The organism is Bacteroides hominis (assembly GCF_033042785.2).
GTDB lineage: Bacteria > Bacteroidota > Bacteroidia > Bacteroidales > Bacteroidaceae > Bacteroides > Bacteroides hominis.
In genome coordinates this window covers 4,608,453-4,723,795 of sequence record NZ_CP178829.1, presented here as the reverse complement: position 1 = coordinate 4,723,795, position 115,343 = coordinate 4,608,453, and the positions used below count along the sequence as shown (strand labels likewise).

At 48.1% G+C, this 115,343-nt stretch carries 84 protein-coding genes and 1 tRNA gene (2 of these 85 cut by a window edge); 35 read left to right on the top strand and 50 right to left on the bottom strand.

The window, feature by feature from the left end:
- A protein-coding gene (locus tag R3O62_RS19925; protein ID WP_317472824.1) for a glycoside hydrolase family 10 protein crosses the window boundary here: on the bottom strand, positions 1-1,459 show its 5' portion. Its footprint begins 59 nt before the window's first position; 1,459 of the gene's 1,518 nt are visible here — the first part of the coding sequence; its start codon is at positions 1,457-1,459; the stop codon falls past the left edge of the window.
- Between the two features lie 266 nt (positions 1,460-1,725).
- On the opposite strand from R3O62_RS19925, the gene R3O62_RS19920 reads away from it, so the two are divergent.
- Genes R3O62_RS19920 through R3O62_RS19910 form a run of 3 tightly spaced genes read left to right on the top strand, consistent with a single transcriptional unit; the run spans position 1,726 to position 3,899 of the window.
- Positions 1,726-3,171 (top strand): carbon starvation protein A, encoded by a 1,446-nt coding sequence (locus tag R3O62_RS19920; protein ID WP_022011283.1) that lies wholly within the window; start codon positions 1,726-1,728, stop codon positions 3,169-3,171.
- 7 nt (positions 3,172-3,178) lie between these two features.
- Positions 3,179-3,409, top strand: coding sequence for a hypothetical protein (locus R3O62_RS19915; RefSeq protein ID WP_005807712.1), 231 nt, complete (start codon positions 3,179-3,181; stop codon positions 3,407-3,409).
- A 7-nt stretch (positions 3,410-3,416) separates the two neighbouring features.
- Positions 3,417-3,899, top strand: coding sequence for an outer membrane beta-barrel protein (locus R3O62_RS19910; RefSeq protein ID WP_005807711.1), 483 nt, complete (start codon positions 3,417-3,419; stop codon positions 3,897-3,899).
- A 168-nt stretch (positions 3,900-4,067) separates the two neighbouring features.
- On the opposite strand, the gene uvrA is transcribed toward R3O62_RS19910, so the two are convergent.
- Positions 4,068-6,845 carry an excinuclease ABC subunit UvrA gene (uvrA, locus tag R3O62_RS19905; RefSeq protein WP_032540178.1) on the bottom strand — a complete coding sequence of 926 codons (2,778 nt, stop codon included), beginning with the start codon at positions 6,843-6,845 and terminating at the stop codon, positions 4,068-4,070.
- Positions 6,846-7,014: 169 nt separating this feature from the next.
- On the opposite strand from uvrA, the gene R3O62_RS19900 reads away from it, so the two are divergent.
- Positions 7,015-8,523, top strand: coding sequence for a glycoside hydrolase family 10 protein (locus tag R3O62_RS19900; RefSeq protein ID WP_005807709.1), 1,509 nt, complete (start codon positions 7,015-7,017; stop codon positions 8,521-8,523).
- A 142-nt stretch (positions 8,524-8,665) separates the two neighbouring features.
- Here R3O62_RS19900 and R3O62_RS19895 read toward each other — a convergent pair whose 3' ends face one another.
- The 12 genes from R3O62_RS19895 to R3O62_RS19840 form a co-directional block, all read right to left on the bottom strand.
- Positions 8,666-9,214 (bottom strand): chromate transporter, encoded by a 549-nt coding sequence (locus tag R3O62_RS19895; RefSeq protein WP_005780686.1) that lies wholly within the window; start codon positions 9,212-9,214, stop codon positions 8,666-8,668.
- Between the two features lie 25 nt (positions 9,215-9,239).
- Entirely contained in the window at positions 9,240-9,782 is a 543-nt protein-coding gene (locus tag R3O62_RS19890) for a chromate transporter (protein ID WP_005807708.1), read from the bottom strand.
- Between the two features lie 29 nt (positions 9,783-9,811).
- Positions 9,812-13,807, bottom strand: a complete 3,996-nt coding sequence (locus tag R3O62_RS19885) for a hybrid sensor histidine kinase/response regulator (protein ID WP_032540177.1) — start codon at positions 13,805-13,807, stop codon at positions 9,812-9,814.
- Between the two features lie 172 nt (positions 13,808-13,979).
- Complete coding sequence (gene purL / locus R3O62_RS19880) at positions 13,980-17,684, bottom strand: phosphoribosylformylglycinamidine synthase (RefSeq protein ID WP_032540175.1); 3,705 nt, start codon at positions 17,682-17,684, stop codon at positions 13,980-13,982.
- A 238-nt stretch (positions 17,685-17,922) separates the two neighbouring features.
- Positions 17,923-19,242 (bottom strand): LruC domain-containing protein, encoded by a 1,320-nt coding sequence (locus R3O62_RS19875; protein ID WP_317472823.1) that lies wholly within the window; start codon positions 19,240-19,242, stop codon positions 17,923-17,925.
- 274 nt (positions 19,243-19,516) lie between these two features.
- Positions 19,517-20,806, bottom strand: coding sequence for an LruC domain-containing protein (locus R3O62_RS19870; RefSeq protein WP_317472822.1), 1,290 nt, complete (start codon positions 20,804-20,806; stop codon positions 19,517-19,519).
- A gap of 229 nt (positions 20,807-21,035) precedes the next feature.
- Positions 21,036-22,310: a TolC family protein gene (locus R3O62_RS19865; RefSeq protein WP_005780676.1), complete on the bottom strand. Its 1,275-nt coding sequence runs from the start codon at positions 22,308-22,310 to the stop codon at positions 21,036-21,038.
- A gap of 26 nt (positions 22,311-22,336) precedes the next feature.
- Positions 22,337-25,372 (bottom strand): efflux RND transporter permease subunit, encoded by a 3,036-nt coding sequence (locus tag R3O62_RS19860; protein ID WP_005807696.1) that lies wholly within the window; start codon positions 25,370-25,372, stop codon positions 22,337-22,339.
- 142 nt (positions 25,373-25,514) lie between these two features.
- Complete coding sequence (locus R3O62_RS19855; protein ID WP_005807695.1) at positions 25,515-26,567, bottom strand: efflux RND transporter periplasmic adaptor subunit; 1,053 nt, start codon at positions 26,565-26,567, stop codon at positions 25,515-25,517.
- A 283-nt stretch (positions 26,568-26,850) separates the two neighbouring features.
- Complete coding sequence (locus R3O62_RS19850) at positions 26,851-29,166, bottom strand: family 65 glycosyl hydrolase domain-containing protein (protein ID WP_317472833.1); 2,316 nt, start codon at positions 29,164-29,166, stop codon at positions 26,851-26,853.
- A gap of 142 nt (positions 29,167-29,308) precedes the next feature.
- Positions 29,309-29,404 carry a smalltalk protein gene (locus R3O62_RS19845; RefSeq protein ID WP_005807693.1) on the bottom strand — a complete coding sequence of 32 codons (96 nt, stop codon included), beginning with the start codon at positions 29,402-29,404 and terminating at the stop codon, positions 29,309-29,311.
- 28 nt (positions 29,405-29,432) lie between these two features.
- Positions 29,433-29,912, bottom strand: coding sequence for an HU family DNA-binding protein (locus tag R3O62_RS19840; RefSeq protein ID WP_234058553.1), 480 nt, complete (start codon positions 29,910-29,912; stop codon positions 29,433-29,435).
- Between the two features lie 373 nt (positions 29,913-30,285).
- Between R3O62_RS19840 and R3O62_RS19835 the strand changes: the two genes are divergently transcribed.
- Positions 30,286-30,531, top strand: coding sequence for a DUF4248 domain-containing protein (locus tag R3O62_RS19835; RefSeq protein WP_250702740.1), 246 nt, complete (start codon positions 30,286-30,288; stop codon positions 30,529-30,531).
- A gap of 18 nt (positions 30,532-30,549) precedes the next feature.
- Here R3O62_RS19835 and R3O62_RS19830 read toward each other — a convergent pair whose 3' ends face one another.
- From R3O62_RS19830 to R3O62_RS19815, 4 genes are all read right to left on the bottom strand, one after another.
- Positions 30,550-32,418 (bottom strand): bifunctional DNA primase/helicase, encoded by a 1,869-nt coding sequence (locus tag R3O62_RS19830; protein ID WP_317472821.1) that lies wholly within the window; start codon positions 32,416-32,418, stop codon positions 30,550-30,552.
- A gap of 316 nt (positions 32,419-32,734) precedes the next feature.
- Positions 32,735-33,685: an Rpn family recombination-promoting nuclease/putative transposase gene (locus R3O62_RS19825; RefSeq protein WP_317472832.1), complete on the bottom strand. Its 951-nt coding sequence runs from the start codon at positions 33,683-33,685 to the stop codon at positions 32,735-32,737.
- A gap of 577 nt (positions 33,686-34,262) precedes the next feature.
- Positions 34,263-35,243, bottom strand: coding sequence for a Lin1244/Lin1753 domain-containing protein (locus tag R3O62_RS19820; protein ID WP_317472820.1), 981 nt, complete (start codon positions 35,241-35,243; stop codon positions 34,263-34,265).
- Positions 35,244-35,358: 115 nt separating this feature from the next.
- Positions 35,359-35,673: a hypothetical protein gene (locus tag R3O62_RS19815; protein WP_005807684.1), complete on the bottom strand. Its 315-nt coding sequence runs from the start codon at positions 35,671-35,673 to the stop codon at positions 35,359-35,361.
- Positions 35,674-36,236: 563 nt separating this feature from the next.
- Between R3O62_RS19815 and R3O62_RS19810 the strand changes: the two genes are divergently transcribed.
- From R3O62_RS19810 to R3O62_RS19800, 3 genes are read left to right on the top strand one after another with little or no spacing between them, the layout of a single operon-like run.
- On the top strand, positions 36,237-36,683 hold the full coding sequence (locus R3O62_RS19810) for a hypothetical protein (protein ID WP_137570179.1): 447 nt from the start codon (positions 36,237-36,239) through the stop codon (positions 36,681-36,683).
- 2 nt (positions 36,684-36,685) lie between these two features.
- Positions 36,686-37,957: a DUF3575 domain-containing protein gene (locus R3O62_RS19805; RefSeq protein WP_165015600.1), complete on the top strand. Its 1,272-nt coding sequence runs from the start codon at positions 36,686-36,688 to the stop codon at positions 37,955-37,957.
- Positions 37,954-38,970 carry a FimB/Mfa2 family fimbrial subunit gene (locus R3O62_RS19800; RefSeq protein ID WP_317472819.1) on the top strand — a complete coding sequence of 339 codons (1,017 nt, stop codon included), beginning with the start codon at positions 37,954-37,956 and terminating at the stop codon, positions 38,968-38,970. The genes R3O62_RS19805 and R3O62_RS19800 overlap by 4 nt, the downstream gene beginning before the upstream one ends.
- Positions 38,971-39,112: 142 nt before the next feature.
- Here the strand turns inward: R3O62_RS19800 and R3O62_RS19795 are convergent, their stop codons facing one another.
- The gene (locus tag R3O62_RS19795; RefSeq protein WP_137572281.1) at positions 39,113-39,379 is read right to left on the bottom strand and encodes a hypothetical protein; all 267 of its coding nucleotides are present in this window, start codon (positions 39,377-39,379) and stop codon (positions 39,113-39,115) included.
- Positions 39,380-40,226: 847 nt separating this feature from the next.
- Here R3O62_RS19795 and R3O62_RS19790 point away from each other — a divergent pair.
- The 4 genes from R3O62_RS19790 to R3O62_RS19775 all read left to right on the top strand — a co-directional run bounded on the left by R3O62_RS19790 (position 40,227) and on the right by R3O62_RS19775 (position 49,163).
- Positions 40,227-41,552 (top strand): hypothetical protein, encoded by a 1,326-nt coding sequence (locus R3O62_RS19790; RefSeq protein WP_317472818.1) that lies wholly within the window; start codon positions 40,227-40,229, stop codon positions 41,550-41,552.
- Between the two features lie 142 nt (positions 41,553-41,694).
- Positions 41,695-44,298 carry a hypothetical protein gene (locus R3O62_RS19785; RefSeq protein ID WP_317472817.1) on the top strand — a complete coding sequence of 868 codons (2,604 nt, stop codon included), beginning with the start codon at positions 41,695-41,697 and terminating at the stop codon, positions 44,296-44,298.
- Between the two features lie 128 nt (positions 44,299-44,426).
- Positions 44,427-46,781: a hypothetical protein gene (locus R3O62_RS19780; protein WP_317472816.1), complete on the top strand. Its 2,355-nt coding sequence runs from the start codon at positions 44,427-44,429 to the stop codon at positions 46,779-46,781.
- Between the two features lie 45 nt (positions 46,782-46,826).
- Positions 46,827-49,163, top strand: coding sequence for a hypothetical protein (locus R3O62_RS19775; RefSeq protein WP_317472815.1), 2,337 nt, complete (start codon positions 46,827-46,829; stop codon positions 49,161-49,163).
- Between the two features lie 157 nt (positions 49,164-49,320).
- Here the strand turns inward: R3O62_RS19775 and R3O62_RS19770 are convergent, their stop codons facing one another.
- Together R3O62_RS19770 and R3O62_RS19765 are read right to left on the bottom strand one after the other, a co-directional pair.
- Positions 49,321-50,637 carry an SLC45 family MFS transporter gene (locus tag R3O62_RS19770; protein ID WP_005807682.1) on the bottom strand — a complete coding sequence of 439 codons (1,317 nt, stop codon included), beginning with the start codon at positions 50,635-50,637 and terminating at the stop codon, positions 49,321-49,323.
- A 134-nt stretch (positions 50,638-50,771) separates the two neighbouring features.
- Positions 50,772-51,782 carry a LacI family DNA-binding transcriptional regulator gene (locus R3O62_RS19765; protein ID WP_005780657.1) on the bottom strand — a complete coding sequence of 337 codons (1,011 nt, stop codon included), beginning with the start codon at positions 51,780-51,782 and terminating at the stop codon, positions 50,772-50,774.
- 429 nt (positions 51,783-52,211) lie between these two features.
- On the opposite strand from R3O62_RS19765, the gene R3O62_RS19760 reads away from it, so the two are divergent.
- From R3O62_RS19760 to R3O62_RS19745, 4 genes are all read left to right on the top strand, one after another.
- Positions 52,212-55,220 carry a SusC/RagA family TonB-linked outer membrane protein gene (locus R3O62_RS19760; protein ID WP_269096226.1) on the top strand — a complete coding sequence of 1,003 codons (3,009 nt, stop codon included), beginning with the start codon at positions 52,212-52,214 and terminating at the stop codon, positions 55,218-55,220.
- 11 nt (positions 55,221-55,231) lie between these two features.
- The gene (locus tag R3O62_RS19755) at positions 55,232-56,851 is read left to right on the top strand and encodes a RagB/SusD family nutrient uptake outer membrane protein (RefSeq protein ID WP_233484381.1); all 1,620 of its coding nucleotides are present in this window, start codon (positions 55,232-55,234) and stop codon (positions 56,849-56,851) included.
- A gap of 34 nt (positions 56,852-56,885) precedes the next feature.
- Positions 56,886-58,484 (top strand): SusF/SusE family outer membrane protein, encoded by a 1,599-nt coding sequence (locus R3O62_RS19750; RefSeq protein ID WP_317472814.1) that lies wholly within the window; start codon positions 56,886-56,888, stop codon positions 58,482-58,484.
- Positions 58,485-58,658: 174 nt separating this feature from the next.
- A complete protein-coding gene (locus R3O62_RS19745; RefSeq protein ID WP_317472813.1) occupies positions 58,659-61,517 on the top strand; it encodes an alpha-amylase family glycosyl hydrolase in 2,859 nt (952 codons plus the stop codon).
- A 109-nt stretch (positions 61,518-61,626) separates the two neighbouring features.
- Here the strand turns inward: R3O62_RS19745 and R3O62_RS19740 are convergent, their stop codons facing one another.
- The gene (locus tag R3O62_RS19740) at positions 61,627-63,153 is read right to left on the bottom strand and encodes a M48 family metallopeptidase (protein ID WP_005807676.1); all 1,527 of its coding nucleotides are present in this window, start codon (positions 63,151-63,153) and stop codon (positions 61,627-61,629) included.
- Positions 63,154-63,355: 202 nt separating this feature from the next.
- Between R3O62_RS19740 and R3O62_RS19735 the strand changes: the two genes are divergently transcribed.
- Positions 63,356-65,716 carry a sensor histidine kinase gene (locus tag R3O62_RS19735; protein WP_005807675.1) on the top strand — a complete coding sequence of 787 codons (2,361 nt, stop codon included), beginning with the start codon at positions 63,356-63,358 and terminating at the stop codon, positions 65,714-65,716.
- Between the two features lie 90 nt (positions 65,717-65,806).
- On the opposite strand, the gene R3O62_RS19730 is transcribed toward R3O62_RS19735, so the two are convergent.
- Positions 65,807-66,058 (bottom strand): type B 50S ribosomal protein L31, encoded by a 252-nt coding sequence (locus R3O62_RS19730; protein WP_005780644.1) that lies wholly within the window; start codon positions 66,056-66,058, stop codon positions 65,807-65,809.
- A gap of 362 nt (positions 66,059-66,420) precedes the next feature.
- On the opposite strand from R3O62_RS19730, the gene R3O62_RS19725 reads away from it, so the two are divergent.
- Together R3O62_RS19725 and R3O62_RS19720 are read left to right on the top strand one after the other, a co-directional pair.
- Positions 66,421-67,440: an endonuclease/exonuclease/phosphatase family protein gene (locus R3O62_RS19725; RefSeq protein ID WP_317472812.1), complete on the top strand. Its 1,020-nt coding sequence runs from the start codon at positions 66,421-66,423 to the stop codon at positions 67,438-67,440.
- 179 nt (positions 67,441-67,619) lie between these two features.
- Positions 67,620-68,624, top strand: coding sequence for a class II fructose-bisphosphate aldolase (locus R3O62_RS19720; RefSeq protein WP_005807673.1), 1,005 nt, complete (start codon positions 67,620-67,622; stop codon positions 68,622-68,624).
- A gap of 485 nt (positions 68,625-69,109) precedes the next feature.
- Here R3O62_RS19720 and R3O62_RS19715 read toward each other — a convergent pair whose 3' ends face one another.
- The 12 genes from R3O62_RS19715 to R3O62_RS19660 form a co-directional block, all read right to left on the bottom strand.
- A complete protein-coding gene (locus R3O62_RS19715; RefSeq protein WP_317472811.1) occupies positions 69,110-70,705 on the bottom strand; it encodes an MFS transporter in 1,596 nt (531 codons plus the stop codon).
- A gap of 4 nt (positions 70,706-70,709) precedes the next feature.
- The gene (locus R3O62_RS19710) at positions 70,710-71,777 is read right to left on the bottom strand and encodes an HlyD family secretion protein (protein WP_044301030.1); all 1,068 of its coding nucleotides are present in this window, start codon (positions 71,775-71,777) and stop codon (positions 70,710-70,712) included.
- A 14-nt stretch (positions 71,778-71,791) separates the two neighbouring features.
- Entirely contained in the window at positions 71,792-72,232 is a 441-nt protein-coding gene (locus R3O62_RS19705) for a MarR family winged helix-turn-helix transcriptional regulator (RefSeq protein WP_005807671.1), read from the bottom strand.
- A gap of 220 nt (positions 72,233-72,452) precedes the next feature.
- The gene (locus tag R3O62_RS19700; protein WP_022012320.1) at positions 72,453-74,303 is read right to left on the bottom strand and encodes a glycoside hydrolase family 13 protein; all 1,851 of its coding nucleotides are present in this window, start codon (positions 74,301-74,303) and stop codon (positions 72,453-72,455) included.
- 166 nt (positions 74,304-74,469) lie between these two features.
- Positions 74,470-75,768, bottom strand: coding sequence for a tetratricopeptide repeat protein (locus R3O62_RS19695; RefSeq protein ID WP_317472810.1), 1,299 nt, complete (start codon positions 75,766-75,768; stop codon positions 74,470-74,472).
- 20 nt (positions 75,769-75,788) lie between these two features.
- Entirely contained in the window at positions 75,789-77,123 is a 1,335-nt protein-coding gene (locus tag R3O62_RS19690; protein ID WP_234071277.1) for a tetratricopeptide repeat protein, read from the bottom strand.
- 152 nt (positions 77,124-77,275) lie between these two features.
- The gene (locus tag R3O62_RS19685; RefSeq protein WP_005780630.1) at positions 77,276-78,436 is read right to left on the bottom strand and encodes a sodium ion-translocating decarboxylase subunit beta; all 1,161 of its coding nucleotides are present in this window, start codon (positions 78,434-78,436) and stop codon (positions 77,276-77,278) included.
- 2 nt (positions 78,437-78,438) lie between these two features.
- Complete coding sequence (locus R3O62_RS19680) at positions 78,439-78,870, bottom strand: biotin/lipoyl-containing protein (protein ID WP_005780629.1); 432 nt, start codon at positions 78,868-78,870, stop codon at positions 78,439-78,441.
- Between the two features lie 25 nt (positions 78,871-78,895).
- On the bottom strand, positions 78,896-79,810 hold the full coding sequence (locus R3O62_RS19675; protein WP_005780627.1) for an OadG family transporter subunit: 915 nt from the start codon (positions 79,808-79,810) through the stop codon (positions 78,896-78,898).
- Between the two features lie 19 nt (positions 79,811-79,829).
- The gene (locus R3O62_RS19670) at positions 79,830-81,383 is read right to left on the bottom strand and encodes an acyl-CoA carboxylase subunit beta (protein WP_005821186.1); all 1,554 of its coding nucleotides are present in this window, start codon (positions 81,381-81,383) and stop codon (positions 79,830-79,832) included.
- A gap of 125 nt (positions 81,384-81,508) precedes the next feature.
- Positions 81,509-81,913: a methylmalonyl-CoA epimerase gene (gene mce / locus R3O62_RS19665; RefSeq protein ID WP_005780623.1), complete on the bottom strand. Its 405-nt coding sequence runs from the start codon at positions 81,911-81,913 to the stop codon at positions 81,509-81,511.
- Between the two features lie 211 nt (positions 81,914-82,124).
- Complete coding sequence (locus R3O62_RS19660) at positions 82,125-83,108, bottom strand: GNAT family N-acetyltransferase (RefSeq protein ID WP_005780621.1); 984 nt, start codon at positions 83,106-83,108, stop codon at positions 82,125-82,127.
- Between the two features lie 116 nt (positions 83,109-83,224).
- Between R3O62_RS19660 and R3O62_RS19655 the strand changes: the two genes are divergently transcribed.
- The 6 genes from R3O62_RS19655 (at position 83,225) to R3O62_RS19630 (ending at position 86,705) form a co-directional block, all read left to right on the top strand.
- On the top strand, positions 83,225-83,767 hold the full coding sequence (locus tag R3O62_RS19655) for a beta-class carbonic anhydrase (RefSeq protein WP_032531668.1): 543 nt from the start codon (positions 83,225-83,227) through the stop codon (positions 83,765-83,767).
- Positions 83,768-83,892: 125 nt separating this feature from the next.
- Positions 83,893-84,429, top strand: a complete 537-nt coding sequence (locus R3O62_RS19650) for a nitroreductase family protein (RefSeq protein WP_005780618.1) — start codon at positions 83,893-83,895, stop codon at positions 84,427-84,429.
- A 2-nt stretch (positions 84,430-84,431) separates the two neighbouring features.
- Positions 84,432-84,764 (top strand): hypothetical protein, encoded by a 333-nt coding sequence (locus tag R3O62_RS19645; protein ID WP_032531669.1) that lies wholly within the window; start codon positions 84,432-84,434, stop codon positions 84,762-84,764.
- Positions 84,761-85,552, top strand: a complete 792-nt coding sequence (locus R3O62_RS19640) for a Rossmann-like and DUF2520 domain-containing protein (RefSeq protein ID WP_005780614.1) — start codon at positions 84,761-84,763, stop codon at positions 85,550-85,552. The genes R3O62_RS19645 and R3O62_RS19640 overlap by 4 nt, the downstream gene beginning before the upstream one ends.
- Positions 85,553-85,570: 18 nt before the next feature.
- Entirely contained in the window at positions 85,571-86,092 is a 522-nt protein-coding gene (locus R3O62_RS19635; protein ID WP_005807661.1) for a KdsC family phosphatase, read from the top strand.
- Positions 86,093-86,123: 31 nt separating this feature from the next.
- Positions 86,124-86,705, top strand: a complete 582-nt coding sequence (locus R3O62_RS19630; protein WP_005807660.1) for a Maf-like protein — start codon at positions 86,124-86,126, stop codon at positions 86,703-86,705.
- Positions 86,706-86,857: 152 nt separating this feature from the next.
- Here R3O62_RS19630 and R3O62_RS19625 read toward each other — a convergent pair whose 3' ends face one another.
- Genes R3O62_RS19625 through R3O62_RS19605 form a run of 5 tightly spaced genes read right to left on the bottom strand, consistent with a single transcriptional unit; the run spans position 86,858 to position 91,548 of the window.
- Positions 86,858-87,250 (bottom strand): hypothetical protein, encoded by a 393-nt coding sequence (locus R3O62_RS19625; protein ID WP_005807659.1) that lies wholly within the window; start codon positions 87,248-87,250, stop codon positions 86,858-86,860.
- A 43-nt stretch (positions 87,251-87,293) separates the two neighbouring features.
- Positions 87,294-88,364: a hypothetical protein gene (locus tag R3O62_RS19620; RefSeq protein WP_317472809.1), complete on the bottom strand. Its 1,071-nt coding sequence runs from the start codon at positions 88,362-88,364 to the stop codon at positions 87,294-87,296.
- An 18-nt stretch (positions 88,365-88,382) separates the two neighbouring features.
- Positions 88,383-89,765, bottom strand: coding sequence for an MBOAT family O-acyltransferase (locus R3O62_RS19615; RefSeq protein WP_317471443.1), 1,383 nt, complete (start codon positions 89,763-89,765; stop codon positions 88,383-88,385).
- Between the two features lie 3 nt (positions 89,766-89,768).
- A complete protein-coding gene (locus tag R3O62_RS19610; protein ID WP_005807656.1) occupies positions 89,769-90,011 on the bottom strand; it encodes an acyl carrier protein in 243 nt (80 codons plus the stop codon).
- A 13-nt stretch (positions 90,012-90,024) separates the two neighbouring features.
- On the bottom strand, positions 90,025-91,548 hold the full coding sequence (locus R3O62_RS19605; RefSeq protein ID WP_165015624.1) for an amino acid adenylation domain-containing protein: 1,524 nt from the start codon (positions 91,546-91,548) through the stop codon (positions 90,025-90,027).
- 216 nt (positions 91,549-91,764) lie between these two features.
- Here R3O62_RS19605 and R3O62_RS19600 point away from each other — a divergent pair, with 216 nt between their 5' ends.
- The gene (locus R3O62_RS19600; protein WP_250702695.1) at positions 91,765-92,682 is read left to right on the top strand and encodes a hypothetical protein; all 918 of its coding nucleotides are present in this window, start codon (positions 91,765-91,767) and stop codon (positions 92,680-92,682) included.
- Positions 92,683-92,847: 165 nt separating this feature from the next.
- Positions 92,848-93,684, top strand: coding sequence for a glycoside hydrolase family 16 protein (locus R3O62_RS19595; protein WP_005780598.1), 837 nt, complete (start codon positions 92,848-92,850; stop codon positions 93,682-93,684).
- Between the two features lie 335 nt (positions 93,685-94,019).
- Here the strand turns inward: R3O62_RS19595 and R3O62_RS19590 are convergent, their stop codons facing one another.
- From R3O62_RS19590 to pheS, 9 genes are all read right to left on the bottom strand, one after another.
- The gene (locus R3O62_RS19590) at positions 94,020-94,529 is read right to left on the bottom strand and encodes a DUF3836 domain-containing protein (protein ID WP_005780594.1); all 510 of its coding nucleotides are present in this window, start codon (positions 94,527-94,529) and stop codon (positions 94,020-94,022) included.
- A gap of 217 nt (positions 94,530-94,746) precedes the next feature.
- The gene (locus R3O62_RS19585) at positions 94,747-96,945 is read right to left on the bottom strand and encodes a tetratricopeptide repeat protein (protein ID WP_101603375.1); all 2,199 of its coding nucleotides are present in this window, start codon (positions 96,943-96,945) and stop codon (positions 94,747-94,749) included.
- A gap of 3 nt (positions 96,946-96,948) precedes the next feature.
- Positions 96,949-98,139 carry a DUF418 domain-containing protein gene (locus R3O62_RS19580; protein ID WP_032531675.1) on the bottom strand — a complete coding sequence of 397 codons (1,191 nt, stop codon included), beginning with the start codon at positions 98,137-98,139 and terminating at the stop codon, positions 96,949-96,951.
- Between the two features lie 11 nt (positions 98,140-98,150).
- Positions 98,151-99,185, bottom strand: a complete 1,035-nt coding sequence (locus tag R3O62_RS19575; protein WP_317467108.1) for a porin — start codon at positions 99,183-99,185, stop codon at positions 98,151-98,153.
- A 19-nt stretch (positions 99,186-99,204) separates the two neighbouring features.
- The gene (locus R3O62_RS19570) at positions 99,205-100,224 is read right to left on the bottom strand and encodes an ABC transporter substrate-binding protein (protein ID WP_317467111.1); all 1,020 of its coding nucleotides are present in this window, start codon (positions 100,222-100,224) and stop codon (positions 99,205-99,207) included.
- Positions 100,225-100,231: 7 nt separating this feature from the next.
- Entirely contained in the window at positions 100,232-101,491 is a 1,260-nt protein-coding gene (locus R3O62_RS19565) for a phosphoglycerate kinase (protein ID WP_005807633.1), read from the bottom strand.
- A gap of 89 nt (positions 101,492-101,580) precedes the next feature.
- A complete protein-coding gene (gene nth / locus R3O62_RS19560; protein ID WP_005780583.1) occupies positions 101,581-102,258 on the bottom strand; it encodes an endonuclease III in 678 nt (225 codons plus the stop codon).
- Positions 102,255-103,448: an MFS transporter gene (locus R3O62_RS19555; protein WP_005780580.1), complete on the bottom strand. Its 1,194-nt coding sequence runs from the start codon at positions 103,446-103,448 to the stop codon at positions 102,255-102,257. Before R3O62_RS19555 ends, nth begins: the two co-directional genes overlap by 4 nt.
- Positions 103,449-103,617: 169 nt before the next feature.
- Positions 103,618-104,637 carry a phenylalanine--tRNA ligase subunit alpha gene (gene pheS, locus R3O62_RS19550; RefSeq protein WP_005780578.1) on the bottom strand — a complete coding sequence of 340 codons (1,020 nt, stop codon included), beginning with the start codon at positions 104,635-104,637 and terminating at the stop codon, positions 103,618-103,620.
- 540 nt (positions 104,638-105,177) lie between these two features.
- Between pheS and R3O62_RS19545 the strand changes: the two genes are divergently transcribed.
- On the top strand, positions 105,178-106,314 hold the full coding sequence (locus R3O62_RS19545) for a hypothetical protein (RefSeq protein WP_317472808.1): 1,137 nt from the start codon (positions 105,178-105,180) through the stop codon (positions 106,312-106,314).
- A gap of 162 nt (positions 106,315-106,476) precedes the next feature.
- Here the strand turns inward: R3O62_RS19545 and R3O62_RS19540 are convergent.
- A tRNA-Ala gene (locus R3O62_RS19540) sits at positions 106,477-106,550 on the bottom strand.
- Positions 106,551-106,664: 114 nt separating this feature from the next.
- Here R3O62_RS19540 and R3O62_RS19535 point away from each other — a divergent pair.
- The 7 genes from R3O62_RS19535 to R3O62_RS19505 form a co-directional block, all read left to right on the top strand.
- Complete coding sequence (locus R3O62_RS19535; protein WP_005821157.1) at positions 106,665-106,967, top strand: DUF4286 family protein; 303 nt, start codon at positions 106,665-106,667, stop codon at positions 106,965-106,967.
- On the top strand, positions 106,964-107,530 hold the full coding sequence (ruvC, locus tag R3O62_RS19530; RefSeq protein WP_005780571.1) for a crossover junction endodeoxyribonuclease RuvC: 567 nt from the start codon (positions 106,964-106,966) through the stop codon (positions 107,528-107,530). The genes R3O62_RS19535 and ruvC overlap by 4 nt, the downstream gene beginning before the upstream one ends.
- 49 nt (positions 107,531-107,579) lie before the next feature.
- A complete protein-coding gene (pulA, locus tag R3O62_RS19525) occupies positions 107,580-109,580 on the top strand; it encodes a type I pullulanase (protein WP_317472807.1) in 2,001 nt (666 codons plus the stop codon).
- A gap of 178 nt (positions 109,581-109,758) precedes the next feature.
- Positions 109,759-110,316, top strand: coding sequence for an RNA polymerase sigma-70 factor (locus tag R3O62_RS19520; protein ID WP_317472831.1), 558 nt, complete (start codon positions 109,759-109,761; stop codon positions 110,314-110,316).
- Between the two features lie 89 nt (positions 110,317-110,405).
- Positions 110,406-111,404, top strand: a complete 999-nt coding sequence (locus tag R3O62_RS19515; protein WP_005821151.1) for a FecR family protein — start codon at positions 110,406-110,408, stop codon at positions 111,402-111,404.
- Between the two features lie 137 nt (positions 111,405-111,541).
- Complete coding sequence (locus R3O62_RS19510; protein ID WP_317472806.1) at positions 111,542-114,979, top strand: TonB-dependent receptor; 3,438 nt, start codon at positions 111,542-111,544, stop codon at positions 114,977-114,979.
- Positions 114,980-114,993: 14 nt separating this feature from the next.
- Positions 114,994-115,343: the 5' end (the start) of a RagB/SusD family nutrient uptake outer membrane protein gene (locus R3O62_RS19505; RefSeq protein WP_032531681.1), read on the top strand. 1,516 nt of this gene lie beyond the right edge of the window; the window shows 350 of its 1,866 coding nt (coding positions 1-350); it begins with the start codon at positions 114,994-114,996; its stop codon lies off the right edge, out of view.

The window sequence follows — 115,343 nt, the reverse complement described above, 5'->3', positions numbered from 1 at the left end:
CAAAATACTTCCGGGCCATCCACGGACGGATGGGAGCATAGGTGTAGTGCGTGTCCCGCAGGTTTTGTACGAGAATGTTTTCCGGGTTCGTAATGTCCACCGGATAGGTGTCCGAGGCGTAAATTATGTACATCGGTGCATTCTGCCTGTCATTATCTGTGGCAGCTTTCCAGCTGAGCCGGGTATATCCGTCGCCGGTGGAAACTACACTTAGCTCCGACGGTGCGGTAGGAGCCGCGTTGTCGATCCACGGCATGGGCGGTTGCAGTGCCGGATATTGATAGAACTGCTCCCGGAGGATGTCGTATACTTCCTGGGTATTGTCCATCAGGTACTTTACCCGATAATGCGCTTCGCCTGCCAAGTGGTTGGCGCGGATGAAATGTATCTGGCGTTCCACTTCTTCGGAGGTCCAGTTACCCTCGTCGGGATGAAGGAAGTAGATTCCCAGTCCGGGCACGATGTGGCGTCCGTTGCTTTGCTCCTGCCAGTCGAGCGCAAAGGGGTAGAAGCCGTTGCCGCGGAAATACATCATCGGGTAGATCTGGTCTTGAATGCCCTCGCCCAGCCATCCCTGCGGATCCTGGTAGACGGTGAAAAAAGCATTCCAGCCTTTGGAGGAGTATCGTGACGTGTCGCGGTATTTCCCTACCGGACAGGTGCTCACCTTCACCCAGGGCTTCATGGCTTTCACTCCGTTATAGATGTAACGCACAATGTCCGTCAGGTTGTCACGGCGCCATTGTGCCAGCGAACGTCCTTTACCGTAGCGGCGGAAGTCGTAACTGTCCGGGAAGCGGGGAGCGTTTTCGGGATAGCGGAGGTAGTCGAAGTGAACTCCGTCCACGTCGTAGCGGCTGACCACTTCACGTACCAACTTCATCAGATACTCTTTGGTGGCGGGATGTCCGGGGTTGAGGAAATATTCGTTTTTATAAGGCACGCAGATGTCCCGCTGGCGTTTGGTTACCGATTGTTTGCCGAGTGAGGCTACGTGTCTCTTGCCTCCAAGTGGGATGGTCACCATCCAGGCATGACACTCCATACCCCGTTTGTGGCACTCTTCGATGGCGAAGGCCAAAGGGTCGTATCCGGGATCGCCGCCGACCTTGCCGGTCAGTATGGAGTTAAAAGGTTCAATGTCCGAACGGTAGAGTACATCTCCACGGGTACGTGTCTGGAAAAGGACTGTATTGAAGTTGGCTTCTTTCAGGCGGTCGAGGATGTCGATCAGCTCCTCCTTCTGCCGCCGGATGCCTGCGGGAGTGGTTGCTTTGGTACGTGGCCAGTCCAGTCCGTAGACGGCAGTGATCCAGGCAGCCCGTACCTCGTGTTTCGGGGAGGCCTGCGCATGGAGCGGAAGTAAGGAGAGGAGAAAAAGAAAGAGGAGGGATGTTCCTCTTCCGGCTCTCTTTTTCACTGAGAAAGAGTCGTTATGGCTTTTATAGATGGTATTCATAAATATAATGGTTTTGATGTTCACCACAGATTACACGGATTAACACAGATTGATAATTTATTTCATTGAGAATCCGGTTAAAGAATCCGTATCAATCCGTATCAATTCGTATTAATCTGTGTTAATCCGTGTAATCTGTGGTGAAACGTCTTCTAAACTGCCTTCCGTGGCGAACAGAAGTCCGCAAAGTTAGCAAAACCCTTTGTAAAGTTGTGTAGTTTCCACAGATTATGTTACATTTGCGCTGATTAACAATTCAACACGCCATGATTACATTTACAATTTGCCTGCTGGCATTGGTTGCAGGTTACTTCATTTACGGACGATTGGTGGAGCGTGTCTTTGGCCCCGACGACCGAAAGACCCCGGCACTGACACATGCCGACGGAGTGGATTATATCCCTCTCCCCACCTGGAAGATTTTTATGATTCAATTTCTGAATATAGCCGGTCTCGGCCCCATCTTCGGAGCTATTATGGGCGCAAAGTTCGGTACGGCTTCTTACCTGTGGATTGTGCTGGGAAGCATCTTTGCCGGTGCCACGCACGACTACTTTGCCGGTATGCTTTCACTTCGCAACGGAGGTGAGAGCTTACCCGAAATTGTGGGCCGCTACCTGGGGCTGACCACCAAGCAGGTGATGCGCGGCTTCACCGTCATCCTGATGATCCTGGTAGGTGCCGTCTTTGTGGCAGGTCCGGCCGGACTGCTGGCAAAGCTCACTCCCGACAGCCTCGATACCACCTTCTGGATCATTGTCGTATTCATCTATTATATTCTCGCCACATTGCTGCCGGTCGATAAAATCATCGGAAAGATATATCCCCTGTTTGCCGTAGCTTTGCTGTTTATGGCAGTGGGCATCCTTGTGATGCTCTATGTCCATCATCCGGCGCTCCCCGAGTTGTGGGACGGATTGCAGAATACCCATCCGGATGCAGCCGCATTGCCTATCTTTCCAATCATGTTTGTCAGTATCGCCTGTGGGGCCATCTCCGGATTTCATGCCACACAAAGCCCGTTGATGGCCCGTTGCATGACTTCCGAGCGTCATGGCCGTCCCGTATTCTACGGTGCCATGATTACCGAGGGAATCGTCGCCTTGATCTGGGCCGCTGCCGCCACTTATTTTTATCGTGAGCATGGTATGGAGGAAAACAACGCTTCTGTCATTGTGGATGCCATCACGAAAGGGTGGCTCGGCGCAGTGGGTGGCGTACTTGCCATTCTGGGGGTGATTGCTGCTCCTATTACGTCGGGCGACACCGCATTTCGTTCGGCACGTCTGATTGTTGCCGATTTCCTGAAACTGGAACAAAAAAGCATTCGCCGCCGTTTGTATATTTGTGTCCCGATGTTTGTTGCCGCCATCGGGCTGCTGCTTTATAGTTTGCGTGATAAGGACGGATTCGACATGATCTGGCGCTACTTTGCCTGGGCCAACCAGACCTTGTCGGTATTTACCCTCTGGGCCATTACGGTCTATCTGGCGTGTGCCCGTAAGATGTATGGATTGACGCTGGTTCCGGCCCTGTTCATGACAGCTGTCTGCTCCACTTATATTTGCATTGCTCCCGAAGGATTGGGATTGTCACACGCCGTTTCGTATGCGATAGGAGGTATTTGCACGCTGGGGGCGGCCGTTTGGTTTGCTGTTTGGAAAAATAGATTTAACTCGAATCAGGAGTTAAAGAAGTTATTACATAATTAACACTCGTATGAAGAAAGTAAAGAAATCAACCTGGGTTACTGTCGCCCTACTGATCTACGTGTCTGTGACAGCAGCTTATCTGCTGCCTCGCAATAATGAAGTAAGCGATACAGAGAAGTATCTCACCCTGGCTGCTTCGTATGTCATTGTTCTCGTTCTTTGGCTGGTGCTGAGGAAAAAGGAACAGATGCAGCAACGCCGCCGGGAGGAAGAGCATATGAACAACCTGAAAAAATAGAAATGTTATGAAGAAATTAATGTGGATGGTATGTCTGCTTGTTGTTTCAGTGACGGCACAGGCACAGTTTGAGAAAGGAAAGTGGATTGTGAATCCCTCGGTGACGGGGCTGGGACTCTCTTACAGCAAGTCCGAGAAAACACAGTTCGGATTGCAGGCGCAAGGCGGAGCCTTTCTGGTGGACAATGTGGCGTTGATGGTTACAGCCGGTGCCAACTGGAGCAAACCTGAGGATAAATACACGCTGGGTGTCGGAGGAAGATATTACTTTGATAAGTGTGGCATTTATTTAGGTGCCGGATTGAAGATGAACCGCTATAACTGGAAGGTGGGAGACACCACCGACTTTGCGCTTGGTGCAGAGGCCGGTTATGCTTTTTTCCTGACACGGACAGTGACCATAGAGCCGGCTGTTTACTATGATTTGAGTTTTAAAGACAGCGATTGGTCGAAGTTCGGACTGAAAGTCGGCTTCGGCTTCTACTTCTGATTTTTCCTTTAAAAGGAACTCACCACAGAGGGCACAGAGTAACACAGGGTGAATTTCAAGTCATTGATTATCCATATTGATAATCTGTGTATTCTGTGGTGAAAAGACTTTTGACAGCCCCTTTGTGGTGAGTTCCCGATAAAATTGATTAGAGAACCCTTACTTGTTTTACAAGTGGTTCAGTTTCTCCTGCAGGAATTGTCCCGTATAACTTGCCGCACAGGCAGCCACCTCTTCCGGTGTCCCGACTGCCACAATATTACCGCCTTTGTCTCCGCCCTCCGGTCCGAGGTCTATCACGTAATCGGCACATTTTATGACATCCATGTTGTGCTCGATGATCACGATGGAGTGTCCGCGACGGATCAGCGCATCGAATGCGTCAAGCAGCTTGCGTATATCGTGGAAGTGCAGTCCGGTGGTCGGTTCGTCGAAGATGAACAAAGTCGGGTCCGCTTTCTCCTGACTCAGGTAATAAGCCAGTTTCACGCGTTGGTTCTCTCCTCCCGAGAGGGTGGACGATGATTGTCCCAGCTTGATATATCCCAAACCGACATCCTGCAGGGGGATCAGCTTCTTTACGATCTTCTTTTGCCCGTGTTCCGTGAAGAACTCGATGGCTTGGTTGACCGTCATCTCCAGTACGTCATAAATGTTTTTATCCTGGAACTTCACTTCCAGCGTATCGGCTTTGAAGCGTTTGCCGTGGCATGATTCACACTCCAGCACCAGGTCGGCCATGAACTGCATCTCCACTGTGATGGTTCCGTCGCCTTTGCACTCTTCGCAGCGTCCGCCCTCGTTGTTAAAGCTGAAATAGCCTGCCGTATAGCCCATCTGCTTGGCCAGTGGCTGATCTGCCCAGAGCTTACGGATTTCGTCGTATGCTTTGATGTAGGTTACCGGATTCGAACGGGAGGACTTACCGATGGGGTTCTGATCGACAAACTCCACGTTGCGCAGGTTGCGCAGGTCGCCTCCGATGGATGCAAACTCACCCGGGCGTTCAGTGCATTCGTCCAGTTCACGCTTCAGCGCCCGGTAGAAGATGTCACGTACCAGTGTGCTCTTTCCCGATCCGCTGACCCCTGTTACGACGGTCATCACATTGAGTGGGAAGCGTACGTCTACTCCTTTCAGGTTGTTTTCGCGGGCACCTTTTATCTCGATATAGTTGTTCCACGGGCGGCGGTGTTCCGGTACGGGAATGTTTTCCTCGCCCAGCAGGTATTTCACAGTGTAACTGTTGCTGCCTTTCTGTAAATCTTTCATATCCCCCTGGTAGACTACCTGTCCGCCCAGCCGGCCGGCATTCGGACCGATGTCGATGATGTAGTCCGCTGCACGTATGATCTCTTCGTCATGTTCCACCACCACTACCGTATTGCCCAACTGTTGGAGTTGGCGGAGTACGTGGATCAGGCGGTCCGTATCCCGGCTGTGAAGCCCGATACTGGGTTCGTCGAGGATGTAGAGACTGCCCACCAGACTGCTTCCCAGCGAAGTGGCCAGGTTGATGCGCTGGCTTTCACCGCCCGAGAGCGAATTACTGAGCCGGTTCAGGGTGAGATACCCCAATCCCACATCGATCAGGAAACGGATGCGGCTGTTGATCTCTGTCAGGATGCGGCGTGCCACGGCTTGGTCGTGTTCGTTCAGTTCAAGCGAATCGAAGAACTTCTGCAATTCGGTGATGGGCAGGTCCACCAGTTCCGAGATGTTTTTTCCACCTACGCGCACGTATCCCGCTTCGGGCTTCAGGCGGGTACCGTGGCATTTCGGACAAAGCGTCTTTCCACGATAGCGTGCCAGCATCACACGATATTGAATTTTGTACTGGTTCTCTTCAAGCATCTTGAAAAAGTCGTTGATGCCGTGGAAATATTGGTTTCCTTCCCACAACACCCGGCGCTGTTCATCGGTCAGCTCGTAGTAAGGGGTGAAAATCGGGAAGTTGAATTTTTCTGCATTGTGAATCAGTTCTTCGCGCCATTCACCCATCTTCTCGCCCCGCCAGCAGACGATGGCTCCGTCGTAGACCGACAACGAACGGTTGGGCACTACCAGATGTTCGTCGATGCCGATCACCTTGCCGAATCCTTCGCATACCGGACAGGCACCGATCGGTGAGTTGAACGAAAACATCTGGTCGTTCGGTTCTTCAAATATGATGCCGTCGGCCTCGAACTTGGTGCTGAAGGTGTGAAGCCGGGTCGATCCGTCCGGTTGGTAAAAGCGAAGCATACACATGCCATTGCCTTCGTACATGGCTGTTTCGGCCGAGTCGGTCAGGCGGCTGACGGCATCCTTGGTTGTTGCCACCGTCATTCGGTCGACGAGAAGGTAGACCACGTCGTCTTTGCCGGCAGCGTATTCGTCGATACGCACCATCTCACCGTTCACTTCAAGACGGTTGAAACCTTGTTTCTGGTCGATCTCCAATTGCTGTTCAAGTGTGCGTCCGTCGTGCAGGAAAATCTGCGTCAACACCGTGTAGCGGGTTCCTTCGGGATATGAGAGCATGCAGTTTACAATGTCCTCGATGGAGTGTTTTTTCACTTCTTCACCGCTGACAGGGCTGTAGGTTTTGCCCACACGGGCATAAAGCAGGCGCAGGTACTCGTAGATTTCGGTCGAAGTACCCACCGTGGAGCGCGGGTTGCGGCTGTTTACCTTCTGTTCGATGGCGATGGCAGGCGGAATCCCTTTGATAAAGTCACATTCCGGTTTGCTCATTCGGCCCAGGAACTGGCGGGCATAACTGCTGAGGCTTTCTACATAGCGGCGCTGTCCCTCGGCATAGAGGGTGTCGAAAGCAAGCGATGATTTTCCGGAACCGGAAAGGCCGGTTATCACCACCAGTTTATTGCGGGGAATGTTTACGTCAATATTCTTCAGATTGTTGACTCTGGCCCCCTTTATGGAGATGTATTTACTGTCAGTCATAAGCGTTTTCGTTACTTGGACTGCAAAGATAACGAGTCGGAAACGTTTAACCTAACAGAGAAAGGAACTTTTATCTTAAAAACACCTTGCGAATAGTGAATTGCTCGCTTAGCCGTTGCAAATGAGGAGCAAAATTGTATCTTTGCACCACATTTTTATGAAACCGATTATGAACCTGAGAAAATTGATTCTTCTTTTAGCTCTCTTCCTTGCAACAGGAGTGGGGGCACAAATCCAACAACAAAGCCCTTATCCGAAGAGAGAATTCCGCGGAGCGTGGATACAGGCAGTGAATGGTCAGTTCCGTGGCATACCTACCGAGAAGCTGAAACAGACACTCATTGATCAGCTCAACTCTTTGCAGGGAGCAGGTATCAATGCAATCATATTTCAGGTGCGCCCCGAAGCGGATGCCTTGTATGCTTCGCAATTGGAGCCGTGGAGCCGTTTCCTGACCGGTGTGCAGGGACAGGCACCTTCGCCTTATTGGGACCCGATGCAGTTTATGATTGACGAATGCCATAAACGGGGAATGGAGTTCCATGCGTGGATCAACCCTTACCGGGTAAAGACATCGCTCAAGAGTGAACTGGCAGCCAATCACCTGTACAATATCCATCCTGAATGGTTTGTCACCTACAATAATCAATTGTATTTTGATCCGGCATTGCCCGAGAGCCGCCGTCACATCTGTATGGTGGTGGCAGACATTGTTTCGCGTTACGATGTGGATGCCATCCATATGGACGACTACTTTTATCCTTATCCGGCAAAGGGCGTCGACTTCCCCGATGATGCGAGCTTTGCCCGTTACGGCGGAGGATTCACCAACCGTGCCGACTGGCGCCGAAGCAACGTGAACATACTGATCCAGAAGATTCATGAAACCATCCGCGGCTTGAAACCCTGGGTGAAATTCGGTATCAGTCCGTTCGGTATTTACCGTAACGAGAAGAACGATCCGTTGGGTAGTAAAACAAATGGTTTGCAGAATTACGATGACCTGTATGCCGATGTATTGCTCTGGGCGCGTAATGGCTGGGTGGATTATAACATCCCGCAGATATACTGGCAGATAGGTCACCCCGCTGCCGATTATGAAACCCTGGTGAAGTGGTGGGCAAAGAATACGGAGAACCGTCCTTTGTTCATCGGCCAATCCGTAATGAATACGGTTCAGAATGCCGATCCGAAAAATCCGTCCATCAATCAGTTGCCTCGCAAGATGGCTCTGGAAAGAGCTTATCAGACTATCGGCGGAAGTTGCCAATGGCCGGCAAGCGCTGTGGTGGAAAATGCCGGGAAGTATCGGGACGCACTTGTGCAAGAGTATCATAAGTATCCTGCTCTGGTTCCTGTCTTCGATTTTATGGACGATAAGGCTCCGGGCAAGGTGCGTAAAGTGAAAAAAGTGTGGACGGAAGATGGCTATATGCTTTTCTGGACTGCTCCGAAAGCAAAAGACGAGATGGACCGTGCCGTGCAATATGTGGTTTACCGTTTTGATGGAAAAGAGAAAGTGAACATTGATGACGCTTCGCATATCGTTGCCATTACCCGAAACAATTTCTATAAACTTCCCTACGATGACGGAAAGACCAAATACCGTTATGTTGTGACAGCACTCGACCGCTTGCACAATGAATCGAAATCGGTAAGTAAGAAGGTGAAATTATAAAGTAGTTCACCACAGAGTAACACAGAGCTTTTTTTAGACATAAGAACAAAAGAACAGGCTATTCTTTATTTGTTCTTATGTTCTTTTGTCTGAAAACTCTGTGGTTCATCAATGTGTCATCCTGTGGTTCATCAATCCTCTCCTAATATAATATCAGTCCTGCTATTCCGCAGGCAATAATCATCAGAATCGGGTTGGCATTGTACTTTTTCGTTCCGATAAAGGCCACTAAGAAGATGATAATGCTTATTACAAATGTATAAGTATCCCCTGTCGGTGAACCGAAATTCTCCGTATTCATCAAGACCAGTGCTGCCGACGCCAGCAGTCCTACTACGGCAGGTCGGAGTCCGCTGAAAACAGCTTCTACGGCAGGATGTTTTTGGTATTTCAGAAAAAACTTACTGATGGTGAGCATCAGGATAAAAGAGGGGAGCACTACTGCAAACGTGGCGATGACAGATCCCCAGACACTGCCCGTAGCCGTAAAACCCACATAAGTGGCGGCATTGATACCAATAGGTCCGGGAGTGGATTGACTGATGGCTACAATGTCGGTAAACTCCTGAGTGCTAACCCAGTCATAGCGTGTCACGACTTCACCCTGAATCATTGAGAGCATGGCATATCCGCCTCCGAAGCCAAATAGTCCGATCTTGAAGAATGTATAAAAGAGTTGCAGGTAGATCATAATGTTTAAATGTCAAAGTGGATGATTAGCGATGTGACTGTTTCCATTTTCCCCAGCAAAAGCCGCCTACGCCTGCCGCGATAATAATCCAGATAGGAGAGAAGCCCAGTAACCAGATAAGCAGGGCAGAAACAACCGGAATCCAGATTGTATACCGGTTGACTTTGGCAGATTTCGCCATACTGAAAGTGGGTGCCGCAATCAGTGCGACCACTGCCGGGCGGATACCCTTGAAGATACGTTCTACGATGGGGTTATCTTTGAAGTTATGGAAAAACATGGCAATGGCCAGTATGATGATAAACGACGGGAGCACCGTTCCAAGGGCAGTTACAAGGCTCCCGCGTATACCGCGCAGTTTATATCCGATAAAGATGGAAATGTTTACCGCCAGGATGCCCGGTGCCGACTGGGATATGGCAAGCAGATCAACGAAGTCATCCTTGGAAATCCAGTTCCGTTTGGTTACGATTTCGTTTTCTATCAGAGGTACCATGGCATAGCCACCTCCGATAGTAAAGGCACCAATCTTGAAAAAGATGCCGAACGCTTCAAGATAAATATTCATTTGATATGTTACTCTTATTCTCTTTTTTCTTACTCTTGTGGGTCTTCTTCCTTATCCTCTTTGCCGCCCTCTTTAGAGTACTTGCTGGGACTCACATTGAAATGTTTCTTAAATACTTCACGGAAATACTTGACGTCACTGAATCCCGTCATCTCGGATATTTCGGTGATGGAGTGTTGTCCGGTCTTTAATAATGTTGCAGCCCGTTTCAGGCGGATCAGTCTGATATAATCTCCGGGAGCCTGATCGGTCAATGCCTTTAGCTTATTATAGAAGCTCGTGCGGCTCATATTCAAAAGGTTGCAGAGTACATCTACATTGAAGGCGGGATTGTCTATGTTTTCTTCGACACTCTTCTTGACCGTAGCAATGAATTTCCAGTCGAGATCTGTTGCACAATTGGGAGAGGCCTCTTCCTCTTCGCTGACTTCAAGGTTGGCATATTTGCTTTTCAGCAGTGCGCGGTTTGTCAGCAAGTTGGCAATGGTTGCTTTCAGAATGCCGATGTTGAACGGCTTGACTATGTATTCGTCTGCTCCTATTTTCAGTCCTTCCAGGATATTCTTCTCATCATTCAGCGCCGTAAGCAGGATGATGGGAATGTGTGACGTTTCAATGTCATTTTTTATGGCGGCGCAAAGTTCGTCTCCCCGCATTTCCGGCATCATGATATCCGAAATGATCAATTCCGGCATATACTCTTTTACGATAGTCAGTGCCTCTTTGCCATTGGAACAAGTTTGGATGGTGTAATTATCCGATAACGTGTGGGTGAGGTAATTACGCAATTCATCATTGTCTTCAACGATCAGTAAACGTTGCAGGTTCTGGTCATGCTGCTTTTTCGCCTTTTCGTAAATATCAGCGGGAGAAACAGGAGGTACTTGCTCCGTGCTGAGTTCGCGTGCGCGGGTAGCCAGATGTGCTTTATGGAAATGCTTGTTATCCTTCGGGAAAGTCACTTTGATAGACGAACCCTGATGTTCTACACTGTTAAGGTTGATTTTTCCTTTGTGCAGATGAACCAGTTTCCATACAAGCATCAGCCCGATGCCGCTTCCGGTCACTTTGGAGTTGATTGCGTTGCTTCCCCGGAAATGTATCTTGAATAGCTTCTTTTGTTCATTGGCAGGGATTCCGATACCAGTATCATTCACCTCAACGCTCCACGTATCGTTCGTTTCGGAAGCGTAAATGTGTACGCTGCCGTTTTCGGGAGTATATTTCAAGGCATTCGAGATGATGTTTTTCAGGATTGAATCCATCTTTTCTTTGTCGATCCATACATTCAGGTAACGGAAATTGCTTTCATAAGTGAAGTTGATGTGTTTCACGGTAGCGTATGGACGGAACGCATTGAAGGTCTCCGTCAGGTAAGTATTCAGTTCATATTCCGAAATATAAAGTTCCGACGAGTATACGTCTGCCCGTTCAAAGTTGATAAGATTAGTGGTGAGGCGCAACAGTGCATTCACGTTTCGTAAAGCCGTGTTCATGTTGCTGATACCGTCTTTGGTCAATGCTTCCCGTTCGCGTATCTCTTCGAGCGGAGCTTTGATCAGTGTCAGCGGAGTACGGATGTCATGTGCCGTATTGATAAAGAAGTGGATCTTTTCATCCGATATTTTCCTTTGTTTCCGGAGGATGATCATACGTAGGGCAATGATGGCTATCACCGCCAGTACGACGGCATAAATCAGCATAGCCCAAAAACTGAGCCAGATGGGTTGGGCAATACTGATTTCCATGGTACGCTCTTCAAGTACGACGCGTTTGTCTTCATTGGATACCGCACGGATGTGGAGGGTGTACTCACCCGGGCTCAAGTTCGTAAAGCGAATGATGTTTTCATTTCCGGGACGGCTCCATTGGTCGTAGAACCCCTCCAGTTTCCACGAGTATAAAATGTTCGACGGATAGTCGTAGTTGATAGACGATACTTTGAGTGAGAATATATTCTGGCTATAGCTCAGTTTCAACTCCTTGGTGTCATCAATATCCATATTTAGCGGAGAACTTTCTTCGCCGGGATAAACAGTCTGGTAGAAAATCTTCAGATCGCTGAGTACCATTTTGGAATAATACTTTCTGGGTATCTTCATCGTTCGGTTAAATTCGATGGCACCGTCGGAACTGCCGAATATAAAGTTGCCGTTTTTACGCAACGTGCCTGCTCCGGCATTGAAATGACTGGCCATCAATCCCTGATCCTTGGTCCAGTTATGGAACAGCTTCTCTGCCGGATAATAACTGGTCAGCCCGTTTTCGGTACTCATGACGATGTCTTCATCCGCATCCGAGAGGATTGCATATATATTGTTGGAAATCAATGCACAGTTATCTTTGTGGTAATGGGTGAAGCTTCTCTTTTCCGGATCGTATATCAATAGCCCCGAACCACTTGTCCCGATATATAAAAGTCCATTCTTTGCTTGGTACAGCGAATAAATATACATAGACTCTACCGGCAGGTCGATGCGTTGATACTTACCGGATTCTTTCTCGAGTAAATAAAGCCCGGTTGCCGTACCTATCCACATCTGTTTGCTGTCTTTTTCGATAATGGAGGTGATGGAGTTGAGTCTTGGGTACAGGCGGAGAGTTCTGTTTTTAAAGTTGATGCGCTTCAAGTTGTAATAACCTCCCGACCATATATCGCCATTGGCTGTTTTCATGATAGAACGGATATATTTGTCCGGCTGGATATTGATTCCATACAGTGAAGACGGAGTAACATACTCCACAGACAGGGTCCGTTTGTTTATCTGGTAAATCCCCGAACTATAGCCGGCAGCCCAGATGATCCCCGGTTCTACCTCACACACAGTAAGGAAGATATGATTCTTATTACGTTCGTCCTTTTCGAAGGAACTCATGAACGAATGCCATGTCCCGTTGGCGGAGTTGTAGTAACTGATTCCATTGTTGGTACCATACCATAAATCCCCGTCACTATCTTCAATGATTGAGTTTACTTGGTCATTGATTAGTGATTGTTTGTTGCCAATGGAATGCTTTATCCAGTTATAGCCCGAATAGCGGTTGTTGCGTACCGTGATGCCGATTGGATAGTTTGCAAGCCAGATGCGCTGTTCGTCATCCACATAAAAGTCGGGGATGTTGTTGCCGTTCATTTCGTTGTGTTGGTTGTAGTCGGCTACGATGTATGGAGTGGTCTGATAAGAGTTTACATTTATCTTATATACTCCTGCACCGTCTGTTGCAACAAGCAGTTCCTTATTGTTCAGTGGCTTTATGCGTGTGATGCTGACGTCTGTCAGGCTCATTCGGGGTTGGGTACTTCGTTTGGTGTTCATGTCATAGACATATATGCCGCGTTCGAAAGTACCGATGAATAATTTGCGTGAAGGGCGGTGGAAATAAAGTTCGTTGATCTGTATCGGGAGATTGTCCAGTTTGTCACACGGAAGCAGATGCAATGCCCGATTTTTTAGTTCGGCGTGATGAATGCCTTGTTCCGTACCGATAAAGAAATGTGTTTCGTCTATTTGTTCGATATCAGTGATATCTTCTTCAATTTCATTTCTGATCTGCAGGGTTTGCTGCGTATGGGTGTTGTATAGATAAAGATATTCATCGTTGCACAGCCAGATGTTGTTATTCTTGTCGATGAAGCTGTAGCTGATGGGAGCGGGGCGGTCTTTGACCACGTCTTCCGGTAGCTTGTAGACAAGTGTGAATTCATCCCGTAACGGGTCGTAACGGAACACCTTTCCTTTCTTTCCTATTTCCCATAAGGTATTTTCGTGGTCCAGATATAGCCAATTCAGGTTAAGCAGTGAATTCAGTTCTTCACCGTTATCCATCAATTTATATCGTTTGAACTCTTTGCCATCATATCTGTCCACACCTTCATGGGTAAGGAACCACATATATCCCTTTTTATCTTTTTGGATGTAATATACCCTCCGGTTGCTTAACCCATCCTCTACACCGATATATTTGTAGGTTTGTGCAGAGACCATAAGAGGCAATAAGAGCAGAAGAAAAAGAATTTTTTTCATACAAGCTGGAATCCTTTAATGATTATTCTTTCGGGGGGCGAATGATTTTACAAAATTAATAAAAAGAGTGGAGAAGTGCAAACTTTACGAAAGGATTTGTTACGGACGCTGAATGACGAAAAAGGGCGGACCTCACTTTGAGACCCGCCCTTCTTTATTGTTGCATATCCTGTTATTTAGTCTTTTCTTCGATCCACTTACGTGCATTTACGAAAGCTTCAATCCATGGAGTTACCTGATCGCTGTGTACGCGGTCGGCAGGATAATTGGCGTTTTGCCATGGGAAGATGGCACGCTCCAGGTGAGGCATCATTGCCAGATGGCGACCGTCTGTACTGGCCAAGGCAGCTATCGAATAATCGGAACCGTTCGGGTTGCCCGGATATTCGTCGTAGGAGTATTTGGCTACTACGTTGTATTGGTCTTCATCGTATGGCAGAGAGAATTTTCCTTCTCCGTGTGCTACCCAGATACCCAGTTTGCTGCCGCTCAGTGAGCCGAACATAACGCTGCGGTTGGTAGGGATAGTGACGCCGATGAAGGTCGATTCGAACTTATGTGATTCATTGTGCAGCATTTTTCCTTTCTTCTCGTGTTCCGGATTTACCAATCCCAGCTCCATCATCAACTGACAACCGTTGCAAATGCCCAATGACAGTGTGTCTTCACGTGCGTAGAACTTATCGAGCGCCTCTTTTGCTCTTGGATTGAACAAGAAACCTCCGGCCCATCCCTTGGCAGAACCCAATACATCTGAGTTAGAGAACCCTCCGCAGTAAACGATCATATTTACATCTTCCAGTGTTTCGCGTCCGCTGATAAGGTCGGTCATGGTGACATCCTTCACGTCGAAACCTGCCAGATAGAGCGAGTATGCCATTTCACGTTCGCCATTCGTACCTTTTTCACGGATGATGGCGGCACGTATACCGCTCGGAGTACGACGTTCCGGAGTGATGCCGTATTGAGACAGTTTGCCTTTGAAGCCCGGCATGAATGCGAATTCAAGCGGTTGCATCTTGTAGTTCTCAAAACGTTTCTTGGCGCATCCGTTCATTGACTGTTTGCGGTCGAGCAGGTAAGAAGAAGAATACCACACATCACGCATATAGTCTATACCGAATTGGTAAGTAGCACCGTCCTTGTTTACCAGAATATGACGTTCGTCCGTCGGTTTACCCAACTTGATGAAGCCTACGCCGGCATCTTCGAGGATTTTCTTCACTTCGTCTTTGTGCTTGTCGCTGATCTGGATAACGATACCCGGGTTTTCGGCAAACAGAATCTTCACGATATCCGTTTCCTTCATCTTGTCAAGTTCGATTTCCAGGCCACCTTCTACGTTGGCAAAGCACATTTCAAGCAGCGTAGTGATCAGACCACCTGCCGAAATGTCGTGTCCGGCAAGAATCAGTCCTTTGTTCACCAACTCCTGTACTGCCAGGAAAGCGTCGCGGAAGTATTCGGCATCCTGTACACAAGGCACTTCGTCACCTACCTTACCCAATGACTGCGCAAATGCCGAGCCGCCCAGTTTCAGGCTGTCGAAACTGAAGTCGATATGGTAGAGTGTAGTTTTGGCATTGTTGACAAGGACGGGAGAAACCACTTTCTTCACGTCCGAAACCTCACCGCCGGCTGATACGATTACCGTTCCCGGAGAAACTACTTTCTCTCCATTCGGATACTTCTGAGTCATAGACAAAGAATCCTTTCCGGTCGGAACATTGATCTGCAATGCACAGCAGAAATCGCTCAGTGCTTTAACGGCTGTATACAAACGGGCGTCTTCCCCTTCCTGAGAGCGGCAAGGCCACATCCAGTTGGCGGAAAGTGATACGCTGTCCAAACCTTCGGCCAGCGGAGCCCATACCAGGTTGGTCAGCGCTTCGGATACGGAAAGGATGGAACCTGCTGCCGGATCGGCCAGTGCGGCCTGCGGAGCATGTCCGATAGAAGTAGCGATACCTTTCTCGCCACGATAGTCGAGTGCAACGACACCACAGTCGCTCAAAGGCAACTGGATTTCTCCCTGGCACTGCTGGCGGGCTACTTTACCCGTAACCGAACGGTCCACCTTATTAGTCAGCCAGTCTTTACAAGCCACGGCTTCCAGCTGCAACACCCGGGTCAGATATTCGTGAAGTTTGGATGTTTCATATTCCGGCATTGTATAGTGACGTTCTACGGTCTTGTCTATCATGTAAGTTTTGGGAGAAGAACCGAACATCTGGTCTACGGCCAGGTCGAACGGACGGACGCCGTCGGCTTGCTGGAAAGCAAAACGATGATCTCCGGTCGTTTCACCTACCACGTACATCGGAGCGCGTTCACGTTCGGCAATTTGGCGTACGTGTTCGATGGCCTCTTCTTTAATAAGGAGTCCCATGCGTTCCTGGCTTTCGTTTGCTATAATTTCTTTGGCCGACAAAGTTTTGTCACCGATAGGCAGCTTACTCATGTCAATAAGCCCGCCGCACTCTTCCACCAGTTCGGAGAGGCAGTTTACGTGTCCGGCCGAACCGTGGTCATGGATAGATACTACCGGGTTTTCGTCCTCTTCGCAAAGGGCACGAACCACATTGTTGGCGCGTTTCTGCATTTCCGCATTGGCGCGCTGTACGGCATTCAGTTCGATACCGCTGCTGTAACGGCCTGTATCTACCGACGAAACCGAACCGCCGCCCAATCCGATACGGTAATTGTCACCGCCGATCACTACTACTTTGTTTCCGGCTTCCGGCTGTCCTTTCAGGCAGTCGCGTTGTGTGCCGTAACCTACGCCTCCGGCAAGCATGATTACTTTGTCGTAACCATAAGTTTCATTGTTTTCCGTATGTTCAAAAGTCAGTACCGAACCGCAGATCAATGGTTGGCCGAACTTGTTGCCAAAATCACTCGCTCCGTTGGAAGCTTTGATCAGGATCTGTTCCGGAGTCTGGTATAACCATTTGCGTACCGGCAGGATTTCTTCCCATTCGCGTCCTTCTTCCGTGCGTGGATAAGAAGTCATGTAGACGGCTGTTCCGGCAATCGGCCATGAACCTTTACCTCCGCCCATACGGTCGCGAATCTCTCCTCCTGTACCTGTCGATGCACCGTTGAAAGGTTCTACTGTGGTGGGGAAGTTATGGGTTTCCGCTTTCAGCGAAATGACGCTTTTGATATCTTTTATCCGGAAGAAATCGGGTTTGGAGTGGTCTGCCGGGGCAAACTGTTCAATTACCGGACCTTCGGCAAAAGCCACGTTGTCTTTGTAAGCTGAGATGATTTTGTTCGGATTCTCCTGAGTAGTCTTTTTAATCATCTGGAAGAGGGACGATTCCTGCTCTACGCCGTCGATGATAAATGTTCCGCCAAAGATTTTGTGACGGCAGTGTTCCGAGTTGATTTGTGCGAATCCGAAAACTTCCGAGTCAGTCAGGCGGCGTCCAAGATCCGATTCTACCTTTTTCAGGTAGTCCATTTCTTCTTTTGACAGGGCGAGACCTTCTTTTTCATTGTAGGCTTCCAGATCGTCGATATAGATAATGGCTTCCGGTTGGCGGTTGGTCGTGAATACGTTTTGGCCGAGACCTTTGTACATGCGTTGCAGCATTGGGTCATAGTCGGCATTTTCATCTTTTACAGGGAAATACTCCTCGATACGGCTGATACCTTCGAGTCCCATGTTCTGGGTGATTTCTACTGCGTTGGTACTCCATGGAGTAATCATCTCACGTCGTGGCCCAACAAAGCAGCCTTGCAGGTTTTCTTCACTTTCCGGCACGGCTTCACCAAAAAGCCAGCAGAGTTTGTTGTTGTCGTTCGCGTTAAGTTCGTGGTTGCTCTCTACGGCAATCACGCTCTTGGAAGGGGTTCTGAAAAAAAGAATCATGTGTGTATATACGATTTTGTTTTCTTTGCGTGCAAAGATAAGCAAATTCGTTGGTGGTGAGAAAGAAATGCAATAAAAAAACTTCAGCCTGCCGTGGAATGAGACAACGGGCAGGCTGAAGGCAAAAACTAATCTGATTTGTGATTCTGAAAGTTGCCGGCTTGAGGGCGAATTCTGCCAACAACTTTCGCGCAATCCTTAGAAAACCGATACTAATTTTTACTATTGAGATGAAGGATTAGTGTTCTCGGGGATCGATGTAGGGAATACGCATGTCGGGGTGATTATACCATTGAAGTTCTTGTGTGGCATTTTCCAACTCATATCCTCCGCTCTCCAACCAATTCTTAAAGAGTGGATAAACTTTCAGCAATTGATCTTTCTCTATTGCCCATCCCATTTCAACAGGTGCTTTCAGTGCCCATACAAAACCGTCTTTATTGCAATAATAGTTCTTTCCAGCCTCTTTCCGGTCAGCTTCATAACCTTTATATAATTCAGTCGGCTTGTATCCGACGAAGTGTATCTCACGTCCGTTCTGGGTGTTCTGGAGGAAATAGTCAAAGTCGTATGAGGAAGAGAAACTGTTAAATATATTGTTTGCTGTCTTCTGGTCTAATTGTAATTTGAAGGAGAAAACCAGGGTCGGTGTTTCCGCACTGGATGCGATCAATTTACCTGCTTGTGTGTTGTAGAATTGGTTTCCGTCCGGTCCCTTTAGGTTATCAAGTCCTGTCAAGGCGAATATGGGGTTTGAAGCATTTGCGAGAAACTCTACACCAATGCCTTTGGTAGCCGATTCAATGTTAAAATCTGTGATCTGCCCTCTGCTGAATGTAGGTGAATAGATAGGATTTCCCTGCATGTCCGTTGTTTTACCCGGCAACTGAATGCAGAAACGATAAGGCAGACTTCCTCCCATTGCACGTAGCTTCAGGCTGATGGTAATATCCAAATAGTTATTAGACCAACCGCCATTCATTCCCCAAGTCACTTGCGTCTGATAGTTTATCACGAAGTCGTTGAAATCATAGTCTCCCAATTCAGGCCACATGTCTTCAAACATAAGTGTACCATATTTATTTTTAGCGGGCTTATATATGTGTGTTGAATAATCACTTCCTTGTATTGGGGTTGCGCTATCCGGAAACAAGCAGTCGGCTTCCCAACGGTTCGCTAAACTTCGTGTGAGGTTTTTTGACTTGATGCTTATCTTTTGAGTTTCGTATCCCCCGTTGGTTACCGGATATTTGATCCAGATGGCATTATTGGCGCTCGGCACTTCCAAAGAAGTGTTCTTGTCTCCTTCCGGGATCGCAAGGTCTGCTATCTGTTCGGAACATGCTTCGTCCAGATAGATGGAAGCGGAAACGGCATGCGGCGCATTGGTCGCAAGGGTGACGGTGCGTGTTGTAGACCAGTCGAAACCATCCGGTATAACCAGGTCAGTGGTGTTTCCGGTGGGTGGTACCGAAAGGTCTTTGTCGTCGTCTACACAAGATGTCAAAAGACACATTAGTCCTGCTAATGTGTACATTGCGGTTTTCATTCTTTTCATAATTTTATTGTATATTCATGTAAGTTTGCTGTGTGTTCTGTTTGAATCCTGATACAAACTTATTGTATATATTGTCAAATCACGCAAAGAATGTGGCAAAAGTGGTTGAAATGTTCAACTTTTAAGGGTCTGATAGTCTATTCGTGCGAAGAGAATCAATAAAGAAAAACTTCAGCCTGCCACAGTCAAGGGGGGAATGACCGGACAGGCTGAAAAATAAATCAAACAAATACCTATTTGAATAATAGGATTAGGGTATGAAATGTTTGATGGCTTATTTTATTGCTTGAGATGAATCGAGATATTTGAACCAGTTTTCGTTGAAGTCCGGACTGTCCGGTGAGAGATTCGGATTAGTGATCCAGCTTCTGAACTTGCCGTAAACCTCCATGATATCTTTCTTTTCGCGTGGATGTGCAAGCTTAACAGGCACTTTGATACCCCACACGAAATTGTCGGTACTGCAATATTTGATGTCACTGCGCATATTGTTTCCGGCTTCACCGGCGTATGAATCGCTGTAGTAAGCAGTCGGTTCGTAACCTCTCAGGTGAATTTCACGTCCTCCGTTCTTTTCTTTCTGGAGGAAGAAGTTCTGATTTTCTGAGATTGCCGCCGCCCATAATGCCTTTGTTCTTTCTAAGCTGTTGAAACAGTTGATCTTTAATCTGTATTTAATCGTTACCAGGTCATTGGCTGCTATCTGATGGTCAGCTTCGGTATTATAGAATGTTCCGCCGTTATTCTGTTTCCGTAATTGATCGGTGCCGGTGAATATGAAGATAGCAGGAGCGTCTTCTCCGGGATTCTGAAGTTCCATCTTAACAAGGTCGTTCCCGTTTATTTCGATCACTTCGTCGATATATTTGGCAGATGTTTGGTCCAATTGCAGTCCCAGGCGATAAGGCAGATAGCCTCCCATTGCACGGAAAGTGATTTCAAATTCAATTCCGTCTGCCTCATAAGAATCTTTGCTTCCGTTGCCGCCGTCAAAGAAGATCGCTTGCGTGTGATAATAGATAACGAAATCGTTGAAATCATAATCTCCCATTTCGGGCCAGTTATCTTCCATCATCAGGGTTGCCGTTTCTCCTTTTGCGGGATACCATTGATATCTGTATGCACCCTCTCCTCCGTTTGTGTCAAATCCACTCACGTTTTCCGGCAGTTTGACTAAGGTCTCTGCACGTGTAGAAGCCGTATTGAGGGGGATGTTCATCATTTCTTTCCCTTTGCTTGTAGCATACTGTACGTATAATGCCCGGTCTGCCTTGGCTACATCCAGGCGGATGTTTTTGGCAACTTCGGATACAGGCAGTTCTGTCAGTAAACTTGCGTCGGTGCATGATTCGTCGGTATAAATCGCCACTCGTGTTGCCACGGGCGAAGTAATGGAGAGATTGACACTCCTTGTAGTGGTCCAGTCCGCGTCATCCGGTATGACCAGGTCTGTCGTTTTTTCCGGTTCTTTGGGTTGTGAGAGGTCTTTGTCATCCTCAACACATGCTGTTAAAGCAAGTGTTGCTCCCAGTAGGGTGTACATCATCCAATGCGTTGTTTTCATTATTTTTGTGATTAGGATTATTTACTTGTTCGTTTGTGACTGCAAATATACAATGAAAAGTTGTATATTATGTTACTTTATGTCTGATTTTTATATAAAATGTTGATTTTCTATGTGTATGTGTGGTTGGAATAGTCAACTTTTGGCAGAATAGAGGCTGCGTATAGACGAAACAGAGGCTCTATTCCGGGTGAATAGAGCCTCTGTCTGTATAAAATAGAGCTTTCGTTTATTCGCTGATAACCTTTCTGTATTCTGCCACTGCCATTTTCTCTGCCAGGTAAGCATTAATCAGGCTGGTATGTGCCTGTGTCCACGAAAGTTGTGCCGAGAGTACGTCGACCATATTTGCTTTTCCTTCGTTGTAGGAGAAGGTGATCAGGTCCAGGTTTTCTTCTGCCAGCTCTTTATTTTCTTTGGCTGTCTTCACCTGCTCTTCCGTTTCCTGCAGCTTGGTCAGTGCGGCAGCCAGTTCCTGGTTGATCTGGTCTACTACGTAGCTTTGCTGCAACTTCTGTATACCCGTGTAGGCTTTCTGTTGCCGGTTGGTCTTGAACCTGGCTCCCCAGCGTAGCACGGGGATATTTACGCTCATGCCTACGATGGGGGTAAACTTCACGTCATATCCCATGTTGGGAGAAGCGGTGGCCCATCCGCCGGTGACGTACATGCTTACTTGCGGATTGTACTGGCTCAGGGCTGCCTTGCGTTGCGCCTCGCTTTTCTGGATGTTGACTTCTGTGCTGGCAAAGTCGGCACGGCGTTGCAGTACATCGTCCAGTGGGAGCAAGGTGACAGGCGGACACACGACACCGATGGAGCAAAGGCTGTCTACGGGAGCGTTGGGTTCTTCTCCCATCAGGATATTGAGTTTCTGTAGAGCCAGTGTATAATTCTGGCGTGCGCTGATGTATTGAAGTTCGGCTTCCTTACGGCGTGTCGAAATCATCAGCAGGTCGGTGCGGCTGATAGCGCCGTCTTTAAAACGGTCTTGGATGATTTCATATTGTTTCTCTACGATTTCCTGATATTGTGCCGAAGCATTGAGCATGGCACGGGCTGAAGAGGCGTTCCAATAAAAGGCGTCACTCTGATAGTGAATCTGGTCGCGTGTCAGCTCTTCGCTCAGCTGATCGAGTTTTTCGTCAGCTTGGGCTATACGGTTCTGGGCTTGCAGGGCGCCGCCTGTATAGAGTGGCTGCGACACGACGAATACCCCTTGATAAGTGTGGTTGCGGTATTGTCCGGCCGGTCCGTCCCAGGAGTCCATCTCTTTCAGGTTCAGTGTTCCCTCGGCGGAGATGTCCACTTTGGGCAGGAATCCTGTAAAGGCTATTTTCCGCGCGTCCGTGCTTGCCATTGATTTCAGATGCTGCTGTTTCAGCACCTGGCTGTAAGCTTCCACACGGTCACGATATGCCTCACGGCTCAGATGCGGGGCTTGTGCCTGCACTTGTGTACAAAGTCCCAATGCAAACAGAAGTATAAGTTTATTCTTCATCATATACTTTTTAATTTTAGTTCATTTCTTTATCCCTTAATCCTGTGGATGGCGCAATAAGCTACCGGAAGCACAAACAGTGTCAGTGCCGACGCCACAAGCAGTCCGCCCATGATGGTAGCCGCCATTCCGCCGAACATGGCGTCGAACAGCAACGGAAGCATACCTAAGATCGTTGTACCCGAAGCCATGGCCACCGGTACGATACGGCTGACGGTTGCCTTTATCACGGCTTCGCGCGGATCGAGTCCCGATCGACTTTCGATGTCGATCTGGTCCACCAGTACAATGGCATTTTTGATGTTCATACCGATCAGTCCCAGCAAACCGAGGATGGCGAAGAAGTCGAACGACTTGCCTAACAGCAGCAATCCCAGTACGATACCGATAAATATCAGCGGCAGCATCAGCAAGATTACCGTCGGCTTGCGGTAGGTTTTAAACAGCAGCAGCAGGGTGGTGAACATCAGGAAGAAGGTCAGCGGCAGGTTTTTTGCCAGAGCTTCGTTCGATTCCACCTGGCTTTCCTGTTCGCCGAAGTATTTCAGGGTGTATCCTTCCGGAACCTTGATCTCTTTTTGCACCTGCGACCATATCTGGTTGAAGGCCGCGATGGCATTCACTCCCCTCCGGGGATCGCATTGCGCCATCATCACCATCTGGCGGTTGTAGTCCTTCACATTTGAGAAGCGATAGCGGAAGTCGAACTCCGACACTACCTGCTCCAGGCTGGTGGTTTCCGGCCCGTTGCCGAATACCGGTAATGTACGCAGGTCGTTGATGCGGAAGGAATCCGTCACACTGTTGCCTTTCAGCAGAATCGGCAGCACCTGGTCTCCTTCGCGGAATTCACCGAGAGTCATGCCGTTTGTCCCGATCTGGATGCTTTGAGCCATGCCTTGGCGGGAGACTCCCAGGGGTTGTGCCCGTTCCGGGCTGTAGATCGGTTTCCAGATGGGTATTTTATTTCCCCACGAGTTACGTATATTAATAAGGTCAGGGTTCCGGTGCATGATCTCCAGTGCCCGGTTGGTCAGTGCCACCAGCGTGTCCACATTGGGCCCGATGAAACCGATTTCGATGGCTGCATCCACAGCCGGCGACAGTTTGAAGAGGCTCGTACGGGTGATGGCGTTCGGAAAGTTGGCTTTCATGTAACCGTCGAACTGTTCTTCATACTCTTTGGTATACTTGCTGTCGTTCAGTTCCACCAATACATTGGCAAAGTTCGGCTTCGGCCCTACGGAGGTAGACGCCAGGTAGTAACGCAGCGGAGTGCTTCCGAAGGTGATCGATACTTTTTTCACTTCCGGCAGTTTTTGCAGATGGGCTTCCACTTTCTTCATCTCCCGGGCCACGTCGTTCACCCCATATCCGTCCGGATAAAACACGTCGGCGCGGAAGTAGGGCTTGTCCAGTGACGGGAAGAAGTTTTGCGGCATCATTCCCATCACCACCAGTGAGACGATGAAGAGCACGATCATCGACCCTAACGTCACAATTTTGCGCCGGATCAGGACGCTCAGTATCTTTTCGAATTTGTGGTAGAACGGTTTGTCGTACGGATCTTTGCCTGCATTTTTGGCCTTGGCCTTCAGGATAAAGTTTCCGAATACGGTGGTTTGTGTCAGTGCCAGCACCCAGCTCAATCCCAGTGAGATGGCCAGTACGACGAAAAGCGGCTTCACGATTTCCGCCACGGACGAAGGTGCCAGATAAAGCGGCAGGAACGAGCAGATGGCGATGAACGTGGCTCCCAGCAATCCCCATTGTGGTCCGGTGGCTCCGTCGATCAATGCTTTCCGGCGGTCCACTCCGCGGGCGATGGCTATCTGCGCATTGTCCGTCACCACGATGGCGTTGTCCACCAGCATACCCATGGCGATGATAAATCCCGCCAGTGACGTACGGTTGAGTCCTACACCCATGAAGGACATGATAAGCAGCGTACCTCCGATGGAGAAGACCAGTGAAGAGCCGATCAATACTCCGGCACGCATCCCCATCACCAGCATGATGATGACAATTACGATCAGGATCGACTCAATCAGGTTGATGATAAATCCGTTGTTCGCCTCTTTGGCTATGACGTTTTCAAGATAAAGGCTTTCCAGGTTCAGTCCCACAGGCATCAGTGGGAGGAGTTCGGCCAGTTTCTGGTCTACCATCTCACCCGTCAGCACCACGTCGCGTTGCGGGTCGGTAGATACGCCGATACCGATGGCACGTTTGCCATTGACACGCATGATGGTGCCCGGCGGGTCCATGTATCCTTTCTCTATGACGGCGATGTCACCCAGTTTTACCTGTCCGGCGCGGGTGGTGATTACCTGGTTCCGGATGTCGTCCACCGTGGTATACATACCGTTGGCTACTATGCGCAACTGTTGTTCGCCGGCGCTGATTTCTCCGGTGTTGATAATCTGGTTCTGCGATTGCAGCAGGCTTGCCAGCTGTTTGGGATCGATACCCATGCCTGCCAGCTTGTTCACCGAGACGAATATATTCACCACCTCGGTCTGTGTGCCGAACAGTGCGACTTTCATCACCCCGTCGGCAGTGACCACCTGTGTCTTGATACGTTCGGCCCAGTCCCTCATTTCTTCGTAGCTGAATCCGTCGTCGGCTGTCAGGCCGTAGTAGATACCGAATACGTCACCGAAGTCGTCCGATACTGTGGGTACCGAAGCTCCGCTTGGCAATTGGGGTTGTATGTTGAGCACTTTGCGCCGCAGTTCGTCCCATTTTTGGGGGATGGAGGAAGCCGGTAGCGAGGGGAGCAGTTCGAACGTGATTTTGGAAATGCCGTACATGGATTCGGACTTGATCTTGTATACTCCGCTCATGCTCTGTATCTCACGGGAGATGGGCTCGGTGATCAGCCGTTCCACTTCGGCGGGCTCGGCACCGGGATAGCGCGTCATGATGACGGCCGATTTGATGACAAAAGGAGCATCTTCCTTCTTACCCAGGCTGCTGAAAGAGGAGATACCTCCGATCAGCAATACAGCCAGAAAGAAGTAGATGACTTTGGTATTGTCTAATGAATATTTGGCTAAATTCATGATTGTATATGGTTTTGAGTGCACCACAGATTACACGGATTTTCACAGATTAATGATTTATATTATTGATAATAAGATTAAAAAATCTGTGTTAATCCGTGTAATCTGTGGTGAAATTAATTATTGCGTTGAGCGGGCACTCTTATTTCAGTTCCTTCACCGTTTCGCCTTCCACCAGTTGTGTTACGCCGGCTATTATTACCGTTTCCCCTGCTTTCAGTCCTTTCGAGATAAAGGCCTGTGCGTCTCCCGTCGGAGAGTAAACGGTTACTTCACGGCGGTTTACCTGATTCCCGTTCAGTACCCACACGTAGGTTTTGTTTCCTTCGCTTTCACCGAATATGGCACTCAGGGGCACTACCGTCATGGTTTCTTCCAGGAACGGACCTACATCGGCCGAGAAGCGGATGCTGCACGTGAAACCCGGTTTCACCTCATACAGGGCATGGTCGAAAGCGGGATCGTCGATGGTGATCGTCACCGGGATACCCGTACCGTCCGTCGAGATGTCGAGATATTCCTCCAGTTTGGCATTGAAGATGTGTCCGCGGTATGTATCGAACTCCACGCGGAAGTGTTGGTCTTTGGAACGGAGCAGATAAAGGTAAGCATCGGGGATGGTGAACTTGATGCGTAGTTTCTTGGTGTTGACCAGCTGCACAATGCCTTCGCCCGAGTTCACGCGCTGATAGTTCTCCACTAACCTTTTCTCGATAGACCCGTCGAAAGGGGCGGTCAGTTTGGTGTCGCGCATATTGTTGCTCGAAAGTTCGTAAGCCGATTTCTTTTGTTGGAAAGTCGATACGCTGATTTCATATTCTTGTACCGAGATAGCCTGCCGTGCCAATAATCGTTTGTTACGTTCCACTTGGGCAGCGGCGGTTTCGTAAGCCGATTTGTCTGCTGCATACTGTAAGGCCAGGTCGCGCGGATCGATGGCCGCAATCAGTTGTCCTTTTTTGACCCGTTGTCCTTCTACCACCGGCAGGTTGATGATCTGTCCGCTCACGCGGAAGGCCAGTTTCACATAGTCTACAGCTTCTACAATGCCCGAAAAGTCCTTTCTGATTTCCGACCGGGACTCTACCCTGGCCGTCTTTACGGGGCGTACTGTTGCCGCATTGTCTTCTTTCTTTTGTCCGCAAGCCGTTAATAGAATAAGTGCTGCGAGGATACATCCATAGTTTTTTCTCATATTTCCCATTGATTAAGAGTCTGTTTAGTCTCATTTTGAGGGGGCAAAGATATGAAACTGAAAAACTATAAACAGTTTTCCGGTTTGATAATTTAATATTATTAACAACCTGAGGCGGGTGTGGCGAGACTTGGTAACGATGAACGAGAACTCACCACGGAGGACACAGAGGACACAGAGTTTTAATCTCTTGTTTATAGGATTATTTTAAGAGAAAATCTTCTCTGTGTCCTCTGTGTCCTCTGTGGTGAGCCCTCGTTCATCGTTGAAAACCGTTGATCGTTTATTTCTGCCTCGGTACAGTCAAATCTTTACCCTTTTTCAGGTTATAAACAACTTCGGAGATACGGATGTTCAACTCACATCCTTCTAAAAGAGAGATTTTTATCGCCTGTTTTTCAACTTTCATCTGCAGGGTGCATCCACGGAAATTTACTTTGAATGTATAGCTGTCCCACGCTTGGGGGATGATGGGGTTGAAGTCGAGCTGTCCGTCCAGTATTTTCATTCCCGCAAATCCGCGTACGATGACCTGCCAACTTCCCGCCATGCTTGTGATGTGCAACCCTTGGTGCACCTCATTATTATAGTCGTCCAGATCCAGGCGCGTGGCATGCAGGAAGAGGCGGTAGGCTTCTTCCGTGTCGCCTATCCAGGCAGCCAGAATGGCGTGGACAAAAGGTGACAGGGATGATTCGTGTACGGTACGGGGTTCGTAGAACCGGAAGTTCCGGAGAATCGTTTCACGGTCAAAGTTTTCGTAATACAGGAACAGTCCTAACAGCACGTCGCTCTGCTTGATGTAGCACGAACGCAGGATACGGTCCCATGACCACCATTGGTTGATCGGCCGTTCGTTTGCCGGGATATCGTCCACCGTGGTCAGCTCCTTGTCCGGATAGCCGTCATCCTGTATGAAGATGCCCTGTTGTTCGTCCCGGGGGAAATACATTCCGTCGATGATCTTCTGCCAGCGCGAAGTCTCTTCGGCATAATTGAAGCGGGTGACACGGCGCACCCGTGCATACTCTTCCGGAAATTCGTGGGCCACCATCTCGATGCTGTCTATGGTGCTTTGCAGGCATTGCACGCAGGAGAAGTTGGTGTACCAGTTGTTGTTTACGTTGTTTTCGTACTCGTTAGGCCCCGTCACTCCCAACAGCACAAATTTTTGCCGTGCCTGCGAGTAGGATACCCGCTGGCTCCAGAACCGGCAGATGGCAATCATTACCTCCAGTCCGTAGCGGGCAATGTACTCTTTGTTGCCTGTCACCCTGGCATACTGCATGATGGCATATACTATGATGTTGTTGCGGTGTATCTCTTCGAAAGTGATTTCCCACTCGTTGTGGCATTCTTCTCCGTGGATGGTCACCATCGGATAGAGTGCCGCCCCGTCGGTAAATCCCAGTTTACGTGCGTTTTCGATGGCTTTGGGCAACTGGTTATAGCGGTAGAGCAACAGTTTGCGGCACACTTCTCTCGGGGTGGACAGCAGGAAGTAGGGCACACAGCACAATTCTGTGTTCCATTGCGTGTTGCCGCCGTATTTTTCTCCCGTGAATCCCTTCGGACCGATGTTCAGCCGCTCGTCGTCTCCCTGATAGCTCTGGTTCAGCTGGAAGATGTTGAACCGTATGCCCTGCTGTGCTTCCGGGTCTCCTTTGATCTCCACGTCCGTCTCCTCCCAGATTTTTGCCCACCGCTCCTTATGGGCTGCCGTCAGCGATTCCCATCCCTGCTCCCTGGCTGCTTTGGCTTCGTTCACAGCGCACTCTACCAACTCCTGACGGTCACATTGCAGCGACGACACGATGGCGGTGTACTTGATAAGAGTCACCTTCTCGCCGGGCTTCACGTCTGCTCCGGCGCTGAATCCTGTCAGTTTTTCTTTTTCTATCTTGATGGGGCTGACGCTTATCTGTTTGCTGTTCCTGAAGAACCGGTACGTCAGTGCGCAGCAGATTTGTGAATCTTCCCGCCGGGTTTGCGCCCAGAGGTAAGCGTAGTCGTTGGTGGTTTCGGCACGCAGGATGTTCCACATCTTTTCGTCGAAATTGGCGCTTTCGTGCTTTACGTCGCCGTTCAGATAGGGTACCAGCGAGATTTTGCCTTCATAGTTCACCGATGTCACACTGTATTTTATCAGACACAGGTTCTGGTTGTCCATGCTGTTGATGTGCTCTACGTGCACTTCCAGCGTGTTGCCTTTGGGCGAAGTCACCCTGAAGTCACGGTACGAGATTCCCGCCTTCATGTCCAGCCTGCGTTCATAGCTCTCCACATCCCAGTGTGCCAGATCCAGTTCCTCGTCGATCAGGCGCACGTAGATGCCGCTCCAGTCCGGAGTGTTCGGTATGCGTGAGAAGAATCGCGGGTAACCGTTTTTCCACCATCCCACACGGGTGCGGTCCAGAAAAGTGATTCCTGCTACGTATGATCCCTGCAGGGAGTCGCTGCTGTAGGACTCTTCAAAATTGCCTCGCTGTCCGAAACGTCCGTTACCGAGGCTGAATATACTTTCCGAAGCGCGAAGGTTGTCGGCGTGAAAACCTTCTTCTATGATGTTCCATTCGTCTACCTTGAGGAATTTTTTCATGGTCATTGGGATTGTGTTTTTTAGATCGGCACCTAAGATACAAAAAAAACTTCTGATGCACAATCATTGTGCATCAAAAGTCTTTTTTTTACCGTGGAGGGACACAGGGTCCCGCAGGGTATTCATGTCGATAATCGATCGTCTAAGGATTCATTGCGTTGACTCCCAATGCTCCGAGTATGGCAGTAGCCACGGCTATCACCACTTTCAGCACTTTGTGCCAGATTGTTTTTTTCATTGCTTCGTGTGTTTAAAAATATTCATTTTTATGCCGTCGGATCATCTACAATACCTCCGTCGCCTCCGTCGCCGGAGGGCGTTTCACTCTTGATGTAGAACGACACATTGTTCTCTCCTCCGCGGGTGGTAGCCGTGCTGTCGTTTGCCAGTCGCAGACTGTTGTCCACGGCAAAGCGGATATGCACACGCCTGATACCCTTTACGGTACACTCTTTTTCCGTTTCTGTTCCGGCGGAAGTCAGCGTGATGTAGAACGTACCGAGCCCGTCCACCTTCACTTTGTTTCCCTCCACCAGCGACTTTTTCAGTTGCCGGACGAATGCCTGCATGACGTGTGTCACGTCTTCCGCGCTCAGGGCTCCGGTGATTTCTATCTCTTTGGCGATGGAGGCGATGGTAGCTGTTTTGGAGCTGCCCGGCTCTTGTTTCAGATAATACTTTTGGGGCGACGATTTGTCGCTCAGATCTTTGTAGCGCTGATAGCGCATCACAGGTACTGCCATAATAAAATGTTTTTTGGATTCATAAAATGTTTTCTTTCTGTAATACATCAAGGCCTTTCTGATTACGATGTAAAGGTAGTACTTATGCTTTATCCCACAGGCTGTCCGGGGCAAGATGCGGGCATTGGCGGCTCTTTGGTTCCGTAAGTGCCTTTTTGAAGATAAAAACGGACAAGAAGCCTTGCCCGTCCACTGCTTTTTTAGTATCTTAGTACTCTGAATCAATAAGTGTCACAAAGCAAAAATGAATCCGGTTCACCACAGAGTACACGGAGGACACAGAGTTTTAAATTCTTGTTTATTAAGATATTTAAGAGAAAAATATTCTCTGTGTCCTCTGCGTCCTCTGTGGTGAACCCAACTCAAAACAAACAGTATGGAAAAGAAACCAGAAACCACAGAGAAAAAGTTCCGGATAAAGAGTTATGGCAAGTCCGAACTGGCCTCGCTCTATATGCCCGAAATCAGTCCTAAGAGTGCCGCAAGCGAATTGCGCAAATGGATCGGCAAGTCTCCCGGTCTGACGGAGGCCCTTTCCGCTACCGGGCTGCGTACTAAAGACAAGCGCTATACGCCCGCCCAGGTGGAACTGATCGTAGAGGTGATCGGCGAACCGGGATGACGATGGCGGGGCGGCCTTTCACGGCAGGAAATCGAGTGTTTTTTCAGTCTCCGCATTTCCGCCCATTCCGAACCAGTGTTTGGAGTCGAACTGTGTGTTCCGTATCCGGTCGCCGGTGCGTTCCGCCGTGGCGTCCTCTTCGCAGGGTGAGTACCGCCCGTTCACCGGGTTGAACACAAAGCTGCACTCGCCGATATTCCCTAAATGGCGGAATTTCACTTTTTTCACGTGTACCCGTGTCACACCTGCCTGCCGGTCGCGCTCTATCACCAGTCCGAAGTCACATTTATTGACGAATGCCGCCGATCCGTTGATGTCCTGCAGCGTGGGTACGGGCAGGCGTTTCGTCAGCGGGTCTGTCTGCATCTTGCGTGGATGCGCCACGAGGATGACGAGGCATTGGTGCCTTTGAGCGAAGTTTGCCAGCAGGTCGAGGAATGCCGAGATATATTGCGTTTCCGTCTGTCCGCCCGGGATGCGGTGTTCCAGCCGGTTGAAAGGGTCCAGTACCAGTATGCGGATGCCCCGCCTCCTCACCAGTTGGCGTGCCCGTTCCAGTATCGATTCTACGGTGAAATCTTCTTTGGGCAGGATGCTCGAAATGTTTTCCGCCAGATAGCGTTGCGCTTTCTCGTAGAGCATTTCGGTCATCAGTCCCTTGCGGAAACGCTGTCCGGTCAGTTTTTCGGTCAGTTTGGCCAGGTGATAGGGGAGGGGTTGGTTTTCGGGGCTGAAATAAGCTGTCCGCCATTGGTGGTTGAGGCAGAGGCGCAGCACCAGTTCGTCCGTGAACTCCGATTTTCCGTCGCCCGGGTGTCCCGTGATGACGCAGAGCCTTCCGGTCTCGAAGGTGCAGAGGTCGTCCAGGTTCTTCAGTCCCGTTTCCGCTCCCCGTGACAGTCCGTTTTCAAAAAGTATGCGCATCTCTTCGTCCACATCGACCGCTGTATATACGCCTTCCAACGGCATCTCCGGGGCGTCGGCAAGCGCCTGCGACAATGCTTCCGGACCTGCCTTTACCAAGAGCTCGTTGGCGTCTTTGCACCCTTCGCCGTAGCTGACCACCCTGCAACGTTCGCGTCCCAGGCGGCGGAGCAACTCCTGTTTCAGTTCTTCCCCTTTCGGGTCGGCATCGCCGGCTATGTAGATCACCCGCTTATCTTCGAAATGGCTGTCCACAAAGCGGTCCATCCACTTCAGGTTACGGTTGGCACCTCCGGGCACCGATATCACGTCAGTGCGCCCTGCCGTGACAAAGGCGGCTGCATCCAACTCTCCTTCGGTGATGATACATTCCGGGGTGCCTTTGATGCCGTCGATGTTGTAGGGAATCAGTTCCGCTCCGGTGAGCATTTTGAAGTGTTTATGGAGCGTGGCACGGAACTTGATGTTTACCAGCCGTCCCTCCTCCAGATAGTTGAAGCAGAGACAGGGTTCTTCAAGTCCGCTTTGGGGCATGTATTGCACCGACGAGGTGATGTGCAGTTGTTCCGCCGCGTGTGCACTGATGTGGCGTTCGTCCGCCAGCCATTTCAGTTGCACCGGGGTGAGAGGGGTTTCGTTGGCAGGTTTTTGGGGATGTTGGGGGACAGCGGTGCCGTCCAGGGCTGTTGGCCGGGGGCTTGTCCGGTTTCTTTCGGCGGGGAAGTCCACCAGCGGATCTCCTGTCTTTCGTCCGCCATGCTTTCCGCTTCCGTCGTCTGCCACTCCGCTCCATCCGCAGTAATGGCATTTGTAGAGTCCTGAGTCCAGGTCCACCGAAAGGGACTTGTCACTTTTGTTGCTTCTCTGCCCGATACATCGGGGACATTTGGTCTTGATGTGGCCTGCTGTGCGGCCGTAGGCATCAAATTCGATGCCGAGTTCACGAAAATTAAATGATTTCATGGTCGATTTCCATTTGTTTTTAGGCGTTTGCTCTAAACTTGCCGGAAACGGAAATCTGGGTAATGGTTTTGATTTCACCACAGAGGACACAGAGGGCACAGAGAGATTAATTGGCTGCGCTCTGTAGTAAGTTTTCAGACAAAAGAACAGAAGAACACATAAAGGATAATTTGTTCTTTTGTTCTTATGTCCAAAAAACTTGGTGATACTTTGTGGTGAGTTTTCAGACAGAAGAACAAAAGAACACATAAAGAATCTTTTGTTCTTTTGTTCTTTTGTCTAAAAAAAACTCTGTGCTACTCTGTGGTGGGTATCCTTAAGATAGCTTTTCTATTTCTTCAATGGGCAGACCCGTTATTTGGTGAATGGTTTCGGGCGGGAGGTTCAGTGATTTCATCTTTCGGGCGTTTTCTCTTTTCTCTTCGATCCGTCCTTTCTCAAATCCTTCCTGTCTGCCTTCTGCCAGCCCTTCTTGTCTGCCTTCCGCCAGCCCTTCTTGTCTGCCTTCCGCCAGCCCTTCTTGTCTGCCTTCCAGTGCGGCTGTACTCAGCACGTCATTTTGTATCATGACAGCATTGATATGCTCGTCATACGCCAATCGTTCTTTTTTATCCATGTTGTAATAAATCAGTTTCCGGCGTGCCTCTTCCAGTCCGGGTGCTTTCGTATCCGGGCGGATGATACCGGTTTTGAGATATTCAATCCATTCTTCGAGGGGAGTGACGGCTACTTTGTTGAATTCGTTCACCCGGATCAGGAAGTATTCGGGGAAGATTTCGGCAGGCAGTTTCCGTATGATGGCGTTCTTCTCTTTAGTGGTCACTTCAAGGAAGTCGCCTGTATGTACCCCCACGAAAGTGTTCTGCCCGTGATACAGGTAGTCGTTTCCCCGTCCGATGTCGAAATAGAGTATGCTGACGGAGTACACCTTCTTCACCTCGGAGTAGAGTTCTCCCAGTTCGATATGCTCTGTGATGGCCTTTGCCACTCCGAAGAGGATTCGCTCCAGATAATAGATTTCGCGGGTGTTCTGCACCTCTACGATGATGATTTCGTCTTTGCTGTTCCGTGCCTTGATATCCACGCGGTTGAATTTCTCGTTTTCGCGCTGTTGGTTTCCTTCACTTTCCAGTATCTCTACGATGCGTATCGGTTCGTTCAGCAGCACTGTGAGGAAACCCTCCAGCACGCCGAAGTTGGCTTTATTGCGCAACAGCCGTTTCACCGCCCAGTCAAATCGGATATATCTGTCTGTATAATCCATTATCGTACCTCCTCTTTGTATTCATATCCCGCAAATATAGCTTTTAAAAGGGATGATTCCAAATTAGAGCCTGTTTAATTTATCACAAAGTCTCACACGGAGATTAATTGGCTGCGCCCTGCCTGTTTTCAGACAGAAGAACAAAAGAACACATAAAGAATCGTTTGTTCTTCTGTCTAAAAAAACTCTGTGATATTCTGTGGTGAGTTTTCAGACAGAAGAACAAAAGAACACATAAAGAATAATTTGTTCTTTTGTTCTTTTGTCTAAAAAAAACTCCGTGATACTTTGTGGTGAGTTTTCAGACAGAAGAACAAAAGAACACATAAAGAATAATTTGTTCTTTTGTTCTTTTGTCTAAAAAAAACTCCGTGATATTCTGTGGTGAGTTTTCAGACAAAAGAACAGATGAACACATAAAGAATCTTTTGTTCTTTTGTTCTTTTGTCTAAAAAAAAACTCCGTGTTACTCTGTGGTGAATGTCCGTTTCCGATAAGTCAAAGAGCGATATTGGTTTTCTTTACGTTTCCTGCCGGCAGAGACCGTTCTCCCTGCCGCCATTAGTCTCCGGTGGTGCCGTTATTCCGTCCACTTCCCCGACTCGGAGCTCCACACGGCGTTCTCCGACGGGCGGGGCGGTGCTTCGTCCGGGATGTGCTCTCCGCAATAAGAGCGGGCTCCTGTCAGCGGGTCGTGCTGCTCAAAGCGGTAAGCGTCTGCTCGGCGTTCGGTTGCTTCCAGGCGGTTCAGCACAGTGTCCAGCGCCTGCCGGGTGGCAGAGCCGCGACGGATGAAGTTGCTGAAGTAACTTTTGGCGTCGGCTATGGAGAAGAGGGTTTGCTCTTTGCCATACGTCACGATATGTTGCTTGAAGAATGTCCGGATGTGTGGCAGCAGCTCCATGAAGCGGAAGCCCATGCCTGAGTGCATGGCCTGCACCTCCAGCCACGACTGTTCGCCGAAAGCACTCTCCACGTATGTTTCCCAGCTTTGCGGCGAGGGCTGTCGGGGCGGTTCCGTTATTGGGACGGAAGGAGGCTCGGGGGCAGCCCTGATTATCTCTTCTTCTTCTTCTTTTTCTTTTAATATATTCTTTTTCTTACACCGTGTTGCGGTGAAACGCCCGTTGGCAGCACGTTTCACGGTGACTTTCACCCCACCCGCGGTGGTGGCTCCGGCAACCGCAGTCCCGGTTGCAGCGGATTCTCGACGGTCCGTCCCGGTTGAAATGCGGTTCCGGACGGGGGTATCCGGTTCGGTGTTCATCTCTTCGTCGAGATAGATGCTTGAGAAGCTGCGCCCGTTTTCGTCTTCCGTGTAGAGGCGGAACAGGCGGAAGTCGCACACTATCTTTTGCAGCTTTTCCAGGGATACATTCCAGCGGCGTGCCAGTGCAGGCAGTGAAGCAAAGGCGCAGCGATACCCCTCGTGTTGTCGTAACTCGGCCAGCAGGACGGTATAGATGCCTATGCCTTCTATGCCGTTCTGTTCGCATAGGGCGATCACCCGGTCGTCGGACATCATGCTGACGCGATAGCGGAAAAATAATTCGTATTTCATAATAGTGCAAGTTAAATGATTTGATTCTGTGCAGAATGCTTTCTTTCAAACCTATTCTGCAGCAGCAAAGGTAGGGCTTCGGGTGCGTATTTCCATATAATCCTCCGGGGGCGTTCTACGCCTTCCGGAGTGTTTCTTCATTGTTTTTCTCTTTCATCTCGTTCCAGAGCTTAAACAGCTCTCTTTCAATGTATTCCTCCGATACGGACTGTTGGGGACGGTAGATGCTCCGGAAGTCATAGGCACGGCATAGCTGGTGTGTCAGATGGGGGATGAACGGCTTGTCCGGATCGAAGGTATCAAGACTGACCGCATTCCGGAGAGCAAACGTAAGTAACTGATTTCTTTCTCTTTGTATGACAATTCGATCCTCTTTCGTAGAGTAAATCTTGTTACATACTTCCAGAATCTCTTCCGGGTCTTCAAACACTAATTTCAGGCTTCCTTCGTTGATTTCAGCCTGACATTTAAAAAAAATTCTTTCTTCATTCTTTTATTATTATTTACAATAAATGAAGCTGCAAAATTAAGGTATATTAGTGAAATACGAACATATTAAGAGAGACGATAACGTTGTTTAACAATTTTGGAAACTTCATATACATTATTATATATCATTGATTATAAGTGTGGTATTGAAGTATTAGTGTTTCAAAAAACGTACGTCTTTTGGCACAAAAATAATGTCTTCTTTTTGTTTATCCAAATAATTTATAAATAATATTTTTTGAAAAATATGTTTTATTCTGTCAAAAGCCGTGTTGGTGGGTGCTTTCGCTTGTTTGGAACTTCTGCTCAATGGCCGATGGACTTGAAAAGCTGATACATAGAGATACAGGCGAAAAGACGAAAAACAGTGTTTCAAAAGACGTACGTTTTTTGAAACACAAACGAAACGGTATGAATTATAGTTTTGAGACTAAGTGGATTGAATATCAAGATGTTAAATCCGATTTTCGATTCTGTGAATACACTTGTCCTGCACAAAACTGCATGGAAGAGAACTCAGGTGAACAGTTCCTCCTGCTTTTTCTGCAGCGGGGAGTGGCAGTGGTGTCTTTGCCGGATAGCGGCATGGAGACGGAAGTCAGATCCAAACAAATGGTATTTATTCCTTCGTATACCCGTTGGTTGGTTTCTGCCCAAGAGTGCTGTTATTTTCTTTGTGTCAGTTTCCGGCATTTGCGTCATGCTCCTTTCCGTCCTTTTTTACAAGCACTTGAAATGGTGGCCGATCAGATAACCTATCGTTTTGGAGTTTTGCGTATGTGCCCTGCAGTGTGTGAACTGGTGACCGATTTACGCCGGCAACTTTGCACCGGCAGTTCCGATTGGCCCTTTGACCCTTTCGATATGTTTCTCGCAGTGTATGTGCACTATCCTTTCGAAGACTTGGCACGTTTTCATTATCCCTATCTGAAAAATCTGAAAAACGAGTGAATATGAACCGGATACTTATCTCTATTCTTATGTTGGCAATCGGGGTGTTACCCTTTCGGGCCCAGCAACGGTTGGCGTTGAAGGTGAACTTGCTGCATGCGGCTACCACCACGCCTAACCTCGGAGTGGAGTATGCCTTTTCGCCTCGTATGAGTGCGGAGATCTGGGGCGCCTACAATCTGATTGATTTCCGGGGAGACTTCAGTTTGAGGCATTATCTGGCTGAAGTGGAGACGCGTTATTGGTTCGATCGTCCGTTTAGCCGCCACTTTGTGGGGGCACATGCTTTGGCGGGGCGGTTCGATGTGGGCGGCATCCCTTTTATACATGCGCTGAAACACCATCATTATCGGGGTACTGTCTATGGAGGCGGGCTCACTTATGGATATTATCACCGACTGGCGGGACGTTGGGGGATAGAGGCGTCGCTCGGTGTGGGATATGCCCTTCTGAAGTACGATCGTTATCGTTGCCGGGGATGCGCTGTGATGGAAGCACGTTTTAAGCGACATTATTGGGGGCCTACCCGTGCGGCGGTTTCCCTGGTTTATCGTCTGGGATGCCCGCCTGCCGCTACGGCTCCGTCCGATGCACGTACTGCCTACGAAATGTCGCTCCGCGACCGGCGCGAAGCGGATAGTCTCCGCCTGGTGCTGAGTCGGATAGAAGAACAGAACGAACGTTATCGCCGGGCATTGGACAGCCTGCACGCCGGACGCGATACACTCACGGCATCGGGCAACCTGCGGTTAGAGTCGGGGCGGGGCGTGATGTATATCCAATACCCGGTCAATGTCACCCGGGTGTTGCCTGCTTTCTCCACTAACCGGAGGGAGCTGGCGCGCATCGACAGCCTGCTGCGTCCTCTGCTGGCGGATACTACAGTGACGGTGCGCTCCATCCGGCTCACCGGCTATGCTTCGCCCGAGGGACGTTATGATCATAATGTGAATTTGGCTAACCGCCGCATTGTGGGTGTGATGGAATATCTGAGCGAGGTATATGATTTGCCTAATCATTCGGTATTCAATCTGAAAGCGGTTGCCGAGGATTGGGAAGGGCTTGAAGAGATGGTGATCCGCCGAAATCCGTCGTGGGCGGCGGATGCCTTGCGTATCATCCGCGAAGTGCCTCTTTTTGACGGACGTGAACTGCGACTGATGGAGATAGGACACGGTGATCCTTACCGGACGATGTTGAAGGATTGGTTCCCCGGACTGAGGCGCACTGAGTTTGTGGTGGAATGGGAAAGAAAAAAAAGTGAGCAACCTTGAAAACAACGACAGACATATTTGCAACTTTAAGCGCTTCTCCTTCCGCTTTCCTGCGGCGGAAGGAGGTGTGGAGGCATTGGAAGTGGCCGGCTTTTGTATACCTCCTCTTCCTGGCTTCATGTACCCTGGAGTATGAAATGCGGACATGTCCCTACAATGTGCTGATACATTATGTGACTTCCGACGGGCGCGGCTTTGCTACGGGAGATTATCCGGTGGAGGACTTCCGCCAGTTTGTTTATACCGAGGACAGTGTGCTGGTGGGAGAGTTTCCGGGTGATTCGTGCGAGGCGGGGGTGGGCATGCTTACACTGCCGCCCGGCACCTACCGGCTGGTGGTGTGGGGCAATGCGCCCGGCGGAAGTTGCCGTATGGAGGAGACAAATCCGCACGGTAGCCGTATGGAGGACGGCAGGCTGCATGCCTTGCCCTATGGTGGCAAAGAGGCTTCGGCGGAGTATGCCAACGTAGGCAGGCTTTATTATGGAACCGCTACATTCAAGGTATCCGAATATGGAGTGAACGAGTTGACCGTGGGGCTGATGCATGCCCACGCCCGGCTTAACCTGACAGTGGAGTGGAAGGGCGACATCCCTGCGGAGGTACGTTCGGCCCGGTCGCCGGTGATGCGCCTGCGCGGATTGCATACCGCCTACCACTTCTGCGGCGGCGAAACCTGGGGAGATTATACCTTCCCGAAGCAGGATACCGGTGTACCTCTGTCGGTCTATCGGGCTGCTGCCGTCATCGAGTCCGGTTTTCAGGTCAAGGCATCCTTTGTCACCCTCCGCCTCACCGACGGGAGCCGTCTCGTACTGGAGCTCACCGAACAAGGAGAAGGGTTGATGAAAGAGATAGACCTCAGCCGCTATTTCGATGTCATGGGCATCGGGCTGAGCCGGAACATTTGTCAGGAGTTCGATCTCACGGTGCGGATCGGCAAAGACCAGACGCTGATTATGCAAACCCACCCCTCCGGATGGCAGGAGGGAGGAAGCATAGGGGCCAATTAGACGGAATGGAAATGAAAAACTAAAATAGAAATGAATACAACTCACCACAGATTACACGGATTCTCACAGATTAATAATTTATTTTACTGGGAGTTAAACTAAAATATCTGTGTTAATCTGTGTAATCTGTGGTGAATAATACTCAAAACCAGATGAAAATGAATACGAAACGATCTTTACTAACATCCCTCTGCTGTTTTCTGCTTGCCGCCTGTACGGTAGAGGTGGAGCAGGGGGGAGCGTCCGGGAGCGGACAGATAACGTTGCGCCCCGGAGAGATGGAAGCCAGTATCCGGCTCTCCGGCCTGGGTGGAGGTGGCGGAGTGCCCGTCAGCCGAGCGGCTACGGATGCGGTGGTGCTGCCGGGCGAAAACGAGGTGAAAGAATTGCTGGTGTATTGCTTCGTCAATATCCGGCAGGACGGGACGGTATTCTCCGAAGAGGAGATGGAAATGCCGGGTTCTTCCGGGGAATCGACCCTGGAGCGTGTCTACCGCTATACGGAGGGAGCGGCGGACAATGACCTGTTGCTGACCTCCGACGGGGATGGCTACCGGGTCACGTTCGGCGTGCCCAGGGACGAATACCGCCGTTGCTTCAAGCTGGTGGCGAATGGGGGTGGTGTGCCTGCCGATGTGGTGGCGGTCTCCATTAAGGACAGCGGCACGGGTGCGCTTGCCGACCGCAGCACGGCCACCCGTTTCGTGAGTGTGGGTTGCCCGCAGTTCTTCCCGGCCGGAGGGCGGGAGGGTACCCCGCTTAGCCTGGCCCCCATCGCCTGCCCCCTCTGCATGATGGGAACCGGATACTGGCGGCAGGAACTGACGGGAGGAGGCTATCAGGAGAAAAACTACTTTACCGCCGAAAAGCTGGCGCAAGGCGTCCGGGTGGATCTCGCCCGGCAGGCGGCGCGCTTTGACATTGACAATCCCGCCGCCTCCGGTTTCGAGCTCCGCTCGGTCAAGGTCAGCGACATCGGCGAGTGGAAATTCAACGCGGAAGGGAGAGAACAGATTTCCACCCGCGGATACTATCCCGATCTCCCTGTGGAGAATGCCGAATTTCTCCCGGCGGTGTTCTATCTGCCCCAGCTTGACTATTGGGGCGGAACAGGCAATGACGGCGGCACGCTCAAGATCGAACTGGCGGGCGTGCTCTACGGGGGGGAGACGACGCTGGTCATTACCGACGGCCGAAGCTGGTTCAAGCCCAACACCCGCTACCTGATAACCATTAAGAATTCCGCCGGAAACGCGGTGGCGTCTCTCCGTGCCATGCCCTGGGACGATGGGCACGGCATCGAGGGCGATGTCTTCGGGAAACTGAACGCCGGGGCGACGGTGGCGCTGAATGCCGACATGGGCGAGGCCGGCAGCATAGCGGAAATAGATGCCGACAACCGGGTGATCCATTTTTCCCGGCTTTCGGGCGGCGGCAGAGAGAGGGTGGCAGACCCTTGGATGCCTCTGATCACCTTTACCGGAGCTGCCGGAGACGCAAACCCTATCGGCGTGATCATGCCGGCGGATGCCCCCCTGTTTTCGATGGGAACGGCAAGTACCGCTACAGGCACCTACGTCGTGCCGTTGAGGCTGGCCAAGTCGGATGCCGCTTCGGGAAAGCAGTTGATGGAAAGTTTCCGGGCTCCCGAAACCTATAAGATCAGCCTCGTGACTCACCGTACGGACGCCGCTACCGGGGCGAAAACCCAGCAGGTGGACGAATATACCCTGAAGGTGGACTATCTGCTGCCATCCCTGCTGAACACTGTTTTGGGCAATGCTACGAATGCCGCGCAATACTTCCCGCCTGTGACCATCACTCCGCCCGACGACACGTGGCGGGTGGACGAGGTGAATCATAAAATCACTCTTCCCGTCTTTCCCTATTCGGGAAGCGTGCCTTTCGTGCTGGAAGATGCGGGATTCGCGTCCGGCTGGACAGAACAGGCCGGATGGCTGGAGTGGCAGAGGAAGATAATGATTGGTGAGGGTCAGAGTCAGAACTTTCTCCTGATGTCCGACAATTTCTACAGCTCCGTGCCCCGCACCGGGAGCCTGACACTCCGGTGCTGGAACAGTACTACCAACCGATTGGAGACTACCGTCTATACCCTGGAGCAGGAGGCGGGAGGGGGAGACGCGACGAAGCTCACCTCCGCCGGCTATGAAGTGGATTGTTCCCAGACGGCGAATAGCGGAACGGTCACCGGTATCTCCTGCTCCGGAAATACGCTGAGCATTGCCGATAATGGAGGGGTGGCTAATCCTGATGGATACTGCGTAAGTATCCGCAGCAAAGACCGGAATCCCATCCTGGTGGAGATTGTGCAGGGAGCCGCGTGGATGAAGTTGGTACCTTGTTCGCGAAGGATAGACGGAACGTCTGGTGGCGATGCTAATGATGCCGATGCCGGCCACTACATGATGGGGCTGTATATAGATGCCAACAGCGCATCCTCAGCCCGCACCGGACGGATCAACATCAGCTACCACGACGGGAGCGGCGGACTGAAAACTGAAACGCTCACCGTCAGCCAGGGGAAGAACAGCGGGGCCGTCGGTACTTGGAGCGGCTTTTAACGCTAATAGAAATGAATACGGTTCACCACAGAGGACACAGAGGACACAGAGTTTTAATCTCTTGTTTATTAGGATATTTAAGAGAAATATATTCTCTGTGTCCTCTGTGTCCTCTGTGGTGAACATCAAAAACATACATATTATGAAACAAACTACGATGGCTCTTCTGGCAGGTATCTGCCTGCTGCTGTCCGGGTGCACTGCCGACGGCATACCCGGATCGGAAATCAACGGGGATGTCCGCCTGCGTCCCGGAGAGCAGGCGGTGATGTTCAGCCTCGACGGAATTAGCTCCGGTGGAGGCGTGCCTGTCAGCCGTACGGAGGCGGATGCGGGAGAGACGATCGCCGGCGAGAACGAGATACAGGCGTTGCGGATATACAGTTTTGTCAATACTTCGGGCAGCGAGTCCGATGCTTCGTCGCTCACTCTGGAGCGGATTTACAGTTATGAGCAGGGCGGGGCCGCCAATGACTTTACGCTCAGCCCCCGGGCGGGTGGCTATAGGTTTGGTATCGGGGTGCCCGAGGATGCCTACGAGCGACGCTTCCTGATGTTGGCTAACACGCCTGCGCCGGCGGACCTCACCGCGGTGGCCGCTACGGAGGCCGACCGTTCGTCGGCCACCCCATTGAGCGGGGTCCTGACACGGCAGACCACCACCGCCGGGCCACCCGCCGCACTGGCGGCTCCTTTCCCGATGTCGAGCAACGTGCCCAAACCGGTGCTGATGAACGACGGAACCTATCGGTATGACGACGGGGCAACCTTCACCGCGGCCGACCTTGCCCGGGGGCTGAAGGTGAAACTCAGGCGGCGGGTGGCACGCATCGACATCAGTAACCCGTTTGTCAGCCGGTTTGTCCTGAGTGGGCTGAGCTATACCCGGCAGGACAAGGCAGACTTGTTCGACGGAGCAGCGGGAAGTACGTCAGCCACTGCCGCCATAGAGTTGCCACTGACGGATGCCGAATGGCTGCCCGCGGCGGTATACAGTTTTCCGGGAGCCTTCACGCTCACCTTGAAGGGGACTTATCTGGGCGCGGAGACCACCGTGTCCATCCCTGGCGCTGCGCTGGAGGCAAATTCCCGTTACGTGGTGCGCGTCAAAAGTGCCGAAAACAATGTGGCCGCCACCCTCGAGGTGTTGCCTTGGGACGAGGGGGCGGATATCGACGCCGAGGTGACGGCGACGACCTACAATACCGAGGTGGCCTCCGTCACTGGGCGGTTGCCGGCCGGGACCGGGCTCGGGCCCATCGTGTCTTGCTTCGGGCTGGTAGAGCTGCCGACGCGGACGGTCCGTGTGGCGCAGGAATCGTATACCTGCGTTGCCGGGCGCGGGGGATTGATGTCCGGGGCGCTGTCTGATGCCGTCCCAGCCACCGAAAAGTGGGTGGCGAAGGAGTTCGTGCCGGCCGGATCGGACCGCACGTACCAGATCGTGAGTTATCCCTTCGTCCGCTTTACCGGCGCGTCGGGCAATCCCGACCCGATAGGTGTCATCCTCTCGGCGCCGCTACAGGGCCGCGTCAAGGTGGTGCACAGTCAGACCGATGATAATACCGCCGAAGTGAGGCTTTACCTGATACCCACCGAAGAAGAGGTGGCCGACCTGAGGGAAACGGGAAGCGGCCCGATGCGTTCCGTCTCCGTGTGGCAGAGGAGAGTCCCGACGGCTCCCGCCACCTTCACCCTGGTGCTGCAAGACGCGGCCACCGGCGCTTTGCGCTACGAAGACTGGAGGGTGGTGGAAGACTGCTTCAGCTATGGGGCGGAGGAAAACACGTCCATTCCCCGGGAGTGGCCCGCGGGGGGGAGCCTGCGCGATACCCCTTCGTGGCTATCCCGGCCTTGGACACTGGACGAAGCCACTCCCATCCTGCTCTCTCCCTATATGGGGGAGGTCAGCCTGTGCCTCGACCCTGAAACGGCGCAGGGTGGCGTGGGGACGGCAAGGACGGCGGCGGAAGCGGCTTTGAGCCCCGAGTCCGACGGATCGGCCTACGTCGAGACGCTGGGCGACCCATGGGCGGCGGTCTTCCTGGAAGATGTGCTGGACATCGGCGCCCTGATACCCCGGCGGCGGATACTGACCGCAGTGCGGGATAACCTGACCGGTGCGGAACGGCGGGCCGTGCTTGTGGTGCGCCGTAACACGCATTCCGGGTCCTCCGGCACCGGTGGCGGGGGTGGGGACATAAGGCCTCTCTCGACGACCGTCGCCGACCCGACGGTGCTGGATGGCGCACAATTGGAGGAGCGGCGCTACACGCTGGTGCAACCCCCGGTGTCTGCCGCGGTGTACGCGCGGATGGCGTCGTCGGCCGGGCTCCGGTTGGGAAACGGCTATCCGGTGGACGAGCTCTACATGGATGGAAACACCATCTACGTGGGCAAGAGGAATACCCGGTGGACGATATCCGATCCCTGCCACGTGGTCAGCGAGGGCCGGAAGCCGGTGAGGGTCATCATCCCCACGGGGTGCGGCTGGCTGTACGAGAGCCTTGTATATGCAGGCCGGGGGGATGTCTTGATGGGTGGCGGAGGCGAGGGGGACGGTCCCCCGCCCGGCTTTGTCCGCCAGCTGCGGCTGCTGCCCAACGAGACGGGCGCGGACCGCAGTGTCAGCTTCAGTGTGCAGACTTATGAAGGAGGAGCAATCCGGACATCGACTTATACGCTGGTGCAACGCCCCATATATCAGGCGGATTCTTCGGGAGGCGGAAGCTTGCTTTCTCGGTAACGGAATAGAAATGAATACAACTCACCACAGATTACACGGATTCTCACAGATTAATAATTTATTTTACTGGGAGTTAAACTAAAATATCTGTGTTAATCTGTGTAATCTGTGGTGAACTCAAAACAATTATGAAACAGACTATACCTATTATTTTTCTCACCGCTTTGCTCACCCTGGGCGGTTCCGCCTGTTCCGACGTATCGGAGCAGGATGGTTTCCTCCCGGTCTCCCCGGCGGACGGTGAGCGGATCGTGAATCTTTCGCTTACCGGGCTGGCAGGTGGAGGAGCCGTGCCTACCCGTGCGGGTAACGAAAGCCTGACACTGGCGGGAGAGTGTGAGGTGAGGTCGCTCACCGTCTATTGCTTTGTGAGCTGGGACGGAACTACGGAGCAGACAGATGTGACGAACTTCAAGCACGAACGGACGTACCGCTATGAGGCGGGCGGAACAGACAATGACTTCCTGTTGCTGCCCGATGCCGACGGATATCATGCCGGTATCGGGGTGCCCGAAGGGGACGCGCACCAACGGGCCTTCCTGGTGTGCGCCAACCGCGGGATAGCCAACCCGCCCGGGGATTGGGCAAACCTGACTTATGGCACTGCAATCAGCACCTTCAAGTGGATACCCGATCGGGAATCGGGCGGGACGGCGTATCTGCCTCCGGCATGTCCGCTGCTGCCCATGAGCGCGAAAGTGACCCACCGGGTGATCAGTTCCGACGGAGTGATAAGCGATGATCCCGTTTTCAGCCCGCAGCAACTCGATCGGGGGCTCTCGGTGCGGCTGGTGCGCGGGGTGAGCCGCATCGATATTGTGAATCCCGACATTACGGGATACCGGGTGGAGGGGATACAGGTGAAAGCTGCGGCGGAAATGGCTCTTTTCGCTGAACCGGCGGGCGCTGCTGCAACGGAATATAAGGCCGTTCCGCTATCCGTCACTGCCGCACAGACTGCCGGAGCCTGCTACCTTTTTCCGCTCAAAGCAGATACGGAGGTGGAGATCGGCCTCACCGGGAAGTTGATGAACAACGAACTGCCGCTGACGGCACGAGGCATCATGAAGCCCAATACCCGTTACTTGCTGCGGGTGCGGAACGACGATGCCAACCTGGGGGTAAGCCTCGAGGTGGCGGACTGGGACGAAGGGAACGGAATAGATACCGGCGATCTTTCGGACAGGCTCAACGCCGGATGTACAGTGGAGGTGGCACCGTCGGCAACGGGTGTGACGGTGGCAGGTACCACTATCACACTGAGGGACGGTATTCTGAGGGAAGCGAATCCTGCCATTGTCACCCTGACCGGAGCCTCGGGAGATACGAAACCGATCGGGATTCAAATTCCCGAGGGATGTGACTGGCTGGCGGCCGGGACGGGACAGGTAACCGGCAACCCTTCATCGGAAACGTTTCAAACTACTTTAGAGATGAAGCAACCTGCCGTAACCCGTACGGTTAGAGCCGGAATAGGCGGAGGTTCTTTTGTTACCGTCGGCAACGATTATCCGTTGCGTGTGCCTGTCAGCTTTGTGTACGAAAAAGACGGGAAGACCTGCTTTGTGGAGTATACAGTCTGTCTGGAACCGGCAGCGGCGCACAGTCCTGCGTTGGCTTCGGTGGAGGTCCGGGGAGTGGGGCTGATGAAGGATCTGTGTCGTGTCGATCCGGACGCGCGGGTCATCCGCTTGCCGGCGTTTGGAGGTGCTGCGTTCCGGGTGATCGGGCACGAGGTGGTTACGAGAGCGACAGGCGGGGGCGGCGATTCCTATCTGGAATTTTTTGCCCGGGAAGATTATGACTGGGTGAAGAAGGTATCGGTGTCATCACCCGGTGCGGTTAGCTTATACTTCCGGGTGGACGAAAACAGGACCGGACACACTCGTGAAGCCACCTTCCGGATGCGCTATCGGGATGTGAACAACGATGACGCGCCGGTGGAGGCCGACTGGCTTGTGGTGCAGGAAGCCGATCCGGACCCGGCACAGATGGCCGATGACGTGGAGGTGAGACTCCCGCTGCGCGAAGCCGGCGAACTCCGGATGGAGGGAAGTGAAATCCGGGTTGCCATGCGTGATCCGATCCGTGTGGGAGATGATGGATACAATGAGGTAAAATTCTATGAAGCGTACATCCGGACCCTTCGGGAGAGTGGGCCTGCCGCAGCCGGAAAGCAATTAAAGGCCATTGTGAACAGGCTTGAGTCGACTGTCACCGAAGTGAATGATAATCCCTTCTGTGTAGGCTTGCTCTATCCGGCGCTGTCCGCACCGGTGAAGGTGACTGTCGATGCGTCCTGGCTGCATGCCAGTTACGAAATGACCGCTCCTTGCATCAGCCTGAAGGCGGATTTGTATGTGCCTGTGACGGTAGAGGAGATAGGCAACCTGCCTCCCCGCACGGCGACGGTCAGCGTGGAGCTGCGCAATGGTGAAACACGCAAGCTGACTGTGAGGCAAGAACCCCACGGCGTAAAATGATTCTTTTACAACAGATAGTATTAACACACTAAAAAACGAACGTGTATGAAAAGAAGTTCTTTGTTTAAATGGATGGCTTTCACCTTTTTATTGGGATTGGCATCTTGCAGCAACGAAGAGTTGCAGAATGAAAACCGGCCGGATGTCCCGCTGAAGAGTGGCGAACAGTTGGTAAGTATGAAAATCAATGGGTTAGGAGGGACTGTGGTCACCCGTGCGGCAGGCGACAACATCATCGCTTTGCCCGGTGAAGTGAAAATCGAAAAGCTGGACCTGTACAGTTTTGTGGACCTGGACAACCAGAGTTCAAGTGCGGCGATTACCGGGACCAGTGCGGATGACTTGAAGGGATATACCCTGGAACGTATCTACCGGTATAAAGCTTTGGGCGACGAAAACGACCTGGTGCTCACCCCCGTGGGCGACGGATACCGGGTTTCGTATGGCGTGCCTAAGGGCGACGGGCGCACCCGCAGATTTGTGCTGGTGGTGAACGACGGTGAGCGTTCCTCCACAGCGCTGACGGCCCTCAGCCTTTCTGCTGCCGGCGAGGGGAATGACCGCAGCACTGCGTCGGTCTTTTCCGGCTTGGATAACTTGAAAATCCTTGAAACCGCACTCAGCGCAAATGGCAATAACATCACTGCTGAGAAGGGGCTGCCTATGACCGCCGTCATCGGGCGCAACGAATACGATGGCTCAGGGGCGCAGAATTTCAATACATTGTATACCAATCAGGACGTTGCCGAAGGCACGGCTCTCAATGCCACGCTGGTGCGCCGTGTGGCCCGTATCGACATCAAGAACCCTGTAGGTACAGGCTTCACGGTGAAAAAGGTAACACTCTCGGGAGCGGGGAACTCTACGATGTTCGGCAAAGCGCCGCAGGCAACCACCTCCGGGGACTACGATATTGTAGCTTTGGCGGCGGCAGACGTGGTGAACGCGGAACTGATTCCTGCCGCACTGTACGCTTTGCCGATAGAGGCGGAGACTACTAATAATTATATCCCAAGTGTCAAAATTACAGGCAGCATAGGCGGTAGCGGTGATATCGAGGTGGAAGCCAAGTTCGGTAGCAGCATGACCGGTACTTTCAAAGGTATGGATGTCAATACCCGCTACATTGTCAACCTCAACAACAGTGCCGGTAATGTCACTGCCGACATCACCGTTGCCGAATGGAACTACGGAGAATCTGTAGATACGGAGGACGTGATGGGGAAATTGAATGCGAATGCCCAGTTGACAGCGGAATCTACTAATGCGACTTTGGATGCCGCTGCAAAGACGCTGACCATCAAGTATCCTTCTCCAAGTTTCTCAGCAGTGAAGATCGCCACTATCGAAGGCACGAACAATAGCGATATCAATCCGATCGGTATCGTATTGCCGGAAGATTGTGATTGGCTGGAAGTTGGGTTAGAGAGTGCCGGATCTTTAAACTCGAGCAAGATCTCTTACAACCTGAAAGTCACGAAAGCGAACAATACCGGACGTCCGCGTACGGCAAAGCTGTCCCTCGTGACGTACAATACTACTGATCGCAAGCAGAAAGTTGATGAATATATCGTTTACCAGGATTATCTGGACATTACGAAGTATACGGGAGATTTCACTACTGACTTTGGTCCGCTGGTGGGGAACATGTTTTTAAAGCAGGGTGAGGACGTTTACAAATGTTCGCCTTTTGGCCTGGACGTAGCGTTCGTGTTTGGATTGGAACAAGGGGGAACCCTGACAGCAGTGGATGTGGTGATTCCCGAAGATTGCGACTGGATACAGAAATCTAATATTCTATTAGGCTCCCAAAGCATACATGCCCTTTCCATGACCGATAATATCGGTAAAGAAGAGCGCCGTGCCACGCTGACGCTGAGACATTGGGATGCGTCCGCCAACATGGGCAGCGGAGCAATGGAGACCAAGGACATGACCATCATTCAGAGCGGCACGGTAGACAAGGCGACGCTTTGCCAAAGCGCCGAGATACAACTGAATGCCGATCTGGCAGCGGCCGGCTGCATCAAGATGGACGGAAACACGATTATTATAGCGGGAGAGATTCCTGATAATCTTGGGCTTTCTGTAGAGCAAAAAAAATATATGTTTACCATCAGCGGCACTCCTTCTACCGATAAAAAAGAGATACGTCCGGTGCTTGTCTCGTTTGGAGAGGCAGATAACCGATGGGTAGAGTCGGAAGGAAAAGTCAATATGGTAACAGCTAACGGTTCGTATAATGTAAAGGCACGTTTCCCTCAGAATTTCGGAAATGCCCGCGAAATGAACTTTACCGTGACTACGTATGCCAATGGGGCGCCGGTAGTGAAGACTTACCGTCTGATCCAGAAAGAATCGGGTATTACCCATGTGAATTAATGGCATTCATGCAGTCCGATAATTGACTTCCCAGTCGGGGAGACACGGACAGTATTTGTTTTGTTTGTATAATTCCTCCGGACAAGTGAGTCCGGAGGAATTACTTTTTAGGGCCTTTCCCCCGATTGCCAAGTATTTATCGCACTGCCTCTCCGGCTTACCCTTCGTGATGCACCACCGTCTCTTTGATGAAATAGACGCAAACGGCTCCCACGATCAGCAGTACGCCCGCCAATACCAGCATGTTCACCTGATGTCCGCCGACAAGGTGGAGGATGCCTCCGCCGACGAGTGCCGCTACAATTTGCGGAACGCAGATGGTCCCGTTGAACAATCCCAGGTAAGCACCCATATTCTTGCCCGAAACAGAATTGGTCAGGATGGTGAACGGCAGGGCGAGCATGGCTGCCCAGGCGCAGCCGATCAGCAGGTAGGAGATGAACAGCAGGTATTCGTTGTGGAAGAAGAGGGTGGATATAAATCCGGCGCCACCCAGCACGAGGCTCAGTGCGTAGGCCTGCTTGCGTGCCTTGAACAGGGGGAGCACCACTGCCCAGATGACCGAGCCGATGGCCTGTACGGCAAACAGCACGCCTACCCAGTTGCCCGCTTCCTGATAGCCTGCGCTCTGCACGTCGGTGGTGCCCCATACGGTGGCTGCGATGGCACCGTTGGTATACGTCCACATGTACATGAAGGCCGCCCAGCAGAAGAACTGTACCAGGCCTACCGTCCAGAATACTTTCGGGGCATGCTTCAGCAGAGAGATGAAGTCGGTTTTCTCTTTCTTTTCGTCGGCTGTGATACCGTGGAATTCTTCAAACTCTTTCGGGGGCATCTCTTTCACTTTTACCGTGGTGTAGATGACGCACAGGATCAGGATGGCGGCACCGATGTAGAACGAGTAAATCACCGAATCGGGTACCGTCCCCTTGCCTGCCGTATTGCTGATGCCGATAAACGTGAAGATGAACGGGAACAGATAACCTACCAGGCTGCCGGCATTGCATAGGAAGCTCTGGATGGAGTAGGCCAGTCCCTTCTGTTTTTCGTTTACCATGTCGCCCACCAGCATTTTGAAAGGCTGCATGGCCATGTTGATCGAAGTATCGAGGAACATCAGCGACACCAGTCCGAAGGTCATCGCCGTGCCCACTGCCATGCCGAAACTGCCTGCATTGGGCAGCAGGCACATCACGAGCACCGCGATCAGCGAACCTACAAAAAGGTAAGGGATGCGCCGCCCGAAGCGTGTCCAGGTTTTGTCGCTTGCCGAACCGATGATGGGCTGTACGATGATTCCCGCTAACGGAGGGAGTATCCAGAAATAGCTCAGACTGTGCGGATCGGCGCCTAATGTGGCAAATATGCGGCTGATGTTGGCGCTTTGCAGTGCGTATGCAATCTGTACGCCGAAAAAACCAAAGCTGATGTTCCACAGCTTCCAAAAACTTAAGTCAGGTTTTACTTTCATGGTGAATCTATAATTATATTGTTTTGAGTTCACCACAGATTGCACAGATTAACACAGATTGATAATTTGCCTTATTTATTACCAATAAAATTAAAGAATCTGTGAAAATCGGTGTAATCTGTGGTGAACCCGGTTTATTTCGTTGTTCCTCGTACCACCAGGTTGGTCCGCACGATTTTGTTGCTGCTTTTTCCTTCATCGTTTCCTTCCAGTTTTTCTATCAGCAGCTTGATGGCACTTTTGCCTACCTCCTCGCCGTGCTGCTCTACCGTGGTCAGTTTCGGGTCTGTGCTTTGGGCAATGGCTCCGTCTGTGAACCCGCAGATGGACACTTCGTCCGGCACTTTCCGTCCCACCAGTTTGCAGGAATAGAGGATGCCCGATGCTGTTTCGTCGTTGATGGCAAAGAAACCGTCTGGACGGTCGGGGCCTTCCAGCAGGGCGGGAGTAATGGCAATTGCTTTCTCGCGGGTATCACACAGCTTGATCATGCTCTGGTCTACCGGAATCCGGTACTTCTTCATGGCATCCAGATAACCGTTCCGCCGGTTCTTGGAGATTTCGAGGTGAGGGGCGGCGCTGTAAAAAAAGATGCGTTTGCATCCGGTCTGTATCATATACTCCACCGCCGCAAACGAGCCCGCGTAATCGTCCACCACCACCCGTTCGGTATTGATTCCGGTACAGATACGGTCGTAAAACACGATGGGGATATTATTGTCCAGCAACTCCTGGTAATGGTCGTATTGGGAGGTGTCTTTGGCCAGGGAAGTGATGACCCCGCAAACCCGTGCCGCGAGAAAAGAGTGGACGATTTTCACTTCCCGTTCATACTCTTCGTTGCTCTGTGCCACCAGGATGTTGTATCCGGCTTTTGCCGCCGTCTCCTCGATGCCGCTCAGCACACACGAAAAAAAGTGGTGCACGAGTTGTGGAATGATGACCCCGATGGTGTTGGAACGGCTCGTGCGCAGGTTCAGTGCCAATACATTAGGCTTATAATTATGTTCGCGCGCGTACTTATGTATAGCGTCCCTTGTTTCCTGGCTGATGTCGGGATTGTCCTTCAAGGCCCTCGATACGGTGGAGGGGGAGACTCCCAGTTCGCGGGCGATGTCTTTGATCGTGATTTGCGGTTTATTCATGGCTGATTGGTTTTATTCACCACAGATTACACAGATTTTCACAGATAAATGATTTATTTCATTGAGAATTAGATTAAAAGAATCTGCGTTAATCTGTGTAATCTGTGGTGAACTTGATTCGTTTTTCACCCAAAGGTAAATGATTTTATATAAAAACAAAACCAATGTATTTACGGATTTGTTTAATATGATACAAAAATAGTGTAAAGGAGGCTAAAAAGTTCGGTGACAATGTGCTATAACCCCGCTTTTACGGTGCAATCGTTTGCGTAGTTGCAGGAGCGGATTTGTCGGATATTAAATAAGTGGCTGTCGCTTAATATACTATTTTTGCTACGTAATCAAGAACGGGAATGGAGTCGTTCATTCTCTATGTAAAGTTTAGAAATCATATTAATATTTATATTGTTAACTTTAATTTTTAAATGCATGAAGCAAGTTAATCTTAGAATCTGTCGTATGATTCTGCCCCTGTTGTTTGGGCTATTCTTGTCATTGAGCGCTTATGCACAGCAAGTCTCTGTCAAGGGACATGTGAAAGATTCAACGGGTGAACCCGTAATCGGCGCGAATGTGGTTGTGAAGGATAATTCTTCTATCGGTACGATTACCGATCTGAACGGAAACTTTGTTCTGAGTGTTCCTCAACATTCTACCCTCGTGATTTCTTTCATCGGTTACAAGCCGGTTGAAGTGAAAGCTGCTCCCAGTGTGACGGTGACCCTCCAAGATGATGCGGTGATGCTTCAGGAAGCGGTGGTGATCGGTTATGGTTCCGTGAAGAAGAATGACGTGACCGGCTCGGTGATGGCAATCGATGCGGACAAGATGGTAAAAGGTATGGCTACTTCGGCTTCCGACCTGTTGGTGGGTAAGGCCGCAGGTGTCAGCGTGATTACCGACGGCGGCGCTCCGGGAGCCGGGGCTACGATCCGTGTGCGCGGAGGTTCGTCCATGTCGGCCAGCAACGACCCGCTGATCGTTATTGACGGGGTGCCTGTCGATAACACCGAAATCAAAGGTATGGGCAATCCGCTCTCTACCGTCCACCCCAATGACATCGAGACGTTTACGATTCTGAAAGATGCCTCTGCTACTGCTATTTACGGTTCGCGTGCCTCCAATGGTGTTATCATCATTACCACCAAGAAGGGACAGTCGGGACGCGTGAAGGTGGACTACAGCGGCACGTTCTCTATCAGTACGAAGTCGAATACGGTCGATGTGATGAAGGCAGACGATTTCCGTAATTTCGTGATCGAGAAGTTTGGCGAGAATAGTCTTCAGGCCAACGCTTTGGGCAAAACCTCTACCGACTGGCAGGATGAAATATTCCGCACGGCTTTCAGTACCGACCATAATGTAAGTGTATCCGGAGCCGTTCCGCATATGCCTTATCGTGTGTCTGTGGCGTATACAAACGAAAACGGTATCCTGAAGACTTCGAACATGCAACGTCTGACAGGTGCCATTAACCTGAACCCCAACTTCTTCGACAAGAAGCTCAACATCCAGCTGAATGTGAAGGGAGTGTACAACAAGAACCGTTTTGCCGACCGTGCAGCTATCGGTCTGGCTACCCAGTATGACCCCACACAGCCTGTCTATATGGAAGGCAACCCTTACGGAAACGGATACTTTATGTATATGAAGCAGGAGGGAGACAAGATTTCTCCGATTGATATCGGTCTGGCCAACCCTGTTGCCATGCTTGAAGAGAAAGATGATAAATCGACCGTTTACCGCAGTATCGGCAACGCGCAGATCGATTATAAATTCCACTTCCTGCCCGAACTGCGCGCTAACCTGAATTTAGGTTATGACGTATCGAAGAGTAAGGGTGACGTGATTATCGCCGACAATTCACCGCTGACTTACTGTACGGGTAATTTTAAAAGCGGTTTTGGTGAAAACAGCCATTATACACAGTTGAAGCGCAACACCTTGCTCGATTTCTACTTGAACTATACCAATACGTTCGGAGTCAACTACATCGACGTCATGGCAGGTTACTCCTGGCAGCATTTCTATAATTCGACTACCAACTCTTATCCCTACTCGGCCGCTTATGCAGAGAAGACCGGGGAAGAATTCTATAAGAAGGGGGATGACTATGCGAGCGAAAGCTACCTGGTTTCTTTCTTCGGACGTCTCAACTATACATTGTTGAACCGTTATCTGGTGACATTCACCTTGCGTAACGACGGTTCTTCACGTTTCAGCCCGGACAACCGCTGGGGATTGTTCCCGTCCGTAGCACTGGCGTGGAAACTGAACGAGGAGTCATTCCTGAAGAATGTGAACGCTATCTCGGACCTGAAGCTGCGTTTGGGCTATGGTGTGACCGGACAGCAGAACCTGGGTAACGGAGATTATCCGTATATGGCCCGCTATATGTACTCCAAGGCAGGTGCCAACTATTATTTCGGTGACACCGAATACTCTCTGATTGCTCCGCAACCTTACGACCAGAACCTGAAGTGGGAAGAAACCACTACCTGGAACGTAGGTATCGATTATGGTTTCCTGAATGGACGCATCACGGGTACAATCGACTATTACTTCCGTAAAACGAAGGACTTACTCAACACCGTTACAGCTCCTGCCGGAACCAACTTCAGCAATCAACTGCTGACTAATGTAGGTACATTGGAGAACAAAGGTTTTGAATTCAGCGTCAATGCCCATGCCGTTTCAACCAAAGACTGGAACTGGAACATCGGCTACAACATCTCTTACAATAAGAACAAGATCACCAAGATGACCTTCAACGACGACCCCAACTATGCCGGTGTCATCCATGGCGGTATCGACGGTGGTACAGGATACAACGCCCTGATCCACCGGGTAGGCGAGGCATTCAACTCCTTCTACGTGTTCGAGCAGATTTACGGTCCCGACGGTAAACCTATCGAAGGTGCTTATGTAGACCAGAATGGCGATAACCAGATTAACGACGCCGACCTGATCTGCTTCAAGAAAGCTGCTCCCGACGTGTTCATGGGGCTGACCTCACAACTTTCTTATAAAAACTGGGACTTTTCATTTGCTTTGCGCGGCAGCTTTGGTAACTATGTTTACAACAACGTACAGTCCAACCGTGAAGCATACGAAGGCGCCAATATGTATGACCAGACCGGATTCCTGAAGAACCGTCTGACCTCTGCCCGCAGCACCGACTTCAAGAACGCTCAATACCGTTCGAGCTATTACGTTCAGAATGCTTCGTTCGTGCGTATGGACAACATCTCTTTAGGGTATACGTTCAACAAGCTCTTCAATGATAAACAGAGTGCACGCGTATATGCTACGGTACAGAATCCGTTTGTCATCACTAAGTACAAGGGACTGGATCCGGAAATCAGTGGTGAAGGAATCGATAACAACATCTATCCTCGCCCCCGTGTATTCATGATCGGCCTTAATCTCAATTTTTAAATCTGTAAAACATGAAAACAATAAAATTTAAATATCTTCTTCCCTGTGCATTGCTGGGAATGATGTTAGGAGTAGCGTCTTGTGTGAACGACCTCGATACGGTTCCACTGGACAAAGACGAATTGGTTTCCGACGTTGTTTTCGGGAACGAGCCTTTAGCCTATGAACAGAGCCTCGCTAAGATTTATGCGGGTATGGCCATCGGTGGTAACAGCGGAGGTGACTCCGATCAGGATGTGGTAGGTATCGACGGCGGTAGCCAGGCTTCCTTCCTCCGTGTATTGTGGAATATGCAGGATCTGCCTTCGGACATCGCACACTGTGCATGGAACGACCCCGGTATCCCTGAATTCAACCACATCTCTTGGGGTGCATCCAGTCCGTGGATCAAGGGTTCATATTACCGCCTGTTCTATCAGATCAACGTAGCCAACGCCTATCTGCGCGAGACGACCGAAGATAAACTGGATGCCCGCGGTTGCGACGCTTCACTGAAAGCCTCGATCAAGACATGGCGTGCCGAAGCCCGTTTCCTGCGTGCACTGAGCTATGAGTATGCGCTCGACCTGTATCGCAATGTACCGTTTGTAGACGAAAACAGCCCGATCGGAAGCATTCCGCCGAAGCAGATCATGGCTGCCGACCTGTTCAACTGGATTGAGAAAGAGCTGACTGAGTGTGTGGAAGATATGTCGGAACCGACAGTGGGATACAGCCAGGACTACGGACATGCCAACAAGGCTGCCGCATGGGCACTCTTGTCACGCTTGTACCTCAATGCGGAGACTTACGTCGGCCTGAACAAATACACCGAATGTATCACGTATGCAAAGAAGGTGATCGAAGTGGGCTATCAGTTGGAACCTGTTTATGTGGATATGTTCAAGGCAGACAATCACTTGTCTAACGAAATGATCTTCCCTGTACGCTATGAAGGCGACCAGACGATGACCTGGGGTGGTATGACCGCTTTCTTATGTTGGGGGGCTACGGCAACTCAGGATGAAGTCAACGCCAAAGGAGCATGGCAGGGTGTAAGGGCAAAATCTTCACTCTACAACCTGTTCCTTAAAGAGAGCGGCAGCGATGCGGATACCCGTAAGGCAATGCTTCGTACCGATCTGACAACCAGTATTGAAATTATTGACGAAAATACATTCCAGAATAATGGTATTCCTGTTACCAAATATTTCAATGTGAACAAGGATGGAACGCTGCCTCCTTCTAAGGAAGCTTACGTTGATTTCCCGCTCTTCCGTCTGGGTGAGATCTACTTGACGTATGCGGAAGCTGTGCTCAGAGGCGGTCAGGGTGGCGACAGAGCTACTGCTCTCCGTTATGTGAACGATCTGCGTAAAAGAGCTTACAGTGATAAAACGCTGGCTCCTATCTCCGATTCCGATTTGACATTGAACTTCATCATTGACGAGCGGGGCCGTGAATTCTTCTTCGAAGGACAACGCCGTACGGACCTGGTACGTTTCGGACTGTTTACTACTGCCGGTTATGTATGGCCCTGGAAGGGCGGTGCAGCCAAAGGTAAGGCTGTAGATAGCTTCTACAACGTGTTCCCGATTCCGTCAGACGATATCGGTTCTAACACCAATCTTAAGCAGAATGAAGGATACTAAAATCGAATGACCATTAAAAACAACGAATAAGATTATGAAGAAAATATATTTCTATACACTGTTGTTAGGGCTCCTGGCTTTTACGGCTTGCGAAGACGAGAAGTCGCCCGTCATGGAGTTGCAGAAAGCCTCTGCTTTTGAGCCTTTCTCTCAAAGCGACTTTACTTTCAACGATGAAAATGCTGCGGCGGAGTTTCCTGAGATTAAGTGGACGCCGGCGGACTATGGAGTGAAGGCAGTGGTGAACTATGACGTTACACTGACGAATGACGCGAATGCGAAAACCGTTTTATTAGGTGAAACCGGGGCTACCGTCCTGAAGTTTACCAATGCGCAGATGAACGCTATGATGGCCAAAGTGGGCGCTTATCCGGGACAGACTTATAACTTTACGATTACGCTGACTTCTAAGCCGTATGACCTGACAGCTGATCCGGCTTCGAACTCGATTACTTTCAAGGCTACTCCTTTTGATCCGAATGCGGTTGACTGGAAATTTGCTTATGTGGCCGTGGGGTATCCTGATTGGGACTATACGAATGCTTATCTGTTGGGCGACCCGGATGGCGACGGGGTGTATCAGGGATATGCCAACTTTGACGCGGACGGCGCTTCGTATGCCATTGTGGACGGAAGTGATCTTACCAAGGTTCTGGCAAAGGACCTGACGGTTGCGAAAAAAGGATTTTACGGAATCAAAGTAGATGCCGAAGGTAAGGTAGAACAGACCGAACCCCTTGTATGGGGAGTGGTGGGAGACGCTACTTCCGGTGGTTGGGATAAGGACACGCAAATGGATTATGATGCCACTACCCGCTTATGGACGGTGACTACTTCGTTGCTTGATAAAGAGTTTAAATTCAGGTCGAACAATAGCTGGGATTCCGATAACTACGGAGCAGTGTCCGGTAAGGAGTCTGAGCTTGAAGGCGAACTGGTGGCAGGACCTAATAATTTTAAGGTGTTGAAAGCCAGTCCATATGTGATCACTATGAATCTGACAAATGCCGGTAAATATTCTTATAGTATGGTAGAAACTACCATTGAATTGTCGAGTGCGGAAATGGCATTGCCGGGAAGCTATCAGGGATGGGACGCTACTAAAGATGATTGTTACAAAGTGCAATCTGCTGCCCGCGACTTTATCTATACCGGAACGCATTATTTTGATGCCAATACCGAATTTAAATTCTGGGATGCTGGTACATGGATCGGTATGGAAGGTTCTATCAGTTGGGATGGAGATAAGAATGTAGGGACATTTACCCTGAAACCTGAAGGTGGGGATAACATCAAGATTGAAACAGCCGGTTACTATCGGGTAGGGGCCGATATGAAGAAGCTGACAGCTTCGTTGACCAAGACCGGATGGGAAGTGATCGGTGACGCCACGCCCGGCGGATGGGATAAAGGAACCTTGATGAATTATGATCCGGCAACCAAACTCTGGTCGGTGGATGTTGTTCTGGTGGCCGGTGAGATGAAGTTCAGATGGGATGGTGCATGGACTGTCAATCTGGGCGGCGCTCTGGGAGCACTGACTCAGGATGGTGACAATATGAAGGTGACAGCCGGAACTTATACCATTGTGCTGAATCCGGATGCCAAAACGGCTACCATGACTAAGAAATAATCCTGTATTTTTTACTACAGGTAATTTTCTCACCACAGAGAACACAGGGTAACACAGAGTATTCATGTCGATAATCAGTGACATAAAAATCGACTCTGTGTTACGCTGTACCCTCTGTGGTGAATTTTTATATACCCCTCTCTTCTTTTTATATACAATAATACCTTTTAATCTATGAAATATTTATCTTTTCCGTTTCTGCTTCTCCTGCTTCCGCTGATTGGTCTCGGTTGTTCGTCGGATGAAGAAGAAACCGATTCTCTGATCCTTTCGTCTGATAGTGAAACTTATTTTGAGCAAGGCATTGACTTTCCCGCCGTTTCGGGAACACGGACTTTGTCGTTCTCGGCAGGGCGTCCGTGGCGGATCTCGCTGACCAGTGCGGATACACGTACGGCGGCAGACTGGTGTACGGTGACCCCGTCTTCGGGTGGGGCGGGCGACGCTTCCGTCACTGTCAGTACACAGGAAAACACCGGTTATGACAGCCGGAGCGTGAAACTGACCTTGGTGACAGGAGGAATTGAAAAGAGCTTTACCGTTTCACAAAAGCAGAAAGATGCGCTGACACTGACGGCCTCCCGCTTCGAAATAGGCAAAGAAGGAGGAAATGTGCAGGTGGAAGTAAAAGCCAATATCGCATTTGAGGTCGAAATCCCGGAAGCGGGCCGCAGTTGGATTTCTCAGGTCAATACCCGCGGATTGGTGTCTGCAAACCTGACTTTTGCGGTGGCTCCCAATCAGGGGCCGGCCGGGCGTGAAGGAGAGATTGTGATCAGGAGCGGCAGCCTTTCGGAAAAGCTCCGGATCACACAGGAGGGGAGCTGTGACGACGGGCTGAGTTTCCGGCCCGGGGCTCCGGATGCCGATCTCCCACTGACCCTGTACTTTAAAGCAACGAAGGATTCTCCGCTTTATGACTATACGGGTGATGTTTATGTACATGCGGGAGTGGTGTCGGAAGGGAGCTGGATGCATGTGCCTGCGGACTGGAATACCAATGTGGACAAGTGCAAAATGGACCGGGTGGCGGATAATATCTGGAGCATTACGCTGGAGCCTTCGATACGCCAATGGTTCGGTTCGGGCGAGACTCCGGTCCGGCAGCTGGGCATCGTCATCCGCAGTGCCGACGGCAGCAAAAAGGGACTGGACGGGGACTCGTTTGTCACTGTTACCGATCGTTTGTACAAACCTTTTGAGCCGGCGGCTGTCAAATATGCCTCCATGCCCGGCGGTTTGCAGGAAGGCATCAATCCGGTGGATCCGTCGACTGTCACACTGGTGCTGTATGATAAAGACAAAAAGGGAGGACATAAGGACTTTGCACATGTCGTGGGCGACTTTAATGACTGGAAGCTGAGCAATGAAAGCAACAGCCAGATGAACCGGGATGACGCTGCGGGGTGCTGGTGGATTACGCTGACCGGACTTCAGCCCGCCCGTGAATATGCTTTTCAGTATTATGTGGGTACGAGGGAAGGGGAGACCCTTCGTCTGGCCGATGCTTACAGCCGTAAGATACTCGATCCGGATAATGATAAATACATTTCCTCTTCTACCTATCCCGATGCGAAAGAGTATCCTTCGGGGGCTGTCGGCATTGCTTCTGTGTTCAAGATACGGGAGGATGCTTATGACTGGAAGGTCAAAAATTTCCGGATACCCGATAAAGAGAACCTGATGATCTACGAACTGTTGTTGCGCGACTTCACTGCTACAGGCGACCTGAACGGGGCGATGGAGAAGATAGGGTATCTGAAAAGTCTGGGCTTCAATGCCGTCGAGCTGATGCCGGTGCAGGAGTTCGACGGAAACGACAGTTGGGGATACAATCCTTGTTTCTATTTCGCTCTGGACAAGGCTTACGGTACGGACCGCATGTATAAGGCTTTCATCGATAAATGCCACGAAGCGGGTATGGCTGTCCTTTTTGATGTTGTCTACAACCATGCCAGTGGTTCGCATCCTTTTGCCCGTTTGTATTGGGATACCAAAAACAACCGTACGGCAGCCGATAACCCCTGGTTTAATGTGAAAGAGCCCCATCCTTACGGTGTCTTCCACGATTTCAACCATGAATCGCCCTTGGTGCGTGCATTTGTAAAACGGAATCTGAAGTTCCTGCTGGAAGAGTATCACATCGATGGTTTCCGTTTCGACATGACGAAGGGATTCACGCAGAACAGCAGTACGGAGGCCACCGCCGGAAAATATGATGCTTCGCGTATTGCCATCCTGAAAGATTATAACGGGGCAATTCGTGAAGTGAATCCGCAGGCTGTCGTCATCCTTGAGCATTTCTGTGACGAAAAAGAGGAGAGCGAGTTGGCGGAAGAGGGCATGCAGCTTTGGCGCAACCTGAACAATGCTTATTGCCAGTCGGCAATGGGCTATCAGTCGGACAGTGATTTTACTCCGTTGGTCACTTTCGGAACTACCATGCCCTACGGAGGATGGGTTGGTTTTATGGAAAGCCATGACGAAGAACGGACAGCCTTCAAGCAGATTGCTTACAGCGGGGAGCCTTTAAAATCGGATCTGAATGCCCGTATGAAACAGCTTGTCACGAATGCTTCATTCTTTTTCACGGCACCCGGGCCTAAGATGGTCTGGCAGTTTGGTGAAATGGGATATGATGTATCGATTGAAGAGGGAGGGCGGACCGGTAAGAAACCCCTGCATTGGGAATATCTGGATAATGGAGCCCGGAAAGAATTGTGTGATACGTACGCAAAGCTGTTGAAACTGCGGCGGGAACATGCTGAACTCTTTGATCCCGGAGCCACGTTCTCCTGGCTGGTGAAGACGGCCAACTGGACCGGAGGACGTTTTCTCACCCTCGAGGCAGCCAACGGCAAGAAGTTGGTGGTGGTGGGCAATTTCACCGCTAAGCCGATAGAGGCAATCACTACCTTCCCGGCAACGGGAGTCTGGACGGAGTATCTGAATGGTACGAAACTCCATGTGACCTCGATGCAGACCGGCCTGACGATACCTGCCCATGGATGTCGCGTCTATACTAACTTCTGATTATAAAAAGGGCTACACCCTCTGTTCCGGAAGGTGTAGCCATACACAGCAAAGGGTGTAGCCACGGCGGTCGGATGGCTACACCCTTTGAAATATTGGTGACTGGGCTTTACAGCAGGCTGATCTTCGACAGCATCTTCTCTGCCCAGTTCATCTCTTCACCGATCCATCCGGATTCTTCCGAACCGAGCGCGTTCTGCTGTTGGTATTGCATCAGCAGATCCCTGTATTCCTTCAGCTTATCGGCAGCCTTTACCTGTTTGTTCATGCGCATCAGCAGCAGGATCTCCTGTTTGTTGATGTCCAGGTTGCGGGCGGTAGCGATCTCTTTGGCTTTCTCCAGCAGTTTCAGGCAGGATTCATTGCTTTCGGGAGTGTTTTCCTGTGCCATGCGTGCTTTCACCAGAATTACGTAATCGTGGTCCGAAGCCACCTTGTTGTCTATGTTCTTGCATACAAGCTGTTCGGCCATTTTGTAGCGTTTGTCTCCCTGGTACATGGCTGCGTTGAACGTCACGATATCCGATGTCGCTTTCTGATAAGCATGGCTGTGGATGCTTTCTTTTTCTCCCAGTTTGGCAAGTCGTTCTTTCAGTCGTGCATAGCTGTCATATCGTGTCAGGTTGTTGTAACGGTGCGTTGAACCATAGAAATCTTTTATTTTTGCGATAGCCGAGGATAATGCATCGGGGTTCAATCCTTTGAATGCCAGATAGTCTCTTGCAATCCGGTCGGCCTGTATCTCTTGTTTGCTGTTGTAATCCATTCCCAGGCGGTTTACTGTCCGTACGTTGACCAATGCCGCAATGGTTCCGATGCTGGCGGCCAGTTCAATGGCGCCCACCCGTTCGTCGTATCCGTACATCCAGTTGGTGTCATCGGCCGCCATGGCTACCGTACCGAGCACGTCTGCCCAGAAAGCGGCACGTTTGGCACGGGTTTCGGCACGTGACACGTTGTTCACCTGATGATCGAGGATGAAGTGAACCATTTCGTTGGCAATGACGGCTTCCAGCTCCTCTTCGGAGTCGAGTGTGCACAGTAAACCGGTACTTACCAGCATAGCGCCGTTAGGCAACATATAAGCATCCGGTTCGGGCGACTGGATGATGCGTACATTCAGGCGTTCCGGACGTTTGGAATCCACCTCTCCCGGATTGACTTTGGCAAAAATGGCTTGTACGTAATCCTCGATGTAAGCGTCTTTATAACTGATTTCGTTTAATTTGTCCAGATAGTCCAGGCACTCCTCGTCCAGCTCTTGCCGCATGTCATAGCGGTATCCTTTCCGGTCGTAGTAATCGTACATGCCTTGTGACAGGTAAATCCCCTGCCAGTACTCAAGGACCGTTTCCGGTTTCAACCGGATGATTTTGTTGGCTTCTTCCTCTCCGATAGGATATTGCAGTCCGTCGATTTCCACTCCGTAAGTGATGCCCACCGCATCGTTGGGCGAAATTCTCATCTTTCGCACTCCGCGTATGACGACCGGAGTCCCTTTTGAGTAGTTTTGATATTTCTCCGTCAATTCGCCTTTCAGCGCGATAGGACCGCTGAGATTATCCCCTTTTCCACTTTTGGCATACAGGATGCACGATGTCAGAACAAGCACAAACAGAATAGCAAGTCGTTTCATAGTCGTATCTTTTTTAGTAAATTTATTATTTAGATGTTACGAAGATACAAAAGAAGTTCCCTCTGTCACAGCTTTTTTCCCTATTGTGCAATAGGATTTTCCCTATAAAGAATATGCCTCTTTGTATTTAGATATAAATAATATACTTTATATTTGTACATTTTAAAATTGAAAGGGAAAACAAACGTCAGCAAGAGTCTTAATGAAACGTTCCAGAATTCTATACATTGCCGTTATCGGCCTTATCCTGATTTTAGCCGCCGGTTGGGCATATTCTGTACAAAGTCACCAGACGGAACAGATGGAGAAGAATATACAATTGGTTTATTCGTTCGGTCCAAATGATATAGGATATGGTAAGTTCCGGCAAAATCTGGAAGAGGAACTGAAAGCAAAAGGGATTACTCCACGGATTACAGAATTTTATTTAAATTGTGAGTTTTACAACGAGCAGGAGGAAGTAGAACGCATGCGCGGTTATCTGGATTCTGTTGGTGACGAAAGTGTGGATATGCTGCTGGTTGTAGGAGATCAGGCTGCTTATTCGGTTTTGAAGTCGGCACACCCTTTGCTGCGGAAGCGTCCTGTTGTGCTGAGTAACATTCATTTTCCCAACGAAGAGCAGTTGAGGCAATACGAGGATGCACCGGTATATTTACTTTCCGATAGACCCGATTTCAAAACGAACATCGAATTCATGAAGCGGCTGTTTGGCCGTAACAATATCACTGTGGTATATAACCTGGATTTAACATTTTTGGGAAAATGTTCTATGAAGAGGTTACTGGAGGAGGAGGATAAAAAGAATATTGTTATATGGGGGAGACAGAAAGGTATTTTTGATTCGAACATCTATCAGACTCTTTATGGCCTGGCTCAGAAAGAAAATCTGGCCATAATGGACCGTTTTTCCCGAAATGAGGATACCAAGGATTTTACGATAAAGATGTTTCCTTTCCGTTATATGGCAGGGTTGTCTCTGCTTGTGATTACCGGCATGCCCGAAGAACGGCAACATGATACGGCTTTTTTGCTGGATAAATGGGATGTTTCGACCATGCCTGTTTCCCGCGTGCTGAATATTCCTTCATTCAGTTGCATCCGTGAGGGGTTTAATGAAAATATCGGCATTGTAGGTGGATATATGGCTACCGATGCAATATCGGCAGGGGCCGTAGCTTTGCTGGCAGAAGAACTTTGGGTGGGGAATGGAGTTAAAGGGCCTAAACGCCGCGAGCTTGCCAAGGAATATATCTTGGACTGGACCCCTTTTTCTGCTTTTAAAGTTTTTGATGTAGCCAATGTACCGGAGAATGTAAAAATACTCAATCGGCCTTTTTACGATAAATATCGTCGTGAAATATATGTCTCCGGAGCTGTCTTTGTCTGTTTGTTTATTGTCTTGTTTATTGCCCTGCTGCGCATCCGCCGCAAAGTCCGTTGTGAACATGAAGATATACAGGCTTTGAAGAGCGCACACGAGCATCTGTCTCTTTCCACCTCGGGAGGAAATATCTCTTTGTGGTATATACGCAGGGGAGAGCTGAACCTGGACGAGAACTTTGTACAACTCACCGGTATCAAGTGCCGGCGCTATGCTTTCAGGCAATTCTTAAAGTATCTGCATCCCGATGACATGCAGTGTATTGAGAAATTATTCAGGGAGACGAAAGAGTTGCAGGTGATGGCTCTGCAGCGGCTGCGGTTCTGCTTTGATGAGGCGAAAGGGTACGAGTGGTTTGAATGCCGTTGCGACAGCCTGAAGGATAATCAGGGAGAATTGGTGATAGCAGGTGTCATACAGAATGTACAGGAACTGGTACGAAGGGAGGACGAACTGATCAGGGCGAAAGAGATTGCGGAAAACGCTGAACTGAAGCAGTCGTTCCTGGCTAATATGAGCCATGAAATACGTACACCGCTAAATGCCATCGTCGGCTTCACCAACATCCTGGTAGACGAGACGGCCGGGGAGCTTGACGAGGAGGAGAAGAAGGATATGATCGGAATTGTGAATCATAACAGTGAGTTGTTGCTCAAGCTGATCAGTGATGTGCTGGATATTTCGCGACTGGACTCCAATAATCAGGAATTTGTCATAGAACGGTATGACCTGGCGAAGATTGTTTCTGAAATTTATCGTACCCATCAGGTGATCATTCATCCTCCTGTAGAGTTCCGGTTGAAGATGGACGATAGCTGGACTGTGTATGTGGCAGTGGATAAGCTCCGCCTGATACAGGTCATTTCCAACTTCCTCAGCAATGCGAACAAGTTTACTGTGGAGGGTAGCATTACGCTGGGATGTGAAGTGGATCCCGGGCGGGCCGAAGTAGGCATTTATGTGGAAGATACCGGCAAAGGGATCGACACCGGACACCTGAACGCCATTTTCGACCGTTTTTATAAAGCGGATGAATTTGCGCAGGGCACCGGATTGGGATTGTCTATCTGCAAGGTGATTGCCACACGGCTGTCCGGACGTGTCGAAGTGCAGTCTCAGGTTGGAAAAGGCAGTCGTTTTACTCTGGTGCTTCCGTTAATAAGGAATTCGGAAGGATGATTTCCATAATCTCTTCTTCCATATAGGCAAAAAAATAAGCTGCCTCCGCAAAGGAGGCAGCTTATTTTTATCAATCGGAAGTCCGTTTGATTATTTCTTACGGTTACCGTAACGGCTCATGAACTTGTCAACACGTCCGGCTGTATCTACCAATGTAGATTTACCTGTGTAGAACGGGTGAGAAGTGCTTGAGATTTCGACTTTCAGCAACGGATAAGTTTCACCTTCGAATTCGATGGTCTCTTTAGTTGCCACAGTTGATTTAGACAAAAACATATCACCGTTTGACATATCTTTGAATACTACCGGACGGTATGATTCAGGATGAAGACCTTTTTTCATTTCAATATTTGTTTTTTAAATTATTATATCGTTTACTATTTGGTAAGAATAGTGTAATGGTCATTTTTCAGAGCGCAAAGATAATGCTTTTTTGTTTCTTAGGAAAAAAGTTTCGGAAAAAAAGTCGTATTCTCGCTTTTTTTTAAGACTTTTGCAGGGTTGACGGAGAAAATCCGTTGGTTTAAAGTCAAGGTCCCGCTGGTTTGAAATCCCAAAAGGACATTAAATAGTTAAGAAATGAACTAAATTCACCACAGGGCAACACAGAGTTTTATAGAGATTTTTTCTTCTTTCCAATATCCTGATAACAAGAACTTAAGGCTCTGTGTTGCTCTGTGGTGAATCAAACTTAAAACAAAATTATGAAGAAACTGATTATTGCATTCGGCTTTTTAGTGTTGCTGTCTGTCGGTGTCCGTGCGCAGGAGCACAAAGACGGGCTGTACAGCGTTGCCTTTTACAATCTTGAAAACCTGTTTGATACCATTCACGATGCCGGAAAAAACGATTATGAATATCTGCCGGATGCTGCTAAGGGATGGAACTCGGAGAAGTATCACTCCAAACTGAAAAAACTGTCCAAAGTGCTGGGTGAACTATCGCGCGATAAAGTACCTGCCGGACCTGCCGCCATTGGGGTGGCCGAGGTTGAAAACCGGAATGTACTTGAAGACCTGATTCGCCAACCGGAAATGGCTGCGGGAGGTTATCGCTACATACATTACGAAGGACCCGATAAACGGGGAATCGACTGTGCGTTGCTGTATGATCCCAAACAGTTTACTCCCCGTACGACGGCATTGGTTCTTTCCACTCCGTTCGAAGGAGATACGATTCACAAGACCCGTGGATTCCTGATCGTCGGTGGTGAACTGGCAGGCGATAAGGTATGTATGATTGTAAACCATTGGCCATCCCGTGGGGCGAAAGAGCCTGTGCGTATGCATGCCGCCATGCAGGTGAAGGCATTGAAGGATTCGTTAATGCGTTCGGACAAAGACCTGAAACTGATTATTATGGGTGATCTTAACGACGACCCGATGGATCAGAGCCTTGCCGTGCTGGGAGCTAAGAAACACGTCGCAGATATGACGGAGGATGACCTCTATAATCCTTGGTGGGTGACGCTGGAAGATAAAGGAGTCGGCACTTTGCTGTATCGCGGCAAATGGAATCTGTTCGATCAGATTATTATTTCACCCAGTCTGCTTCAGGCTGCAAAAGGACTGAAATATGATCATAACGAAGTCTTTCTGCGTGAATACCTGTTCCAGCAGGAGGGCAGATACAAGGGTTCACCGTTGCGCACCTACGGCGGTAAGGTATGGTTGGACGGTTACAGTGACCACTTGCCTACCATAATATATATGAGGAAACAATAAAACCCTTTATTTGCCACGTAGACATTACAAACGGCTCTTAAAGGATGGGAAATAAATTGAAATAGGATTGAATTGCACCCGTCGGGCGGATATTTCCGTCCGACGGTTTCTCTATTCAAAGGATTATTCTTACTTTTGCGTAGAATTTTTGATTCACTAACAATAAACTTTTAAACAAAATGGTTAATTACAAAGATTTAGGTCTGGTAAACACTAGAGATATGTTTGCTAAGGCTATCAAGGGTGGATATGCAATCCCTGCATTCAACTTCAACAATATGGAACAGATGCAGGCTATCATCAAGGCTGCTGTAGAAACTAAGTCTCCGGTTATTTTGCAGGTATCAAAAGGTGCTCGTCAGTATGCTAACGCTACACTGTTGCGTTACATGGCTCAGGGTGCTGTAGAATATGCAAAAGAATTGGGCTGCAAAAACCCTGAAATCGTTTTGCACCTCGACCACGGAGATACTTTCGAAACTTGCAAAAGCTGTATCGACTCAGGCTTCTCTTCTGTAATGATCGACGGTTCTCACCTTCCTTATGATGAAAACGTTGCTCTGACTAAGAAAGTTGTTGACTACGCTCACCAGTTCGATGTAACTGTAGAAGGTGAACTCGGCGTATTGGCCGGTGTAGAAGATGAAGTTTCTTCAGACCACCACACATATACTGAACCGGATGAAGTAGTTGATTTCGTAACTAAAACAGGTTGCGATTCATTGGCTATCTCTATCGGTACTTCTCACGGTGCTTATAAATTTACTCCGGAACAGTGCCACATCGATCCGAAAACCGGCCGTATGGTTCCTCCTCCGTTGGCATTCAACGTATTGGATGGCGTAATGAAAGAACTTCCGGGATTCCCTATCGTTCTTCACGGATCATCTTCAGTTCCTGAAGAAGAAGTTGCAACCATTAACCAATTTGGTGGTGCACTGAAAGCTGCTATCGGTATTCCTGAAGACGAGTTGCGTAAAGCTGCTGCTTCTGCTGTTTGCAAAATCAACATCGACTCAGACTCTCGTTTGGCTATGACTGCTGCTATCCGTAAGGTATTTGCAGAAAAACCGGCTGAGTTCGACCCACGTAAATACCTGGGACCGGCTCGCGACAACATGGAAAAACTCTACAAGCACAAAATCATCAATGTGCTGGGTTCAGACAATAAGTTGGCTGAATAAAAAAACATGATGTTGTTCATGTTTATTTAATTTACATTTTTGGAAGGCCACTCAAGCGATTGAGTGGCTTTTTTTAGGCCGGTCCGAAAATCCGGTTGCCATCCGGTTCGGGTTTTGATTCACTACGAAGGGGTACAGAAGGCACAGAGTTTTCATCTTTTGTTTATGAAAGGTTCCGGAGAGAAATTCTCTTCTGTGAGACGTTATTCTCTTCTGTGGTGAATAATCAAATCCACCGGGTTTTCGGGACTGGCTTATCAAAGTTTTACATGCCGGGATAAATGGTTTTACGTACCGGGGTAAATGGTTTTACATGCCGGGATAAAAGCCTTTACATACCGGAGATAATGTCTTTACATACCGGGATAAATGGATTTACATTGAAAGAAAAATATTGGTAAATATAATCTGTTGATTATCAAATTTATCGGGACGGTTGTCAAACTACATATTTGCCGGAGGAATCTTTATTCTTTCCTCGTTCGTTATACCATATCGTCTCCCGTCTTTACGACAGCCACTTTCAATGTCTTATGGAAAGGGATAAAAGCTGCAACGACTGCAACCACCAGTGCCAGTATCAGCACATAACCGATCAGTGTTTTCAGTGCCAGCAAGAGAGATTGCTGTTGCAAAGTGGAGTACAGGCTGTTGGTTGCCAACTGGCCGGCTTCGCTGAATTCGTGCCCCTGTGCCAGGGCGCTGTTCAGTACCTGGTTATATTTCTGTTCGGCTATTGGATTGGTCAGCGTCATATTTTCCGAAAGAACATTCATGCCTTTCACCTGAAGATAATAGAGCATGTTATTGAAAAACGAGGCCGACAGGACCGGTGCCAGTGCCGACCGGAAGGAAATCAGGAAGAAAGCGTTGGACAGTGTCAGGCGCGGGTCTAAATCTTCGACGACAAAAACGCCGAATGCGATAAACAGGACCATCATGCCCACTCCCCGGAATAAGATAGGAAGGTAGAGCATTTCGTAAGTGCCATACGGGGTTATGCCAAAGTAGAGAATTGCCAGATAAATGACGTAACAGAACATGCCGCCTGAAATCAGAAAGCGAAACCGCCACCGTTGCCATCGGAACCACCAGAAACAAATAATCGCTCCCACGACATAGCCGGGCAACAGCCACAGGCTGAGTGAATTGGCGTGAATGCTGTCTACCCGGATAATACTGTTCATGTAGTTGGTCACCAGTGAACTGGTGGCTGTCAGAAACATGGCGAGTACCATGAAGCCGTATCCGATGATGGATTTATGCAGAGTAAGTGGTTTCAGACTGACGAAAGGCTTCGGCTGTGTCCGTTGCCGGTAGATGAAAAGAGCTATCAGGAGAGGGATGATGAATACGTATACTCTTATTTTAGGGGATGCGAACCAGTCGAGTGTTTTGCCATAAGTGAAGGTATAGAGTGTCAGCAGATAGGCAGAGGCAATGATGAACATGCTCTTTCCGTCCATCTCCTTGAACGGGATGTGGACGGGACGTTGTGCGTAACGGAAAAAACACAATACAAACAGAATGGCAACCAGTAGAAGGATGGTGACGAAATAGTACATGTGCTGCCATTGATAATGATAGGCCAATTGTGCCGTGATAGCCATTGACAACTGTCCTCCGGAGAAGACAATGGGATAGAAATAGGCGTAAAATTCACTTCGTATGTTTTTGGGACTGAAAAGTGGACGGATCAGGATGATGAACTCGAGCATGACGAAACCTTTGAGGAATCCCATGAAGAAACAGCATCCCATGATGACGTCCATGCTGCCTGTCTGTGCACAGATCAGACTGAAGAAAACCTGTAGCAATAAGTCTGTGAGCAACAAGGTCTTCGAAGTGGCTATAGCACGTATTTTCGGTACGATGGGGTAGGCTACAGCCATCCCCACCGAAGCTGAATAATAGGCCATCGTGATATCTTCGCTCATCACTCCCAGCGTGTTCGACACTTCGATCATACTGCCTGTGTAAGCTCCGTTGAGCAGGGTGATGGGAAAAATGACGATGAACATCGTTACGATGCCCAACCATTGGGGCACCCAGGGGCGGGTAGGGAGGTTGAGCTTTACCATAGGCTTATGGGCGGACCGCCTCCGTTTCTACCATCATTCCGGCACGGAGGCATTCCATCTCTTTGGGTGAGGCATCGTTGAGGTCAATGCGGACAGGAATGCGCTGCTGTACTTTGACAAAGTTCCCGGCCGAATTGTCGGTAGGCACCAGGGAGTATTTTGACCCGGTAGCTTCGGAAATGGCCGTGACGGTTCCATGAAAGGTCCGGCCGCTGAAAGCATCTACTTTAATGCGAACCTTTTGTCCGATGTAGATGTGGGCTATCTGAGTCTCTTTATAGTTGGCAGTTACCCATTTATCATTGCCTCGTACCAGATACGAGAGAGTCTGTCCCCCTTGTACGAACTGTCCCGGTTCAAGGGTGCGCCGTCCCATGTATCCGTCATAAGGTGCGGTGACGACGGTATATGACAGGTTCAGTTTAGCCATATCCACTTCGGCCTCTTTACGGAGGATATTGGCTTCGGCACTGGTACTGCGTTTACTGGTTTCAGAGTACTGCGATTGGGCGGCTTCTTTCTGGCGCAGGAGGGCATTGTAACGTGCCCGGGTCGCTTCAAAATTTGCTTTTGCCAGTTCGTAATCCTGTTGGCTGATGGCCTGTTTTTTCAGGAGCCGGGTGTATCGGTTCAGTTCGGCTTCCTGCTGTGAAAGCCGTGCTTGGGTTTCGGCTATGTTGGCGTCCTGTACGGCAATGTTCACCCCTGAGGTCCGGATGCCGGAGTTCAAAACCTCTCTGGAGCCTAAGGCATCCATCAAAGCGGCTTCCGCATCTTTGAGTCGGATCCGGTATTCACGGTCATCCAGAATCAGGAGCGTGTCGCCGGCATGTACATACTGGTGCTCGGTGAAACGTACTTCTTTGATATATCCCGGTATCCGGATGTTGAGCGGAGCGATGTATTGGTCCACTACGGCATCATTGGTTATTTCGTAGCGGGCATATTTCCAGAAATAGTTTACTGTCCACGAGATACCTGCCAGTGCTAATAATATGCATACCGTGTTGAGAAAGATGTTTCTGTGCTTCAGTTTTCTTAATTCTTTTTGTTTCGCTTGATGGGTGGACATGGCCTGAGTTGATTTTAGATTTCGTTGAGAACTTCGTACAGTCTTTTTAAATCTTCGGTACATTCGTTTATCCGGCTGACCTCCATCTCTATTCCCGTTTGGGTATAGATATCGTTGATCAGCGGTTTCACTGTAAGGGCAAGTTCCTCGCCTTGTACTGTAAGAAAAATCAGCCGGTTTCTCCGGTCGGATGAATCTTCTTTCCGTATCACCCAATTCTTCTTCTCCAGGTTATTGATCAGGTTAGTCAGGCAAGCTTTGTCTTTTGCCGTTTTCTCTGCCAGAGACTGCTGGCTGATGCCTTGTTCGTTCCACAGGCAATTCATTACTTGCAGCATTTCGAAGGTCATATCTACGTTGTGCCGTTTGAGCACCCGTTGAAGGGTTTGACGGAAAGCCATCCGGGTTCGCAGGATTTGTAGAATAAGCTCGCGTGCCGATTCGTTGTTTGTCATCGTTGTATTCTTTTGGTCGGTGCAAAGGTAGCAATATTCTTCGATAATAGTCAAATGTTTGACTATTATTATTCGTGACAAAATTCACCACGGAGTAACACGGAGTAATACAGAGGTGATTTAAGTTGCTGATTATTATTGCAAACACTCTGTGCTACTCTGTGTTACTCCGTGGTAAAAAGACTTTTGACACCCCGAGCCTGCTTTGGGGTGAACGGGGCTAAAGCTCTATGACCATTGACTGGCGTGGAGCCATTGTCAGTTCCTCGTTCAGCATTATCATTTTTCCGCTAATGACGTCTTTGCCTTGAGTTTTATCTTTCAGTACTTCAGCGTAATATTTCAGAGGGAGTTTCACCTCCTTATCCGTACCGTTCAACAGGACAAATACTGTTTTTCCGTTATATTCGCGTGCATAGGCATATACACCGTGCTGAACCATGAACTGTTTCATGCTGCCTTTGGCAATCACATCGTTGCCTTTGCGCCAGTTCAGCAGATTGCGGTAGAAGTTATAGCTTTCGTTCTGTAGTTTGGTACGTCCCTCCGGAGTAAGAGCGTTTTCTTTATCATTGGCCCATCCGCCGGGGAAATCTTTTCTGACATAACCGTCGCTTTTGCTCTTTACTCCGTTCATCATGACTTCGGTTCCGTAATAGAGCTGCGGAATGCGCCGGGTGGTCAGCAAAAGGGTAGAGGCCTGTTTCAGCATGTCGAGATTTTCACCTTCACCCAGAAAGCGGTCGGTATCGTGATTCTCTATGAAAGCCAGCACGGATGCGGGATCGGGATACAGATAATCGTATACAAAGTTGTTGTATACCCGATCCAGACCTTTGAACCAGGTGTCGGTCTCTTCATTCTTGGCTGTGTTGATTTTGTCGAAGAAACTGAAGTCCATCACAGTTTTCAGGTTACTGTTGCGTGGGGCGGAGAGTTTGGAATCTTTTTGCCACCAGGCTGTGTAGGCAGGTTCGGTTACCCAGGTTTCGCCTACCGTGTTATAGTTGGGATATTCTTCATTCAGTTCCTTCATCCAGTTGCTCATGGCATCGTAGTCGGCATACGGGTAAGTATCCATCCGGATGCCGTCGATATCGGCATATTCAATCCACCACAAACTGTTTTGCAGGAGATATTTGTATACGTGAGGGTTCTTCTGGTTCAAGTCGGGCATGGCTTCCACAAACCAACCGTCATTCATCTGGTCGAAGTCATACTGTGAGGCGTACGGATCTACGTGAGGAGTCAGTTTGTAAGATGTCTGTACGAAGTTGTCTTTAAAATCGGAGTGGTTGAACCAGTCCTTCGAAGGCATATCCTTGATCCAGGGGTGTTCTACTCCGCAATGGTTGAAGATCATATCCATTACGACTTTAATGCCCCGGTTGTGAGCTTTGTCTATCAGCGAGCGATATTCTTCGTTGGTACCGAAACGTGGGTCTACTTTGTAATAATCGGTCGTGGCATAGCCGTGGTACGAACCGCCTTTCATATTGTTCTCAAGTACCGGGGTGAACCAGAGTGCGGTCACTCCCAGGTCGGTAAAGTAGTCCAGGTTTTGTTCAATACCGGCGAGGTCACCGCCGTGGCGGGCGTTCGGGTCATTGCGGTCTACTTTATATTCTGCCATGCCTTCTATCTGGTCGTTGTCCGGGTTTCCATTGGCAAAGCGATCCGGCATTAACAGATATAGGGCATCCGATGCGTCAAAGCCTTTGTGGTCGGCTCCTGCTTTGCTACGTGCTCTCAATTCGTAATCCTTAACCAGCTTTTTCTTTCCGAGAGTGAATGTAATAGGCATTTTCCCCGGTTTAACATCTTTATCGAGATGAAGATAGACAAGCAGATAATTGTTGCTTTCCAGCTTCACGACGCTGCTGAGTGATACTCCGGGATAGTTTACTGATACGGATGCCTGGCCGATGCCTTCGCCGTATACCATTAACTGGAGTTCCGGATTGTTCATGCCGGTGAACCAGAAGGGCGGATCGATTTTTGATACGTTCATGGCTGCATAAGTACTTAATGAAAGTAAGAGAGAACCTAAGAAGAACAATAATTTTTTCATGATATTAGCTCGTTATTATTTAGATGCTGCTAATATAGGATAAATCATCGGATTGGTTCCTGTTTTCTTCCTTACTGTCCGCCATCTATTTATGCAAACGTTTTCATAGGAGATGCTTAAACCTGAATCGGGCATTTGTAATGTGCACAAAAGCCACTTTGGATACCTACTTTTCTCCTTTGAAGAATTTTTCCTTTCGGATACTTTCCAGTTTATTGGCGGCACTTTTATAATAGTCTATGCGAGGTGCGGGCTCCTCTTCTTCGACGTCGCTATCTTGTTGCAGCTCTATTGCCTTCTGTTGGGACTTTGTTCGTAGAAAAGCTTGCAAGTAGCGCTCTGTGGCTTTTGTATCTTTGATTTTATCGGATAGAAAGGCCATGTTATAAAGCAATATATGCCTGTCGGGGGCATACTTATATTGTTCTTTGATTGCTTTTATCTGCTCGCGGGTCTGTTTGGCCTCTTTATAGCAATCCGCAAGTCCGAAATAGAGACGTTCCATTATACTGTCGGTGGGGATAGTCTGGTCGATGGCCTGATTCAGGTACTCAATCCCATCTTGTTTCCACAAAGTCTTGGAGCAGGAGCGTCCCAAGTAGTAGAGCAGGTTGGCGCTGGGGGACTGGCGGGATTTTGCTTTAAGCAGCCAATCGCGTGCTTTAAAGTATTCTTTCGTGGCATAATAGCTGACCCCCAGATAATAACATGTCAGCAGGGTACTGTCTCCCTGGTTTGTCAGATCTTGATAACGTTTGATTGCCATGGGGTAGTCTTTGTGCAGACAATAAGCCAGGGCGTTCTGTCGGTTTACCTCTACATTGGTACTATCCATTTGGCGATATCCTTCTGTCAGGGAGATTGCCCCTTCATAATCCTGCATCGTATTGAGTATGCTGCCCAATCTGGCAACAGACAGATAGTCGGAAGGATATTTTCTAATGATGGAAATGTAACATAACATGCTTTCTATCGGCATGTTAAGTCCTTCCATACTTTCTGCCATTAATCGTAATACGGTAGCGGAACTGTCTTTCTTGGCCAATGTGACGCTTTCGTGCAGTGCATCTCCATATCGCTGCTGGTTGTATAGTAGACGGGTGTATTGCAGGTGCGCGTAAGTATGTTCCGGATTTAACTTCAAAACTTTCCGATAGTATTCCAAGGCCTCGTTGTACTTGCTCAGTTGCCTGCAACATTCAGCGGCTTCTATCAATGCCTGCTGGTTTTCGGGTAATTCGGAAATGATATGTTGTAAAGTGGACAAGGCTTCGGCAGTGTGTCCCAATCCCTTTAAAGCCTTGGCTTTTTGTAACAATAATTGCGATGAAGCAGTTTCTCCATCGATCAGTCTGATGGCCGTTTTGTAGTCATAGTTTGCCATTGCTTCCTGGATAGAAGTTACGTTCTGAGCGGACAATGCTACATTGAAGCCCAGACAGAGGAGGATCAGGAGGTATTTCATATGAGTAAATATAGGTTTTGTTATTTCGGGCTTTGTTCCGGTATTCCCTCGTTGAAGAATTTTTCTTTCTGTAAGTCCTTCAGCCACTTATCGGCAGCGTTGTAGTAGTTTTCAAGTCCCAGAACGAGTTCTCCTTTTTCGGCGGTGGCTTCCTCCTTTTTGGCGTCTTTGTTCCGGGTCTTTAAGAAGGCCTGCAAATAACGTTCGGCTGATTTGTGGTCTTTTAGCTGATATGAATAATTCCAGGCGATGTCATAAAGTAGTTTATGGTTCGTCTTATCATATTTATACAGCTCTTTGAGGGCTTGGATTTGTTTGGGTGTGTCTCTTGCCAGTTTACAGCAATCGACCAAGCCTTTGTAAAGACGGATCATGGCACTGTCTTTGGGGATGGTAAGTTCGATGGCTTTCTCCAGATGTTCTATGCCTTCCTTTTTCCAGGAAGTCTTGGCGCAACATCGTCCCAGATAATAGAGCAAGTTCGGATCTTCTTCCATATCTTTGTACAGTTTGCTGAAGCATGCGTGTGCTTCATAATAATATTCATCGGCATAATAGCTGATTCCCAGATAGTATAATGTTTGTGTACTGCTGTCTCCCTGCTGGCATAGATTTTCGTAACGCTTGATGGCCATCGGGTATTGTTGGGCACGACAATAGGCAAGTGCGTTTTGCTGGTTTACGATCAGGTTGGTTGAATCCCGTTCTCTGTAGCGTTCGGTCGCTTTGATCGCGTATTCGGGATATCCTGCCGCTATGTTCAGATTTCCCAGTTTGGCCGCTGCTAAATAGTCGTCCGGGTATTTGTCCTGAATGATTTCATAACAGCCGATGGCAGGCAGTATTTGTTGCATTCCTTCAAGGCTCTGTGCCTGTAGGTGGAGTACCACGGCCGAACTGTCCGTTTCGGACATCATTGAGCTCTCTCCAAAAGCTTCGGCATAATTTTTCGTATTGCAAAGCAAGTTGATAAATTGCAAGCGGGCATACTTGTTCTTGGGATTCAAGGTGATGGTTTTCCGGTAATAGTCCAATGCATCGTTATATTTAGCCATTGCTTTGCAACATTCCGCGGCTTCGATGTGTGCCTGTTGGTTGGTAGAATCTGCCGTAATTACTTGGCGGATGACACGGAGAGCCTCGGCGTTGTTGCCGATTCCTTTCAGGGCTTTGGCTTGCTGCATCAATAGCGGGATGGTAGGCTTCTCTTTGTTGATCAGTTCAATGGCAGTCTCGTAATCATAGTTTGCCATTGCTTCCTGAATCTTGTTTTGATTCGTGTTCTGTGCCGTTAGTATGGGGCTAAGACACAAGCAAAAGATAAAGATGAGTGGTTTCATAGCTTTTGTTTTCATAGGACGTATGTTTTATTGCCTGCAAGTTAGTAAAAATATTGTTTCTACGAAGGGTTCGTAACGTCTTTTAGATAGATTAACGTAAAATGCAAGGCGCCTCTCTTTTCGCAAAGAGAGACGCCCCGGTTCTATTTTATGAAAAAGCTTTTAAACTACATAAGGAATCCGAGCAGGATACCGGCAGCTACGGCTGAACCGATTACTCCCGCCACGTTCGGACCCATAGCGTGCATCAGCAGATAGTTAGTCGGATCGTATTCCAAACCGACCACTTGTGAGATGCGCGCCGAGTCGGGTACGGCAGATACACCTGCATTACCGATCAGCGGATTGATCTTGTTGCCTTTCTTCAGGAAGAGATTGAAGAACTTCACAAACAAGACACCCGAGGTAGTGGCAATGATGAAAGAGAATGCACCGAGGATGAAGATCAGGATAGAATCCCAGGTGAGGAATTGTGAGGCTTGGGTAGAAGCTCCCACAGTCAGTCCCAACAGGATAGTGATGACATCGATCAACGGACCGCTGGCAGTATTTGCCAAGCGACGGGTTACACCGCTTTCTTTCAATAAATTACCAAAGAACAGCATACCCAGCAAAGGCAGACCCGACGGAACCAGGAAGCAAGTGAGCAACAGACCCACGATGGGGAAAATCACTTTTTCGGTATGCGATACGATTCTTGGTGGTTTCATGCGGATCAGGCGTTCGTGTTTAGTGGTCAGCGCACGCATGATGGGCGGTTGTATCACCGGTACCAGTGCCATGTAAGAATAGGCTGATACGGCGATGGCACCCATCAGGTTCGGAGCCAGTTTGGACGAAAGGAAGATCGCCGTCGGTCCGTCGGCACCACCGATGATACCGATGGCACCGGCTTGGTTAGGCTCAAATCCTATGAGGAGGGCAATGATGTAAGCACCGAAGATACCGAACTGTGCGGCAGCTCCGATCAGCATCAGTTTGGGGTTGGAGATCAGTGCCGAGAAGTCCGTCATGGCCCCGATGCCTAAGAAAATAAGCGGCGGATACCAACCGGAGGTTACACCTTGATAAAGGATGTTCAGTACCGAACCTTCTTCGTAAATACCCACTTTTAATCCGGCTTCCATATTGAATGGAATATTACCGATCAGAATACCGAAGCCAATGGGGATCAGCAGCATCGGTTCAAATTCTTTGGCTACGGCAAGGTAGATAAAGAAAAGACCGATTAGCAACATGAAAAGATGTCCGGGTGTCGCGTTTGCGAAACCGGTGTATCCCCAGAAGTCAACAAGGTTATTCCCTAAGAATGATACGAAATCTCCCATAATTATTCAATGATTACGAGGTCTGTACCTTCAAGTACAGAATCTCCTTTATTAACTTTAATTTCTGCTACTTTTCCATCTTTATTGGCATTGATGTTGTTTTCCATCTTCATAGCCTCAAGGATGATGATAGTCTGGCCTTTCTTGACAGTGTCTCCTGCTTTCACCTTGATGTCGAGGATGACACCCGGCAGCGGAGATTTCACGCCGTCTCTCTTGGAAGCTGTCGGCTGTTTGGTCACTACCGGAGCTCCCGATTCGGTTTTCGGAGCGGCTGCCGGACGGGTAACCGGTTTCGGAGCAGCTTTGACGGGAGTATCCAACTCTACTTTGTAAGAGGTTCCGTTTACTTCAACATTGGCTATGTTATCTTCTACATCGTTCACTGTAACGTTGTAAAGGTTGCCGTTGATTTTATATTTATATTGTTTCATTGCTTCATTTTATTAGGGTTAGTAATTATCTTCTCGGAGTCTGACGCAGTGTGTAGATCTTCGAACTCCACGGTGAGTAGGTGCGTTTCACTTTGTTGATAGTCAGAATCATGTCTTCAACGTCGTGAGCGTCATTCAGGTATTCGTGCAAAGCCATGGCGATAGCGGCGGTCTCTTCACCTGTGTGGCTACCCAGGTTCTTCTCCTTCGCTTCCGTCTTGTCGGTGATACCGGTGGCTTTCATTGCGTTTTTCTTACCCAGTCTGACAGCGATATTACCTACCGCCTTGAATGAAAGATACAAAAGTACCAAACCAATGAATACGACTGACATGGCAATGATGGCCATACCAATACCGATAGAGTCGTGCTTTTTGAAGTTCTCGATCTTCGGGTTTTTGTCGATAGTCATATTGTTGGTGCTCGGAGTGACATAACTATGTTCTCCGCCACCTTTTACTACCCAGTTAGCACTTCCGTCTTTTTCACGGGCGTATGAACGGTCGGCAAGCTGACCGGCAGGGATGGTTACCTCGTCAATCAAAGTTTTACCGTTGGAATCATACAGAGCAATGTAGTTCTCTTTGTCCGGATCGAGCGTAAAGTTTACATGAAACGTACCCCGGTTAGGCATCCCGTCTGCCCAGAACAAAGCATGTTGGCGTGGCTTGATTAAAGTCAGCACGTCGCCTTTGGGAATAGGATATTTGGTCGGATTGTTTTTATCGTTCGTCAGAAAGCAACCTTCCAGATTTACCGAAGCGAAAGAGGTATTGAATATCTCTATCCACGCATTGTGCAGCCCGTAATCATCCTGATAGTTCTGGTCGTTGATGACCAAAACTTCATTGATTTTCAGACTGGTGGCACTTTGCGCCCTGAGCCCCATGCAAACCATTGCCAGCAGAGCGATAAATATCCCGATTCTTTTCTTATTCATAACAATCGATTTTTATTTGTTACAATGGAATATTACCGTGCTTTTTAGCAGGGTTGGTTAATTTCTTGGTTTGCAGCTGTTGCAAAGCGCGGATCACGCGGAAACGAGTGTTTCTCGGTTCGATAACGTCGTCGATGTAGCCGTATTTGGCCGCATTGTACGGGTTTGCGAAGAGTTTGGTATACTCGGCTTCCTTGTCTGCCAGGAATTGAGCAGGGTTTTCCTGATCTTTGGCTTCCTTGGCATACAATACCGCTACTGCACCGGCACCACCCATTACGGCGATTTCGGCTGTCGGCCATGCATAGTTCATGTCACCGCGGAGTTGCTTGCAACTCATTACGATGTGTGAACCACCGTAAGACTTACGCAGGGTTACGGTCACTTTAGGTACAGTGGCTTCGCCGTAAGCATACAGCAATTTGGCTCCGTGCAGGATCACACCATTGTACTCCTGACCTGTGCCCGGAAGGAATCCCGGAACGTCTACCAATGTTACCAGCGGGATGTTGAATGCGTCGCAGAAACGAACGAAACGGGCGCCTTTGCGTGATGCGTTGCTGTCGAGCACGCCTGCCAGATATTTAGGTTGGTTGGCAACCACACCTACCGACTGTCCGTTCATGCGGGCAAAACCGATGATAAGATTTTTGGCGTAGTCTTTCTGTACTTCCAGGAATTCACCGTTGTCGATGATGGCACCGATCACTTCGTACATATCGTACGGTTTGTTCGGGCTGTCGGGGATGATTTCGTTCAACAGGTCATCCATACGGTCGATCGGGTCGGTACAGTTCACCAATGGGGCTTCTTCCAGATTGTTTTGCGGGATAAAGCTGAGAAGTTTGCGGATGATCGCCAGACCTTCTTCTCCGGTTTCGGCTGTGAAGTGGGTTACACCCGACTTGCTGGCATGTACGCTTGCACCTCCCAGGTCTTCCTGAGATACGTCTTCACCTGTTACTGTTTTTACTACAGCAGGTCCGGTGAGGAACATGTAAGATGTACCTTCGGTCATCAGCGTGAAGTCTGTCAGGGCAGGAGAGTAAACCGCACCTCCGGCACACGGACCGAAAATACCCGAAATCTGTGGAATAACACCCGATGCCATGATATTACGCTGGAAAATTTCAGCATAACCGGACAGAGCGTTGATACCTTCCTGAATACGTGCGCCACCCGAGTCGTTGATACCGATAACAGGAGCACCCATCTTCATGGCCATGTCCATTACTTTACAGATCTTCTGTGCCATGGTTTCCGACAGTGAACCACCGAATACGGTGAAATCTTGTGCGAAAACATATACTAATCTACCTTCTATTGTTCCATAACCGGTTACTACACCGTCGCCGAGGAAATGTTTCTTGTCTTGTCCGAAGTTAGTACATCTGTGTTGAACAAACATATCCAGTTCTTCGAAACTACCTTCGTCAAGCAACTGTGCAATACGCTCGCGGGCCGTATATTTGCCTTTGGCGTGTTGTTTTTCAATAGCCTTTTCGCCACCACCTAAACGAGCCTGAGCGCGAAGTTCAATAAGCTCTTTTACTTTTTCAAGCTGGTTACTCATGAGTTTTTCTTAATTTAAAGGGTTATAATATTTACGATTAGACGATTTGCGATGTACGGTTGAAAATTGATAACCAAAGGTGTTTTCAATCATACATTCTGTGCTTGTCAAGTCGTATCTCTTTTTTAGTGTTCACAGAGTTCGGTCAGTACGCCCAAAGTTGATTTCGGGTGAAGGAAAGCGATATTTAAGCCTTCGGCTCCTTTGCGCGGGGCTTTGTCGATCAGGCGGATTTCCTTGCTTTCGGCTTCTGCCAGAGCGTTAGCCACACCGTCTTCAACGGCAAATGCAACGTGATGAACACCTGCGCCTTTGTTTTCGATGAATTTGGCGATGGTACTTTCCGGACATGTCGGTTCCAGTAATTCGATTTTGGTATCACCTACCTTCAGGAAGGCTGTTCTTACTTTTTGATCTTCTACAGTTTCGATGTTGTAGCATTTCAAACCTAATACGTTTTCATAATACGGAAGGGCTTCCTCGATACTTTTTACGGCAATGCCCAAGTGTTCAATGTGTGAAATCTTCATAACTATATTTTTTAATTTTGGTTTTAATCGTCTTTTTGGAATGGTATAAAACAGCACAAAGAAAATCAATTCTTGTTTAATAAAGAAATTTTTCTGCAATTAATTATGGTGAAAATAGGTTTAAAACCCAAGGGGCGTTACTTTAAAAGGTAGGCATTGTTGGTTTCAAGCCAATTCTTCTTTGGTTTTAAACCCAGAGGATGCTTGATTTTTAGACATATATTTTGATCAGCAGATTGTTCAGCCACTGCCAGCGGAAGCGGAACCAGCGTCGGGTACTGCTTTGTTTGCCGCCGAAGCGGAGTACGAAGTCGCGGTAACCGTGTTTCTTGAAGGGGAGTCCGGCATCCATGAATTCCATGTGACGGAACCCGTTTTGATGTGCGTCTTGTAAAGCTTTCCATACAGCCAGTATACCCGGGTATTGCAGAGCATAGGTTTTCCGCATACCTCCCGAGAACCACAGGTAGGCATCGTTGCCTGAATAGATACAGGCAGATCCTCCGATGATTTTTCCTTTGTAGCGGACAATGAAAATTTTACCTTGCTTGCTGTGGATCAGCCGTGTGTCCATGTGCTGGAAAAAGATGATATTGGGAAAGTGCTTACGGATGCGGGACGAGTAGAGATGTCGCAGCATGTTCGAGAATTCGCGGATTTCTTCTATCGTGTGTGCTTCGTCTACCGATGCGCCATTTTTCAGGCCTTTCTTGATTTGGCGGATACGGGAAGGGCTGAAACGCTGTTCCGCACTTTCGGTGCCGTGTAGTGAATTGCGTACCCGCAGCCAGTTGACAGGGAAGTATTTGTTCGACCGGAAGTATTTGTAACCGAACATGGCATTTTCAAGATTGCGAAATTCTATCAGGAACGAACTCCGCAATACTTCTGTGGTGAGATGCTCCAGCATTTCACCGAATATTTTTTCCTTATCGGCTTCTGCTGTCAGATATTCGCCGGTGCCATAAACTTCACATCGCTTGATAAGGGAAGGAGGAAACATGCGTATGCTTTTGCGGATGGCGGCAAGCAGCCGGGCAATTGGTTTTCCATCTTCCGAAGCCATGATCAGGAGCGGAGTGTAGCCCGGAGTTTCTTCATAAATCTGAAATAACTCCTTTGAATGAAATGTATTGGTTCCGGGAAAATCCGGAATTTCACTCCCTCGGTAATATGTAGTCAGTTTTAATGGCATATCGGGACAAATTTACATTTTTTATTTCTCTTTACAACATTTGCGGGGCTTATTTTGTTGACCTGTTATTTTGTGATTATCTTTGTAGATATACTACAATAAAATCCGTTTCGATTATGTTAGAAGAAATTCTTGAATTCAACAAAAAGTTCGTTGAGAACAAGGGATACGAAAAGTATATTACTAACAAGTACCCCGATAAGAAGATCGCCATCCTTTCATGCATGGATACCCGTCTGACTGAGTTGCTGCCTGCTGCTTTGGGAATCCACAACGGAGACGTGAAGATTATAAAGAATGCCGGTGCCGTCATTTCCCATCCTTTCGGCAGTGTCATCCGTAGCTTGCTGGTAGCCATCATCGAACTGGGGGTGGAAGAAATTATGGTCATTGCCCATTCGGATTGCGGTGCTTGCCATATGAACAGTGATGAAATGATTGCCCACATGAAAGAGCGGGGAATCAAATCTGAAACGATCGATATGATACGCTACTGCGGTGTTGACTTCAGTTCGTGGCTGGGAGGTTTCGACGATCCGGTTGAGTCTGTCAAAGGGACGGTCCGTTCTATCGAGAACCATCCGCTGATCCCGAAAGACGTCCGGGTGCATGGCTTTATCATCGATTCACTGACCGGTGAATTGACGAGAGTGGAATAAATTGCCTATCTTTGCAGGGAAATCATTACCGGTTATGCAGATTCATACAGATCGGGCTTTTTATTATGATTCTGTATAAGTCTGCGGTAAATGTTCGTTTATTAAAAACAATGCATTTATAGTATATGGAAAATTTCAGTGAACTGATAAAGAAACGCCGCAGTATGCGGAAATTTACAGGAGAAGAACTTTCTCAGGAGGAGGTAGTCGCTTTGCTGAAAGCGGCTCTGATGGCTCCCACTTCTAAACGTAGCAATAGTTGGCAGTTTATCGCGGTCGATGATAAAAAGCTGCTTGGCGAACTCTCGCACTGTAAAGAGCAGGCTTCTGCTTTCATAGCCGATGCCGCGCTGGCAATTGTGGTTACTGCCGATCCTTTGGCAAGCGATGTTTGGATTGAAGATGCTTCCATTGCTTCCATCATGATTCAGCTTCAGGCCGAAGACTTGGGATTGGGCAGTTGCTGGGTGCAGGTACGCGAGCGTTATACTGCTGCCGGAATGCCTTCCGATGAGTTTGTGCGTGGTGTGCTCGACATTCCTTTGCAATTACAGGTGTTGTCCATTATTGCGATCGGGCACAAAGGCATGGAGCGCAAGCCCTTCAATGAAGATAATCTGCAATGGGAGAAAATCCATATTAATAAGTTTGGAGGCAAGTAGCGGTGAGTGCGGTAAAAGCAAACAATAAAGATACATATAAAGCCACGGCAGTCACCCTTATTGTGATAGGGGTACTCTATCTGATAGACAAACTGATACACTTTTCTGCATTGGGTATACCCTGGGTGATGAATAAAGATAATCTTTTGCTCTACACTGCGGTTATTTTCCTGTTTATCAAACGGGACAAATCCGTCGGCCTGGTGCTGCTCGGATTGTGGCTGGTACTGAATATCGGCTTGATTGTCTCACTGCTTGGTTCGATGTCCGGTTACCTGCTGCCCTTGGCTTTATTGATAATCGGAGGTATATTGTATTTGATTTCAACACGATGAAAAGAAGTATAGAAGATACACCGATTGTGTTTATCGGTGCCGGGAATCTTGCCACAAATCTGGCAAAGGTTCTTTATCGGAAAGGATTCCGTATCGTACAGGTATATAGCCGTACGGAAGAGTCGGCCCGTGAGCTGGCGCAGAAAGTAGAAGCTGAGTATACGACGAGCCTTGAAGAGGTGAATCCATATGCAAAGTTGTATATCATTTCGCTCAAAGATTCCGCCTTTGCCGAACTTCTTCCCGCTATCGTAGCCGGTAAACGGAAAGAGGCATTGATGGTGCATACGGCAGGCAGCATTCCGATGAGTATTTGGGAAGGACATGCGTCACATTATGGGGTGTTCTATCCCATGCAGACTTTCAGTAAGCAACGGGAAGTCGATTTTAAGGAGATTCCTTTCTTTATAGAAGCTTCGTCGACCGAAGATGCCGCATTTCTGAAAGCTATTGCGTCTACCTTGTCGAACCGTGTATATGATGCCGATTCGGAACAACGCAAGAGCCTTCATCTGGCTGCTGTGTTCACATGCAATTTCACTAATCACATGTATGCCCTTGCCGCCGAACTGCTTAAGAAATATAACTTGCCGTTCGACGTGATGTTGCCGCTAATTGATGAAACGGCCCGTAAAGTGCACGAATTGGAACCTAAAGCAGCACAGACGGGACCTGCGATCCGTTATGACGAGAACGTCATCGGCAATCATTTGCGGATGCTTGCCGATGATCCCGGGATGCAACAATTATATGAATTACTTAGCCGAAGTATCCACGAAAGACATTAACCCCAAATATAAATAAGAATGAGTACTATCAATTACGACCTCACCCGGATTAAAGCACTTGCTTTTGATGTAGACGGAGTGTTGAGTGCAGATGTGATTCCACTCCATCCGTCGGGTGAACCGATGCGTACGGTAAATATAAAAGACGGCTATGCGATCCAGCTGGCTGTGAAAAAAGGTCTTCATATTGCCATTATCACAGGTGGACGGACCGATGCGGTGCGGAAGCGCTTTGCCGGATTGGGGGTATCCGATCTCTATTTAGGCTCTGCCATAAAGATACACGATTATCGTGATTTCCGTGACAAGCACGGACTCGCGGACGAGGAGATACTCTATATGGGCGATGACGTTCCCGATATGGAAGTGATGCGTGAGTGCGGATTGCCCTGTTGTCCCAAAGATGCCGCTCCCGAGGTGAAAGCCGTTGCCCGCTACATTTCATATGCCGACGGCGGATACGGTTGCGGACGTGATGTGGTGGAGCAAGTACTTAAAGCGCAAGGCAAATGGTTGTCGGATGATGCTTTCGGGTGGTGATTTTTAGTATATAACTCTTTAATTTATTAGTATGCTTGCTAACTTGAATCGTTATAAAATCGTATTGGCATCTAATTCTCCACGGCGGAAAGAGTTGATGACCGGCTTGGGGGTAGATTATGTGGTAAAAACATTGCCCGATGTCGATGAGTCTTATCCCGACTCTCTGCAAGGCGAAGAGATTCCGCTGTTCATAGCCCGTGAGAAAGCGGCCGCTTATCAGTCTGTGATGCACCCGGAGGAACTTTTGATAACTGCCGATACCATAGTCTGGCACGAAGGTAAGGCACTTGGGAAACCTTCCGGACGTGAAGATGCCATAGAGATGTTGCGAAATCTTTCCGGTAAGTCTCATCAGGTGATCACCGGGGTATGCCTCACCACCTGTGAGTGGCAAAAGAGTTTCGCTGCTGTGACAGATGTCCGTTTCGCAACACTTGATGAAGACGAAATTATTTATTATGTCGATCACTATCAGCCAATGGACAAAGCCGGTTCGTATGGCGTGCAGGAATGGATCGGTTTTGTCGGGGTTGAATCCATTTCCGGCAGTTACTTCAATGTAATGGGGCTTCCTATCCAGAGGCTATACCGGGAGTTGAAACAACTGTAGGAGGCTGTTTCTGACGCTAACTTCATATCGCTTGATTTCGTATGGCATTTTCCTCGTTCATCGGAAGGAGGAGAATGCCATACGTGTTTATTGCCTTGGAGGGATCAGGATGGTAACTTGAGTTGTGTAACGGTCACTATCCTGAGAGTTGATTATTTGTTTTCTGTATTCTCTTTCTCCATTTCGATGTTGATAATCGTGTTGTCCCATTTGTTCATCTTTTGCGTGCCCAGGTCGACTAAGAAGCCGGGCCAGAATAAAATATTCCACAGGCAGGCATTGTTGAAAGTAGATTCCAAGACAAAGGGAGTGGTTTGGTATCCTTCCTTTTTGGCCAATAACTGTTTGTCTTCTCTTTTCTTTTTGATCTGGACGGTAACACTGTTGTCTTCTTTGATTTCCGCTATTTTCTGTTTGGTCGATGCTTCGTAGATTTTAGTTCCATTCATTCCCGTAAAAGTGATGTCTTGTTTGGAACTGCTGAATAGTGTACAGCAAGATGAACATGAAATGCAGATGGATACTAATAATAAAATCTTTTTCATAAATTAAGTTTTTGATGTTATATAATTATTTTCTCTGATATATTTATCTGTTTTGTGTAAAAGACGTTTTGGGGTTGTTTTCATTGCCGGCAGGTGCCGAATCTTGATAAATAACTTTCAGCAGGCGTGCCCCCAGCAGAGGACGATAATGACCGGGATCATAGTAATGATGTATATCGGCTGTATATTCATTAGTTCCCGTGAAATCCCATACGGCAGAAGCACCCAGTATCTCTTTCATTCTTTTGATGTCTTCCCGGTTCGTTTTTTTCTGAAAATAATCCGGGCCGATGATGAATTTCAGGTTTGTATGATGCTTATCGCAAATTTTTTTAATGGCACGAAGTACTTGAATCTGGCTGACAGACACAGCCGGCAGTTCTTCTTTGCCTGCATCCGTTCGTTTTTTGAATTCTTTTTCATGACGGGTCCAGTACAATTCGCCATCCTGTCCGATCTCTTTTTCTCTGGGATTGATAAAGTTGTTCGTGTAAGGTTCCCGAATGGGATCTCCCGGATTTATGACCCCTTTCATATAAGGAGCATACTTATGTCCGATCAGGTAGCCTATGTAAGGAATCGTTTTGTCAGGATAGAGGAATTCCTGCAAAAATCTCAGATGGAATCCCAACTGGCTGATACCGGCTGCCTCAGCCGAAAACAGATGGTCGTTGCCCGACAGGGGCTTACTTCTGTCCAGTGCTTTTTTATCCAAAATGACTAATACATTTTTCAGAGGGGCACCTACGGAATCGAGCGCTTGAAGCTTCTGGCGCACACCGCCCAGGCTTTCCCAGTTGTCATAAAAGCGCACGGCATGATCGTCCTTATCCAGATACTTCTCCCATTCTCCTGTCAGGAATGCCATGGTACAGGAGTTGCCGAGTATAAACGAGTTATAGGCTATCGAATCACGATTCTGAAGATAATTCTGCCATCCCACATGCGCTTCGTTGAGCAGTACGGGAGAGTTATCGAATCGTTTGTAGGAGTGCAGCACCATATAAGGGTCGAAAATGAAATAGATGGCCACTATCGGGAAAAGCGGTAATGCCAATAACAGGAGTTTCAGGCAGAAACGTGTTTTGGGAGAGATTTTCGGTGAATGTAGCATGGGTGTAATTGGTTTCGATTAAAATTGTAAATAGATAAAAGTTTCCGTATCGAACTTACCTAACATCAGCAGGGCGAATACCAGCAGATAGTAAACACTCCACCGTAGCCATGCGGGCTGGCGTTCGAGTGTTTCCATCAGGTTATATTTAGATGCATAATATTCATAGATCAATACCAGTAACAGGGCCGAACCTGCTACAATGCAATTGTGGTCGCGTATGCCGATGTTCATTTCCTTCCAGGAAGAATGTACTTCGAACGAGATGTTCCGTAAAAAATACCAGGCATCGCTCAATGATTGTACACGGAAGAAAATAAGTGACAGCGCAAACAACAGATAGGTACGGATTATCAACAGGCTGTCGGATGCATATTTCCCGATATATTGGGGCAACTTATTGCGAAAAGCAGAGGTTTTCATTTCCCAGCAGATCAATATGCCCTGAATCAGTCCGTATATGGCGAAGGTTAATCCGGAGCCATGCCATAATCCCAATGCCAGAAAGGTGATGATAAGGCTGAAGTAGACTCCCCACTGTCCCCAGTTACGGGTACCGGCGGTTAACGGCACATAGAGATAATCGCGTACCCAAAAAGAGAGTGACATGTGCCAACGGCGCCAGAAATCGGCGGTGGAACGTGCGGCAAACGGGCGGTTGAAGTTTGGCGATAGCTTGATGCCGAACAGGTAGGCTCCTCCGATGGCAATGTCCGTATAGCCGGAGAAATCGGCATACAGTTCGATAGGATAGAGCAGGCAGGTCATCAGTAGTTGGACACCCGAAAGGTCATGGATCGAATGAAACATGATATCCGTCTGCGGGGCTATCTGATTGGCTATAAGCAGTTTCTTTATCAGTCCCAGCAAAATATATTTCAGTCCGGTCACTGCGTTCGAGTAGATGAACGGGCGAGGATCTTTCAGTTGTGGCAACAAGTCTCCACCCCGTTCGATGGGGCCGGAGAGGAATTTCATGAAGAAAAGCATATAGATCAGGAAATCTATCCAGTTTTTTTCGGCACGTTGCTCCTGCCAGTACACATCTGTCAGATAACCGATGGCCTGGAATGTGTAGAATGACATTCCAAGTGGAAAGATGATGTCATCTATCACTGTGCCATGGAGTAGGAGCCATCCGCCTATCAGACCGATGATTCCTGCGATATAGATTACTTTGGTCTTTTTCCCGGATTTCGCCCTGTTTTCCATCCATTGTGCCCAGAAGAAGGTGAACAGTGCCACCACTACTGCCGTCAACAGGAATGGCAGATAATACCATCCGATGAAGATGCAACTGGCTGCCAGTAGTATGAAGTTGCGGGCACGTCCTTTGACTGCATAGTAGAGAAAGAAACAGAGAGTAATCAGAGCCAGGAAACTAAAGGAGAGAAACTGCATGATTTATTCCATTTTGGTTAATAAGGCACTGCATAGGTCGCCGACATTCTTGAATTTAATTACTTCCCGAAAGTTGAAACGTACTCCGAAACGTTTCTCGATTTGGGCTATAATTTGCATATGGGTCAGTGAGTCCCAGCCATCTACGTCTTGAGAGGTGGATGATTCGCTGATACAGACGTTGTCCTTCTTTAAAATATCACGGAAAATGCTTTGTAGTTGTTTTAATACTTCTTCTCGGTTCATATTTATATTGTTTTTAGAGTTCCTTCTCTCTTATCAGTTCAACAATTTTTTTTCGATCTGTTTTATTGCTATTGGTTACCGGAAACTGAGGGATACAATGAATTTGTTTCGGTAACATGTATTGTGGCAGCTTTTCTTTCAGATATTCTATCAATGTGTTTTGGTCACATTCGGTCGTTTCGACTGCCAGATGCAGTTCGTTGCAAATTCCGTCACAGATTAACGGAAGGGCAGCCACGTTGCAAGGAGTCTTGAAAAACGACTGGGCAGTGTATTCTATTTCGCTTAGTTCTATTCTGAAGCCCTGTATTTTCACTTGATAGTCCTTACGGCCGCAATAAATGATATCCCCATCGTTGTCTAAAATACACAGGTCTCCGGTCCGGTAATAAATTTGTCCGTCAGGACGGTGTATTAGAGCCGATGCCGATTTTTCCGGATCATCCAGATAGCCTTTCATTACTTGCCGACCGGATACCCAAAGTTCTCCCGTCTCTCCCTGAGGCAGACCATTTCCTTCTTCGTCAACAATGATGACGCGGATACCGGGAAATGGTTTTCCGATAGCCACCATTCCGTTGTAATGCTTGCATGTACCGGAAGCCGGAATACGGTAACAGGTACAGTAAATCGTAGCCTCTGTCGGGCCGTACAGGTTGACGAACTCTGCGTTGGGTGCCGATTTTCTGAATCGTTCCAACAGTTCGGTTTGCGAAGCCTCTGCCGATACTCCCAGATATTTCAGAGCAGGCAGGCTGATTTCATCGAAATAGGGTGAAAGAAGTTGTAATAGAGAGGGGGTGACCGTGGCGAAGGTCAGCTCGTACTTCTCCAGAAGTTCGAACACTTTGAAATGCTTTACATCCTGATGGGCCACTGTATAAACGGAAGCTCCTAAAGTCAGGGGATAAAGTAATGATACGACGGATACGTCAAATGTCAGCTCAAACATTTGTAACATGCGGTCGTGTTCATCCAGGTTCCAGTTAAGGGAATCGTATGCCTGATAAAAAGTGTTCAGATTGGCACGTGTGATGGGGACTCCTTTGGGTTCGCCTGTGCTTCCCGATGTAAAAATGATATAAGCGTTTTTTTCTTCTTCCGGCGGGTAGAATTGCAGCCTTGACAATTCCGACGGTGCTTTTCCCGACAGCTTGTCTGTGTTGATTACTCTGAAGAGGTCGGTTCCGAATGCCGGGCGTTCGACATGGCTTGTGCAGAGCAAAGTATGCAATCCGGCCAGTCCGGCTATTTTGAGATTACGTTCTTCCGGGTAAGCAGGATGCAGAATGACATATGTTTTTCCACTGGCCAGTACCGCCAGAATGGCTGCGTAGGTTTCAATCCGGTTTTCCGCAATGATCCCGATTCTTTCATCTTCTATCTCTGATAGCGAATGGGCGACGGAGGCTGTTATTTTGCCAAGTTGGGCATAAGTATAATGTTTATCGTCAATGATAAATGCTTCGTTTTCGGGATAACGTTGCATGGCGGAAAGAATATCATTGGTAATATCCTTCCGGGGAGATGTTGTCATATCCATTAGTTTTTATTCATGTTTTGGGTTTAGGAATTCCTTCTATCTTCTTGAGATCATTTATTAAAAAGACAGGGAAATGAACTGATCTCCCTACGGGCAATGAATTAAAGAACGTTAATTGTGTGATAACGCATTCTTAACCTTGCTTTCCTTCTTTAATTCGTTATATTTGCATTTTATCCGAATAGGGATTTTACTAAAACTGAAAATAATATGAAACCTGTAACCTTACCCTTACTTAAAAGTCTGTACTATGTTCTCTTTGCTATGGTAGTTGTGATAGTGCTTGGCGGTTGTGAGAAAGATGATGAAAATGAAATTCGTTTTTATACCGGTAATGGCTCTGAAGAGCGTCTCCTGGGAGAAGAGGGACTCTTGATGGATATTTTGCAAACACCGGCTATGATTTTTCTGAAAGCTGCATCCGGAGATCAGATAAAAGTCCATTCGGAAGATACTGCGGTGGTCGACGCTACGTATAATCCGGATTACTTAGGAAAAAGATGCATTGAAGTTCGTGTGACTGGGGTTGGAAAAACTCATATCTGTGTATCTTATCGGGGAGAAGAGCATATTATTCCGGTGGCTGTTGCGTCCCGGTCTGTGGCTTATAGCGGACAATACCGGCTTGAAGGTTTCAGATGCTATCAAGGCAGTAGTAAAGGAGGTGTAGAAATCTTTCCGGAGATAGACAGTTATTGGGAAAGCCGTTTCAATAGTTCGGATGGATTTATTAAGGGTTTTCCAAATGATAAGATTGAGTTTATATCTGTTGATAAGTTGAGATTCTCTTCCGACTTTGAAGATGGTACTTCACTTTCATACGAAAAGTATTTTCAGATGCGGAATGATTCTCTTTTCATGCGTTCCCATGCCGAAAATCGTTGGGAATTTTATGGTAAGGTAAATCATAATGTCAATAGTGATCAATTACAGCTGACCTACTCAATTCATTTCTGGACTTACAGTTCGACCGGGCATTTCACTTCTTTTGGGAGGGGACATGATGGCGGATTTATAGCCAACTATTCTGATTTTTTTTATTATTATCCTGTATTTGAAGACCTTAATCAGATGACATCTGAGAATGATGAAATAGCTTGGTGTAATGTTTCTTATAGTTTTGAATAACATAAACGACGCTCTCTTTATTGATACCTTTTATAGATTCTGGTAAGTTAGATTAGATTGTCTCTATTGAATCGTATAAAAAATCACAGAGAGTTGATGAACTAAATAAATATACAGTTTGTTATTTATCAGTAATTTTATGTTTAACTCTAAAACCTTAGTATTATGAAAAGATCTCTTGTCTTATCATGCGGTGCTGTCATGTCGGTACTTTCTTTCTATGCTTGTTCATCTTCTGATGATTCGATGGTTACACCTCTGACAAGGTCAGATGCTGTTTCGGAAAAGATAGTTTTTCAAGATGACTTCAACCAGACAGATAGTATTCCCGACAAAACAAAATGGGGTTTGTGCAAAAAAGGCAGTCCTGCCTGGAGCAAATATTTATCCGAAAGTTATGATCAGGCTTATGTACACGATGGGAAGTTAGTACTGATTGCCGAGAAAGTGAATGGAGTATATAAGACGGGAGGGGTGCAGTCATTAGGTAAAGCAGAATTTCAATATGGTAAAATAGAGATATGTGCCCGTTTCACCAAGACGGCAAAGGGTGGATGGCCTGCCATCTGGATGATGCCTGCCAAACCCGTTTACAGTGGATGGCCTGCTTGTGGTGAAATAGATATTATGGAGCAGTTGAATCATGACGGCATTGTATATCAAACAATTCACAGCCACTACAAAAATGACTTGGGATTCACTAAGCCTGTTCCAACAAAAACAGTTCCTTACAATAAAGGGCAATTCAATGTATTTGGTATCGAATGGACTCCCGAGTCTCTTACTTTTAAAGTGAATGGAGCTACCACTTTAGTCTATCCTAACTTGCATTTGGCCGATGAGAGCGTCAAAAAGCAATGGCCGTTTGATACTTCTTTTTATTTGATTTTAAATTATGCTTTGGGCGGTGCAGGTACTTGGCCTGGTACCATAACGGATAGTGAACTGCCTGCGAAGATGGAGATAGACTGGGTAAAAGTAAGTCAACCTGTGGATCGTTAACATTGTTAATGTATAATTTCCGTTTTTGCTTTCCCGAATATAAACAACAAGTCTTTTGCATGCAAAAGACTTGTTGTCTGTGTTTGAAGAACAAACTTTAATACAGTGTTAAAACTAACTTTCTATATTCAGATACCAAGTGTATTTATCTGTTTGGTTATAAATGCTTTGTCTTGATTCGATGTTTTGAACTCCCAAGAGAGTCTTGGCAAAGAGGAGATGGGGATAACTACTTTTTTATCAACTTCCGGATTTTAAATTCTTTCTCTTTGATGTCCCGGTTTCTTTGATTATGTTACCTGATTTTTCCGTATCTGTGAAATCCGGAATCTTCATTAACGGGTTGTTGCATAAATGTTCTCGTAAATGGGTACTAAGGCGTCTTTCTCCAATATCCATTGGTTGGTGCGGGAGTTCATTTTGTATGCGTATTGGGCTATCAGTTGGTTATCACTGTTGGTGATGTATATATATTTTTCTGATGGGCTAAATGATTCTTTTTCTTTATTCCATACAGAATACTCTACCGAAGTTTCTGTTTCATATCGGGAGACAACCGTCAAAGATTCTTTTTCCCATGCGTTTTTAAATACATTCCATGTATAGGTGGATTTCACCGTTTTCTGATGGTCGGTATCGTAGCTGTATTTATGCATTTTTACCGGACTGAGTATGCCTGAAACGGGATTATCCATAGAATATATTTCACGGCAGACGAGTCTTCCCTTCTCCATCGTATCGTTATGGACAAACTGTTTACCGTTGTTTGTTGCACAAGCAAATCCACATACCGAAACTAATGCTGCAGAGGCTAATACTCTTTTGAAAAATGTAATTGTTTTCATATCCTTTATTGTTTAATTAGTTTATATCTTTCTTTGTTTATTAGACGTTGCTACTTGAATTTAAGTTGCACGGGTATACAATCTTTTTTCAGATTATTTTCTGTAGAGTAAGAATCAATAGGTATGCCAGAATTTAGAAGCTTCATTATTAATAGGTTATAAAAAAACAGGGTGTCCACAATCGGACACCCTGTTCGTTTTTTCTTTCTTGTTTGTTTTAAATCAGATCAAGAACCAATGGAATATCATCGGGGGTAATACCTTTTCCTATGATGATATCCTCGTCCTTGCGGAACATCTCAAGGAACTGCTCTTTACTGCCATAGAGTTCTGCGGCTTTGGAGTAGAAAGGCACGGCTTTCTCTATATCTCCCAATGACCATGCCACATGACCGGCATTCAGGTAGTCTACCGGCATCGGCTTTTGGGCAATCACTTTATCATAGTACTTCATGGCTTGTTCACGTTTTCCTGTCATGAACGAACACCAACCGATGGCACGCCATGCTTTGATGCAATCACTTTCCAGGAAATCGAGTTTGAAGAAGTAGTTCAGTGCTTCTTCGTAATTCCATGTCTCTGCCAGGCAATTGCCAATATAGAAAATTACTTTAGTGTCTTCCGGCAATACTTCTTCCACTTTTCGGTAATATTCCAAAGCTTTGCGGAATTGTCGGTCGAGACGATAACAAATGGCTAAATGGCGATTAGTCCATAAGTTGTTCGGTTTGAGGGTATCTGCTTTCCGATAGGCTTCGATGGCTTGTGCATATCGTTTTAGTTTTTGCAGAGAGTAGCCCTGCTTTTGGTAAACTTCAGCTTCATTCTCTCGTGGGACCATGTAGGCGACTTTGTCATAGGCTTCGGCTGCTTTTTCCCAGTGCTCTTTTCTGAAGTGAAAGTTGGCTAAAGCCAGCAGGGCATCCGGGTTGAACAACATGTCTTCCAATGCCGGATTGCTGTACAGGCAGATGGTCTCTTTGAACAAGTCGCGAAATTCCTGTCTTCGCATATTCAATTTGAAGAAGCGGTATAAGTCGTGCAGATATTGGTTACTTACCGTATCGGGGCGTTCGGAAAATTTCTTCAGTGTTTCGGCTTTCGACTGATCTGCCAATTCTTCCATTTGTTGTTCCGTGAGCTGGCTCAACATCATGTCACGCTGTGATTGCGGCAATTGCTGCATGGTGAAGAACAGCGAATACTTGTCACTGTTACAGAAGAAACCAGACTGCAGGATGATTTCCAACAGACTTCCTCCTTCTGTTTCCCGGTTACGAAACTCTTTAATGACAGTCGATTGTTGCCTGTCGAAAGGATAGAACCAATTGGAGATTTCCCTGAAGAACGGATAGCTTTTGAGTTGTGCAAATGTGCTCATATATACATCGGCACCTTCCAGTTGCAATTCGTTCATTTCACGCAACTTGTCACCCAGTCCGGATTTCTCTATAGCATCGGCCCAGTCGGGATTGGTGTCATCTTTCTCTTCATCGGACTCTTCGAAACCAAACTTCATGTTGCGCATGGGAGACATGCTTTTCAGCATTTCGGGAATGATTTCCTCACGCATTTTTTTGTCGATTTTCTCCGTTTCCTGACTGAGAAGTATTTGGATATGTACGCGTAGCAGTTCTTTTTCGAACGCGGTTTCTTCCATCAGTGCCGTGATACGTAAATTGATTTCCGGATAGAAATCGATACGTGGTGAATAGGCATGGAGAATAAAAGCGATTCCTACCAGAGCCCGCTGGCTGATCTGTACATTGGGGTGACGGTAAGCATCTATCAGCCACAGAAGTTTTCGGAGATCGAAACATTCCATCAGACTAAGGGTAACGGCACTTGTAAAAAGGCAAAGATCGTTCACCGGAAGTAACTCGGACTGAAGCATGGATTGTGCAGTTGTACTTTCTTCCGTACTCCAGTTGCTATTGGTCCAGGTTTGCAAGAACAGAATCCGCAGATTATCTTCGTGACGTTTCAAAACTTCATCCATGTTTTGATCCGAAATGAATCCGCTTACGGCCAGGTCATCATTGAACGATTCAAGCGTGTGTATCAGCATCTCCAGGGTAAGGGGAGAAAGTTCCTCAGTACGTCGCGTACGATATTGATGATAATAATGGCTTGATACGCTGTCGAGTAGTGTAATACGTGCCTGATCGGTGATTTCAAGAGTATCGGCCAGCAATCTTTGATATAATTTCTTACGCTCCGGGTCTTCTACCCCCTGGCGCATGTATTGCAGCATATAGTTGTACGAAGTCTGTATCTGCTCCAGGCGGGTACGGAGCGACCATTCCGGACACTTCCAGAGGAATGATTCCAGTTGAGTCAGCGCCTCCTTCAGTCGTTTTTGTCCGATCAGGCGGAGGATGTATTGATATTGTTCGTTGATAAGTTGTTCGTTCATAATTTACTTTCGTTTATTGTTTCCAATCCAAGTGAGGCGTTTCCATAGGCCTTCGAAGGGACCATGTTTAAAGTGACCGAGCCACCAGGAACAGAAGGCCATTTGAAGAAGTACAAAAAGAATGCCAAAAAAGAAACTGTAAGTAATTCCTAAGAAACGTCCCAATTCAAACCCCCAGTGGTAGAAAAGAAGTGAGCCAATGACGGATTGTCCGATGTAGTTTGTCAGACTCATCTTGCCATACGAGGTGAAACGCATCAGGAATCTGCGGTCTTTGACACGGTAGAAAGTGATAAGCAGTCCGCTGACCAGCAATACCATGAAGCTGAGGTTGCTCAAAGAGCTTATGATCAGTTGCAAGGGAATCAGGAGGGCATCGCGCGTGATGAATCCCGGCAGCATGTTATTCAGACCATATAATGGAAAGAAACATAAGAGTGACATACCTAATGCTTTGAGCCAGCGTTGTTCGTTCTGTTCGCTATAAAGGAATAGTCCCTTACGTCCCACCAGCATACCGAAGAGGAAGAGGGCAGGCGTTTGCAGAATGCGTCCGTGCTCCAATGCCCAAGTCAGGTTGGCAAGTTGCCCTTCCCAGAGGTTCATGCGGATCGTTTCAAGGAAGGTACCGTTTTTCTGCACGTCGAAAGCAATCCCGAAGTAGTGGGAAGCCAGGCTGGGACCGGGTACATAATCCGGGTTGCAGAGAGCATAGATCACTTTGAACCAATCTATCGGTTGCAGGATAAGCAGGGTAGCGAAGATGGCTACACTGCGGCTACCGAGGCGACAGAACAGAGGGAGTATCAGACCGAGCATGGCATACATCGTCAGTATTTCACCTGTAAAAAAAGCAGCGTTGAACTGTCCGATGATGAACAGTAGCACCATCCGCCAGATGAACCGGAGGCGAAAATCTTTACCACGGCGTTGTTGGTTGTTATCCTGAATATAGAAACTGAAGCCGAACAGCAGGGCAAATACAGCATAAGCTTTGTTGCTGAAGACAAAAAAGAGCCCGTTCCAGATAGCTCTGTCAGTAAACTTCATCCATTCGCCGGGGATGGCATCCGGAAAGGAGTAGAAATTAAAATGTTCGATACTATGCAGGATGATGATCCCCATCACAGCCAGTCCTCTCAGTACATCGGCCACGTCTACACGGGCATTGGGTTCGCTGATTTTATGTTCCATTGATTATCGTTTTAGAATCTTACCTGTACCTGCGCCTGAAACAGGTTACTGTCTTTTCCCTTATTCCGGTCGCAAAAAGTATATTGTGCTTGCAGTCTGCATTTGGGATAGAACCAATATTGCAGTCCGGCTATGTAATTCGTCTGTTTTCGGCCGATGGCTTTATCTGCGTTGAAATAGTCATATGAAGCTACGAGGTCGAAGTTGCGTAGGAGCCGGCAACTTCCGGTGGCATAAAAACCGTCACTTTTCACAGTTCCGTCCTTTCCCGCCAGATATTCGGAACGGAGGCTGAACGGGCTTGTCGTGATGATACCTCCTATACTCCAGCGATTTTTGGTGTAGTTTTCCCCTGCCGGGATACCGGTTATTTCCGAATCGGCGACGGCATGTCCTGTTCCTTTTATAAACGAACCGCCTACCGACAGCCATTTCAGTGGATTTACCATCAGATTGCCGATGATATCTTTTTGATTGTTTTTATCTTTGATATTGAGTCCTTGTCCGTTCATCACCGCCAGTTTGTAGTATAGCAGGTCGTTCAGTAGTCCTCCGTGGATCATCGCACCGATGTCGCGTCCCGATGTCATGCCACAAGCTACGTCACTGCCGCTTACCCCTGCCAGATAACACACAGACTGTGAGTAGCAGTTAATCAGTTCCACTGTCGTGGGTGATAATTCGTTCTCGATCGTATAAGGGACTTTAAATTCTCCGATGCGGGCTTTCAGTCCGGGTAGAATCTGATAATCGGTATAAACCTCGAGCAGCATACCTCCATTGTAAAAGTCGTACATGAAATCGCAGGTCCAACGGTCGGTGATTCGTCCGTGAGCCATGAAAATGATTCGTTTGATGTCGAATGTATTGGTTTTCTTCGCTGCATCGTCATAAGTATATCCCAGCTGCGCATATCCGGCAAGGGTGATCCGTTCTTTTAGCGTATTGACGACTTTGTTTACCGTCATACCCTCTTTTTTTTCCTGTGCATTCAGGTTGCCGCTTGCCAGTAGCAGCACAAGTGTTAATAGGAATGTGTTTTTCATCTTTACTTTGTTGTATTTATTATGGTTTGAATTGGCCGGGAATGAAGGTCGTATCTACTAAGTTTTCACCCTGATAGTTACCGGGGATTGCTCCTTTGTTCTTCAGCCAGGCAATAGCTTTTTTTATGTCGTGAGAAGACGGACACATGGCAGGTCGATAATCGGGCAAGTCCACCTGGGCAGCCACTGTTTCCGGCAGTCCGAATTCTTGTGTTAATATCTCCCCCCATTTATCCCGGGGATAAGTTTGCAGGTATTTCACGCCGAGATTGTATCCGGTGATAAACCTCCTTATTTCTTCGTTTTTTTCTTTGATGGCCTCTTCTGTGAAAGCCGTTCCGGCGGAATGTATCCCCATTTGGATTGTATTCAGCAATACTGTGTGTCCGTCGTTTACCGCGATTGCCGTTGCCGGACCGGGCAAGAAAGATGCTGTGATCTGTCCGTTTTCCAACATCATCAGCCTCAAAAAAATGTTGTTGATTTCGGGTTTGTTCGCTTCACCGGGAGTAAGACGGGCCTGTTTCATTACTTCGTCGGTGGCATACTCTATCAGGGTATTGCAAGAGATGGCAATGTTTTTCCCTTTTAGGTCTTCCGGATTCCTGACATCATATTTTTTGCTTGTTATCAGGCTAAGGCAGCCATCATTTTCCATAACCAGACGCAAACGGACTCCTTTGGTCTGTAAAAGGGCGGCACACGGATAGTCGGTGAGCATACCATCCAGTTTGCCCGATAAGAAAGCAGCGTCACGATCGGTTGCCGAGGCATAAGTGATGAAGTTGACTTTTATATCCAGCGAATCATAAACACCGTAACGGGCGGCAATCAGATGAGGCAGTCCGTCGAAAGAAGGCATTAGTCCGAAAGTCAGAGGCTGAAGTTCGGATGACAGCGTATGTCCCTCTTTTTTGTCTGCACAGGCTGATAAAAGAAGCAGTAATATGATGCTGAAAAAGGGTTTCACTCTTGACTTTTTCCTTTTAAAAAAGGCAACTCCGTGAGGGGCTGCCTTTTCTGTTTTATAGTGATTCACTTTAGTCTTATTCCTGAATAGCGGCAATACCCGGAAGAACTTTTCCTTCGATTGCTTCAAGCAATGCTCCACCACCGGTAGAAACATAAGATACACCGTTTGCCAGGCCGAACTTGTTGACACAAGCTACAGAGTCGCCACCGCCAACGAGTGAGAAAGCTCCGTTCTTAGTAGCTTCTACGATAGCTTCGCCTACCGAGCGTGAACCGTGAGTGAAGTTTTCGAATTCGAATACGCCTGTCGGGCCGTTCCAAAGGATAGTCTTGGAATTCTTGATCACTTCGGCAAAGATTTCTTCTGATTTAGGACCGATGTCAAGACCTTCCCATCCGTCAGGAATTTCATTCACAGGACAGAATTTAGTGTTGGCATCGTTAGAGAAAGAGTCGGCGATCTTAGCGTCAACAGCCAATACCAGATTTACACCTTTGTCTTTAGCCTTTTGCATCAGTTCGCGGGCGAGATCCAGTTTGTCATCTTCGCAGATAGACAGACCGATCTGTCCACCCATAGCTTTGGTGAAAGTATATGTCATACCGCCTGTGATGATCAGGTTGTCTACCTTGTTCAGCAGGTTTTCGATGATTTCGATCTTAGAAGACACTTTAGAACCACCCATGATGGCTGTAAACGGACGTTTGATATCGTTCAATATCTTGTCAACGGCCTTCACTTCTTTCTCCATCAAGTAACCGAACATCTTATTGTTCACATCGAAGTATTTGGCGATCAACGCCGTAGAAGCGTGTGCACGGTGAGCTGTACCGAATGCGTCGTTTACGTAGCAGTCAGCGTATGAAGCCAGTTTCTTTGTAAATTCTTTCTGGCTTTCTTTCACGGCTTTCTTGGCAGCAGCTTTTTCTTCGTCGGTTGCGTCTTCAGCCAGTCCTCTCGGTTTGCCTTCTTCCTCAGCGTAGAAACGGAGATTTTCGAGCAACAGCACTTCGCCCGGTTGTAAAGCGGCAGCTTTCACGGCAGCTTCTTCGCCCATGCAGTCGTTAGCAAACTGAACTTCAACGCCCAGCAGTTCTGACACGTGCTTAACGATATGTTTCAGAGAGAATTTGTCGGCAACGCCTTTCGGACGGCCCAGGTGAGAGCCGATGATGATGCTGCCACCGTCTGCCAGAATCTTCTTTAGCGTAGGAAGTGCAGCACGGATACGAGTGTCGTCTGTAATGTTGAAGTTTTCGTCCAAGGGTACATTGAAGTCCACGCGAACGAATGCCTTTTTACCGGCAAAATTGAAATTGTCAATTGTCTGCATAATACTTTATTTATTTACTTTAAAAGTGTTAGTTTCTTTTATGATGACCGCAAAGTTAGTATTAATTTCTCTTTTTTGCTATGAAATCGTTATTTATTCTTCCTCTTCGGTGTGTCTTTGCTAACTTTATACTTCTCACAGTAATATTTACACATTAATTGCAAACCACAGGTTTCACATTTGGGTGTACGTGCCTGGCAGACATAACGTCCGTGTAGAATAAGCCAGTGGTGAGCAATGGGAATCAATTCGTTGGGGATGTTTTTCGTCAGTTCTTTTTCTACACTGAAAGGAGTCGTGCAGGCATCACCCACGAGTCCGATGCGGTGGCTCACTCGGAATACATGTGTGTCTACAGCCATGGCCGCCTTGTTGAATACGACAGACTGGATGACGTTGGCCGTTTTGCGTCCCACTCCGGGCAGTTTGATCAGTTCTTCAAGGGTACCGGGCACTTCGCTGTTAAAGTCACTCACCAGCATTCGTGCCATGCCTACCAGGTGTTTTGACTTATTGTTAGGGTAAGAGACACTGCGGATGTACTCGAATATCACTTCCGGAGTAGTAGCGGCCAGTGCTTCCGGGGTGGGGAAGTCCTGATAGATTTTCGGGGTGATCATGTTCACCCGCTTGTCAGTACATTGTGCGGAGAGGATAACGGCAATCAGCAGTTCGTACGGGTTGTTGTAATGCAGTTCCGTTTCGGCTACGGGTACATTCTCCTGAAACCAGGCGATTACTTTTTCATAACGTTCTTTCTTTGTCATCTTAATTTGTTCTTATGATAATGAGGTGCGACTTTCAGGTTAAAATAGAAGGTGGAGATCACTGTCAGGCAGGCTCCGAAGAGATAGGCCATGTCAAACGAGGTAAATTGGGCGATATAGCCGCCCAGAACCAGCCCGATTCCGATGCCTACATCCCACGAAGTGAGATAGGTGGAAGTGGCTGTGCCGCGTTGGCTGTTCGGAGCCAAGTTGACAAACAGCGTGTTGAAGGCTGGAAACATGGTGCCAAACCCGACTCCCAGCAGCAGTGCTACCATGAAGAAAAGCACATCGGTTAGTTCGGGATTTATCTGCATCAGTTTGTCACAGGCAGAAAGAGTGAAGAAACAAATGCACACCAGATAAAGTCCCAGAGTGATAACCTGCGTGATGTGTCCCTTGTCCACCTGCCGTCCGGAGAACATACGTGAGACGGCCATGCCTATTGCCATGAACGTAAAGAACAGACCGGAGCTGAGTGTGATTCCTATTTCTTTGGCATACATGGCTATGTAAGTGCTTGTCATGCCATAGGGGATAGATAGCAAGAGCAGGGCAACGCCGGCCGGTATACCTTTTATTAATACGAAGCGGTCAAGTGAGATTGGCTCCCGCTTGACCGGTTGCTTGACAGGAGTCTTCACCAGACATGCAGCTACAAAACCGGCTGTGCCGGAGAGAAGTGAGCAGAGGAAGATGGTTTCGAATGAACAAGTGTCGTGCATGAAAAGCCCGATCATCGGTCCGAAACTCATGGCGGTGTTGTTCATCAGTCCGTAGTAGCCTACTGCTTCTCCTCGTCGTGAAGAAGGAGTGATGTCGATTACAATGGTGTTTCCTGCTACGGTCACCATACCGAAGGCCAGTCCGTGCACTACACGGAGCATAATGAATAATGACAGTACTCCCGCCAGGATATATCCCGCGAAGACGGTTATGAACACGAAATAAGCGATCAGATAGAGCGGTTTGCGTGCCAGTGTGTCCAGTAGATAGCCTGAAAAGGGGCGAATACAGAGCGAGGCCACAGTGTAGCATGATAAAATAACGCCTACTGCCGCATTTCCGGTTTGGAAAACTTCAGTCAGATAGAAAGGCAGTACAGGCAGAATCAAGTAGAAGGCAAAGTACAAAAGGAAGTTTGCTGCCAGTATCAAGACATAACCGGGAGTGACAAGCCTATCTTTCATTATGGTTTCATAATTAACAGTTGGACGATTTGCGATTGGAAGCCACTTCATCCTGTGAAGAACACGAAGTTTGAAGCGAATTAGACGATTTACTCTCTACACATCTTTCTTACCTCCTTCATGTCGGGAAGTAATTTCAATTGTAAATTGTAAATCGCCTGATCGTAAATCAATATGCCGCTTCGAATTCCTTTAGGAAACGGGTATCGTTTTCGGAGAACATCCGGAGGTCCTTCACCTGATATTTCAAGTTTGTGATACGTTCGATACCCATACCTAAGGCATAGCCACTGTAGACTTTGCTGTCAATTCCGTTGGCATCAAGCACATTGGGGTCTACCATGCCGCATCCCAGGATTTCCACCCATCCGGTATGTTTGCAGAAAGGGCAACCTTTTCCGCCGCAGATGTTACAGCTGATGTCCATCTCAGCACTGGGTTCTGTGAACGGGAAGTAGGATGGACGCAGGCGGATTTTTGTATCGGCACCGAACATCTCCTGGGCGAAGAGAAGCAACACCTGTTTCAGGTCGGTGAAAGAAACATCTTTGTCCACATACAGTGCCTCCACCTGGTGGAAGAAGCAGTGTGCACGATAGCTGATGGCTTCGTTACGGTAAACGCGTCCCGGGCAGATGATGCGGATAGGTGGTTGTGAAACTTCCATTACGCGACTCTGCACCGACGAAGTGTGTGTGCGTAGTAGCACGTCGGGGTGTGATTCGATGAAGAATGTATCCTGCATGTCGCGTGCCGGATGATCTTCGGCAAAGTTAAGTGCTGAGAACACGTGCCAGTCATCTTCGATTTCCGGACCCTCGGCGATGTTGAATCCCAGACGGGCAAAGATATCGATGATTTCATTGCGTACAATGGAGAGCGGGTGACGTGTGCCCAGTTCCACAGGGTAAGCCGAACGGGTCAGGTCCAGATCGTCCTGTCCGTTGTCTTGGTTGTCGAACTGTTCTTTCAGTGCGTTGATTTTCTCTTGTGCTTTAGTTTTCAGCTCGTTGAGCCTCATGCCGACTTCTTTTTTCTGTTCGGCAGCCACGTTACGGAAATCTGCCATCAAGTCGTTGATGGCTCCTTTCTTGCTAAGGTATTTGATGCGGAGAGCTTCGAGTTCTTCGGCATTGGCAGCCTTCAAGGCTGCTACCTCTTCAAGAAGTTGATTAATCTTAGCTATCATATCTTGCGATTTATTGTTATTCGGTTTTTCTTTAAATTGCTGCAAAAGTAACAATAATATTGCAATCAAAGGAGATAGAAAGAAATAAAATGTGTCAGTCGGCTGAATTCATCACAGAGTACTTGGGGTACACAAAGGAGAAACAAAGAAGTGAAACTCTATGATAAAGGAAAAAGATGTTTCTTTGGTAATTGCTTTATGACTTTTGTGGCTTTTCAGTTTTTCATTGGTGTATAATAATCAGAAGGGTAGAGATATTTTTCTTTCTTTTTTCGGTTTGTTGATACTTCAAGATAAGTTCGGGCAGTGAGTCGGTAACGTGCATGCCTTTCAATGGTTTTCCAACCGCTACCATATTGACATATATAAGAGATAAAATAAAAATAACTTTCTTTTTTTACAAATAATAGGTTGTTCTGTGAAAAATGATTATTTTAGCCGATGCGGGGGAGTGATTGGGCACGATAGCTATTCTTTTCGTCATAAGGTGAATTACGGATGCTTCGGATCTTATGTACAATCTTGCAGACCTTAAATTGTATGGATATGGCCGATTGGATGTCAGTAAAAAGTATATCTGATAAGTATGGGATCAGCGAATCGCGGGTGCTCGGATGGATACGGGAGTGTGAGATAACCTCTTCGACTGTGGGCAGCGTGGTGTTGATTGACGACGAGAGTGTACAGAGATTGATCGGAAACGAGAAGCGGTTGGCGCGCCTGACCACTAATTACGAACAACTTTGTGGGAAGTTTGAACGGCGCATTGAGGCGGAACTTGAGAAGGACGAAGATGCCGCGCTTAAGATGCGCCTCTTTGATGACTTTGCGCCCATCGTGCGCCGGATATTGTCTATGGTGGTGGGTGGCTTGAGTACCAAGGAGCAAAAATTGTTTAATAGTGCCTTTGCCGCCTCTCCTCTTTCAAAGGTGGCCGCCAGAATGGGATTCGATTCTGTATGCGAATACATCAAGGAATTCAGGAAGACGTTGAGTGATCTGCCCGCAAGTACAAACGAAATCATCCATGGGCTTCAATCAGAACTTTCCAGAAGTCGGAAGAGCGTTGAGTGGTTCAAGAAGCAACAGATGGAAGAGTGGCAAATGATAGAAGCTGCGCGCAGACGTAATACTGATTTGTGGAACAGAAATGAGAGTCTGTCCAAGCAGAATAGATGCTTGGAAAAAGAGAAAGATGAATTGTCGAATCGTCTAAAAACACTGGAAGAGGTACTTGGCGGACGGGAGCGTATAAAAATAGCCGGGCCGGAAAAGGACGAAGATGCCGCAAGCTCCGGAGAAGCGCTTGTAGAGACATCGGAGGTGCCGACAGACCTGCGCGGTCAACGTTCTGAAGTGGGGAAATTGCAATGCTGCAAATCAAAGCTGTATGACCGGATCATTAGTTTGCGTGAAGAGGTAAGAAAAATCGAGTGGGAGATACAGCTATTGGAAAATCATTTGAAAATTATACGCAGTTGGAATTATGCCGGAATAGTCCTTGAAGTTTGGATTAAAAGGAATTTTGAGAAAAAGGTGAAGGTCTCTATACAAGAAGTGGTAACAGAAGTGGAAGCAGAGACCACGACACATACAGACTCCGAGGTTGCATCGGTGGAAGGAAAAAAGAAAGAAGATGGCTTTTGGCATAAACTTCGTTTCCGGTTCGGTCATTAATTGTGTAGTTGCTCTAGGGGAGAGGCTATCGAGTCTGGGAGGAACATTGGTCCATGATCTGTGGCAAACTGATGTAGAACTGGATAAAAAACAAAATGGGGAAGTCCTCACGGATTTCCCCATTTTAATGATGAAATATTTACTATTTTTATTAATTGGGTGTGGAGAGTATCGGACTCGAACCGATCACCTTAACACTGCCAGTGTTACGCTCTAGCCAGATGAGCTAACCCCCCGTTGTTTTCATGATAACGTTTGCGAACGTTTATCTGTTTTGATGCGGCAAATATAATGCATTATTCTGAAATAATTGCTATGTTTGCGGAAATAATCATCAAAAGATAAAAAATATGCTGATATACAATACCACTTTTCAGGTGGATGACGAGGTTCATGACAATTTCCTGATCTGGATCAAAGAAAGTTATATCCCTGAAGTAGAGAAACACGGAGTACTCCGTGCACCACGTATCTGCCGTGTGTTGAGCCATCGTGACGAGGGCACTTCTTATTCACTCCAATGGGAGGTGGATAATTCCAGCCTTTTGCATCGCTGGCATCAGGAACAAGGTGCACGGCTTAACCAAGAGTTGGTAAAGATATTCAAGGATAAAGTAGTCGGATTTCCGACATTGATGGAGGTACTGGAGTGATTCAGCCGGTTAAAGAGAAGATTATTCTGGGCATCGATCCCGGTACAACGATCATGGGATACGGAGTGTTGCGTGTCCGGGGGACTAAGCCGGAGATGATTGCCATGGGGATTATCGACCTGCGTAAATTCGGCGATCATTACCTTAAACTGCGCCATATACATGAACGGGTACTGAGCATCATTGAAAGCTACTTGCCGGATGAACTGGCGATTGAAGCCCCTTTCTTCGGGAAAAACGTGCAGTCTATGCTGAAACTCGGACGTGCACAAGGAGTGGCAATGGCTGCCGCGCTGAGTCGAGATATTCCTATTACCGAATATGCTCCGCTTAAAATAAAAATGGCTATTACCGGTAACGGGCAGGCTTCAAAAGAGCAAGTGGCCGACATGCTGCAACGCATGCTGCATTTTGCCAAAGAAGACATGCCTGTCTTTATGGATGCTACCGACGGACTAGCAGCTGCCTATTGTCATTTCCTGCAGATGGGGCGTCCTGTGATGGAGAAAGGGTATAGCGGTTGGAAAGATTTTATAGCCAAAAACCCGGAAAGGGTGAAGTAGCCGTGGGCTACTCAATTAATCAGATAATAATTTAATAGAGAGAAAAACCATGAAAATGAACTATCTTGCCTTTATCGGAGTGACTGCGGCCACGGCTGTAGTCAGTTGTACTCCTGCCAAGAAAGAATATGCGTCTTACGAGCTGTATCCGGTGCGTTCGGGCAGTCTCACGGAGATGGAGTATTCACCGGAGGCTACTAAGTTTATCCTTTGGGCACCTACCGCCGATGAAGTTCGTCTGATGTTGTTTGATTCGGGTGAAGGAGGGCATGCTTACGAAACAATTCCTATGGAGCCGGGTGAGGAAGGCACTTGGACAGCAACGGTCAGTAAAGATCTGATGGGGAAATTCTATACATTCAATGTCAAGGTAAACGATAAATGGATGGGAGATACGCCGGGTATCAATGCCAAAGCGGTGGGGGTAAACGGAAAGCGTGCCGCCATTATCGACCTGAAATCCACCGATCCGCAGGGGTGGGAAAACGATCAGCGTCCGCCGTTGAAATCACCTGCGGATGCAGTCATCTACGAGATGCACCATCGTGATTTTTCTGTTGACTCCACGTCGGGCATTCGGAACAAAGGGAAGTTTCTGGCTCTGACCGAACATGGGACACTGAATCCTGCCAAGTTGCTTACCGGTATTGACCATCTGGTGGAACTGGGAGTCACCCATGTACATCTCCTGCCATCTTATGACTATGCCTCAGTGGATGAAACCAAACTGAATGAAAATAAATACAATTGGGGATATGATCCGCAAAATTACAATGTGCCCGATGGTTCGTATTCTACTGATCCTTATGATCCGGCTGTTCGCATCCGTGAATTCAAACAGATGGTGCAGGCGCTCCACAAAGCCGGTATTCGGGTAGTACTCGACGTGGTGTACAATCACACGTACAATACTGACGGAAGCAACTTTGAGCGTACGGTTCCGGGATATTTCTACCGTCAGAAACCCGATGGTTCGCTGGCAAATGGTTCGGCTTGCGGCAACGAAACGGCAAGCAACCGTCCCATGATGCGTAAGTATATGATCGAATCCGTGCTCCACTGGATTAAAGAATATCATATAGACGGTTTCCGCTTCGACCTGATGGGCATTCACGACATCGAGACAATGAATGAAATCCGCAAGGCAGTCAATGCCACTGATCCTTCTATCATTATTTATGGTGAAGGTTGGGCTGCGGAGGCACCACAGTATCCGGGGGATTCGCTGGCTATGAAGGCCAATACTTTCGAGATGCCCGGTATTGCCGCTTTCTCTGACGAACTGCGTGATGCGTTGCGTGGTCCTTTCAATGATAACCATAAAGGAGCTTTCCTCGCCGGAATTCCCGGTGGAGAAGAAAGCATTAAATTCGGAATTGTCGGAGCTATCCAGCATCCTCAAGTCAACAACGACTCTGTGAATTACAGCAAAGCTCCTTGGGCTGCCCAGCCGACTCAAATGATCAGTTACGTGTCCTGCCATGATGATATGTGCCTGGTGGACCGTCTGAAGTCAAGTATTCCCGATATTACTCCCGAACAGCTTGCACGGCTCGATAAACTGGCACAAACGGCGGTGTTTACCTCGCAAGGTATTCCGTTCATTTATGCCGGTGAAGAGGTGATGCGCGATAAGAAAGGGGTGCATAATAGTTTTGAAAGCCCCGATTCCATTAATGCCATCGATTGGAACCGCAAAACCCTCCATGAAGATGTATTCACTTACTATAAACGTCTGATCAGTCTTCGTAAGGCACATCCCGCTTTCCGTATGGGCGATGCGGAGATGGTGCGTAAATATCTGGAATTTCTTCCAGTGGAGGGCACTAATCTGATAGCTTTTCGTTTGAAAGATCGTGCGAACGGAGACTCTTGGGACAATATAATCGTAGTGCTCAATGCTCGTTCCGTTCCGGCCAAACTGACAATACCTGAAGGCAAATACACCGTTGTCTGCAAAGATGGGGTAATTGATGAGCGAGGTTTGGGGCTGTTGTACGGTCCGGAGATAATGGTTCCGGCACAGTCGGCACTGATCATCCACCAGTAGTATCAGTCATATGGAGAAAGCCCGGAGATAATCCGGGCTTAACTTTGTAAATGCTGATAATAAAAAATTATAAGGGCATAAAAAACAAATATAAAGTTAACCTAAGTGGATTATCTCTAAAAAACTGTCCTGATTTGTGGGATATGTGTGCATAGAGCAATCTTAAAATATCTGTATGATGAAATTTATAAGGAAGTCTCCGGCCGATACGGATAATCTGGAAAGTCCTCAAAAGTTTGAGGCTTTTTTTCTGGATTATTACCCTCGAATAAAAGGGTTCATTAATGGCTTGTTGCAGAATGCTGAAGAGGCGGAAGATATCTCTCAGGATATTTTTGCATTATTGTGGCAGAATCGGGGAAACTTGAAATTGATAGACAATCTGGATGCATACCTGTTCCGTATTGCCCGGAATGCGGTTTTCCGGCATATCGAACGTTCCCTGCTATTTCAAAATTATCAATCCTGGCAAATATCGGATGATCATCCGAAACATTGTGAAACAGAGGCGGAACTTGATGCAAAAGAATTGGAACTGATCATAGCCATCGCTGTAGAGAGAATGCCTGCCCAAAGGAAGAAGATCTACCGGATGAGCCGCGAACAGGGACTGAGTAATGAGAAAATAGCCCGTGAATTAAACATTAGTAAGCGTACGGTTGAAAATCATCTGACCCAGGCTCTGGCCGATATACGCAAAATATTGCTCTTGGTTATTATGGCTACCATCGTATAAACTTAGTAGTTTATTATCGAAAAATCTCTTTCAGACTGTGTGTGTTTGGCGGGTTACGTATCTTATATACATAACCCATAAAATATACTATGTCTGACGCATACAAAATTATACGCAACTTTATGGCTTTTACAGCCAGTCCGGATCTTAAAAGCAAAGTCTGGACATGGCTCCTTGATTCGTCCGGCAAGGAACGGAAAGAAAAAGCACTCCATCAGATATGGGATGATTATCATCCTGCGGCAGATGCCTGTACCCGACATTCTTTACGGAAGTTTCAAAAAAAAGCAGGCTTTCCTTTATGTAAGCCGTCAAACCTTTATCGGTGGGCACGTATAGCAGCTTTTCTACTTATTCCGTTGGTGTCCATTGCTACTGCCTATGTATATGTCAGGCTGCATACGCACGATGTCCGTTTTGTCGAATGTATTGTCCCCAAGGGTGAACAAAAAGAAGTCACACTTCCCGATGGTTCGGTCATCACCCTGAATTCCGGGTCTGTATTTTTATATCCCACACATTTTACAGGCGACACCCGTTCCGTATATCTTTCGGGCGAGGGGCATTTTAAGGTTGCACCAGACAAGAAACTTCCTTTTGTGGTAGAGACTAATCACCTGGATGTCTGTGTGCTGGGTACTCAGTTTAATGTGCAGGCGTATCCTTTGGATAAGAGAACGATTACCACATTGGAGACCGGTTCTGTTGCCGTTAGGAAGAAGAATCAGACGGATTGTTTTGTTACTTTAGAACCCAACCAGCAACTGGAGTATGAAAACCGGGATGGAAAGTTTTATAAAAGGAATATAGACGCCTCCGTCTATTCGGGCTGGACCAAAGGTGAAATGAATTTTGTCTCTCAATCATTTAGGGAAATCCTGAAAACGCTGGAAAGAAGATATGCTGTATCCATCCGGTTATCATCCGATCTGACAGAATCGGACCGTATCAACTCGGATCTTTATACAATAAAGTTTAAGTACCGTGATAGTATCTTTCATGTTTTGGACATTGTGACAAAAACTGTAGGAGGTATCACCTATAAAGTGGGGAAGGACGAAACCATATCTATTTGTCCGCTAAAATAAAAGAAAGGAGAGCTGCCATATGAAAAAAAGGGAACCGGAAACAAATTACCACACCCATTTCCGATCCCCGAAATCAATCAAAAACTTTTTAACCTTTAGAGACTTTAAACAGTATTAATTGATTAACTCACAAAATTATGAAATTAAAAATCAATTTAAGGAATATTCTATCCGTAAAAATTCATAAAATAGTCCTTTTACTTCTCGCTTTATGCATTTATAACACTGCTTACGGGCAGAATCAGCGAATAAGTGTATATGGTAACAATCAATCTTTGCAAAAAGTATTCGAACAGATAGAGCAGCAAACCAAGTTAAGTGTGACATACAATCAGACCAAGCTGGATGTAAACAAGAAAATTAAGGAAAACTTTATAGACAAAAAGCTTGCTTTTGTGATGGATGCTCTTTTGAAGAATACCGGGTTTACTTGTAGCTATGAACTTGAACATATAGTTATTACTCCTTCTGTGCAGCCAAAAGAGAAAGCTGCTGTCAAGCAAACTGTCCAGATGAAAAAAATAACGGGTAAGGTAACCGGCATTACCGGTGAGCCTCTCATAGGGGCCAATGTACTTGCCGTAGGCAGTAAGCAGGCTACGATCACGAATCTCAACGGAGAGTTCACGTTAGAAGTTCCTGCGGACGGCAAACTGCAGGTTACGTATATCGGTTATCTGCCGCAAGAGGTCAGTACCAATGGGAAAAACCAGCTCGTCATTCAGTTGAAGGAGGATTCAAAGTTGATGGATGAAGTGGTGGTGGTCGGCTTTGGAACACAAAAGAAAGTCAATCTGACGGGAGCCGTTACCTCCGTCAATATACAGGAGACACTGGGTGACCGTCCGATAACGAATGTTACGGCAGCTCTGCAGGGAGTTGTTCCGGGATTAAAAATTGAAGGTACAACCGGTACACCCGGTGACAATTTGTCGTATAACATCCGTGGAACTACTTCTATCAATGGTGGCGGTCCTCTGGTATTGGTTAATAATGTTCCGATGGATATCAATATGATCGATCCGCAGGATATTGAATCGGTCTCTGTCTTGAAGGATGCAGCTTCTGCAGCCATTTACGGGGCGCGTGCAGCGTTTGGAGTGATTCTTATCACCACTAAGCAGGGAAAAAAGGACATGGCGCCTAAGTTTAATTATAATAACAATTTCTCGTTCTCCAAGGCATTGGAATTACCGCAAAAGGCGAACCCGCTGGAGTCCATATTGGCATATAAGGAAATGGGATGGCCTAATGATACGTATGTGGATGGTAAGAATATACCTCAGTGGGAAACGTATATACGTGATTATATGGATAATCCTTCCAAATATCCTCAAGGGTATGTTTTCGACGAAAACGGGAATCTGTTCCTGATGAGAGAAAACGACATGTTTGCGGATATGATGGACAATTATGGCTTTATGCAAAACCATAGTTTCTCGGTTTCGGGAGGAGGTTCCAGAACGAATTACCGTATCGGTTTGGGCTATACCAACGAAGACGGAATTCTGATTACCGATAAGGACCGATATGAACGTGCCAATCTGTCGAGCTTCCTTAGTGTGGAGGTCAACAAATGGCTGACGACCCAATTGGATATACGGTATGCCAATTCTACCCAGAACAAAGTGGAACAAGGCGGAAGGAACGGAATCTGGGGAAGTGCCATGCAACTCCCTTCTTATCAGAATATTTCGCCTTATGAAGTGGATGGGATTACTTATCCCGCCGAAACTTCCGCCACTTACATCCGTTATGGAGAACCGCGCATCGTTAAAAAAACTGACTTCAGAGCTTTGGGACGTATTATTATTTCACCTCTGAAGAACCTGAAGATAACAGGTGAATACACATATAACAGGGTGACGAATTACAACCGCATGTATGTGAACCAGTATAAATACATCGGAATGAATTTTACCGGTGTCCTGAATAATACGGAGAACACGCGGTATGCACTGACTCAGGGATTTAACAACTACAATGCGATCAACGTTTTTGCAAATTACGACTTTTCAATAGGTAATCATAATATAGGGGTGATGGGTGGATTCAACCAGGAAGAGAATCATGCTGAATCACAGTGGACGGAAAGAAAAGATGTGTTGTTGGGCAACCTGCCGTCCATATCGGGAGCTACCGGAACTACAACGGCTACAGACACATTCAATGAATATGCCCTTAGGGGACTCTTTTACCGCGTTAATTATTCGTACAAGGATCGGTACATGGTCGAAGCTAACGGACGTTATGACGGAACTTCACGTTTCCCTAAAAACAATCGTTTCGGTTTTTTCCCTTCTTTCTCGGGAGGGTGGCGCATTTCGGAAGAGCCTTTTATGACAGGAACCCGGAGTGTTCTGTCTAATTTAAAGTTTCGTGCGTCCTGGGGATCGATAGGAAATCAGATCATTTTGCTGTCTGACGGTACACCGGACAATTATCCGTATATACCGGAAATGGCTCCGGGACTAACCAATTGGCTGGTAGACGGCAAAAGACCTACGACTCTGTCTACGCCGGCTATGGTCAGCAATGCGTTTACCTGGGAGAAAGTATATACGCTTGACTTCGGTGTCGACTTCGGATTTTTTGATAACAGGCTGAACGGAACTTTCGACTGGTACCGGCGTGATACGAAAGGTATGCTGGCACCGGGTATGGATTTGCCTTGGGTGGTGGGAGTAGCTGCCGCCAAGCAAAATGCCGCAGATCTGAAGACCTATGGCTGGGAACTGGAACTCAACTGGAGAGACCGTATCAAAGATTTCAGTTACCGTATCGGATTTAATCTCTATGATTCACAGAGTGAGATTACTAAGTTTAACAATGAAACCAATTTGTTGGGTACTTATCGGAAAGGACAGAAGATTGGTGAGATCTGGGGATATGTAACCGACCGTTTTTATAAAGAAGACGATTTCAATGCCGACGGAACCCTTAAAGAAGGTATTCCTATCCCGAAGGGAGTTGGAAAAGTGTATCCGGGGGATGTGCTTTATAAGAATTTTGATGATGATGCCAGTACCATCTGGACTGGAAAAGGGACAGCAGACGATCCGGGTGACCAACGTATTATCGGTAATTCTACACCGCGTTTCCATTACGGAATCAATGCAGGTTTGAGCTGGAAGGGATTCGATCTTTCCATTTTTCTTCGTGGTGTGGGTAAGCGTGACTTTTGGCGTACTGACCAGATTGCATGGCCTACAGGTACATGGGGAAGTTTGTTTAAAGAAACCCTTAACTTCTGGACACCGGAGCATACAGATGCTTATTTTCCGAGAGTATATGCAAACAATGGTGTGAATACCGGTTCGAATCGCTGGAAGCAAACCAAGTATCTGGCCAATGCGGCTTATGTGAAACTGCAAAATATCACCTTGTCTTATACATTGCCTAAAGCGTGGTCTAAACAAGTTTACTTTGACGAAGTCAAGGTCTTCTTCAGTGGGGAAAACCTTCATACATGGGATCATTTACCGGAAGGTCTGGAGTCGGATATGCTTTCAAAAGGAGCATGGGAGTATCCGTTTATGAAGAAATTTTCACTTGGATTTAATGTCACATTCTAAATAACCGAAATAGTATGAAGAAATATACATTTGCCTTGTTTATACTCAGTGCGATCGCTTTTACCGGTTGCCTGAACAATGATTTTATGGAAAGGTATCCGTTGGGCAATCCGACGGAAGAGACGGCCTTTGTGACGTATGATAACTTTAAGGCATATGCCTGGGGATTGTATGAAACACTTCCGAAATTAGGATACGGTGATACTTCAACAGACGATATCTCGTATAATCAGACGCGGGGAAGCAGCGAAAGCAACTGGATCAGGGGACTGGTCACTGTGCCTGATAAGAGGAATAATACAACTTGGGATTATTATGGTTTTATCCGTCGTGTCAATCTGATGTTGGGACGGATAGACGGTTC

Excerpts from the sequence above, each read along its gene's own strand:
- R3O62_RS19910 (WP_005807711.1), top strand. The coding sequence starts at position 3,417 with ATGAAGAAATTAATGTGGATGGTATGTCTGCTTGTTGTTTCAGTGACG.
- R3O62_RS19630 (WP_005807660.1), top strand. The coding sequence starts at position 86,124 with ATGCTTGCTAACTTGAATCGTTATAAAATCGTATTGGCATCTAATTCT.
- R3O62_RS19655 (WP_032531668.1), top strand. The coding sequence starts at position 83,225 with ATGTTAGAAGAAATTCTTGAATTCAACAAAAAGTTCGTTGAGAACAAG.
- R3O62_RS19555 (WP_005780580.1), bottom strand. The coding sequence starts at position 103,448 with ATGAAAGATAGGCTTGTCACTCCCGGTTATGTCTTGATACTGGCAGCA.
- R3O62_RS19915 (WP_005807712.1), top strand. The coding sequence starts at position 3,179 with ATGAAGAAAGTAAAGAAATCAACCTGGGTTACTGTCGCCCTACTGATC.
- R3O62_RS19875 (WP_317472823.1), bottom strand. The coding sequence starts at position 19,242 with ATGAAAAGAATGAAAACCGCAATGTACACATTAGCAGGACTAATGTGT.
- R3O62_RS19750 (WP_317472814.1), top strand. The coding sequence starts at position 56,886 with ATGAAGAAAATATATTTCTATACACTGTTGTTAGGGCTCCTGGCTTTT.
- R3O62_RS19845 (WP_005807693.1), bottom strand. The coding sequence starts at position 29,404 with ATGAAAAAAACAATCTGGCACAAAGTGCTGAAAGTGGTGATAGCCGTG.
- R3O62_RS19725 (WP_317472812.1), top strand. The coding sequence starts at position 66,421 with ATGAAGAAACTGATTATTGCATTCGGCTTTTTAGTGTTGCTGTCTGTC.
- R3O62_RS19760 (WP_269096226.1), top strand. The coding sequence starts at position 52,212 with ATGAAGCAAGTTAATCTTAGAATCTGTCGTATGATTCTGCCCCTGTTG.
- R3O62_RS19805 (WP_165015600.1), top strand. The coding sequence starts at position 36,686 with ATGAACCGGATACTTATCTCTATTCTTATGTTGGCAATCGGGGTGTTA.
- R3O62_RS19740 (WP_005807676.1), bottom strand. The coding sequence starts at position 63,153 with ATGAAACGACTTGCTATTCTGTTTGTGCTTGTTCTGACATCGTGCATC.
- R3O62_RS19900 (WP_005807709.1), top strand. The coding sequence starts at position 7,015 with ATGAACCTGAGAAAATTGATTCTTCTTTTAGCTCTCTTCCTTGCAACA.
- R3O62_RS19785 (WP_317472817.1), top strand. The coding sequence starts at position 41,695 with ATGAAACAAACTACGATGGCTCTTCTGGCAGGTATCTGCCTGCTGCTG.
- nth (WP_005780583.1), bottom strand. The coding sequence starts at position 102,258 with ATGACAAAGAAAGAACGTTATGAAAAAGTAATCGCCTGGTTTCAGGAG.
- R3O62_RS19765 (WP_005780657.1), bottom strand. The coding sequence starts at position 51,782 with ATGAATAAACCGCAAATCACGATCAAAGACATCGCCCGCGAACTGGGA.
- R3O62_RS19510 (WP_317472806.1), top strand. The coding sequence starts at position 111,542 with ATGAAATTAAAAATCAATTTAAGGAATATTCTATCCGTAAAAATTCAT.
- R3O62_RS19520 (WP_317472831.1), top strand. The coding sequence starts at position 109,759 with ATGAAATTTATAAGGAAGTCTCCGGCCGATACGGATAATCTGGAAAGT.
- R3O62_RS19870 (WP_317472822.1), bottom strand. The coding sequence starts at position 20,806 with ATGAAAACAACGCATTGGATGATGTACACCCTACTGGGAGCAACACTT.
- R3O62_RS19700 (WP_022012320.1), bottom strand. The coding sequence starts at position 74,303 with ATGAAAAAATTATTGTTCTTCTTAGGTTCTCTCTTACTTTCATTAAGT.
- R3O62_RS19745 (WP_317472813.1), top strand. The coding sequence starts at position 58,659 with ATGAAATATTTATCTTTTCCGTTTCTGCTTCTCCTGCTTCCGCTGATT.
- R3O62_RS19855 (WP_005807695.1), bottom strand. The coding sequence starts at position 26,567 with ATGAGAAAAAACTATGGATGTATCCTCGCAGCACTTATTCTATTAACG.
- R3O62_RS19695 (WP_317472810.1), bottom strand. The coding sequence starts at position 75,768 with ATGAAATACCTCCTGATCCTCCTCTGTCTGGGCTTCAATGTAGCATTG.
- R3O62_RS19715 (WP_317472811.1), bottom strand. The coding sequence starts at position 70,705 with ATGGTAAAGCTCAACCTCCCTACCCGCCCCTGGGTGCCCCAATGGTTG.
- R3O62_RS19920 (WP_022011283.1), top strand. The coding sequence starts at position 1,726 with ATGATTACATTTACAATTTGCCTGCTGGCATTGGTTGCAGGTTACTTC.
- R3O62_RS19720 (WP_005807673.1), top strand. The coding sequence starts at position 67,620 with ATGGTTAATTACAAAGATTTAGGTCTGGTAAACACTAGAGATATGTTT.
- R3O62_RS19535 (WP_005821157.1), top strand. The coding sequence starts at position 106,665 with ATGCTGATATACAATACCACTTTTCAGGTGGATGACGAGGTTCATGAC.
- R3O62_RS19895 (WP_005780686.1), bottom strand. The coding sequence starts at position 9,214 with ATGATCTACCTGCAACTCTTTTATACATTCTTCAAGATCGGACTATTT.
- R3O62_RS19615 (WP_317471443.1), bottom strand. The coding sequence starts at position 89,765 with ATGCAGTTTCTCTCCTTTAGTTTCCTGGCTCTGATTACTCTCTGTTTC.
- R3O62_RS19670 (WP_005821186.1), bottom strand. The coding sequence starts at position 81,383 with ATGAGTAACCAGCTTGAAAAAGTAAAAGAGCTTATTGAACTTCGCGCT.
- R3O62_RS19625 (WP_005807659.1), bottom strand. The coding sequence starts at position 87,250 with ATGAAAAAGATTTTATTATTAGTATCCATCTGCATTTCATGTTCATCT.
- R3O62_RS19565 (WP_005807633.1), bottom strand. The coding sequence starts at position 101,491 with ATGCAGACAATTGACAATTTCAATTTTGCCGGTAAAAAGGCATTCGTT.
- R3O62_RS19575 (WP_317467108.1), bottom strand. The coding sequence starts at position 99,185 with ATGAAAAACACATTCCTATTAACACTTGTGCTGCTACTGGCAAGCGGC.
- pulA (WP_317472807.1), top strand. The coding sequence starts at position 107,580 with ATGAAAATGAACTATCTTGCCTTTATCGGAGTGACTGCGGCCACGGCT.
- R3O62_RS19580 (WP_032531675.1), bottom strand. The coding sequence starts at position 98,139 with ATGGAACATAAAATCAGCGAACCCAATGCCCGTGTAGACGTGGCCGAT.
- purL (WP_032540175.1), bottom strand. The coding sequence starts at position 17,684 with ATGATTCTTTTTTTCAGAACCCCTTCCAAGAGCGTGATTGCCGTAGAG.
- R3O62_RS19600 (WP_250702695.1), top strand. The coding sequence starts at position 91,765 with ATGAAACCTGTAACCTTACCCTTACTTAAAAGTCTGTACTATGTTCTC.
- R3O62_RS19705 (WP_005807671.1), bottom strand. The coding sequence starts at position 72,232 with ATGACAAACAACGAATCGGCACGCGAGCTTATTCTACAAATCCTGCGA.
- R3O62_RS19860 (WP_005807696.1), bottom strand. The coding sequence starts at position 25,372 with ATGAATTTAGCCAAATATTCATTAGACAATACCAAAGTCATCTACTTC.
- mce (WP_005780623.1), bottom strand. The coding sequence starts at position 81,913 with ATGAAGATTTCACACATTGAACACTTGGGCATTGCCGTAAAAAGTATC.
- R3O62_RS19590 (WP_005780594.1), bottom strand. The coding sequence starts at position 94,529 with ATGAAAACAATTACATTTTTCAAAAGAGTATTAGCCTCTGCAGCATTA.
- R3O62_RS19610 (WP_005807656.1), bottom strand. The coding sequence starts at position 90,011 with ATGAACCGAGAAGAAGTATTAAAACAACTACAAAGCATTTTCCGTGAT.
- R3O62_RS19585 (WP_101603375.1), bottom strand. The coding sequence starts at position 96,945 with ATGAACGAACAACTTATCAACGAACAATATCAATACATCCTCCGCCTG.
- R3O62_RS19735 (WP_005807675.1), top strand. The coding sequence starts at position 63,356 with ATGAAACGTTCCAGAATTCTATACATTGCCGTTATCGGCCTTATCCTG.
- R3O62_RS19835 (WP_250702740.1), top strand. The coding sequence starts at position 30,286 with ATGGAAAAGAAACCAGAAACCACAGAGAAAAAGTTCCGGATAAAGAGT.
- R3O62_RS19780 (WP_317472816.1), top strand. The coding sequence starts at position 44,427 with ATGAAACAGACTATACCTATTATTTTTCTCACCGCTTTGCTCACCCTG.
- R3O62_RS19650 (WP_005780618.1), top strand. The coding sequence starts at position 83,893 with ATGGAAAATTTCAGTGAACTGATAAAGAAACGCCGCAGTATGCGGAAA.
- R3O62_RS19850 (WP_317472833.1), bottom strand. The coding sequence starts at position 29,166 with ATGAAAAAATTCCTCAAGGTAGACGAATGGAACATCATAGAAGAAGGT.
- R3O62_RS19605 (WP_165015624.1), bottom strand. The coding sequence starts at position 91,548 with ATGACAACATCTCCCCGGAAGGATATTACCAATGATATTCTTTCCGCC.
- R3O62_RS19710 (WP_044301030.1), bottom strand. The coding sequence starts at position 71,777 with ATGTCCACCCATCAAGCGAAACAAAAAGAATTAAGAAAACTGAAGCAC.
- R3O62_RS19680 (WP_005780629.1), bottom strand. The coding sequence starts at position 78,870 with ATGAAACAATATAAATATAAAATCAACGGCAACCTTTACAACGTTACA.
- R3O62_RS19730 (WP_005780644.1), bottom strand. The coding sequence starts at position 66,058 with ATGAAAAAAGGTCTTCATCCTGAATCATACCGTCCGGTAGTATTCAAA.
- R3O62_RS19545 (WP_317472808.1), top strand. The coding sequence starts at position 105,178 with ATGGATATGGCCGATTGGATGTCAGTAAAAAGTATATCTGATAAGTAT.
- R3O62_RS19675 (WP_005780627.1), bottom strand. The coding sequence starts at position 79,810 with ATGAATAAGAAAAGAATCGGGATATTTATCGCTCTGCTGGCAATGGTT.
- R3O62_RS19595 (WP_005780598.1), top strand. The coding sequence starts at position 92,848 with ATGAAAAGATCTCTTGTCTTATCATGCGGTGCTGTCATGTCGGTACTT.
- R3O62_RS19690 (WP_234071277.1), bottom strand. The coding sequence starts at position 77,123 with ATGAAAACAAAAGCTATGAAACCACTCATCTTTATCTTTTGCTTGTGT.
- uvrA (WP_032540178.1), bottom strand. The coding sequence starts at position 6,845 with ATGACTGACAGTAAATACATCTCCATAAAGGGGGCCAGAGTCAACAAT.
- R3O62_RS19830 (WP_317472821.1), bottom strand. The coding sequence starts at position 32,418 with ATGAAATCATTTAATTTTCGTGAACTCGGCATCGAATTTGATGCCTAC.
- R3O62_RS19635 (WP_005807661.1), top strand. The coding sequence starts at position 85,571 with ATGAGTACTATCAATTACGACCTCACCCGGATTAAAGCACTTGCTTTT.
- R3O62_RS19890 (WP_005807708.1), bottom strand. The coding sequence starts at position 9,782 with ATGAATATTTATCTTGAAGCGTTCGGCATCTTTTTCAAGATTGGTGCC.
- R3O62_RS19660 (WP_005780621.1), bottom strand. The coding sequence starts at position 83,108 with ATGCCATTAAAACTGACTACATATTACCGAGGGAGTGAAATTCCGGAT.
- R3O62_RS19770 (WP_005807682.1), bottom strand. The coding sequence starts at position 50,637 with ATGAAAGTAAAACCTGACTTAAGTTTTTGGAAGCTGTGGAACATCAGC.
- R3O62_RS19640 (WP_005780614.1), top strand. The coding sequence starts at position 84,761 with ATGAAAAGAAGTATAGAAGATACACCGATTGTGTTTATCGGTGCCGGG.
- R3O62_RS19820 (WP_317472820.1), bottom strand. The coding sequence starts at position 35,243 with ATGAAATACGAATTATTTTTCCGCTATCGCGTCAGCATGATGTCCGAC.
- R3O62_RS19885 (WP_032540177.1), bottom strand. The coding sequence starts at position 13,807 with ATGAAAAAAATTCTTTTTCTTCTGCTCTTATTGCCTCTTATGGTCTCT.
- pheS (WP_005780578.1), bottom strand. The coding sequence starts at position 104,637 with ATGATAGCTAAGATTAATCAACTTCTTGAAGAGGTAGCAGCCTTGAAG.
- R3O62_RS19775 (WP_317472815.1), top strand. The coding sequence starts at position 46,827 with ATGAAAAGAAGTTCTTTGTTTAAATGGATGGCTTTCACCTTTTTATTG.
- R3O62_RS19865 (WP_005780676.1), bottom strand. The coding sequence starts at position 22,310 with ATGATGAAGAATAAACTTATACTTCTGTTTGCATTGGGACTTTGTACA.
- R3O62_RS19515 (WP_005821151.1), top strand. The coding sequence starts at position 110,406 with ATGTCTGACGCATACAAAATTATACGCAACTTTATGGCTTTTACAGCC.
- R3O62_RS19685 (WP_005780630.1), bottom strand. The coding sequence starts at position 78,436 with ATGGGAGATTTCGTATCATTCTTAGGGAATAACCTTGTTGACTTCTGG.
- R3O62_RS19755 (WP_233484381.1), top strand. The coding sequence starts at position 55,232 with ATGAAAACAATAAAATTTAAATATCTTCTTCCCTGTGCATTGCTGGGA.
- R3O62_RS19810 (WP_137570179.1), top strand. The coding sequence starts at position 36,237 with ATGGAAGAGAACTCAGGTGAACAGTTCCTCCTGCTTTTTCTGCAGCGG.
- R3O62_RS19620 (WP_317472809.1), bottom strand. The coding sequence starts at position 88,364 with ATGCTACATTCACCGAAAATCTCTCCCAAAACACGTTTCTGCCTGAAA.